Origin of the sequence: Devosia neptuniae (genome assembly GCF_025452235.1) — a bacterium.
GTDB lineage: Bacteria > Pseudomonadota > Alphaproteobacteria > Rhizobiales > Devosiaceae > Devosia.
In genome coordinates, this window is record NZ_CP104965.1 from 2,187,196 (window position 1) to 2,302,538 (window position 115,343).

Annotated in this window: 100 protein-coding genes (2 of these 100 only partly in view); 52 read left to right on the forward strand and 48 right to left on the reverse strand. The window is 62.5% G+C overall.

Annotated features, from left to right (window positions below):
- From N8A98_RS13540 to N8A98_RS13600, 13 genes are all read left to right on the forward strand, one after another.
- Window positions 1-109 carry the 3' portion of a flavin reductase family protein gene (locus tag N8A98_RS13540; RefSeq protein WP_262166064.1) on the forward strand. It extends 392 nt beyond the left edge of the window, so the window shows 109 of its 501 coding nt (coding positions 393-501); the start codon falls outside the window, past its left edge; its stop codon occupies window positions 107-109.
- Between the two features lie 148 nt (window positions 110-257).
- The gene (locus tag N8A98_RS13545; protein WP_162740067.1) at window positions 258-1,205 is read left to right on the forward strand and encodes a LacI family DNA-binding transcriptional regulator; all 948 of its coding nucleotides are present in this window, start codon (window positions 258-260) and stop codon (window positions 1,203-1,205) included.
- A gap of 241 nt (window positions 1,206-1,446) precedes the next feature.
- On the forward strand, window positions 1,447-3,036 hold the full coding sequence (locus tag N8A98_RS13550) for a heparinase II/III domain-containing protein (RefSeq protein ID WP_262166067.1): 1,590 nt from the start codon (window positions 1,447-1,449) through the stop codon (window positions 3,034-3,036).
- Window positions 3,027-3,257, forward strand: a complete 231-nt coding sequence (locus N8A98_RS13555; protein WP_262166068.1) for a hypothetical protein — start codon at window positions 3,027-3,029, stop codon at window positions 3,255-3,257. The genes N8A98_RS13550 and N8A98_RS13555 overlap by 10 nt, the downstream gene beginning before the upstream one ends.
- A 122-nt stretch (window positions 3,258-3,379) precedes the next feature.
- Window positions 3,380-5,320 carry an ABC transporter substrate-binding protein gene (locus N8A98_RS13560; protein WP_262166071.1) on the forward strand — a complete coding sequence of 647 codons (1,941 nt, stop codon included), beginning with the start codon at window positions 3,380-3,382 and terminating at the stop codon, window positions 5,318-5,320.
- Between the two features lie 144 nt (window positions 5,321-5,464).
- The gene (locus N8A98_RS13565) at window positions 5,465-6,457 is read left to right on the forward strand and encodes an ABC transporter permease (RefSeq protein WP_262166072.1); all 993 of its coding nucleotides are present in this window, start codon (window positions 5,465-5,467) and stop codon (window positions 6,455-6,457) included.
- The gene (locus tag N8A98_RS13570; protein ID WP_390888763.1) at window positions 6,458-7,597 is read left to right on the forward strand and encodes an ABC transporter permease; all 1,140 of its coding nucleotides are present in this window, start codon (window positions 6,458-6,460) and stop codon (window positions 7,595-7,597) included.
- Complete coding sequence (locus N8A98_RS13575) at window positions 7,587-8,609, forward strand: ABC transporter ATP-binding protein (protein WP_262166074.1); 1,023 nt, start codon at window positions 7,587-7,589, stop codon at window positions 8,607-8,609. The genes N8A98_RS13570 and N8A98_RS13575 overlap by 11 nt, the downstream gene beginning before the upstream one ends.
- Window positions 8,606-9,643 (forward strand): ABC transporter ATP-binding protein, encoded by a 1,038-nt coding sequence (locus N8A98_RS13580; RefSeq protein WP_262166075.1) that lies wholly within the window; start codon window positions 8,606-8,608, stop codon window positions 9,641-9,643. The genes N8A98_RS13575 and N8A98_RS13580 overlap by 4 nt, the downstream gene beginning before the upstream one ends.
- Window positions 9,644-11,497, forward strand: a complete 1,854-nt coding sequence (locus tag N8A98_RS13585; RefSeq protein ID WP_262166077.1) for a DUF2264 domain-containing protein — start codon at window positions 9,644-9,646, stop codon at window positions 11,495-11,497.
- On the forward strand, window positions 11,494-12,504 hold the full coding sequence (locus tag N8A98_RS13590) for a hydroxyacid dehydrogenase (RefSeq protein ID WP_390888840.1): 1,011 nt from the start codon (window positions 11,494-11,496) through the stop codon (window positions 12,502-12,504). Before N8A98_RS13585 ends, N8A98_RS13590 begins: the two co-directional genes overlap by 4 nt.
- A gap of 19 nt (window positions 12,505-12,523) precedes the next feature.
- Window positions 12,524-14,176, forward strand: a complete 1,653-nt coding sequence (locus tag N8A98_RS13595) for an acyltransferase (protein WP_262166080.1) — start codon at window positions 12,524-12,526, stop codon at window positions 14,174-14,176.
- Between the two features lie 32 nt (window positions 14,177-14,208).
- The gene (locus tag N8A98_RS13600; RefSeq protein WP_262171985.1) at window positions 14,209-14,820 is read left to right on the forward strand and encodes a ThuA domain-containing protein; all 612 of its coding nucleotides are present in this window, start codon (window positions 14,209-14,211) and stop codon (window positions 14,818-14,820) included.
- Here N8A98_RS13600 and N8A98_RS13605 read toward each other — a convergent pair whose 3' ends face one another.
- Window positions 14,821-15,540: a class I SAM-dependent methyltransferase gene (locus N8A98_RS13605; RefSeq protein WP_262166081.1), complete on the reverse strand. Its 720-nt coding sequence runs from the start codon at window positions 15,538-15,540 to the stop codon at window positions 14,821-14,823.
- 160 nt (window positions 15,541-15,700) lie between these two features.
- On the opposite strand from N8A98_RS13605, the gene N8A98_RS13610 reads away from it, so the two are divergent.
- Window positions 15,701-15,922: a DUF2934 domain-containing protein gene (locus N8A98_RS13610; RefSeq protein WP_262166084.1), complete on the forward strand. Its 222-nt coding sequence runs from the start codon at window positions 15,701-15,703 to the stop codon at window positions 15,920-15,922.
- A 44-nt stretch (window positions 15,923-15,966) separates the two neighbouring features.
- Here the strand turns inward: N8A98_RS13610 and efp are convergent, their stop codons facing one another.
- Window positions 15,967-16,536, reverse strand: coding sequence for an elongation factor P (gene efp / locus N8A98_RS13615; RefSeq protein ID WP_262171986.1), 570 nt, complete (start codon window positions 16,534-16,536; stop codon window positions 15,967-15,969).
- A gap of 145 nt (window positions 16,537-16,681) precedes the next feature.
- On the opposite strand from efp, the gene epmA reads away from it, so the two are divergent.
- The 3 genes from epmA to N8A98_RS13630 all read left to right on the forward strand — a co-directional run bounded on the left by epmA (window position 16,682) and on the right by N8A98_RS13630 (window position 20,222).
- Window positions 16,682-17,743: an EF-P lysine aminoacylase EpmA gene (epmA, locus tag N8A98_RS13620; protein ID WP_262166085.1), complete on the forward strand. Its 1,062-nt coding sequence runs from the start codon at window positions 16,682-16,684 to the stop codon at window positions 17,741-17,743.
- A 28-nt stretch (window positions 17,744-17,771) separates the two neighbouring features.
- Window positions 17,772-18,821 carry a lysine-2,3-aminomutase-like protein gene (locus tag N8A98_RS13625; RefSeq protein ID WP_262166087.1) on the forward strand — a complete coding sequence of 350 codons (1,050 nt, stop codon included), beginning with the start codon at window positions 17,772-17,774 and terminating at the stop codon, window positions 18,819-18,821.
- A 90-nt stretch (window positions 18,822-18,911) separates the two neighbouring features.
- A complete protein-coding gene (locus N8A98_RS13630; protein WP_262166089.1) occupies window positions 18,912-20,222 on the forward strand; it encodes a hemolysin family protein in 1,311 nt (436 codons plus the stop codon).
- Between the two features lie 64 nt (window positions 20,223-20,286).
- Here the strand turns inward: N8A98_RS13630 and N8A98_RS13635 are convergent, their stop codons facing one another.
- The 5 genes from N8A98_RS13635 to N8A98_RS13655 all read right to left on the reverse strand — a co-directional run bounded on the left by N8A98_RS13635 (window position 20,287) and on the right by N8A98_RS13655 (window position 25,677).
- A complete protein-coding gene (locus N8A98_RS13635) occupies window positions 20,287-21,273 on the reverse strand; it encodes a magnesium transporter CorA family protein (protein ID WP_113120204.1) in 987 nt (328 codons plus the stop codon).
- A gap of 223 nt (window positions 21,274-21,496) precedes the next feature.
- Complete coding sequence (locus tag N8A98_RS13640) at window positions 21,497-22,147, reverse strand: glutathione S-transferase family protein (RefSeq protein WP_262166093.1); 651 nt, start codon at window positions 22,145-22,147, stop codon at window positions 21,497-21,499.
- A 3-nt stretch (window positions 22,148-22,150) separates the two neighbouring features.
- A complete protein-coding gene (locus tag N8A98_RS13645; RefSeq protein WP_262166094.1) occupies window positions 22,151-23,836 on the reverse strand; it encodes a Rieske 2Fe-2S domain-containing protein in 1,686 nt (561 codons plus the stop codon).
- 89 nt (window positions 23,837-23,925) lie between these two features.
- Window positions 23,926-24,819 carry an aromatic ring-hydroxylating dioxygenase subunit alpha gene (locus tag N8A98_RS13650; protein WP_262166096.1) on the reverse strand — a complete coding sequence of 298 codons (894 nt, stop codon included), beginning with the start codon at window positions 24,817-24,819 and terminating at the stop codon, window positions 23,926-23,928.
- Window positions 24,820-24,903: 84 nt separating this feature from the next.
- Window positions 24,904-25,677, reverse strand: coding sequence for an SDR family NAD(P)-dependent oxidoreductase (locus N8A98_RS13655; RefSeq protein WP_262166098.1), 774 nt, complete (start codon window positions 25,675-25,677; stop codon window positions 24,904-24,906).
- A gap of 168 nt (window positions 25,678-25,845) precedes the next feature.
- Between N8A98_RS13655 and N8A98_RS13660 the strand changes: the two genes are divergently transcribed.
- Complete coding sequence (locus N8A98_RS13660; protein ID WP_262166099.1) at window positions 25,846-27,051, forward strand: efflux RND transporter periplasmic adaptor subunit; 1,206 nt, start codon at window positions 25,846-25,848, stop codon at window positions 27,049-27,051.
- Window positions 27,048-29,006 (forward strand): MacB family efflux pump subunit, encoded by a 1,959-nt coding sequence (locus N8A98_RS13665; protein ID WP_262166101.1) that lies wholly within the window; start codon window positions 27,048-27,050, stop codon window positions 29,004-29,006. The genes N8A98_RS13660 and N8A98_RS13665 overlap by 4 nt, the downstream gene beginning before the upstream one ends.
- Before the next feature lie 13 nt (window positions 29,007-29,019).
- Here the strand turns inward: N8A98_RS13665 and N8A98_RS13670 are convergent, their stop codons facing one another.
- The 6 genes from N8A98_RS13670 to N8A98_RS13695 form a co-directional block, all read right to left on the reverse strand.
- On the reverse strand, window positions 29,020-33,351 hold the full coding sequence (locus N8A98_RS13670; protein ID WP_262166102.1) for a translocation/assembly module TamB domain-containing protein: 4,332 nt from the start codon (window positions 33,349-33,351) through the stop codon (window positions 29,020-29,022).
- Complete coding sequence (locus tag N8A98_RS13675) at window positions 33,351-35,225, reverse strand: autotransporter assembly complex protein TamA (protein ID WP_449240165.1); 1,875 nt, start codon at window positions 35,223-35,225, stop codon at window positions 33,351-33,353. The genes N8A98_RS13670 and N8A98_RS13675 overlap by 1 nt, the downstream gene beginning before the upstream one ends.
- A 445-nt stretch (window positions 35,226-35,670) precedes the next feature.
- A complete protein-coding gene (locus N8A98_RS13680) occupies window positions 35,671-37,515 on the reverse strand; it encodes an extracellular solute-binding protein (protein ID WP_262166104.1) in 1,845 nt (614 codons plus the stop codon).
- A 76-nt stretch (window positions 37,516-37,591) separates the two neighbouring features.
- Window positions 37,592-39,202, reverse strand: a complete 1,611-nt coding sequence (locus N8A98_RS13685; RefSeq protein WP_262166105.1) for an ABC transporter ATP-binding protein — start codon at window positions 39,200-39,202, stop codon at window positions 37,592-37,594.
- Window positions 39,199-40,323, reverse strand: a complete 1,125-nt coding sequence (locus N8A98_RS13690) for an ABC transporter permease (RefSeq protein ID WP_262166107.1) — start codon at window positions 40,321-40,323, stop codon at window positions 39,199-39,201. Before N8A98_RS13690 ends, N8A98_RS13685 begins: the two co-directional genes overlap by 4 nt.
- Window positions 40,320-41,411: a microcin C ABC transporter permease YejB gene (locus N8A98_RS13695; RefSeq protein ID WP_262166108.1), complete on the reverse strand. Its 1,092-nt coding sequence runs from the start codon at window positions 41,409-41,411 to the stop codon at window positions 40,320-40,322. Before N8A98_RS13695 ends, N8A98_RS13690 begins: the two co-directional genes overlap by 4 nt.
- A 205-nt stretch (window positions 41,412-41,616) precedes the next feature.
- On the opposite strand from N8A98_RS13695, the gene N8A98_RS13700 reads away from it, so the two are divergent.
- The 15 genes from N8A98_RS13700 (at window position 41,617) to N8A98_RS13770 (ending at window position 57,287) form a co-directional block, all read left to right on the forward strand.
- On the forward strand, window positions 41,617-41,850 hold the full coding sequence (locus N8A98_RS13700; protein WP_113120215.1) for a hypothetical protein: 234 nt from the start codon (window positions 41,617-41,619) through the stop codon (window positions 41,848-41,850).
- Between the two features lie 188 nt (window positions 41,851-42,038).
- Window positions 42,039-42,689, forward strand: coding sequence for an AprI/Inh family metalloprotease inhibitor (locus N8A98_RS13705; protein WP_262166111.1), 651 nt, complete (start codon window positions 42,039-42,041; stop codon window positions 42,687-42,689).
- 244 nt (window positions 42,690-42,933) lie between these two features.
- Window positions 42,934-44,100 (forward strand): cell division protein ZapE, encoded by a 1,167-nt coding sequence (gene zapE / locus N8A98_RS13710; protein ID WP_262166113.1) that lies wholly within the window; start codon window positions 42,934-42,936, stop codon window positions 44,098-44,100.
- A 404-nt stretch (window positions 44,101-44,504) separates the two neighbouring features.
- Window positions 44,505-45,467 carry a malate dehydrogenase gene (gene mdh / locus N8A98_RS13715; protein ID WP_113124141.1) on the forward strand — a complete coding sequence of 321 codons (963 nt, stop codon included), beginning with the start codon at window positions 44,505-44,507 and terminating at the stop codon, window positions 45,465-45,467.
- Window positions 45,468-45,604: 137 nt separating this feature from the next.
- Complete coding sequence (gene sucC / locus N8A98_RS13720) at window positions 45,605-46,798, forward strand: ADP-forming succinate--CoA ligase subunit beta (RefSeq protein WP_262166115.1); 1,194 nt, start codon at window positions 45,605-45,607, stop codon at window positions 46,796-46,798.
- A 4-nt stretch (window positions 46,799-46,802) separates the two neighbouring features.
- Complete coding sequence (locus N8A98_RS13725; RefSeq protein ID WP_262166117.1) at window positions 46,803-47,321, forward strand: hypothetical protein; 519 nt, start codon at window positions 46,803-46,805, stop codon at window positions 47,319-47,321.
- Complete coding sequence (locus tag N8A98_RS13730) at window positions 47,318-47,695, forward strand: cupin domain-containing protein (RefSeq protein ID WP_262166118.1); 378 nt, start codon at window positions 47,318-47,320, stop codon at window positions 47,693-47,695. The genes N8A98_RS13725 and N8A98_RS13730 overlap by 4 nt, the downstream gene beginning before the upstream one ends.
- 8 nt (window positions 47,696-47,703) lie before the next feature.
- Entirely contained in the window at window positions 47,704-48,612 is a 909-nt protein-coding gene (sucD, locus tag N8A98_RS13735; protein ID WP_262166120.1) for a succinate--CoA ligase subunit alpha, read from the forward strand.
- Between the two features lie 356 nt (window positions 48,613-48,968).
- Window positions 48,969-51,971, forward strand: a complete 3,003-nt coding sequence (locus N8A98_RS13740) for a 2-oxoglutarate dehydrogenase E1 component (protein WP_113121423.1) — start codon at window positions 48,969-48,971, stop codon at window positions 51,969-51,971.
- A gap of 12 nt (window positions 51,972-51,983) precedes the next feature.
- Window positions 51,984-53,246 carry a 2-oxoglutarate dehydrogenase complex dihydrolipoyllysine-residue succinyltransferase gene (gene odhB, locus N8A98_RS13745; RefSeq protein WP_262166123.1) on the forward strand — a complete coding sequence of 421 codons (1,263 nt, stop codon included), beginning with the start codon at window positions 51,984-51,986 and terminating at the stop codon, window positions 53,244-53,246.
- A gap of 158 nt (window positions 53,247-53,404) precedes the next feature.
- Window positions 53,405-53,854, forward strand: a complete 450-nt coding sequence (locus N8A98_RS13750; RefSeq protein WP_262166125.1) for a hypothetical protein — start codon at window positions 53,405-53,407, stop codon at window positions 53,852-53,854.
- A gap of 94 nt (window positions 53,855-53,948) precedes the next feature.
- Entirely contained in the window at window positions 53,949-54,581 is a 633-nt protein-coding gene (locus tag N8A98_RS13755; RefSeq protein WP_262166127.1) for a LysE family transporter, read from the forward strand.
- Window positions 54,582-54,608: 27 nt separating this feature from the next.
- The gene (gene lpdA, locus N8A98_RS13760) at window positions 54,609-56,018 is read left to right on the forward strand and encodes a dihydrolipoyl dehydrogenase (RefSeq protein ID WP_262166129.1); all 1,410 of its coding nucleotides are present in this window, start codon (window positions 54,609-54,611) and stop codon (window positions 56,016-56,018) included.
- 170 nt (window positions 56,019-56,188) lie between these two features.
- Window positions 56,189-56,941 (forward strand): 2-dehydro-3-deoxy-D-gluconate 5-dehydrogenase KduD, encoded by a 753-nt coding sequence (gene kduD, locus N8A98_RS13765; RefSeq protein ID WP_262166131.1) that lies wholly within the window; start codon window positions 56,189-56,191, stop codon window positions 56,939-56,941.
- Window positions 56,942-56,951: 10 nt separating this feature from the next.
- Entirely contained in the window at window positions 56,952-57,287 is a 336-nt protein-coding gene (locus N8A98_RS13770; RefSeq protein WP_262166132.1) for a cupin domain-containing protein, read from the forward strand.
- Window positions 57,288-57,371: 84 nt separating this feature from the next.
- On the opposite strand, the gene N8A98_RS13775 is transcribed toward N8A98_RS13770, so the two are convergent.
- Complete coding sequence (locus N8A98_RS13775) at window positions 57,372-58,091, reverse strand: hypothetical protein (RefSeq protein WP_262166133.1); 720 nt, start codon at window positions 58,089-58,091, stop codon at window positions 57,372-57,374.
- 86 nt (window positions 58,092-58,177) lie between these two features.
- On the opposite strand from N8A98_RS13775, the gene N8A98_RS13780 reads away from it, so the two are divergent.
- The 4 genes from N8A98_RS13780 to N8A98_RS13795 all read left to right on the forward strand — a co-directional run bounded on the left by N8A98_RS13780 (window position 58,178) and on the right by N8A98_RS13795 (window position 61,544).
- Entirely contained in the window at window positions 58,178-58,792 is a 615-nt protein-coding gene (locus N8A98_RS13780; RefSeq protein ID WP_262166135.1) for a trimeric intracellular cation channel family protein, read from the forward strand.
- Window positions 58,789-59,136 (forward strand): DUF4326 domain-containing protein, encoded by a 348-nt coding sequence (locus tag N8A98_RS13785; RefSeq protein WP_262166137.1) that lies wholly within the window; start codon window positions 58,789-58,791, stop codon window positions 59,134-59,136. The genes N8A98_RS13780 and N8A98_RS13785 overlap by 4 nt, the downstream gene beginning before the upstream one ends.
- 129 nt (window positions 59,137-59,265) lie before the next feature.
- Complete coding sequence (locus tag N8A98_RS13790) at window positions 59,266-61,134, forward strand: ATP-binding protein (protein ID WP_262166138.1); 1,869 nt, start codon at window positions 59,266-59,268, stop codon at window positions 61,132-61,134.
- A gap of 14 nt (window positions 61,135-61,148) precedes the next feature.
- A complete protein-coding gene (locus tag N8A98_RS13795; protein ID WP_262166140.1) occupies window positions 61,149-61,544 on the forward strand; it encodes a response regulator in 396 nt (131 codons plus the stop codon).
- A gap of 109 nt (window positions 61,545-61,653) precedes the next feature.
- Here N8A98_RS13795 and N8A98_RS13800 read toward each other — a convergent pair whose 3' ends face one another.
- The 9 genes from N8A98_RS13800 to N8A98_RS13840 form a co-directional block, all read right to left on the reverse strand.
- Entirely contained in the window at window positions 61,654-63,018 is a 1,365-nt protein-coding gene (locus tag N8A98_RS13800) for an aminotransferase class I/II-fold pyridoxal phosphate-dependent enzyme (protein ID WP_262166142.1), read from the reverse strand.
- A gap of 282 nt (window positions 63,019-63,300) precedes the next feature.
- Window positions 63,301-64,440 (reverse strand): succinylglutamate desuccinylase/aspartoacylase family protein, encoded by a 1,140-nt coding sequence (locus tag N8A98_RS13805; protein WP_262166144.1) that lies wholly within the window; start codon window positions 64,438-64,440, stop codon window positions 63,301-63,303.
- Window positions 64,441-64,444: 4 nt separating this feature from the next.
- Window positions 64,445-65,182, reverse strand: coding sequence for an ABC transporter permease (locus N8A98_RS13810; RefSeq protein ID WP_262166146.1), 738 nt, complete (start codon window positions 65,180-65,182; stop codon window positions 64,445-64,447).
- Entirely contained in the window at window positions 65,179-65,988 is an 810-nt protein-coding gene (locus N8A98_RS13815) for an ABC transporter permease subunit (protein WP_262166147.1), read from the reverse strand. The genes N8A98_RS13810 and N8A98_RS13815 overlap by 4 nt, the downstream gene beginning before the upstream one ends.
- A 115-nt stretch (window positions 65,989-66,103) precedes the next feature.
- Window positions 66,104-66,856, reverse strand: coding sequence for a transporter substrate-binding domain-containing protein (locus N8A98_RS13820; protein ID WP_262166149.1), 753 nt, complete (start codon window positions 66,854-66,856; stop codon window positions 66,104-66,106).
- Window positions 66,857-66,899: 43 nt separating this feature from the next.
- Window positions 66,900-67,697, reverse strand: a complete 798-nt coding sequence (locus N8A98_RS13825; protein WP_262166150.1) for an ABC transporter ATP-binding protein — start codon at window positions 67,695-67,697, stop codon at window positions 66,900-66,902.
- A gap of 141 nt (window positions 67,698-67,838) precedes the next feature.
- On the reverse strand, window positions 67,839-68,807 hold the full coding sequence (locus tag N8A98_RS13830) for a sensor histidine kinase (RefSeq protein WP_162740184.1): 969 nt from the start codon (window positions 68,805-68,807) through the stop codon (window positions 67,839-67,841).
- A gap of 89 nt (window positions 68,808-68,896) precedes the next feature.
- Window positions 68,897-69,061 (reverse strand): DUF1328 domain-containing protein, encoded by a 165-nt coding sequence (locus N8A98_RS13835; protein WP_035102914.1) that lies wholly within the window; start codon window positions 69,059-69,061, stop codon window positions 68,897-68,899.
- A 126-nt stretch (window positions 69,062-69,187) separates the two neighbouring features.
- Window positions 69,188-69,982: a response regulator gene (locus N8A98_RS13840; protein WP_113121442.1), complete on the reverse strand. Its 795-nt coding sequence runs from the start codon at window positions 69,980-69,982 to the stop codon at window positions 69,188-69,190.
- A gap of 146 nt (window positions 69,983-70,128) precedes the next feature.
- On the opposite strand from N8A98_RS13840, the gene N8A98_RS13845 reads away from it, so the two are divergent.
- Together N8A98_RS13845 and N8A98_RS13850 are read left to right on the forward strand one after the other, a co-directional pair.
- Window positions 70,129-70,350 (forward strand): NepR family anti-sigma factor, encoded by a 222-nt coding sequence (locus N8A98_RS13845; protein ID WP_262166156.1) that lies wholly within the window; start codon window positions 70,129-70,131, stop codon window positions 70,348-70,350.
- A 4-nt stretch (window positions 70,351-70,354) separates the two neighbouring features.
- Entirely contained in the window at window positions 70,355-70,909 is a 555-nt protein-coding gene (locus tag N8A98_RS13850; protein WP_113121443.1) for an RNA polymerase sigma factor, read from the forward strand.
- Here N8A98_RS13850 and N8A98_RS13855 read toward each other — a convergent pair.
- The gene (locus tag N8A98_RS13855) at window positions 70,906-71,274 is read right to left on the reverse strand and encodes a hypothetical protein (protein ID WP_262166159.1); all 369 of its coding nucleotides are present in this window, start codon (window positions 71,272-71,274) and stop codon (window positions 70,906-70,908) included. The two genes, N8A98_RS13850 and N8A98_RS13855, sit on opposite strands and share 4 nt — an antisense overlap.
- Window positions 71,275-71,475: 201 nt before the next feature.
- Here N8A98_RS13855 and N8A98_RS13860 point away from each other — a divergent pair, with 201 nt between their 5' ends.
- The 4 genes from N8A98_RS13860 (at window position 71,476) to N8A98_RS13875 (ending at window position 76,309) form a co-directional block, all read left to right on the forward strand.
- On the forward strand, window positions 71,476-72,168 hold the full coding sequence (locus N8A98_RS13860; RefSeq protein WP_262166162.1) for a Crp/Fnr family transcriptional regulator: 693 nt from the start codon (window positions 71,476-71,478) through the stop codon (window positions 72,166-72,168).
- A gap of 100 nt (window positions 72,169-72,268) precedes the next feature.
- Window positions 72,269-73,672, forward strand: coding sequence for a sensor histidine kinase (locus tag N8A98_RS13865; RefSeq protein WP_262166164.1), 1,404 nt, complete (start codon window positions 72,269-72,271; stop codon window positions 73,670-73,672).
- A gap of 25 nt (window positions 73,673-73,697) precedes the next feature.
- On the forward strand, window positions 73,698-74,600 hold the full coding sequence (locus tag N8A98_RS13870) for a diacylglycerol/lipid kinase family protein (protein WP_262166166.1): 903 nt from the start codon (window positions 73,698-73,700) through the stop codon (window positions 74,598-74,600).
- A 206-nt stretch (window positions 74,601-74,806) separates the two neighbouring features.
- Window positions 74,807-76,309 (forward strand): sensor histidine kinase, encoded by a 1,503-nt coding sequence (locus N8A98_RS13875; protein WP_262166167.1) that lies wholly within the window; start codon window positions 74,807-74,809, stop codon window positions 76,307-76,309.
- Window positions 76,310-76,315: 6 nt separating this feature from the next.
- On the opposite strand, the gene N8A98_RS13880 is transcribed toward N8A98_RS13875, so the two are convergent.
- The 17 genes from N8A98_RS13880 to N8A98_RS13960 all read right to left on the reverse strand — a co-directional run bounded on the left by N8A98_RS13880 (window position 76,316) and on the right by N8A98_RS13960 (window position 94,880).
- On the reverse strand, window positions 76,316-76,750 hold the full coding sequence (locus tag N8A98_RS13880; protein WP_262166169.1) for a phage holin family protein: 435 nt from the start codon (window positions 76,748-76,750) through the stop codon (window positions 76,316-76,318).
- Window positions 76,751-76,755: 5 nt separating this feature from the next.
- Window positions 76,756-77,121, reverse strand: coding sequence for an ElaB/YgaM/YqjD family protein (locus N8A98_RS13885; protein WP_162740187.1), 366 nt, complete (start codon window positions 77,119-77,121; stop codon window positions 76,756-76,758).
- A gap of 203 nt (window positions 77,122-77,324) precedes the next feature.
- Window positions 77,325-77,483: a DUF3309 family protein gene (locus tag N8A98_RS13890; RefSeq protein ID WP_113121451.1), complete on the reverse strand. Its 159-nt coding sequence runs from the start codon at window positions 77,481-77,483 to the stop codon at window positions 77,325-77,327.
- Window positions 77,484-77,527: 44 nt separating this feature from the next.
- Complete coding sequence (locus tag N8A98_RS13895; protein ID WP_262166175.1) at window positions 77,528-77,692, reverse strand: hypothetical protein; 165 nt, start codon at window positions 77,690-77,692, stop codon at window positions 77,528-77,530.
- Between the two features lie 104 nt (window positions 77,693-77,796).
- The gene (locus N8A98_RS13900) at window positions 77,797-78,675 is read right to left on the reverse strand and encodes a transglutaminase family protein (RefSeq protein WP_262166177.1); all 879 of its coding nucleotides are present in this window, start codon (window positions 78,673-78,675) and stop codon (window positions 77,797-77,799) included.
- Window positions 78,676-78,679: 4 nt separating this feature from the next.
- Window positions 78,680-81,091: a circularly permuted type 2 ATP-grasp protein gene (locus N8A98_RS13905; RefSeq protein ID WP_262166180.1), complete on the reverse strand. Its 2,412-nt coding sequence runs from the start codon at window positions 81,089-81,091 to the stop codon at window positions 78,680-78,682.
- Window positions 81,092-81,096: 5 nt separating this feature from the next.
- Window positions 81,097-84,447 (reverse strand): transglutaminase family protein, encoded by a 3,351-nt coding sequence (locus N8A98_RS13910; RefSeq protein ID WP_262166182.1) that lies wholly within the window; start codon window positions 84,445-84,447, stop codon window positions 81,097-81,099.
- 82 nt (window positions 84,448-84,529) lie between these two features.
- Complete coding sequence (locus N8A98_RS13915; RefSeq protein ID WP_390888841.1) at window positions 84,530-84,886, reverse strand: FGGY-family carbohydrate kinase; 357 nt, start codon at window positions 84,884-84,886, stop codon at window positions 84,530-84,532.
- A complete protein-coding gene (locus N8A98_RS13920; RefSeq protein ID WP_390888764.1) occupies window positions 84,784-86,115 on the reverse strand; it encodes an FGGY family carbohydrate kinase in 1,332 nt (443 codons plus the stop codon). Before N8A98_RS13920 ends, N8A98_RS13915 begins: the two co-directional genes overlap by 103 nt.
- A 1-nt stretch (window position 86,116) precedes the next feature.
- Window positions 86,117-86,737: an HAD-IA family hydrolase gene (locus N8A98_RS13925; RefSeq protein ID WP_262171990.1), complete on the reverse strand. Its 621-nt coding sequence runs from the start codon at window positions 86,735-86,737 to the stop codon at window positions 86,117-86,119.
- Window positions 86,738-86,800: 63 nt separating this feature from the next.
- Window positions 86,801-88,273 carry a mannitol dehydrogenase family protein gene (locus N8A98_RS13930; protein ID WP_262166184.1) on the reverse strand — a complete coding sequence of 491 codons (1,473 nt, stop codon included), beginning with the start codon at window positions 88,271-88,273 and terminating at the stop codon, window positions 86,801-86,803.
- A gap of 182 nt (window positions 88,274-88,455) precedes the next feature.
- Window positions 88,456-89,460 (reverse strand): ABC transporter ATP-binding protein, encoded by a 1,005-nt coding sequence (locus N8A98_RS13935; RefSeq protein ID WP_262166186.1) that lies wholly within the window; start codon window positions 89,458-89,460, stop codon window positions 88,456-88,458.
- A 13-nt stretch (window positions 89,461-89,473) separates the two neighbouring features.
- Complete coding sequence (locus tag N8A98_RS13940) at window positions 89,474-90,304, reverse strand: carbohydrate ABC transporter permease (protein WP_262166187.1); 831 nt, start codon at window positions 90,302-90,304, stop codon at window positions 89,474-89,476.
- Between the two features lie 238 nt (window positions 90,305-90,542).
- Window positions 90,543-91,415, reverse strand: a complete 873-nt coding sequence (locus tag N8A98_RS13945; RefSeq protein ID WP_262166189.1) for a carbohydrate ABC transporter permease — start codon at window positions 91,413-91,415, stop codon at window positions 90,543-90,545.
- 236 nt (window positions 91,416-91,651) lie between these two features.
- Window positions 91,652-92,962 (reverse strand): ABC transporter substrate-binding protein, encoded by a 1,311-nt coding sequence (locus tag N8A98_RS13950; RefSeq protein ID WP_262166191.1) that lies wholly within the window; start codon window positions 92,960-92,962, stop codon window positions 91,652-91,654.
- Window positions 92,963-93,123: 161 nt separating this feature from the next.
- Window positions 93,124-94,077 carry a sugar-binding transcriptional regulator gene (locus tag N8A98_RS13955; RefSeq protein ID WP_262166194.1) on the reverse strand — a complete coding sequence of 318 codons (954 nt, stop codon included), beginning with the start codon at window positions 94,075-94,077 and terminating at the stop codon, window positions 93,124-93,126.
- A 41-nt stretch (window positions 94,078-94,118) separates the two neighbouring features.
- Window positions 94,119-94,880, reverse strand: coding sequence for a FadR/GntR family transcriptional regulator (locus N8A98_RS13960; RefSeq protein WP_262166196.1), 762 nt, complete (start codon window positions 94,878-94,880; stop codon window positions 94,119-94,121).
- Window positions 94,881-95,345: 465 nt separating this feature from the next.
- Here N8A98_RS13960 and chvE (N8A98_RS13965) point away from each other — a divergent pair, with 465 nt between their 5' ends.
- From chvE (N8A98_RS13965) to N8A98_RS13985, 5 genes are all read left to right on the forward strand, one after another.
- On the forward strand, window positions 95,346-96,374 hold the full coding sequence (chvE, locus tag N8A98_RS13965) for a multiple monosaccharide ABC transporter substrate-binding protein (RefSeq protein ID WP_262171991.1): 1,029 nt from the start codon (window positions 95,346-95,348) through the stop codon (window positions 96,372-96,374).
- 321 nt (window positions 96,375-96,695) lie between these two features.
- A complete protein-coding gene (chvE, locus tag N8A98_RS13970; RefSeq protein ID WP_262171993.1) occupies window positions 96,696-97,760 on the forward strand; it encodes a multiple monosaccharide ABC transporter substrate-binding protein in 1,065 nt (354 codons plus the stop codon).
- 75 nt (window positions 97,761-97,835) lie between these two features.
- A complete protein-coding gene (mmsA, locus tag N8A98_RS13975) occupies window positions 97,836-99,368 on the forward strand; it encodes a multiple monosaccharide ABC transporter ATP-binding protein (protein WP_113121465.1) in 1,533 nt (510 codons plus the stop codon).
- The gene (mmsB, locus tag N8A98_RS13980; protein ID WP_390888765.1) at window positions 99,365-100,645 is read left to right on the forward strand and encodes a multiple monosaccharide ABC transporter permease; all 1,281 of its coding nucleotides are present in this window, start codon (window positions 99,365-99,367) and stop codon (window positions 100,643-100,645) included. Before mmsA ends, mmsB begins: the two co-directional genes overlap by 4 nt.
- Window positions 100,646-100,784: 139 nt before the next feature.
- On the forward strand, window positions 100,785-101,834 hold the full coding sequence (locus N8A98_RS13985) for an MraY family glycosyltransferase (RefSeq protein WP_262166200.1): 1,050 nt from the start codon (window positions 100,785-100,787) through the stop codon (window positions 101,832-101,834).
- A gap of 3 nt (window positions 101,835-101,837) precedes the next feature.
- Here the strand turns inward: N8A98_RS13985 and N8A98_RS13990 are convergent, their stop codons facing one another.
- From N8A98_RS13990 to N8A98_RS14020, 7 genes are all read right to left on the reverse strand, one after another.
- A complete protein-coding gene (locus tag N8A98_RS13990) occupies window positions 101,838-104,951 on the reverse strand; it encodes an efflux RND transporter permease subunit (RefSeq protein WP_262166202.1) in 3,114 nt (1,037 codons plus the stop codon).
- Window positions 104,952-104,967: 16 nt separating this feature from the next.
- Window positions 104,968-106,134: an efflux RND transporter periplasmic adaptor subunit gene (locus N8A98_RS13995; protein ID WP_262166204.1), complete on the reverse strand. Its 1,167-nt coding sequence runs from the start codon at window positions 106,132-106,134 to the stop codon at window positions 104,968-104,970.
- 123 nt (window positions 106,135-106,257) lie between these two features.
- Complete coding sequence (gene sseA, locus N8A98_RS14000; RefSeq protein ID WP_262166206.1) at window positions 106,258-107,088, reverse strand: 3-mercaptopyruvate sulfurtransferase; 831 nt, start codon at window positions 107,086-107,088, stop codon at window positions 106,258-106,260.
- Between the two features lie 93 nt (window positions 107,089-107,181).
- Window positions 107,182-108,249 carry an ABC transporter ATP-binding protein gene (locus N8A98_RS14005; protein ID WP_262166207.1) on the reverse strand — a complete coding sequence of 356 codons (1,068 nt, stop codon included), beginning with the start codon at window positions 108,247-108,249 and terminating at the stop codon, window positions 107,182-107,184.
- Between the two features lies 1 nt (window position 108,250).
- Window positions 108,251-109,042, reverse strand: a complete 792-nt coding sequence (locus tag N8A98_RS14010; RefSeq protein ID WP_262166208.1) for an ABC transporter permease — start codon at window positions 109,040-109,042, stop codon at window positions 108,251-108,253.
- Window positions 109,039-109,917, reverse strand: a complete 879-nt coding sequence (locus N8A98_RS14015) for an ABC transporter permease (RefSeq protein WP_262171996.1) — start codon at window positions 109,915-109,917, stop codon at window positions 109,039-109,041. Before N8A98_RS14015 ends, N8A98_RS14010 begins: the two co-directional genes overlap by 4 nt.
- A gap of 146 nt (window positions 109,918-110,063) precedes the next feature.
- Window positions 110,064-111,170 (reverse strand): ABC transporter substrate-binding protein, encoded by a 1,107-nt coding sequence (locus N8A98_RS14020; RefSeq protein WP_113121474.1) that lies wholly within the window; start codon window positions 111,168-111,170, stop codon window positions 110,064-110,066.
- A gap of 721 nt (window positions 111,171-111,891) precedes the next feature.
- Between N8A98_RS14020 and N8A98_RS14025 the strand changes: the two genes are divergently transcribed.
- The 3 genes from N8A98_RS14025 to N8A98_RS14035 form a co-directional block, all read left to right on the forward strand.
- Window positions 111,892-113,148 (forward strand): imelysin family protein, encoded by a 1,257-nt coding sequence (locus N8A98_RS14025; RefSeq protein WP_390888842.1) that lies wholly within the window; start codon window positions 111,892-111,894, stop codon window positions 113,146-113,148.
- A 188-nt stretch (window positions 113,149-113,336) separates the two neighbouring features.
- Window positions 113,337-114,851 carry a di-heme oxidoreductase family protein gene (locus N8A98_RS14030; protein WP_262166209.1) on the forward strand — a complete coding sequence of 505 codons (1,515 nt, stop codon included), beginning with the start codon at window positions 113,337-113,339 and terminating at the stop codon, window positions 114,849-114,851.
- A protein-coding gene (locus N8A98_RS14035) for an imelysin family protein (RefSeq protein ID WP_262166211.1) crosses the window boundary here: on the forward strand, window positions 114,851-115,343 show its beginning. 575 nt of this gene lie beyond the right edge of the window; the window shows 493 of its 1,068 coding nt (coding positions 1-493); its start codon is at window positions 114,851-114,853; the stop codon falls past the right edge of the window. Before N8A98_RS14030 ends, N8A98_RS14035 begins: the two co-directional genes overlap by 1 nt.

A 115,343-nucleotide genomic window follows, 5' to 3' on the forward strand; every position in this document is an offset into this window, starting at 1 on the left:
GGAAGTGATCGAGCGGTTCGGCACGGCGATCATTCTGGGCCGGGTGGTGGACTTCAGTGCGACGCCGGATGTGACGCCGCTAGTGTCCTACAAAGGCGGAACTCTGTGACTCTACCGGCCTAAATTGCCGTCAGGGCTTGCATTGCTCAAAAAACGCAAATATTGCGTAGATAGGCAATCCTGCTCATCGGAATCGCGAAGTGGCCCCGCAGCGGCGCGCAAACCAGTCAGACATAGCCGAGCGCCTTGGTGTTTCGGTGAGCACGGTGTCGCGCGCGCTGGCCAATGAAATCGGCATTAGCGACGCGGTGCGGCGCGATGTGCAGCGCATGGCGCGGGCGCTGGGCTATAAGAGCAAGCATACCAATGGCCAAGCCGCCGGCGATAAGCGCGCGGTGGCACTGGTGCCGCTGGGGAGCGCGACGAGCGGGTTATCGGGGTTCTATTTCGGGATTCTGGAAGGCATGCGGGCGCAGGCCGCCGAAATGGGCATGGTGCTCGATGTGCGGCTGGTCAATGAAGCGGTGGTGACGCTGGATCTGATCAAGAAGCAGATGGCCCAGACCGATGCGGAAGGCGTGTTGCTGGCGGGGATCGACGCCTGGGATGGGCTGGTGCAATGGGCCGATGAGACCGATAGTTCGGTGGTGCTGGTCAATGGTGCGGACCCCAAAATGCAGGTCAGTGGCGCGGCTCCGGCCAATTTCTACGGCGCCTTCATGGCGACGCAGCGGCTAATCGATGCCGGGCATAGGCGCATCTTGCATTATGGGCAAAAGAGCCGGCCGACATTGCTACAGCGGCAGCGCGGCTTTCAGGCAGCGATTGCGGCAAATCCGGGTGTGACCGGGACAGTCGTTTATGGCGCGGAGTGCCGGACCGAGCAGCTTTTGGCCGATGTGCTGGCCGGTGTGCATGACGTGACGGCTGTTTTCAGCTGGAATGATATCGCGGCGGTGGAGATGCTTGAGGGGCTCTATGCGGCCGATAGCCCGCTGGTCGAGGGCTTTTCGATCATCGGGTTTGACGACCTGCCGATTGCCGGCATGGCGACGCCGCGGCTGAGCACGATACGGGTGGATCGCGAGGCGATTGGGCGCTCGGCCGTGCGGCTGCTGGTGCAGCATATGGATGGCGAGCGGGCCGTGCTGCAGGTGGAAACCGGCGTCAGCATGGTGGCCGGCGAGACTGTGTTCTCGATCTAAATCAGCGTTCTGATTTCAAAATTCATCATCACCTTTTGGGTGCACGGGACGGGTTTTCCACACTCGTACCGGGCCATCCCTTTGGCTTTTCGACGAAAAATGAACAAATTTGCGTAATTTGCGCTATTTGCGCAAAGTGCTTGATTTTGCAAATCTTGTGAAATAGCGTGGCCCTCGTTGAACTCGGCAAAAAGATCGCGTTGAGCGACGGATGTCCGGGTTGAGTATGCAGGAGGGCGGCTTGGATTTGCGGCGCTGGAACGTCAAACATGTTCGCATGACGCTCGACGGCGCGGCTGCCTTTGTCCCGTTTGCGCGTGATGTTGCTGAAATTCGGGCGCAGGTGGGATCGCAGGCTATCGAGGCTTTGCTCGAAAGCGCCCGTGCCGATATCGGCGCTGACATTCCGGCACTGCCGGCCGAACTTTACCTTGAATATCAGCGCACCGGGCGGCGCGAGGGCTATGAAGATGCCCAGCGAGCGCGGCGCAATATGCTCTATCGGCTGACGCTGACTGAATGGCTGGAGCAGAGCGGGGAATTTGTAGCGGCGGCCGAGAACCTGCTGTGGGCGCGGCTGGAAGAGACCAATTGGGCTTGGCCGGCGCATGCGCGAACACTGGATTTTCCGGATCGACCGACGGTTGATCTGGCGGCGGCGATGAGCGGGCTTGATCTGGCCGAGGCCGATTACCTGCTGGGCGACAAGCTCTCTCCCCAATTGCGCGCCCGCATTCGCAGCGAGACCAATCGGCGGACCATTGCTCCGTTCCTTGAGCGCAATGATCATTGGTGGCTGCATACGACGCCGGCCAAGCAGGTCAACAACTGGACCGCCGTGTGCGTGGCCGGTGTGGTTGGCGCGGCGTGTTATTTCGAGACGGATCTCGATCGGCTCGCCGAAATCATCACGCGCGGGCTGCATAGCCTGGCGGACTATCTGGACACGTTCGACAGCCAGGGCGGCTCGTCCGAGGGGCCGGATTACTGGTCCTATGGCTTTGGCAATTATGTGGTGTTGGCGCATTTGCTGGCAGAGCGGACGGGCGGGCAGATCGATCTGCTGGACTTGCCCATTGTGCGCGAGATTGCGCAATTCCCGGTGCGGACGGTGTTGACGCAGGGTGTGTGGGCGAGCTTTTCGGATTCCGACAGCAATCCCAGTTTTCATCCCGGGCTACTGTCCTATCTGGCCAAGAATCTCGATCTGCCGGCGCTGACCGAATTGGGCACGCGCAATGATTTTGGCGTGCAGATGTTCAACCAGTTCGTCTGGCCGCTGCGCCAATATGCCTGGCCGTTGCCGGACAAAAGCGTGGCTTTTGGGGGAACGCCTCATGACTGGTTCGCCGATATGGGCTGGATGATCTCCCGGCTTGATCCGGCTGATCCCAAATCGCTGCGGCTCGCCATCAAGGGCGGGCATAATGACGAGATGCACAACCAGAACGATGTCGGCTCGTTGATCGTCGTGCAGGGCGGCAAGGTGGTGCTCACCGATCCGGGGCGGGGGCGCTATTCCAAGGCCTATTTCGGGCCTGAACGCTACGCCAATATCATGACCTCCTCGCGCGGCCATTCGGTGCCGGTGGTCAATGGCTTCGAGCAGGCCGAAGGCGCCGAGCGCGCTGCCAAAGTGCTGGTGCACAGCAATGGGGCCGACCGGGACGAGCTGGCGCTGGATATGGCTGCGGCCTATCCGGCCAAGGCGGGCTTGCGCCAATTGCAGCGCAGCGTGTCGTTTGACCGGCATGCGCCGGGCGGACGGATCGCGCTCAGCGATAGTTTCAGTTTCGCCAATGGCGGGGGGATTTTCAATCGGTGCTGGTGACCCCGCTCGCGGTGGATATCGGGACCGAGGAAGTGCGGATCGGCGGGGCCGATGGCGGGGTGAAAGTCCGGTTTGACGCCAGCCAGGTCGAGGTCAGCACGGAGCATCATGCCGGTGTCGAAAAACAATATGCGCCATCGGTCGATCTGACCCGGGTGCTGTTTGCTGTCCGCGGAAGCGCAGCACAAGGAGAAATTGCGCTCGATATCACGCCCATCTGAGGCGCACGTCGAGGCATTGAGGTGCAGGAGGCACGTTTTGCATCCTGTGGGGCGGCAACTCATCGCCGCCCATTCGTGGAGGAATGACCCGGCGCACAAGCTCCGGGCAAGGGAGGACCACAATGAAACAAGACGTCCTGGTTCATCGAACCTTTAAGCGGCCCGGCCGTGGCCTCGCGGGGGCTGTCGCCCTGGCAGCCTTGCTGGCCGCAGCGGCCCCGGCGCTGGCCCAACAGCAATCGCCAATTCTGGATGCGTTGGTGGAAAGCGGTGAATTGCCGCCGGTCGCCGAGCGCCTGCCGACCAATCCGCTGGTGGTGGAGCCGGTAGACAGTGTCGGCACCTATGGCGGCACCTGGCGCTCAGCGCTTCGCGGCGGGCTGGATAATGCCTGGATCGCCCGTACCGTCGCCTACGACGGGCTGGTGCGCTACGACCGCGAATGGAAAGAGATCATTCCCAATCTGGCCGAGAGTTGGGAAGTCAGCGAAGACGCGAAAACCTATACGTTCAAGCTGCGCGAAGGGCTAAAGTGGAATAACGGCAAGCCGTTTACGACCGCCGATATCGAATTTGCCGTGCAGTTGCACAAGGAGCCGACCTATGTCGGACCGGGCGGCTTCCTGCGCAATCCCAATAATCCCGTCGAGCTGGAAGTGGTCGACGAGACGACGTTCAAATTCATCTTTGAAAAGCCCAATGGCGTGCTGATGGATGAATTGGCCAGCGTCAACGGGCTCACCATCGTGTCGCTGAGCAAGGATTATTGCGGGCAGTTCTACCCGCCGATCAATCCGAAAGCCGCTGAAGAAGCCAAGGCCGCCGGGTTCGATACCTGGGAAGCCATGATGCTCAACCGCTGTGCCTGGGCCACGGAAACCATCCGCTGGGCCAACCCGGACCTGCCGTTCATGAACGCGTGGATGGTGAAGGAGCCGCTGACCGGCAGCGCCACCCGCGTCACCTTCGAACGCAATCCCTATTATTGGAAGGTCGATACCGAGGGGAACCAGTTGCCCTATATCGACAACCTCGAAATGCGGGTGTCAGATTCAGTGGAAGAGCTGACGCTGCTTGCCCTCAACGGTCAGATCGATTTCCAGGACCGCCATATCTCGACCGTGGCTAATCAGCCGCTATTCTTTGACGGGCAGGAAGCGGGCGACTACCGCATGGGTGAGGAAATCCAGTCCTCCTCCAACACGATGGTTATCCAGTTCAACCTCAACCACATCGACGCCAAACGCCGCGAGCTGTTCCAGAACAAGGATTTCCGCATCGGCATTTCGCATGCCATCGATCGCGCGGAAATCATCGATGTGGTGTTCACTGGTCAAGGCGAGCCTTTCCAGGTGGCGCCGCGTCCGGAGTCCCCGTTCTACAATGAGACTTATGCCAAGCAGTATACCGAATTCGATCCGGCCTTAGCGGCGCAACATCTCGAAGCGGCCGGCTTGGTCAAGGGCGCTGACGGCATGTACACCTTCGCCGACGGCTCGCCATTGGTGGTCACGATCGACACCATTGCCTCGCTTCGTCCCGAATGGCCCGACATGCTGGAGCTAATTCAGCTGCAGCTTGAAGCCGCAGGGATCAAGCTCGAAATCAATAATATCGACCGCACACTCTATTATGACAAGCGGCCGATCGGCGACTATGACGCCCAGGTCTGGGGCGGCGACGGCGGCCTCGATGTGGTGCAGGAGCCCCGCTACTACATGGCCAACAGCCCGGAATCCGTATGGGCGTTCCGTTGGCAGGCCTGGTTTAACGGCACGACTCCAGACATTGCCGAGGAACCGGCTCCCTGGGCCAAGCAGCAGATGGACCTCTACAACCAACTGCGCGGTGAAGGCGATCCGGCAAAGCGCACCGATCTGATGAAGCAGATCCTGACCATCGGGCAGGAGAACTTCCCGGTGATCGGCGTCAGCCTGCCCGGCAACACCTACTACATTGCCAAGAACAATATGCGGAACATCCCGCAGACCATGTTCCAGGCTTACCTGTTCCCCACCCCTGCACCCTACGATCCATTCCAGTGGTACTTCGCCGCTGAATAGCGCTCCCTCCCCCACCCTCGCGACCGGCGACAGCGGCGGGGGCTGGAATTCAGGTGCGGTGGCACGCGGCCACCGCACCCACCGGGCGGCATCTCCGTGCAAGGACGCTGTCGACTGTGACTTCAGTTTTTAGGAGACGCTAAAATGCTGCGTTTCGTGACGGGCCGGCTGATTGCGATGGTCTTGACCATGTGGGCGGTGAGCTTTGTGGCCTTTGCCATCATTCAGCTACCGCCGGGCGATTATCTGACCACCTATGTGGCCACGCTGAGCGCCAATGGAGACCGGGTCGATCCGGCCGCGATCGATGCGCTGCGCCAGCAATATGGCTTTGGGGAACCCTACCTCGTGCAATATTGGAAATGGGTCAGCGGCATCGTGCTGCGTGGCGATTTCGGGCAGAGTTTTGAATGGAAGGCGCCGGTCACCTCCCTGATCTGGGGACGGCTGGGCAATTCAATCCTGCTCGAAGGGCTGGCCGTTGTCGTGATGTGGCTGGTCGCTTTGCCCATCGGCATCTATGCGGCCGTGCGCAAATATTCGCTGGGCGATTATCTGGCCACCATTGGCGGGTTCATTGGCCTGGCCATTCCCAATTTCTTCTTCGCGCTGATCCTGATGTATCTCAGCTTCGTCTGGTTCGGGGAAACCATTGGCGGGCTGTTTTCGCCCGGTATGGAGAATGCCCGCTGGAGCGTTGAACGCATCTGGGACTTTTTAAGCCATGCCTGGGCGCCGATCCTGGTGCTGTCGACGGCGGGTACGGCGGAACTGATCCGCATCCTGCGCGCCAATCTGCTCGATGAACTCAAGAAGCCCTATGTGACCACTGCCCGGGCCAAGGGGCTCTCGGAAATGCGGGCAATTCTGAAATATCCCGTGCGAGTGGCGCTCAATCCGCTGGTCTCGACCATTGGCTGGCTGCTGCCGGCTTTGGTGTCGAGCTCGGTGATCGTGTCCGTGGTGCTGAACCTGCCGACGGCCGGGCCGCTGCTGCTGCGCTCGCTGACTTCCCAGGACATGTATCTGGCCGGGGCGATCATCATGCTGCTGGGCATATTGACGGTGATCGGCACCCTGATTTCCGACCTGATCCTGGCCTGGATCGACCCGCGCATTCGCTATGGGAGCAAATAGATGGCGGTGGATACCATGACCGATATTGCCGAAACCATCGGGATCAAGAAAGCCAAGCGCGAGAGCCAGTTTGCCCTGATGTGGCGCCGGTTCCGGCAGCACAAGCTGGCGCTAGTGAGCCTGTGGATCATCCTGGCCTTTTACCTGGTGGCGCTGCTGGCCGAGTTCCTCGCGCCGTTCGATCCGGCCCAGTACAATCCCCGCTACACCTATGCGCCGCCGCAGGGCATTCAGTTCTTCTCGACCAACGAGGATGGCTCCTGGTCGCTCGGGCCCTACGTCAACGGCTATAAGAGCGAAATCGACCCCAAGGCGATGCGCCGCACCTTCGTTATCGACAACGAAACCAAAATTCCGGTCGAATTCTTCGTGCCGTCCAAGTCCTACACGCTGGCCGGTATCATCCCGATGTCGGTCAAACTGTTCGGAGTGACCGAGCCGCGGGCGCCGCTCTATGTGCTAGGGGCGGATCGGCTGGGGCGGGACCTGTTGAGCCGGTTGATCCACGGCACGCGGATTTCGCTGTCGATCGGCCTGGCTGGCGTGACGCTGAGCCTGTTCTTCGGCATCATTATCGGCGGGTTCTCAGGCTATTATGGCGGCTGGTTCGACAGTGCGGTGATGCGGGTGATCGAGTTCATCCGCTCCATGCCCACTATTCCGCTCTGGCTGGGGCTGGCGGCGGCGCTGCCGAAAGACTGGTCGGCCTTGCAGACCTATTTCGCCATTACCCTGATCCTGTCACTGATCGGCTGGACGGAGCTGGCGCGTGTCGTACGGGGACGGTTCCTCAGTTTGCGAACCGAGGATTTCGTGACGGCGGCGCAGCTTGATGGGGCCAGCGACTGGCGCATCATCACCCGGCATATGGTGCCCAGTTTCATGAGCCATATCATTGCGGCGGCGACTTTGGCGGTGCCGGGGATGATCCTGGCGGAGACGGCTTTGTCCTTCCTCGGACTTGGCCTGCAGGCGCCGATCGTCAGCTGGGGCACGCTGCTGCAGGACGCCCAGAATATCCGCACCCTTGCCAGTGCGCCTTGGCTGCTGGTGCCGGGGCTGTGCGTGGTGATTGTCATTCTTTCCCTCAATTTCTTCGGAGATGGATTGCGCGATGCTGCAGACCCCCATGGCCGATAAGCCACTGCTGAAAATCGAGAATATGTCGATCAGCTTCTCCTCGCCCGACGAGCCCGATATCGAGGCCGTGCGGCAGGTGGACCTGACGCTGACGCCGGGCAAGACCTTGTGCCTGGTGGGTGAAAGCGGGTGCGGCAAGTCGGTGACGGCGCGGGCGATTTTGCGATTGCTCGACAAGAACGCCAAGATCGGCAGTGGCCGGATTCTGTTTGACGAGCCGGGTGGCGCGCGGGTCGATCTGGCCGCGCTCAAGCCGGACAGCACCGCCATGCGGGCGGTGCGCGGCAATCATATCTCGATGATCTTTCAGGAGCCGATGAGCTCGCTATCGCCGGTGCATACGATTGGCGACCAGATCGACGAGATGATGGTGATCCATGAGGGGCTCAAGCCCAAGCAGGCGCGCGAGCGCACTGTGGCTCTGCTCGATCAGGTGGGGATTCTCGGGGCGCGGGAGCGGGCCGATGCTTATCCATTCCAGCTGTCGGGCGGGTTGCGGCAGCGGGCGATGATCGCCATGGCTTTGGCCTGCACGCCGAATCTCTTGATCGCCGACGAGCCGACCACGGCGCTGGATGTGACGACGCAGGCGCAGATCCTCGACCTGTTGCGGCAATTGCAGGCCGATTACGGCATGGCGATGCTGTTCATCACCCATGATCTGGGGGTGGTAGCCGAGATCGCTGACGAAGTGGCGGTGATGTATCTGGGCGACGTGGTGGAGCAGGGCAGCGTCTATGACGTGTTTGCTGCGCCCCAGCACCCCTATACGCAGGCGCTGATGAGCTCCATTCCCAAAATGGCGCGCAAGGCCGACCGGATGCGGCTCGCGCCGATCAAGGGCACGGTGCCTTCGCCCAAGGATCGGCCGCAAGGCTGCGCTTTTACCAGCCGCTGCCCCTATGCCTTTGAGCCTTGCTCCACGGTGACGCCGGAGCGGACGGCGGTGGGCGCCAACCATCATGCACGGTGTCACCTGCTGACCCGGGCCAAGGCGGAGGTGCCGGCATGAGCACGCTTTTGACCGTCGAAAACCTGTCAAAGCACTACACGGTGAAATCTGGGCTGTTTGCGCCGATGCGGCAACTCGATGCGCTCACCGATATCAACCTCACCGTCGAGGCGGGGGAGACCCTGGCCATTGTGGGCGAGAGCGGGTGCGGCAAGACTACGCTGGGGCGCTGCATCATCAATGCGCAGCCCTCGAGCGCCGGGCGGGTGGTCTATCATCCCAAAACCGGCGGGGATGTGGAGCTGACGGCGCTAAACAAGCGGCAGATCAAGCCGTGGCGGCAGGACATCCGCATGATCTTTCAGGACCCGATGAGCTCGCTCAACCCCAATATGCGGGTGTTCGACATCGTGGCCGAGCCGCTGCGCATCCATAAGGTGTGCAAGGGGCGCGAGCTTGAGGATCGGGTGGTGTCGACGCTCGCCAAGGTCGGTATTCCGGCCGACGCGGTAGGGCGCTATCCGCATGCGTTCTCGGGTGGGCAGCGGCAGCGCATCGGCATTGCCCGGGCGCTGGTGCTGGACCCCAAGCTGGTGATTGCCGATGAGGCGGTGTCGGCGCTGGACGTATCGATCCAGGCGCAGGTGCTGAATCTATTGGAAGACCTCAAGGCCGAGTTCGGGCTGACCTATATTTTCATCAGCCACGATCTGGGGGTGGTCAACTATATCGCTGACCGGGTGGTGGTGATGTATCTGGGCCATGTGGTGGAAAATGCGCCCACCGAAATGCTGTTTGAGCGGCCGCGCCATCCCTATACCGAAGTGCTGCTGGAAGCGCTGCCGATTGCCGATCCGACGCGGCGCAAGGGGCGCAAGACCGAAGTGCGCGGGGAAATTCCCTATCTCGGCAACCGGCCCGTCGGCTGCCCGTTCCACACCCGCTGCAAATATGCCCAGGACCGCTGCCGCGCCGAAAAGCCGGCGCTGCGCAAGATCAATGGCACGGCCCAGGAAGCGGCCTGCCACTTTGCCGAAACATTGGATTTGAAGGGCGCTTATGAAGACGCGCCCGTGACCAGGACTTATGCATAAATGACTTATGATCCAGCCACAGCCAATCCGCTTTATGGCAATCCGCTCAACACGCGGGACGATGTCGAAAAGGGGTTGCGCGATCTGTTCAATCCGCTGCTGCCGTATTTTTCCGAGGGCGGGGCGCGGGTCCGGCTCGATGGCGGGGCTGCCCATTTCGACCGGGCGGCCGCGGACCTTGAGGGCTTTGCGCGGCCGCTCTGGGGGCTGACGCCGCTGGCGGCGGGCGGAGCCGAGTTCGATCATTGGGAACTCTATCGGCGCGGGCTGGCCAATGGCACCGACCCCGAGCATCCCGAATACTGGGGGCAGGTCAATTCCACCGACCAGCGCATGGTGGAGCTGGCGGCGATTGGTTTCACGCTGCGGCTGCTGCCGCATCTGGTGTGGGAGCCGCTGCCGCAAAAGGCCAAGGATAATCTGGCGGCCTATCTCAAGCATGCGCGCACGTTTGATTACGCTGACAATAACTGGAAGTTCTTCCGCATCCTGGTCGATCTGGGGCTGGAGGAATGCGGGGTCGAGTTCGATCGCTCGCTGACCGAAAAATATCTCGAAGAACTGGATGGTTTCTATCTCGGCGATGGCTGGTATCGCGACGGCAATATCCGGCGCGTGGACCATTACATCCCCTTCGCCATGCATTTTTACGGGCTGATCTATGCCAAGCTGGCGCGGAATGACGACAAGCGGGCGGCGGCCTATCGGGAGCGGGCCGGGCTGTTCGCTAAGGATATCCGCCACTGGTTCGATGAGGATGGCGGCACGCTGGCCTTTGGGCGGAGCCTCACCTATCGCTTTGCCTGTGGCGGCATCTGGGGCGCCTTGGCCTTTGCCGATCTTGAGGCTTTGCCCTGGGGCGAGATCAAGGGGCAGTTCATGCGCCATCTACGCTGGTGGAGCACGCAGCCGATTGCCAATCGCGACGGTGTGCTCTCGGTGGGCTATGGCTATCCCAACCTGATCATGAGCGAGAATTACAATTCGGCGGGCTCGCCCTATTGGGCGCTCAAGGCGTTTCTGCCGCTTGCTTTGCCGGCTGACCATCCCTTCTGGACGGCAGAGGAAACGCCGGCGGTGACGCCGAGCGAGCCGGTGCCGCTCAAGCATCCGGGCATGGTGATGCAGCACACTGCAGGCAACGTGGTGGCCCTGTCGAGCGGGCAGCAGAACTGGCAGATGCGCTGGGGCGCCGAGAAATATGCCAAATTCGTCTATTCCTCGCGCTATGGTTTTTCGGTCGAGAGCGATGAGCGGGCCTATAATGCTGCCGCCTTCGACGGCATGCTGGGGCTGAGCGACGATGGCCGGCATTACCGGGTGCGCGAGAGCAATGAAGTTGCCCAGATTGCCGGGGACACCCTGTTTGCCGTGTGGAAGCCGTGGAGCGACGTGAGCGTCGAAACCTGGTTGATCCCGCAGGGGGATTGGCATGTGCGGGTGCATCGGATCACGACGCCACGGGCGCTGCATGGCACGGAAGGCGGCTTTGCCATTGGGCGGGCTGATCTCAACGCGGATAAACTGAGCGAGGGGAATGGGCGAGCGGTGGCGCGCAGCCAGAGCGATATCAGCGCGATTGTTGATCTCGGCGGGCAACGCGAGGCGCGGGTGCTCAAGGCCCTGCCCAATACCAATCTGATTGTCGCCAAGACCCTGGTGCCGCAATTGCGCGGCGAGATTCCGGCAGGCACCACGGTTCTGATCACGGCGGCTCTGGCCCTACCAGCGGGGGCGGCGGCGGAAGCCTCGCTCGACAAGGTGCCGGAAGCGCCCGATCTGGGCGTGCTTGAGGCACTGATCCGCGAGGAGGGCGTCGAGGTCAGTGCCATCCAGGTGGCGGAGCGGTTCTGATGCGGCCAAAACTCGCCTTCGCCCTGGCGGCGGACAAGACAAGATATGTGTTCGACGAGCAGGCGCTGGCCCGATTGGCCCAGACTTGCGACATCGTGCAAGCCGAGCCGCTGGAGGAATTCTCCACCCCCGCAGCGCGGGCCATACTGGGCCAGATCGATATCCTGGTAACGGGCTGGGGCTGCCCCGTGGTGAGCGCGGCTGTGGTCGCGGCAGCGCCCAATCTCAAGCTGATCGCCCACGCCGCCGGAACAGTAAAATTCACCCTGGACCCGGCGGTCTATGAAGCTGGGATCGTTGTGACGCATGCGGCCGATGCCAATGCGGTGCCGGTGGCCGAATTCACCCTGGCCTCGATCATCTATGCCAATAAGCGCGTCTTCGAGCTGCGCGATCTCTACCGCGCCGACCATAGCCGGCGCTCGACCTATGCGGTGATGGACCAGCCGATCGGCAATTATCACCGCACCATCGGGCTGGTGGGGGCGTCGCGCATCGGGCGGCGGGTGGCCAAGTTCCTCGAAGGCTTCGATTTCACTGTGCTGCTGAGCGATCCCTTTGTCAGTGCCAGTGATCCGATTGCCAAAAGCGTGGAATTGGTCGACCTCGACACCCTGATGGCGCGTTCGGACGTGGTGAGCATCCATGCTCCATCCTTGCCCTCGACGCGGGCGATGATCGGGGCCCGCCAGCTCAAGCTGATGAAGGACGGCGCAGCCTTCATCAACACGGCGCGCGGCGCGCTGATCGACGAGGCAGCACTAATTGCCGAATTGCGCACCGGGCGCATTCATGCGGTGATCGATGTGACCGATCCCGAGATTCCCAGCGACGGCTCCCCGTTCTATGATCTGCCCAATGTGTTCCTGACCCCGCATGTGGCGGGTGCCGTGGGCACCGAGCGGCTGCGGCTGGGGCAGATGGCGATCGAGGAAATCGAGCGCTTTGTTGCCGGTGTGCCGCTGGAATTTGCGGTGGCGCCGGAGGCGTTGGAGCGGTTGGCCTAGATAGGCCGGTAGGACATAAATGACTTTGCAATCCGTCAAACCATCTGATGATTACGACCCAGACCGCGAGGCAAGGTTGCAATTCCTGACCTGGGATCGCACCCCAGCGGAAATCGATGCCCCCGAGCATCGCGCGCGGCAGGCGCATCTGGCTGAGGTGGCCGGCGCGAGCTTTGCACCCACCGCCTATGTGGCGACGGACGCAGCGATTTTCACCACACATCTGGTCCTGGGCGAACACAGCTGGATCGCCGGCCACGCCCTGGTGCGGGGCGATGTGGAATTCGGCGCGCATAGCACGGTCAATCCCTATGCGATGATTTCGGGCAAGGTACGGTGTGGCGACGGCGTACGCATTGCCAGCCATGTCTCGATCGTCGGGTTCAACCACGGGTTCGACGATCCCAGCGTGCCGATCTATACGCAAAAGCACGAGACGCTTGGCATCACAATCGAGGACGATGTGTGGATCGGCGCCAATGCGGTGGTGCTTGATGGCGTCACCGTCGGCAAGGGCGCGGTGATTGCGGCCGGGGCCGTGGTCAGCAAGGACGTGCCACCCATGGCCATTGTTGGCGGCGTGCCGGCCAAGATCGTTCGCTATCGGGGGCAGGGGAAAGCTAGTCGCAGCGATGCGGTGGCCGCGCTCGGGCGACTGGGTGTAGCCGCCAAGGCGCAGTGGCCACAGATTCTGGCGCGACACCGTGAGAACGGCGAATATGTATCGCGCGAGGCTGATGGGCAGGCGCGGCGCAGCGCCCGGCACCGCAATGACGCTATCGAGATCGCCGCCGGGTTTGGCGAATTGCCCGAGGGCCTTGATCCAGCGGCGACGCTGGCCGAGTTGCAGGCCTTGCAGGACCCGGTGACTGGCCTCTTCCCCGATCCCCATCGACCTCCCGCACCAGGGCAGGCCATGCGCGACGACGGACTGGCGCTCTATAATGTGCTCTCGGTGGGCTATGCCATCGAGGTGTTGGGCGGCCAGCCGCTGCATCGCATCGCAGCAGTCGAGGATTTGAGCGCCAATGAGCTGTGCGACTGGCTCGACGGCCTGACCTGGCGGGACCGAGCCTGGAGCGCTGGTGCGGCGGTGGATGCCATCGGCACGGCGCTCTATTTCAACGCCCGCTATTTCAGCACGGGACGGACGCGGGAAACGCTGTTCGGCTGGCTCACGCTGCACCAGGATCGCGGCACGGGACTATGGGGCTCGCCAACCGCAGCCGAAGGCCTGCTGCAGCCGGTCAATGGATTCTACCGGCTGACACGCGGCACTTATGCGCAGTTTGGATTGCCGGTGCCGCAGGCCGAGCGAGCCATCGATTCCGTACTGCTGAACTATCGCAATTATGGTGGCTTTTCCGGCCCCACCTACACCGCCTGCAATCTGCTCGACACCATTCACCCGCTGCTGCTCTGCCTCCGGCAGACCGATTATCGCCGGCCCGACGCTGAGGCCATCGCTCGCGCGGTGATCGAGCGAGCCGAACAGCGCTGGGTGGCGGGCGAGGGCTTTGCCTTTGCCGATGGGCAGCAGCCGGGCCTGCAGGGCACCGAGATGTGGCTATCGGTGGTACATCTGGCCGCGGACCTGCTGGGCATTGCCGATAGTTTTGCCTTCGTGCCCAAGGGCGTGCATCGCACGCGAGCAGTGGGGTTGGGATTGTGACCGACAAAAAAGCACTCGTCGTCTGGGGCGGCATGGAATTGCACACGCCCGAACGCGGCGCCCATGTGGTGCGCGAGCTGCTGGAGGCCGAAGGCTTTTCGGTCACCGTGACGCACGATTACGACGCGCTGGGCGCTGCCGAAGTCGGCGAGAACGATGTGGTCGTGCCGGTCATCACCGATGGACAATTGCCGCGCGAGAAGATGGCCAATCTTGTCACCGCGATCCGGGCGGGAACGGGGCTGGCCGGCTATCACATGGGGCTGGCCACGAGCTTTCGCGACAGCGTGCCATTCCGCTATGCGGCGAGCTGCTATTGGGTGTCCCATCCGGGCAATATCATCACCTATCGGGTGGATGTGAGCCGCAGCGATCACCCCATCATGGCGGGGATCGACAGCTTCGAGCACACCTCCGAGCAATATTACCTCAACTACGATCCGGCCGTCGAAGTGCTGGCCACCACCACCTTTTCCGGCGAGTTCGACCCCTGGCGCAAGGATGTGGTGATGCCGGTTGTGTTCACCACCAATCACGGCGCGGGCCGGGTGTTCTATTCCTCGCTGGGGCATACCGCCGACGAGCTGGACATCCCGCAGGTTCGGACCATCCTCAAGCGCGGCCTGCTCTGGGCAGCGCGCTAGCTATTGCTGGGTCTGCTGCGCCTGCCGCCGCAGCACCTCGGATTCCGGCAGCGCATTGGCATATTTGAGTTCGCGATTGGCGCGGTTCCAGAAGGCGGGGTGCACCTTGTCAAGTGCGTCCGCATCGTCCGGGGTGAGGCCGAGCTGTGCAGCGGTCGCTGCGTCCAGATAAAGCACGGCGTTCTGCCGATACCAGGCGGGAATGGCGTCGTCGGTCCAGATCTGCGGGCGGAGCACATCGAATGGTCGATAACCATGAGCCGCGAAGAGGCCAGCCCAATAGCTCGGCCATTGCTCATTGCTGTGCCCGACGCCGCCTTGGCCGGGGATCGCGGCGCTGAACAGGATTGCCGGGGCGAGCGCAACGAGATCGGCGACAAAGCCGGCGGCACGCGCGGGACTCAGATGCTCCGCCACTTCGAGCGACATGGCCAGATCAACGCGCGGACCGGTGAAGCGCTGTTCCAGGTTCTGCGCGGCAAAGACGATGCGGGAATCGTCCAGCATCTCCCGGGTGACCCAATCGCCTTCCATGCCGAATGCCTCCGTCGCGCCATCGGCCAAAGCGGCGGCGAGAAAGGTGCCGGTGCCGCAGCCGATATCGGCGACTGAGCGGCGCGCCAGGTCCTTGGGCAACGCGGCGAGCAGCCTGGCGGCGGCATGAGCGGTGTGGGCGCGGCGATTGTCGTAGAAATCGGCCGGGTAGATCGAGGCAGTCATCGCAGCGGCTCGGCGGTTGAAATGGCCGGCCGATGATAGGTGGCCGAGAGGCGGCAGGTCAGCGATCAAATGTTTTTGCGTCGCGCGAAAGGGGGAACCTCAGCTCCGCCCGCCCGTTGCCGAGCAGCGTCCGAATGATCAGGGGCGCATGGCGGGCATCATGCATAAGAATACGGCTCTGGCCGAGACGGTCAGACGGACCGCATATTTCCTGTGGGAGAATGACGGGCGACCGGCTGGGCGAAGCTTTGACTATTGGCTGCGCGCCAAGGAAATGCATCTGCGCCAGATCGCCTATGACGAATGGCTGGCCGAAGGCACGCCGCCCAATCGGGCCGAGACCCATTGGTATCAGGCCGCCCACGAGCTGGGCGAGAAATGAAAACGGGCCCGCAGGGCCCGCTCATATTCGTCTGTTCGCCAGGATCAATCCTTGGCGCGCTCGACATAGGAATTGTCGTCGGTGAGGATGACGATGCGGGTGCCGACGCCGATATGGGGCGGCACCATGACCTTGAGGCCATTGTTGAGCACGGCGGGCTTATAGGACGAGGAGGCCGTCTGGCCCTTGACCACGGGCTCGGTCTCGACGATCTCGAATGTCAGACGCTGCGGTAATTCCATCGACAGGGCCACGCCCTCGAAGGTCTTGAGGTGAACCTTCATGCCATCGGTGAGATAGGCGCGCTGATCCCCGATCACATCGTCGGCGACGGTGATCTGCTCATAGGTGGCGGGCTCCATGAAGTGGTGGCCTTCACCGTCCGAATAGAGATAATCATATTCGCGATCATCGACATCGGCCTTTTCGACCATTTCAACGGTGCGCCAGCGGCCGACGACCTTCACGCCATCGGAAATGCGGCGCATGTTGACGTTGGTGATCGAGTTGCCCTTGCCGGGGTGGACGTTTTCCGCCGTCAGGATGACATGCAGATTGCCGTCCTGTTCGACGACATTGCCCTTGCGGAGCGATGAGGCGATGACCTTGACCATCAATTCTTCCTTGTTCAAGCGGTGGCGGCGGCCTAGAGGAGCGGCAATGGAGCCGGGCCGGGCGCGCTGATATTTTTCTTTGGTGCTGCCCGATACAATAATTCCGGCCAAACCGCCAGACCTGAGCCGAGAAAGAGCCGATCGATTGTCTTCCGCCCCGTTTTCTCCCCCGGCTTCGCCCTGGTGGACGCCCCAGGTTCATGCCGACCGGCGGCCGCTGCTGCTGGGCCGCAACAAGATCGACGCGGCGCTGCGGTCGTATCTGGCTGCCAACGACTTCATCATGGTGGACCCGCCGGGGCTGCAGCGCTCGCCGGGCAACGAAACGCATCTGCATGCCTTTGCCACCACCGCCATCGGCAATGATGGATTGGGAGAGACGCTCTATCTCCACACCTCGCCCGAATTCACCATGAAAAAGCTGCTGGCGGCGGGCGAGCGGCGAATTGCTAGTCTGGGCCATGTCTGGCGCAACCGGGAGCGCAGTGCGCTGCACCATCCCGAGTTCACCATGCTCGAATGGTATCGGGCGGGAGAAGACTATGGGGTGATCATCGATGATTGCCTCAATATGCTCAAGCTGGCCGCTGAGGCTGTAGGCAGCAAGATGCTGCGCTACAAAGGCCGGGAATGTGATCCGTTTGCCGAGGCGGAACGGCTGAGTGTCGTGCAGGCCTTTGAACGCTATGCGGGAATTGACCTGTTCGCGACGATGGACGCGGCGGGCAATACCGATGGCGAGGCGCTGGCATCAGCGATGCTGGCCGCGGGCCTCGATGTGCCCGAGGATCGCAGCTGGAGCTATCTGTTCAGCCGCGTGCTGGTGGAGAAGGTCGAACCCAATCTGGGGCTGGGCCGAGTGACCGTCCTCGATCGCTACCCGTCGGCCGAAGCGGCGCTGGCGCGGCGGGCAGCGGATGACATGAGGGTCAGCGAGCGGTTCGAGCTTTATGCCTGCGGGGTGGAATTGGCCAATGGCTTCGGTGAATTGACCGATCCCCAGGAGCAACGCCGCAGATTTGCCGCCGAGATGGATGAAAAGCAGCGGATCTATGGGGAGCGCTATCCACTCGACGAGGATTTCCTCAAGGCGCTGGACCTGATGCCCGAGGCCAGCGGCGTGGCGCTGGGATTTGACCGTGTCGTGATGCTGGCGACGGGCGCGCCACGCATCGATATGGTGCTGTGGGCACCGGTGGTTGGCTGACAGACGCTGCTGAATTGAGAGATTTATAATGGGTGCCGGCAAGGCCAGTTTAAAAAGTGCGGAAGATCTGGTGGCGGCTGGGTTGGTTCCGCTTGAGCAGCGTGACGCACTGGCCGCGGTTGCCAAGCGCTACGCCATTGCGCTGACGCCGGCCGTGGTCGGCCTGATCGACCGGAACGACCCTGCCGATCCGATGGCGCGCCAATTCGTGCCACAGCTGGCCGAACTGGTCACTACCCCGGACGAGCGAGCCGATCCAATCGGGGATTTGGCCCGTTCGCCGGTCGAGGGAATCGTGCACCGCTATCCCGACCGCGTGCTGCTCAAGGCCGTGCATGTGTGCCCGGTCTATTGCCGGTTCTGCTTCCGGCGCGAAATGGTGGGGCCGCAAGGGCTGGGCACGCTAACGCCCGAAGCCATGGACGCGGCCATCACCTACATCGCCGATCATCCCGAAATCTGGGAAGTGATCCTGACCGGCGGCGATCCGCTCGTGCTCTCGGCGCGGCGGTTGCGGGAGATGATGGTTCGGCTCAAGGGTATCGACCACGTCAAGATCGTGCGCTTTCATACCCGCGTGCCGGTGGTGGAGCCCGAGCGGGTGGATGCGGCGCTGATCGATGCGCTCAAGGCCAGCGGCAAGACGACCTATCTGGCGGTGCATGCCAATCACCCGCGCGAATTTTCCGAGACCGCACGGGCGGCGATTGCGCGCCTGGCTGATAGCGGCGTGGTGCTGATCAGCCAATCGGTGCTGCTCAAGGGCGTCAATGACGACGTGCCGACACTGGCGGCGCTGATGCGCGGGTTCGTCGAAAACCGCATCAAGCCCTATTATCTGCATCACCCCGATCTGGCACCCGGCACCAGTCATTTCCGCGTCTCGATCGAAGACGGCCAAAAGCTCGTCGCCGCCCTGCGTGGCACGATTTCCGGACTCTGCCAGCCCACCTATATCCTCGACATCCCCGGCGGCCACGGCAAAGCCGATATCGGGGCGAGCAGTATCTCCCGTGGAGACGGCTGCTTCACCGTGCGCGATTTCCGGGGCGGGGAGCACCAATATCCGCCGCGGTGACATCGCGGACGGGCAAATAGACCCCGATTTCGCTTGTCCCCGGAGCCGTGCTAGAACGGCGTCCCGGTCATAGAGCGTTCAGTTATCGCGATGAATCCCATTCTTGGCGTTGTGTTGATCCTGGTGCTGATCGGGATCAGCGTGGTTATTTCGTTGTCCGAGATCGCTTTTGCGGCGGCGCGGGAAGTGCGCATCCGGGCGCTGGCCGAGGCGGGCAACAGCAAGGCGCTGCGGTTCGTGGCGCTACGGGCCAAATCGGGCCAGGTGATCACGGCGCTGCAGATTGCGACCAATGCGGTGTCGATCCTGGCGGGAACGCTGGGCGAAGACACGCTGGGGCCGGTATTTGGTGCGGGGCTCCTGGCGCTAGGCGTGCCGGTGGGCGCAGCTGGCATTGCCGGATCGGTGCTGGCATTTTGTCTCGTCACCGGCATGTTCGTGCTGTTTGCCGATCTGACGCCCAAGCGCATTGCCATGCTGGTGCCCGAGGATGTGGCGCTCTCGGTAGTGTGGTTTCCGGAGCTGGCGGTGCGGCTGCTCAAGCCTTTGGTGTGGCTCTTCGGCAAGATGTCGGATTGGCTGATCGGGCGGCTCAATCTCGAACCCAAAGTGCCGGCCGATGCAGTGACCGCCGAGGATTTCCGCATGATCCTGGCCGGTGGAGCGGCGTCTGGCGTGCTGATGAAGAATGAGCATCGGCTGATCGAGAATGTGCTGGCGCTCGAATTGCGCAGCGTCACCTCGGTCATGACCATTCGCGATGACATCGTTTATCTCGATCTCAGCGATCCGCTCGAAGTGCAGCAGGAAAAGGTCCGGCGGCGGCCGTTTTCCCATTACCCGATCTGCGATGGCGGCATCGACGCGGTGATCGGCTGCGTGCGGGCCGAGGATGTGCTGGCGACGGTCATGGACCGCTCCGAGCAGGTGGATTTCGCCAAGGCGCGGCGCGATGTGCTCTCGGTGCCCGATACGCTCAACGTGTGGGAAGTGCTGGCCGAATTCCAGGCGCAGAGCACCGGCTTTGCGCTGGTGGTCAGCGAATATGCTCTTGTGGTTGGCGTGGTGACGTTCAAGGATCTGATGGGCGCACTGATGCAGGGCCTGGCCAATCCGTTCGAAGAACAGGCGATCCTCAAGCGCGATGACCTCAGCTGGCTGGTGGATGGCGTGGCGCCCTTCGTGGACGTAACGCGCACCCTTGGCATCAAGCATCTGGAGGCCGAAGCGAGCTACGAGACTATTGGCGGCTTCATCGTCCACCGGCTGCGCCGCGCGGCGCGCAAGGGCGACAAGGTCGAGGCGGCGGGCTACGTGTTCGAGGTGGTGGATGCCGACAAGATGCGGCTCAACCAGTTATTGGTCACCAAGGTGGCGGGGAAGAAGCCTTCGATACAGTAGCAGCGCCACTCCATCACAGGGTCATTTCCACTTTCGACCCTGTGATGGAGTTAGCACCGGCCCCTTACAGCCAGCCGCGCTTCTTGAAGTACAGATAGGGCAGCACCGCCGACATGATCATCAGGCCAATCGCAAAGGGATAGCCGAATTCCCATTTCAGCTCGGGCATGATGTCGTAGTTCATCCCATAGATGGACGCGACCAGGGTCGGCGGCAGGAAGACCACGGCGGCCACCGAGAAGATCTTGATGATCTGGTTTTGCTCGAGGTTGATCAGGCCCAGCGTCGCGTCGAGCAGGAAATTGATTTTGCTGGAGAGCGTACGCGCATGTTCGCCCAGCGAAACGGCATCGCGCTGGATCAGCTTGACCAATTGGCGGGCGTCGCGTCCGGCTCGCGTCGTGTCGCCATTGGGGGCAATGTGGAAGGCCATGAGGCGCGAAATGCTGACCAGGCTTTCCTGCACCATGGTGAGCAATTCGGCCTTGGCGCCGATCCGCTCGATGATGGAGCGCAGATCCTGCTGCAGCTGCTTGGCGGTGCTGCTTTTCTTGCCGAACACGTCGCGCGAGATCTGGTCGATCTCGTTGCCGACGCGTTCCAGCGCATCGGCAGTGCGATCGATCATGGCCTCGAGCAGGCCCAGAAACACCTGTTCGCCCGAGCCGCAGGCAAGGCTCTTGGATTTCTGCGCGCGCAGCGTGAAGGCCAGGAACGGCTTGGGCTCGGCATAGCGCACGGTGACCAGCGTCTCGCCCTTGAGGATGAAGGTGATCGGGGTCTTTTGCGGCTCGTCGCTATCGAGCTTGTGCAGCCCGGTCATGGTCATGAATTCGGCGCCATCCTCGCTATAGAGGCGGGCGGAAAGCTCGATTTCCTCCATCTCGGCCTGGCTGGGGATGTCGATGCCCAGCAATTGCTCAACGAGGCGATCTTCCTCGGCGGTGGGTTGCAAAAGATCGAGCCAGACCAGGCCAGCAATACCGGCGGGATCGAGCGGAAGGGTGCTTTGCACGAGCCGTGCGGCTTCGTTGTGGTATGCGCGCAGCATTTGGGTAGGCTCCTAGGTAAGACCGCGCGCGGTCTACCGAGCCGACAATGCTGTCAGATCGAGGAGGCCGAGGGCGGGGTCGAAGATCGACTTCGACTGTCGGGGTTCATCTTTTTTCTCGCGTGTAAAATGGCAGGGCCATAGACGGACCGTGCATGCGCCCGGATTTGGGTTCTGTCAACGAGGGCATGCGGACAATTGCCGGTGATCGGGGCTCTCGTTGCTAAGCCCGCTCCAGCGCCCGTCCGGCAGGGAATATCCCGGACATGACCACGAAGCCCGGAATGCGGCGGACGCGGTCGGTCCAGCGACGCAGGGCCGGGTAGTCCTGGCGGGAAATGCCGCCTTCTTCGCTCAGCATCACATAGGGGAAGCAGGCGATATCGGCCGTGGTGGGGTGGTCGGGCGCGCAGAGCCAGTCGCGGTCTTGGCGTTCGCCGAACCAGAGATGTTCGTCCATGATGCGGAAGATGCGGTGGGCGGATTTCTGGGCTTTCTCGATGTCGAAATCGTAGTCGAAACCCAGGGCGAGGCGGGCGGCCGAGGCCGTGGCCGTGATGTCGTCGCCAACGGCGTGCCAGCGCAGCACTTCGGTAGTGATGGCCGGATCGTCGGGGAACCAGCGGCCGGTCTCGTCATATTTTTTGGCGAGATAGGCGAGGATCGCGCCGGAATCCGACAGGGTCAGCTCGCCATCCCTAAGCACGGGGAGCTGGCCGAAGGGATTGAGCTTCAGGAACCAGTCGGCCTTGTGCTGGCGGCCGGGGAAGAAATCGACCGGCACGATGTCATAGCGCAGCTTGAGCACGCTCATCAGCAGGCGCAGCTTGTAGCAATTGCCCGAGAGTTCGAAGTCGTAAAGGGTGATGGTCATGGGTCAGATATCCAGAACGAGGCGCGCGGACTTGGCCCGGCTGACGCAGGTCATCATGCAGGTATTGGAAGCCTTCTCGCTGTCGTTGAGATAGACGTCCTGATGATCCACCTCACCCTCCATCACCGCGGTGAGGCAGGTGCCGCAGGCGCCCTGTTCGCACGAAGAGGGGACGGTAAGGCCGGCCTCGCGCATGGTTTCAAGAATGGTGCGCCCCGAAGGAACATGCAGCGTCACGGCCGAGCGGGCCAGCTCGATTTCAAAGCTCGAGCTGTCGTCGATGATCTTGTCATTCTTGAAATATTCGAAATGGATGGCCTCATCGGGCCAGCCCTGTTCCGCCGCCGTGGCGCGGACGGATTCGAGCATCGCGGAGGGGCCGCAGACATAGACATGCTGGGCGCGGGACCAGGGGCCGAGCGTGATGGCAATGGTGGTAGCGATCTCGGCGCGGGGCAGGCCCTGGTGGATGATCACCTTGCCGCTGAGCGCTTCGAGCTGGTCGCGGAAGGCGGCTTGCTCGCCGGTGCGGACGAAATAATGCAGCTCATAGGGCAGGCTCGACTTATCGAGGAAACGGGCCATGGAGAGCAGCGGCGTGATGCCGATGCCGCCGGCGATCAGCACGGTGCGGGTGGCATCGCGGCGCAGCGGGAAATTGTTGCGCGGCTCGGAAATGGCCAGGACGTCGCCTTCGCGCACGCTGTCGATAAGCACTTGCGAGCCGCCCTTGCTGGCACTCTCGGCCTTGACGCCGATGATGTAGCTCATCAGTTCGCCGGGGCCATTGGTGATGGAATATTGGCGAATCAGGCCATTGGGCAGATGCAGATCGATATGGGCGCCCGGCTGGAAGGTGGGCAAGTGGCCGTCGCGCGCGGCCAGCTCGAAGCCGGTGACGCCATCGGCGGATTGCCATTTGCGCTTGACCACAACCGGCATGGTATTGCCGCGCGGAATGGCGATTTCGGGCATGGTGGCCAGATCGGCCGAGACCTTTTCAAACACCGGCTGCAACGGTTCGGGAGCCGGCTTGCGGGCGGCGGCACGTTCGAGGCGATCGCGCAGGCGGGTCAGGACCTCATTGTGCTGGCGCAGGATGGCCAGATCGGGCTGGCCGGCGACGAGGCCGCGGATGACGGAGCGATTGGCCTCGACCGGCTGGACGAACCAGATCGTATCGCCGGAACGGACGGAGAGGCCGGGCAGGCGTTCGGCATCTGGGGTGGCAAGGGCGTCGAGCACGTCTTCGGGCGCGGCATTGACAGGCATGGGGCGCAGGGCAAACCAGTCGCCGGTCTCGGCGCCGGGAAAGGGCGCGAAGGGCAGCTCGTCATTGGCGGCGGACCAGACCAGGCCATAGGCTTCGCGCACTGGATAGGTGCGGTTCTGAATGCGGCGGGCCGGGGCGTCGGCGGGGTGGGCTGGAATATAGGTGCAGCCGGCGGAGCGGTTAGCATAGCGCCAGCCGTGATACTGGCATTTGAGCTCGCCGCCCTCGTTGATGCCGATGGAAAGGCGCACGCCGCGATGCAGGCACCGGTTTTCCCAGACATTCACATTGCCATCGTCTGCTCGCCATACGGCTAGCTCGCGGCCAAGCAACTGGCCTTGATAGACGTGGCGGAACGGCAAATCTTCGCTCGAGGCGATGGGGTACCAGGTGGGGTCGGACAGGGAGAGCGTCATGGCGTCATCCGAAGAGAATTTTGGATCGCGCCACGATCGGATGAGGTCGATGTCGGCGGGCCTTGGCGTACGAGGTCCGCTCCATGCCGTCAGCTCGCGGCGGGGATCACGCCGTAGGTGATGCCCTTCTGGCTGAGCCAGCGGCGGTAGGCGATGGCGGATTTGTCGGCGCGGATCGGGGTTTCCGAGCGCGGATCGAGGGGGAGCCGCTTGGGGAACTGGTTTTCGAGGATGGGCTTGTCCTGGCCGAAAATGGTCTGTTGGAAGCGTCTGAGATCAGTGATGGTCGAGGTGGAGTCGATCATCGATTGCAGCAGATGCGCGCGGCAGCGCTCTTCGGTCATCGGTTGCAGGAAAATGGCGATGACGTCGCGGCGGTTCTCGTCCTCGGGGCAGGATTTGTAGAGCACCGAGCAGAAAGGGTGCGGCACGCGATAGACATATTCGACTTCCTGGCCTTCGGTGGCCGATAAAGCCGCGCGGGGCTGGAAGAAGCGGCAGCGGGTGGCCAGCACCTCGTCGCGTTCCTCGGAGACTTCGACGTCGTATTCCTTGACCTCGGTATGCGGCTCGGCGCCCAGAATGTCGGTGTGGACATAGGGGAAATGGCCCATATCGAGGAAGTTTTCGACGGCGCGGGGGGCCGAAACGTGAATGCCGATAGAGCCGCAGCTCATATTGACGCGGTCGGGCTCGGCATATTCGGGAATGGGGAAGAGTTCGGCTGGCGGATTGCCGAAACTGGTCCAGATATAGCCATAGCCGGTGATGACGGGCAGGCGGTCGGTGATGGTCGCTGGATCGATCTCGTCGCCCTGTTCCTCATCACCGCGGCGCCAGACGATTGGGGCGCCGTCGCGGTCGCGGGTGATGGCGATGCGGGTATCGAGCAGCAGCGTGGTTTCGACCAGGCCGGGAGTGATCTCGTTGGTCGCGGCCACGACCTGCCAGAGGTCGCGGGTCAGGGAGTCGATATTGGGCATGAGGCATCCGTGGCTTGCTGGAACCAGCATAGGGCGGCGGGGGCTTGTGGAGCAAGGGGTGACCGCCACCCCAGGCGGTATCCGCTACCCCCGATAAATATCAAAATTCCCAAATGCCTGCGTCGTTGCCATCACCTGCAGGCGGTTGACGTTGACATGCTGCGGCAGCAGCGTCGACCAGACGATGGTCTCGGCAATGTCCTCGGCATTCATGGCCTTGGTGTTTTCGTAGGGCTTGGAGGCCTTGCCCTCGTCGCCCTTGAAGCGGACCAGGGAGAATTCGGTTTCGGTCAGGCCCGGCTCGATATTGGTGACGCGGATATTCTTGCCCTGCACATCCGAGCGGATATTGAGGGCGAATTGCTTCACGAAGGCCTTGGTGGCGCCATAGACCGAACCGCCCGGATAGGGGTAATCGCCGGCCACCGAACCGAGCGTAACCACATGGCCGCCGCCGCGGGCGATCATGCCGGGCAGCAGGGCGCGCACGGTATAGACTAGGCCCGTGATATTGGTCGCGATCATGGTTTCCCAATCGGCGACATCGGCCTCGGCGGCGGGTTGCAGGCCCAGCGCCAGCCCCGCATTGGCGAGCACGATATTGATCTTGTCGAAGGGCGCGGGCAGGGCCGCGATCGCAGCATCGATGGCTTTACGATCCTGCACATCGAGTTCGATGATGTGGCAGTTTTCGGCGCCCAGTTCGGCCCGCAATTCCTTGAGGCGGTCGCCGCGGCGGCCGGTCGCAATCACCTTGCCGCCGGCCTCGACATAGCGGCGCGCGGCTGCGGCGCCAAAGCCGGAGGTGGCGCCGGTGATGAAGACGACGAAGCTCTTGGGGTCAAGCAGCTGATACATGGCGATGTCCTGAAGATTAGTCGGGGAGGTCGGGTCAGGGTGGACCGGGGAGGGGTCGGGCGTCAACCGGGCCACCTTTCCAAATCTTAACCCGGCTTACCGAGAGCTAACGTGATGGGCGAGCCGAGCCGAGCTATGGTTGCCGCTACAATTTGGGGATGCATGGGTTTGAAGACCGTCACGAAAATAGTTCTGGCTCTGGTGGTGATAGCGGGCGCAGGCGCCGCCGGGTGGTGGTTCTTTGCCGCGCCGAAGGCCGCGACTGTGCCCAATACGGTGACGGTAGGTCGCGCCGATATCGAGCAGACCGTGCTGGCCTCGGGCGTGTTGCAGGCCAATTCGCTGGTCAGCGTGGGCGCAGAGGTTTCGGGGCGGATCGATGCGGTCAATGTCAAGCTCGGGCAGGACGTCAAGAAGGGCGATGTGATCGCCGAAATCGACTCGCTCAATCAGGAAAATGCGGTCAAGGCCGCGCAGGCTGCGCTCACGGCCATCGAAGCGCAGAAACGGGCGCAGGAGGCGACGCTGGTGCAGGCCGAGGCCGCGCTGGCGCGCAATACTTCGCTGAGCGCTGGCAATCTGGTGTCCAAGACCGATCTCGATAGCGCGCAGGCGGCGGTGGATTCGTCCCTGGCGCAGATCGATCAGCTCGATGCGCAGATCGCCCAGGCGCAATTGAGCGTGGAATCGGCGCAGCTCAATCTGTCACGCACCAAGATCGTGGCACCCAATGACGGCACGGTGGTCGCGGTGCTGGTCGAAGCCGGGCAGACCGTCAATGCCAACCAGACGACGCCGACCATCGTCAAGATCGCCGATCTCGACACCATGGTAATCAAGGCCGAAATCTCGGAGGCCGATGTGGTGCGTGTGGCCGCCGGGCAGCGGGTCTATTTCACCATTCTGGGTGAGCCCGACAAGCAGATCGACGCCACCCTGCGCGAGATTGAGCCGGCGCCGACCTCGATCAGTTCGGACAGCACCTCGACCGATACGGCCATCTATTACAACGGCCTGTTCGACGTGCCCAATCCCGACCACAAGCTGCGCATTTCGATGACCGCGCAGGTCACCATCGTGCTCGACGAGGTCGAAAATGCACTGGTGTTGTCCTCGGGCCTCGTGACCCGGCGCGGGCCGGATGGCAATGCCATGGTGCTTGTCTACAATCCCGACACCGAGCAGACCGAGCCGCGGCGGGTCGAAGTGGGCCTCAACAACAATGTCATGGCCGAAATCAAGAGCGGGCTGAACGAGGGCGACGAAGTGGTAGCCTCAGGCGCCAGCGGCGTGCGCGTGCCGACGGGTGGGCAAGGCGGGCGCGGCCCCGGAGCGGGCGGGTTGATCGGCTTTGGTGGTGGGCCGCGGCCATGACGGATAGCAATACCCCGATCATCTCGTTGCGCGGGCTCAACCGGGTCTTCGCAACCGGGGGCGAGGCCGTGACCGTGCTGCGGGATATCGATCTCGATATCCATCAGGGCGAGCTGGTGGCCATCATCGGGCAATCCGGCTCGGGCAAGTCGACGCTGATGAACATTCTGGGGTGCCTCGATAAGGCGACCACGGGCAAATACACCTTTGGCGGCAAGGATGTCGGCCGGCTGGGACCCGATGCCCTGGCCGAACTGCGGCGCGAGCATTTCGGTTTCATCTTCCAGCGCTATCAATTGCTGCCCGATCTGGACGCGGTGGAGAATGTCGAAATTCCCGCCATCTATGCCGGGGTGGATGCGACGGCGCGGCGGCAGCGGGCCATCGACTTGTTGACCCGCCTTGGACTCGGCGAGCGGCTGAGCCATCGGCCCAATGCATTATCGGGCGGCCAGCAGCAGCGCGTCAGCGTGGCGCGGGCGCTGATGAATGGGGGCGAGGTAATCCTGGCCGACGAGCCCACCGGAGCGCTCGACAGCCATAGCGGCAAGGAATTGCTGGCTTTGCTGCACGAGCTGCATGGCGAGGGCCACACCATCATCATCGTGACCCATGATGCCTCCATTGCCGCGCAGGCCGAGCGGGTGATCGAGATTTCCGATGGCGTGATCATCGCCGACCGCCGCAATGGCGAAGAGACCCGCAATGACCGCACCAAGCAAGCCATCCGCCACATTGCGCGCTGGCGCGAAGGGCTGGACCGGGCCGGCGAAGCATTTCGCATGGCGCTGCGGGCCATGGTGGCGCATAAGCTGCGCACGTTCCTGACCATGCTGGGCATCATCATCGGCATTGCGTCGGTGGTGAGCGTGGTGGCCCTGGGGCAGGGCAGTCAGCAGACCGTGCTCAACAATATCGCCTCGATCGGCACCAATACGATCAATATCTATCCCGGCAGCGGCTTTGGCGACCGGCGCTCGGCGCGCATCCAAACCCTGGTGCCCTCCGACGCGGCGGCCATCGGCGAGCAGCCCTTTGCCGATAGCGTCTCCCCACAGGTCAGCTCCAACGCCACCGTGTTGTTCCGCGCCACCTCCTCCAATGCGACGGTGACGGGCGTCGGCGCGGGCTATTTCCAGGTCAACGGGCGCACCTTCACCGATGGGGTGGGCTTTACGCCCGCCAGCGTTAGCCAGATGACGCAGGAAGCCGTCATCGACAAAAATGCCAGCGACGCTTTCTTCGTCAACGGCGAGGAACCGGTGGGGCAGGTGATCATGCTCGACAATGTGCCGGTGCGGGTCATCGGGGTGGTGGCCAATGTCACCGGCTTCGGCCCGGGCGGCAATTCAGCCAATGTCTATGTGCCCTATACCACCGCGATGCGCCGCATCCTGGGGCAGAGCTACCTCAGCTCGGTCGCGGTGCGCGTCGCCGACAGCTATGACATGAGCGAGGCCGAGGCCGATATTACCGAGCTGCTGACGCGGCTGCATGGCGGCAAGACCGATTTTTTCCTGCAGAACACGGCGACCATTCGCGAAACGATTGAATCCACCTCGCAAACCCTGACCCTGCTGATCTCCACCATTGCAGTGATTTCATTGGTGGTGGGCGGCATCGGGGTGATGAATATCATGCTGGTCAGCGTCTCCGAGCGGACCAAGGAGATCGGCATTCGCATGGCGGTGGGGGCGCGGCGCGGCGATATCCTGCGCCAATTCCTGATCGAGGCGGTGCTGGTCTGCTTCGTCGGCGGCGCCGCCGGGGTGGCGCTGAGTTTCGGGCTGGGCAGCGCGCTGACGGCGCTCGTGCAAGGCGCGACGGTGCGCTACTCGGCGGAGTCGATTGTCTTGGCGATCCTGTCGTCGAGCCTGATCGGGGTGGTGTTCGGCTTCATGCCGGCGCGGTCGGCGGCAAGGCTGGACCCGGTGGAGGCACTGGCGCGGGAGTAGAAGGGGTATCCCCTCAATAGTCCTTCTCGTAGAACACGCCCATGCTGGTATTGCCGTCCTGCCCGGCAGCACCGGTGACCTTGAGGTCATTGGTGACATCGAGATTAATCGTCACCTTGCTCTGCCCATTCGCCCCGGCCTGCACGCCGAGATAGACATTATCCTGGATATAGGTGCCGGCCTGCACCGCGACATTGCCCGCGTCGTCGGTGACGATGTCGAGATCGTCCAGCCCGGCCGCACTGCGCAGGCTATCGACCAGACCATTGCCGCCACCGCCCATCAGCGAGGCAGCAGCACCGGCCAGCTTGGCCAGTTGCAATGGCGACAGCTCGCTCATGGAGCGTTTGAAGATCAGTTGGCTCAGCACTTCGTCCTGCGGCAGCATGGGTGTCGAGGTGAAGCTGACGGCAATGTCGGAGGCGCGGCCAGAGACGGTGACATAGACGGTGATGCCCTCGCCCTCGGTTTCGGCGACGAAATTGAGGAAGGGGTCGAGATCGCCCACCAGGGTCACTTCCCCGCTCTGGAAGGTGACGCGCTGGCCGAGAATCGCGAGGCGCCCGCGATTGAGCGAGAAAGCGCCGACCGGTTGGATATCGCTGACCGGGCCGGTGAGACGCACCGAGCCACCCACTTCGGCATCGAGCCCGCGGCCACGAATGAAAATCTGGTTGGGCGCGTTGACATTGACATCGAGTACCACGCCGCTGGGACGGGTCTGGGGAATGGGCGCGCCGCGCTCGTCCACCTTGGCGCGGGCCAGGGTCTGTTCCACTGCCGGCGGAGTGCGCACATGCTGCACGTCGATCAGTTCGGCGCCGCCGCCAAAGCTGTCCGGCACGGTGATATTGGCTTCCTCGACCAGCACATCGCCGGACAGCAGCGGCGAGCCGGTGAGATTGCCCGTCAGCGCAAGCTGGCCCGAGGCGGTGGCTACGAACAGATTGCCGTCGGCATAGCGGGCCGAGTTGAGCGCGATGCGTAAGTCGGCCGGGAAGTTTGCGCTGAGGCCAATCGAGCCCGAGGCCGAGACGGAGCCCCCGGTCGACAGATTAGCCGAGAAATTGTTGATGACGGCGCGTTCGCCCGACAGCGCTGCAGACCCCGTAATGCCTTCGAGCCGGGCATTGAGTTCGGGATCGACATAGCCGCCATTACTGATCGAGGCCGTGCCGCCGAACTGGGGCGCCGAAATGGACCCGCTGACCCGGGCGTCGAGATTGGCCGTGCCGCTGAGCTGGCCGCCGCGATCGGCCACGAATTGATTGGCCAGCGCGAGGGGCGCCGAGCCATTGATGGTGAGATTGAGCCCATTGCCCGCCAGCGGGATCGTGCCCGAGCCGGTCAGGGTCAGGCCGCCCGAGCCATTGGCACTGAGCGCCGCCAGGGTGACGGTGTTATTGGCAAAGCTGCCATTGGTGGTGACGCTGAGCGGGGCAATGCCGAATTCGCTGATCGCGGCGGCATTGATGCCCTGCCCCTGCGCCTGGAAGCTGACGCGCGGCGCGCTGCCCGTGCCGCCAATATTGGCGCGGCCATTGAGCGTGCCGGCCAGGCCCAGCTCGGGCATGATGGCATTGGCGATCGAGAGCGGCAGCGCGTTGATATCAACGACGAGGTCGAGCGCTTCGCCGGCCGTACCATTGGCGGTGATGCTGCCCGAGCCGACATTGAAGCGCACCGCATTGAGCGCGACATTGGAGCCGGACACGGAAAGAATTGTGGGCTGCGCCAGCGCCGCGGCGAGCTGGCCCTGCCGAAGTTGCGCGCGGTCCAGCGCCAGCCGGTAGCCTTGATCGATGGGGGTGAGCGAACCCGCCACATCCACATTGGTGCCGGTGGCGAGCGCCGCCTGGGCGTCGAATGCCGTGGTATTGCCGGTCTGGTTGGCCGAGGCGGTCAGCGTATTGATGGTCACCCCGGCCGCAGCAACATTGCTGGCATTGGCCGCGCCATCGATCACCGGCACGCCGAACAGATCAGCGATGGTGGCATTGATATCGGCAGCGCCGACCCGGATGTCATTGACGGCCAGATCGCGCACGTCGCCGCGAATATTGGCGCCTTGCTTGCCATCGGTGGGGGTGAGCTGGATATCCGCATTCACCGCGCCCTTGGCCTCGAGCAGGGCCAGGGCGGCGGCCACCGAAACATCGGGCGCCACCACGCTCAGCCCGCCATCCAGCAAGCTGGTTTTGGCATTGCGGACAATCCCACCAGTGATGCGCGTGCCCGCGGCCTGGAAATCGAGATTGGCGAGGGATTGTTCGGTCTCGGTAACCGCGACGTCACCGGCAAGACTGGTGCGGAAGCCGTCCAGTTCGGCGGCGCCGCTGAGCTGCCCATCGAGCCGATCGACATTGTAGCGGCCGGCAAAACCGATTTTCGCATCACGCAGGTTGCGATCGACCAGGCTGCCGCTGGCGACAGTGGCATCGAGATTGAGATCGATGACGTTGTCCTGCCCCTTGGCGGTCCCCACCACCTTGAGCGGGCCGCTGGCGGCGTCGGACAGTAGGCCCAGATCGCTCAGGTCGAGATTAAAGGTGAAATCGGCCAGGGCATTGGAATAGGTGCCATCGGCCAGCATCTGCACCTGATTGTTGGCGATGCGGAAATTCTCGGCAACCAGGCCCGCCTCAGTGCGCGCGACCCGGCCGGACAGCGCCACCGTGCCGGCCAGCAGGCGGTCGGCCGTTTCGTCGTCGATGGCCAGATTGGTGCCCGAACCATCCAGCGTCAGATCGAATCCGCCGGTCAGCGGCGTCAGCGAGCCGGTCGCCTTCAAATCCAGCGCGCCGTCGAGCTCGCGCCCGGCCAGACCCGAAAAGGGCGAGATGCTGGACGTCTGCAGACCAATATCGCCATTGAATTCGAGGCCATCGAGCTGGCCCTGCAGCGCCGCCGTCAGCGCCTTGCCGACGACGCGGAACTGGGCCAGTTGCACCGGCTGGCCGGCATTCCATAGGCCTGCAATGCCCAGGCCAATGCTGTCGCCCAAAGCCGCCTCGACTTCGTCGCTGGCGGCGATGCCAGCCAGGGTGCCATCGCCATTAAAGGTGAGGCGCCGCGTGGCGGGATCGGACAGGTTGGCAGCGACACCGCCCAGGGTGAGGGCGAGCGTGTCTGCAGCGAAGCCGGGGCTCTGGAAGCCGCCGATGGAGAGATTGGAGCTCCAGTCTTCCGAATTGCCGGCGCCGAAATCAATGTTGAACTGGGCCGATTGCACGTGGGTGGCGCTGCCGGGCACCGGCAGGGTCACCGCCCCGCCAGCGGGATCGGCGACCGTCGCATTGAGCACGAGTTGGCGCAGGAAATTGTCCGGTGTGGTTTCGGCCGAGGCTTCGAGCGCCAATTGGCCGCCCGTGAGCTTGAGCCCGGAAATCGAGAGCCCGCCCGCCGAGCGCACCAGCGCATTGGCGGTCAGCGCGGTTTCGGCCCCGAAGAAGGGCCGGTAAGGCTCGGCCATCAGTGTTGACAGCGGGCCGCGCAAATCGGCCGCAATGGCAAAGCCCTCGGGCTGCTGGGTGACCGTCGCGACACCCGACAGTGCGGTTTGTTGATTGGCCTGCAGCACCAGTTCGGTGCGCAAATCGGCCACCGGGCCGGCGCCCTTGAGCGACAGGTTCATCGCCGGGCGGTTTTCGATATTGAGCAGGTTGGCGATCACGCCATCGGCGGGCTCGACCAATGCCAGGCCCAGATCGACGGAATTGTCGGCCTTTTTGTAGTCGACGTCGAGATCGAGCGTGCCGCCGGGGCCGTCGAGGCGCACAATATCGAGATTGGTGGTGAGATTGCCGCCCTCAAGCGTAAAGGCGCCGTTGAGCGAGATTTCCGAACCCAGCCCGAACACGCCTTCGCCAAAGGTGACCTTGGGAATAGCCAATTCCTGCAGCACCACCGCAACGGGAAATTCGGGGATTTGCAGCGAACCGGCCTCGGCCGGGGGCAGGTCGGCGCCTTCGGTGGGCACGGCATTGCGCAGATATTCGATGGAATCGGCCTTGAGCGACTGCACATCGAGCTTGCCCAGGAACAGGGCCGCCTGGTTCCAGGTCAGCGTGGCATTGTTGACGCGCAGCCACACGCCCTCTGCGTCCGAAATGGTGATTTCGCGCACCGAGACATTGGAGCCCAGCACGCCATCGATATTGGAGAGGCTGATCTGCCGCTCGGGCGTCGAGAGGCGGTCCTGCACGAAGCTGGTGAGCCAATCCTTCTGCTGCTGATCGCTCATCGTCAGCACATCCTGCGCGACGATAGCGGCGGGCACGCCCAGCCCGCACAGCACAAGGCCAGTGGCCAGCAGGCGGCGGTGATGCATGGTGAGCCGGGCCATCAGAACGACTGCCCTATGCCGACATAGATGGCGTAATCGGGATCGCCCGAGCGCTTGTTGAGCGGCACGGCGACGTCGAGCCGCAGGGGCCCCAGGCCCGTGTAATAGCGCACGCCGACGCCGGCGCCGAGGCGCAGGTCGTCGAGCTCGGGGAAGGTGTCGGCCGCGACATAGCCGCCATCGAGGAACCCGACCACGCCGATGTCGCTCGTAACCTTGGCGCGGGCTTCGAGCGAGCCTTCGAGCAGATAGCGCCCGCCGGTGACATTGCCCAGCCCATCATCGACGCCGATGGATTTGAAGGCATAGCCGCGCACCGAGCCGCCGCCGCCGGCAAAGAACAGCTTGTCGGGCGGGATTTCGCTCAGGTCCGGCCCGACCAGCGCCCCGGCCTTGAAGCGGCCGGCCAGCACGAAGGGGTCTTCCTCGCCAAAGCCGAAATAGGTGCGGCCCTCCACGGTGATCTGGGCGGCGGGGTTTTCGTAGTTGAATTCGTAGAAGGGCTCAAGATTGGCCTTGAGATACCAGCCGCTGGTGGGATCGACCTTGTCGTCGCGGAAATCCAGCGTCGCGCCGGCATAGATGCCCGCCGTGGTGAAGTCGCGGGTGCCGAACACATCGTCTTCGAATTGGCTGCGTTCCAGCGTGGCGCCGCCTTCGAAGGTGATCTGGTCGGAGAAGAAATGGGTCAGCCCCAGCCGGCCATTGGCCGAGGTTTCCATATAGGTGGGGTAAATGGTGCGTTCGGCCGAAATGGCAGCGACGAGGTCGGTATCGGGCGTGAGGAAGCCCGGCTTGGTGAAAGTGCCGCCAAACATATAGTCGAATTCTTCGGTATCGAGCGGCCAGGCAATGCTGGCGACGCGGGCATCGAGCCGCAGCCGCTCGGCCTGGCCGAACAGATTGCGCCACAGATGAAAACCTTCGACGCCCAGCCCATCGACGGTGGAATAGGTGGCGCCGACACCAAAGCGGCGTCCGGCGGATTCCTGCACGAACAGATTGTAAGGTAATAGGCCATCGGCACCGATGGCTTGCGCCGCTTCCAGCCGCGCGGCCTGGAATACGTCGAGCCGGTCGAGGCGCTTTTGCGCCAGCGCCAATTCGTCCGGATCATATTCCTCGCCCACCGTCAGCCCGGTCTGGCGGCGGACGAATTCGGGGTCCATTCGTTCGGTGCCCGAAACACTGACCTCGCCAAAGGCGGCTTTCATGCCCGGATTGACGGTAATGGTGACGTCCACACTGCTGCTGGCGTGATCGGCCACCACATCGCGGGTGACCACGGCGGCCTTGGCATAGCCCTGCTGCCGCCAGGCTTCGAGCGCCAGCTGTTCGGCCTTGAGGACCACGCTGGATTTGGCGATCTCGCCGCTGCCGAAACCGCGTGAGGACGGCATGTCGACATGGTCGAACGGGTCGCTGGTGGGCGGGGCCTGATTGACGATATTGACACTGTTGAAGCGGAATAGCGGCCCGGGCGTCACGAGGATCGCGACATCGACCGGCTTGGGCAGTTTGGTGTCCGGCGCCAGGTTTGCGGCCTCGGCGCCGCCAACGCGAATGCTGACGGTGCCGCCATAATAGCCCTCGTTGTAGAGGGCGGCGATGATGCGCTTGTAATCGCCGCGCGCCTTGGCGAGCAGCCCCGCCGCGCCTGAAGCCGGCTCGTTCTGGTCGGCGACGAGTGCCGAGGCATTGCGCACGGCATTTTCCGGCACGCCGGTTTCCGTAACGGAAAGATTGACCTTATAGGGCTGCGGGTCGGCGATCACCGCGTCGGCGTCGCTCTGGTTCTCGAACAGCTTGATCCCGAAAATCTCGAATGCAGCAGCCGGCGCCACCGCAAGGCCCAGGCCGGTCGCAGCAAGCAAGATGGCGCTAAAACTCGTTACCAAACGCGCGATATGCAGTGGACCAATTCCCGTCCGTTACGCTTCTACCAAGAAGGACAGAAGCCGATATTGCCCTCAGGGACCAAAAGATTCGGTTAAACCCGATCCCGGCCCCACCCTCCGACGCTGCAGGCGGTCATTTCGTGGCCAGTTTAGGGCGCCATGAAGGCATAGGGCAAGGTTTGGGGAAAATTGTTCTCAATTCCGTGAACAAGCGTGGCCAATGGGCAACGGGTGGGAAGGGGCACGACCGAGTGGTTCGATAATCTCTCCATGAGGTCACTGCGATCGTGTTCCCCCACGGTGTCATTCCCGCGAAAGCGGGAACCTCTGTTTTTCTTCCTGCATCGTCAACGGAGATTCCCGCTTTCGCGGGAATGACACGGTAGGGGGTGGGACCATCGCGGTCACCAAACGCCAAGAACTACTGCCCCACCTTCGCCGCCTTGGCTTCGTCATACCACCAGATCGAGGGAAATCCCGACGAAAATTCGGGCAGATTTTCGGGGCGGCTGAAGCGATCCCAGCGGGCCGAGCGGGTGTTGCGCAGGCCATAGCTGGGGACGATATTGTGCTGCGCCAGCAGCACCCGGTCGAGCGCCTTGGTCGCGGCTTCCAGCGTTTCCCGATCATCGGCATAGATGATCTTGTCGATCAGCGCGTCGACGCCGGGATCGGCAATGCCGGCATAATTCTGCGAACCCGGTTCGTCCTTGCTGGTCGAGCCGAAAAAGAAGCGCTGCTCATTGCCGGGGGAGAAGGTTTGGCCCCACCCAGAATAGATCACGTCGTAATCGAAGCTGCGCAGGCGATTGATATATTGTGGGCTATCGACGGTGCGCAGGGTCGCGGCGATGCCGATCTGGTTGAGATTGGTGACGAGGTTGGTGGCGACCGGCTCGTTGGTCGGGCCGTTGAGTAGAATCTCGAAGCTGAGTTGGGTGCCGTTGGCATCGACCAGGCGATTGCCCTCCAGCGTATAGCCGGCCTCCTGCAGCAAGCCCAATGCGGTACGCAGATTGGCGCGCAGCTTGCTCGCGTCGCCGCTGACCGGGTTGGTATAGGGCTCGGTGAAAACGCGCTGTGGAATCTTGTCGCCCAGCGATTGCAGGATTTCCAGCTCCTCGCCTTCCGGCAGGCCCGACGAGGCGAAAGGCAGGCCGTAGAAGTAACTGTTGAGGCGCTGGTATTGCCCGTAGAACAGCGTCTTGCTCAGTTCCTCGAAGTCGAAGGCATAATTGAGCGCTTCGCGCACCCGTTCATCCTGGAAAATGGCGCGGCGCTGGTTGGGAATGTAGCCGACGATATAGCCGTTGCTATTGTAGTCCTGCGGGAACAATTCCTGCACGACGCGACCATCCTTGACGGCGGGGAAATCATAGGCCGTGGCCCAGCGGCGCGCGGTGTTTTCCATCCACCAATCGAACTGATCGCCCTTGAAGGCCTCGAAAGCCACATTGAGATCGAGGAAATATTCGACGCGGTATTCATCGAAATTATTGGTGCCGATCTGGGTCGGGTGGTCCTTGCCCCAATAGTTCTCGACCCGCTTATAGGTGACGGTGCGGCCGGCGTCGAAACTGGCCAGTTCATAGGGCCCCGAGCCCAGCGGCGGCTCCAGCGTCGACGCGCCGATGTCGCGTTTCTTGCCCTTGGCGTCGGTGCCCTCCCACCAATGCTGGGGCAGCACCATGAGCTGGCCTAAAATCTTGGGCAGTTCGCGATTGCCCGGCTGGTCGAAGGTGAAGGTGACCTCCCCGGGCGCGGTTTCGGCAACGCCGGTGACATTGTGATAATATTGGGCGCGGTCGGGATTGAGTTCCACCAGCTTGTTGAACGACCAGATGACGTCGCTGACCTTGACCGGTTCGCCATCATGCCATTTCGCATCGGGATTCATGCGGAAGGTGACCGAGGAATAATCGGCGGGAAATTTCATCGCCTCGGCCAAAAGGCCATAATCGGTCAACACCTCGTCCAGGGATGGGGTCATCAGCGTTTCGTAGAGCAGGCCGACGCCACCCGCGACCTCGCCCTTGGGCAGGATGGGGTTGAACGTATCAAAGCTGCCCATCGCGCTCATCCGCACCGTGCCACCCTTGGGGGCATCGACATTGACATAGTCGAAATGGGTGAAGCCCTCGGGATATTTCGGCTCGCCAATGGCAGAACTCCCATGCAGCCAGGTGTCGGGCTTGTCGGCCTGGGCGAAGGCCGACAGGGTGGAGACCAGGACGAGGCCGGTGGCAAGGATTGAGGTGAGCTTCATCGGGCGGCTCCAGGCTATTTTGCAGATTTGCGACAAGACTAGGCGGATTGGGGCGGAGGCGACAGGGGGCGTGGCATCAAGATTTTGCGGGCGCCACGGCAGGCACGTCCCCCTCGAACGCCGCGGCCAGCAGGGCCTTGGTATAGCCGTCTTGTGGATTGGCAAAGATTTCGGCCGCTGGACCCCGTTCGACCACGCGGCCATTGCGCAGCACGATGATGGTATTGGCGAGCGCGCGGACCACTTTGAGATCGTGGCTGATAAACAGATAAGTCAGCCCGTGCCGGATCTGCAGATCGCGCAGCAGATCGACTACCTGAGCTTGAATCGAGACATCAAGGGCTGAAGTGGGCTCGTCCAGCACGACGAATTTTGGATTGAGCACCATGGCGCGGGCAATGGCGATGCGCTGGCGCTGCCCGCCGGAAAATTCGTGCGGATAGCGCAGGCCCGCTTCGCTGGGCAGGCCCACCTCGTCCAGCGCTTTGGCGACGCGGGCATCGCGCTCGGCGGCGGAAAGGCGCGGCGCATGGACCTTGAGACCCTCCCCGATAATATCGGCGACCGACATGCGGGGGCTGAGCGAGCCGAAGGGGTCCTGAAAGACGATCTGCATATCGGCGCGCAGCGGCCGCATGGCCTTCCACGAGCGCGAGGAGACATCATTGCCGAGCACGACAATGCGCCCCTGCGAGGAAATGAGCCGCAGGATGGCATTGCCCAGCGTCGACTTACCCGAGCCGCTTTCCCCGACAATGCCGAGCGTTTCGCCCTGGCGGATGGCCAGATCGACGCCGTCCACGGCTTTGACATGGCCGATTGTACGGCGCAGCAGGCCGCGCTTGATCGGGAACCAGACCCTAAGATCGGTTGCCTCCACAATATTAGGGGCATTCGCATCGGTCAGCGGCGGCGCGCCGCGCGGCTGGGCGGCGAGCAGATGCCTGGTATAGGCGTGCTGGGGATTGTCGAACACCGAGGCGACCGGCCCGGTTTCCACAATCTCGCCCTTGGTCATGACACAGACGCGGTCGGCAATGCGGCGGACAATGCCCAGATCGTGGGTGATGAACAGCATGGCCATGCCCAGCCGCTGTTGCAACTCCTTGAGCAAAGTAAGAATCTGCGCCTGCACGGTCACGTCGAGCGCGGTGGTGGGTTCGTCCGCCACCAGCAGGTCCGGCTCATTGGCCAGTGCCATGGCGATCATTACCCGCTGCCGCTGCCCACCCGAAAGCTGGTGCGGGAACGCCGCAAGCCGGCTTTTCGGATCCGGAATGCCGACAGCGTCGAGCAGTTCCAGCGTGCGGGCGCGCGCAGCATTGGCGCGCAGGCCCTGATGAATGGCCAAAACCTCCCCAATCTGACGCTCGATAGTGTGCACCGGATTAAGGCTCGTCATCGGCTCCTGAAAGATCATCGAAATGTCATTGCCGCGCACGGCCCGCAGCTCATTTGGCTTGGCGGTGACAAGGTTCTGGCCCTTGAACAGGATCTCGCCGGTCAGGGTCGCACTGGGCGGCAGGAGTTTGAGGACCGAAAGGGCGGTGACCGACTTGCCGGAGCCGCTCTCGCCCACCAGCGCCACGGTCTCGCCCGGCGCGATATCAAGGCTGACATTGCGTGCGGCCGCATTGGCGCCGAAGGCCACGTTGAGGTTGCGGATGGAGAGTAGCGGGGCTGTCATGCCAGCGTCTTCCGCGGATCGAAGGCGTCGCGCACGGCCTCGCCGATGAAGACCAGCAGGGTCATCATGATGGCGATGGTGAAAAAGCCGGTGAGGCCGAGCCAGGGCGCCTGCAAATTATCCTTGCCCTGGGCCAGCAGCTCGCCCAGCGAGGGGGAGCCGGGGGGCAGGCCGAAGCCGAGGAAATCGAGCGAGGTGAGGGTGGCGACCGAGCCCGAGAGAATGAAGGGCATGAAGGTGAGCGTGGCCACCATGGCGTTGGGCAGCAAATGCCGCCAGATGATGGTGAGGTTGGACACGCCCAGCGCGCGGGCAGCGGCGATATATTCGAAATTGCGGGCGCGCAGGAATTCGGCGCGGACAATGCCGACCAAAGCGACCCAGGAAAACAGCAGCAATATCCCCAGCAGCACCCAGAAGCTGGGAGTGATGACGCTCGAAATGATCAGCAGCAGATAGAGCGCGGGGATAGCCGTCCAGATTTCGATGAAGCGTTGGAACAACAAATCGGTCCAGCCGCCGAAATAGCCTTGCACCGCACCGGCAGCGACGCCGATGACCGACGAAGCGATGGTCAGCGCCAGGCCGAACAGGATGGAAATGCGGAAGCCATAGATGAGGCGGGCCAGCACGTCGCGGCCGCGATCATCGGTGCCCAGCCAATGCAGATTGCCCCAGTGGCAATTGGGGTCCGCGGCCTGGGCGGGATAGCCGGCACAGTTTTCCGCCTGGCTCATGGTCCAGGCCGGCGCGACAGCGCCCGAATGGGGCAGGAAGCCATCGACGGTCTGGTAATTGAAGCGGATGGGCGGCCAGATGGCCCAGCCATTGGCGGCGATGTCTTCGGCGATGAAATCGTCGCGATAATTGGTGATGGCGAGGAAGCCGCCGAATTTGGATTCGGGATAATCGACCAGCGCCGGCACCAGCAATTCGCCCTTGTAGGAGACCAGGATCGGCCGGTCGTTAGCGATGAATTCGGCGCCGAGCGTCACGATGAACAGCACGAGGAAAATCCACAGCGACCAGAAGCCCCGGCGATTGGCGCGGAAATTGGCGAGGCGCCGGCGGTTGATCGGCGAGAGCCGTGTGCGCACGGGAAGAGCCGCGATCTCGCTCATAGTTCGCGGCTTTCGAAATCGATGCGCGGATCGACCCACATATAGGCGAGGTCCGAAATCAGCGCGATGACGAGGCCCAGCAGGGAGAAGATGTAGAGCGTGGCAAAGACCACCGGATAATCGCGATTGGCGACGGAGGTAAAGCCGAGCAGGCCCAGCCCGTCGAGTGAGAAAATGGTTTCGATCAGCAGCGAGCCGCCAAAGAAGGCCCCGACAAAAGCGCCGGGAAAGCTGGCAATAATCAGCATCATGGCGTTGCGGAAAACGTGGCGATAGAGCACCTGGCCTTCGGTGAGGCCCTTGGCGCGGGCGGTGGTGACATATTGCTTGCCGATCTCGTCGAGGAACGAGTTCTTGGTCAAAAGCGTCGTGGTGGCAAAGGCACCCAATGCCATGGCGATGATGGGCAGCACCAGATGCCAGAGATAGTCGAGCACCTGCCGCCACAGCGGAAAGCTGTCAAAGCCGGGCGAGGTGAGCCCCCGCAGCGGGAATAATGACCAGAAGCTCCCCCCAGCAAACAGCACGACCAGCGCGATAGCGACGAGAAAACCAGGCACCGCATAGCCCACGATGATCACCGTGGAGGTCCACACGTCAAAACGCGAGCCATCGGAGACGGCTTTGCGGATGCCCAGCGGAATGGAAATGCCGTAGGAAATCAGCGTCATCCAGAGGCCGAGCGAGATGGAAACCGGCATCTTTTCCTTGATCAGGTCGATGACCGAGATATCGCGGTAATAGCTCTCGCCGAAATCGAAGCGGAGATAATTCCACAGCATCATGCCGAAGCGCTCGAGCGGGGGCTTGTCGAAGCCGAACTGCTTTTCGATGCGCTCGACCAATTCGGGCGACAGGCCCCGCGAGCCGCGATAGGCCGTTCCCTGGCCCTGCTGGGGCGGCGCGGCCATGTCGCCACCGCCGCCGGTGACGCGTTCGGTAAGCGAGGCGTTTTGGCCCGATATATTGGCCAGCGCCTGTTCGACCGGGCCGCCGGGGGCGAACTGGGTGATGAGAAAGGAAACCGCCATGATGCCGAACACGGTCGGGATCATCAGCAACAGGCGGCGGAGTATATAGGCGCCCATTCGGTCTCCGGGATATCCGGGCAGGTCTGCCCGGAGCCTTGCTCATGCAAAACTAGATGCTGGTAGGCCCCTTCGGGCAAATCACCAACCGGTGAAGCGGTTTGCGCCAGTGCAACATTTTGACGACGGCTTGGCAAGCGCGGCCGGGCTTGCCAAGCGGCTGCTTTGCCCGTCAGGATCAGCGCCAACCAGATCGGGGAGCCTCATGGCGTTTCAGACTATCGTTGAGATCGAAGATCCCTCGCAGGCGCGGGTGCTGGTGGTGGCGCTCAAGGCGCATGGCTTTCATCCGCTCGAAGGCGGGGAGGGCGGATTGCCGGGCGTACGTGGGCTGTTCGGCCCCAAGGGCGTGCCGGTGCAGGTACCCGATGAAGAGGCCGAGGATGCAACTGTTTTGGCGCTCGATCTGTTGAAGCAAATGCAATCGGATGCGGGCTAAAGCCAAGTCCTTGCGAGGACGGTGGATTTGTCGGAAAACAGGTGGCGCGTTTTATCGCGGCGCTCTAAATCGGCCACATTGATGCGGACTGGTCCGAATGCGGGCGGGCTGTTGAACACAATTGCCGGGTTGGTTATAAGCCAGCCAAGCTGTTAACCTTTATTAAGCCCTTGGGCAGGAGCGAACCTATGATGGTTTGGAAGCGTGGATCGTTCACCGCCGCTGGAGTTGCGGCAATGGCGCTACTGGTCGCCGGCTGCACGACAAGTGGCTCCAACACAGCCAATCTCAATACGATCGGCGCGCCCCAGCAATTGCAGCCGGTGCAGAATTCGACGGTGTCCCAGGGCACCCTGCCGGCGATCGGCGCGACCGGCACCCCGGCGCCGGGCCTCTCCGGCCAGCCCGTGCTGGGTGGCGTTCCCGCCCAGACCGCTGCGGTAAACCCCGGCATGATCAATCCCAGCTATGGCACCGCGCCCAGCACACTGAACCCATCGGCCAATCCGGGTGGCTCGATCGTTTCGCTCGATCCGCTGGCCCAGCCCGGCGCCAGCGGCATGAGCGCTGGCCCCGAAGGCGCCTGGACCGTGGTGGCCGGCTCGACCCAGTGCCAGCTCAATCTGCCGCTCACCACCAAGACCGGCACCAATTATTACCGCGCCTCCGCGCCCGGTTGCAGCCTGCCCGCTCTGGCTTCGGTCGGCGGCTGGCAGCAGGTGGGCAGCCAGCTCCAGCTCTATGATGAGAACGGCAATATCACCGCCTTCCTCGCCCCCAATGGCGGCCGCTATATTGGGACCATGGGCGGCGGTCAGCCCATCGCCCTCCAGCGCTAATTATTTGGGTGATGCCGGTCTGCAAGCTGCCACGGGCTGAGCCAGTTTAGGGTCGAGAATTTCGAGAGTCCCGATCTGGTCCCCTCCCCCTTGAGGGGAGGGCTAGGGTGGGGGTGTCGAGGCTCCCGCGAACGCCATGCTGGTTTATAGTCCGACACCCCACCCTCAATCCCTCCCCTCAAGGGGGAGGGAGGCGGACCGGGGCTCTCCGCCTACCAGAAAAGCTGATTGTCGATTGACCCCAGTGTCGTCCAAATCCCGCAAAACCCCCACCCTCCAAGGCCCCGTCAGTGCTGCCTATGCAGACCTGGCGGCGCGGGGGGCGTTGTCAGCCGATCCGGCGCAGCTGGAGGCGGCGGAACTGCTCGATGGGGTGGCGGCGGGGCTCCTGGCGGAAAAGCCCAAGGGCTTGCTGGGGCGGCTGTTTGACAAGCCTGAGCCGGTCAAGGGGCTCTATCTCTATGGCGAGGTGGGCCGGGGCAAGACCATGTTGATGGATTTGTTCTTTGCCGCCGTGCCGCTCAAGCAGAAGCGGCGGGTGCATTTCCATGAATTCATGGATGAAATCCATGCTGGCATCGCCGCCTTCCGCAAGTCGCCCAAAAGCAAAAGCGATGATGCCGATCCGGTTGAGGCGGTGGTGAAGCCGATCGTCAAATCCGGCCTGCGTCTGCTGTGCCTCGACGAATTCCACGTGCATGACATTACCAATGCCATGCTGCTCTATCGCCTGTTCGATAAGCTGTTTGCCAATGGCGTGACGCTGGTGGCGACGTCGAATGTCATGCCGGATGACCTCTACAAGGACGGCCTCAACCGGCAGTTGTTTTTGCCCTTTATCGACCTGCTCAAGCGGCAGGTGACGGTCGCGGCTTTGCCGGCGGCGCGCGATTACCGGCGGCTCAAATTCGCCGGCCAGCATGTCTATGCCTTTGGCACTGGGCCGGAGGCAAAGGCGGCGATGGACCAGCTCTGGCTGCGCATCACCGGCGGCGTTGCCGGCGAACCCGGCATCGTGGAAAGCATCGGGCGGGAAATCCCCGTGCCGCTCACGGCCATGGGTGCGGCGCGGTTCGGCTTTGCCGACCTGTGCGAAAAGCCGCTGGGCTCGCGCGATTTCGTGCGCATCGCCCATCATTTCGATTCCATCATCATCGATGGCGTGCCGCAGATGGACCGCACCAAATCCAGTGCAGCCAAGCGCTTTATCCTGCTGATCGACAATCTCTACGATCGCGGCGTCAAACTGGGCGCCAGCTTCGCCGTGCCGCTCGAGCAATTGGGCAAGGACGACAAGACGGCCTTCGAGTTCCAACGCACCGTGTCGCGGCTCGATGAGATGCAGTCGGAGGAATATCTGGGCAAGGCGCTAAGGGACGCATCAAGCACCGAACCTTCCCTCGCCCCTTGAGGGAGAGGGACGACAATTCTGCGTTCAGCAGAATTGGCAGGGTGAGGGGTGCTGCGTTCTCCCATGCTTGGATCGAGGCTGTTCTCACCGTGTCATCCCCGCCGTGGGGGTGAGGTCGCGGATGAAAGTCACGATACTCCCGCCCCCACCGGTTTTCCCTCGGGCTTGACCCGAGGGCCTCCCTCAGCCCTGCACAAACGACGAGTGGCCCTCGGGTCAAGCCCGAGGGAGAACGGTGGTTGCGGATGCCCCGCGCGACCCAAAAACCTTCCTTGCCCATCCGGCACGACCCCATCGCCCATGAGCAAGGCTCAAATCTGCGTTTAGACGAAGGGTTCACTTGCCCCTCAAAGCCCAGGGGGTTAAGAGGTGCGCCAATTCAACGCAGTCTGGGATGAGGACTAATGGCGCGCAAGAAAATCGCTCTTATCGGCTCGGGTCAGATCGGTGGTACGCTGGCTCTGCTGGCGGCGCAGAAGGAGCTGGGGGACGTTGTGCTGTTCGACGTGGTCGACGGCGTCGGCCCCGGCAAGGCGCTCGATATCGCCCAGTCTGCGCCCGCACAGGGCTTTGACGTCAAGCTGGCCGGTACCAGCGAATACAAGGACATCGCTGGCGCTGATGTGGTGATCGTCACCGCCGGCGTGCCGCGCAAGCCCGGCATGAGCCGCGACGACCTGCTCGAAATCAACCTGAAGGTGATGGAGCAGGTGGGCGCGGGCATTGCAAAATATGCCAAGGACGCCTTCGTCATCTGCATCACCAACCCGCTCGATGCGATGGTTTGGGCGCTGCAGAAGTTCTCCGGCCTGCCCACCAATAAGGTGATCGGCATGGCTGGCGTGCTGGACAGCTCGCGCTTCGTGCACTTCATCGCCGAAGAGCTCAATGTGTCGGTCGAGGACGTCAATGCCTTCGTGCTGGGCGGCCATGGCGACACGATGGTGCCGCTGGCCCGCTATTCGACCGTTGCCGGCATTCCGCTGACCGACATCGTCAAGATGGGCTGGATGAGCAAGGAAAAGCTCGACTCCATCACCCAGCGCACCCGCGATGGTGGCGCCGAGATCGTCGGCCTGCTCAAGACCGGTTCGGCCTTCTATGCCCCGGCAGCTTCGGCCATTGCGATGGCTGAGAGCTATCTCAAGGACAAGAAGCGCGTGCTGCCCTCCGCCGCCTATCTCAATGGCGAATATGGCATCAAGGGCACTTATGTCGGCGTGCCGGTGGTGATCGGTGCCGGTGGCGCTGAAAAGGTCATCGAAATTTCACTGAACTCTGCTGAACAGAAGGCCTTCACCAAATCGGTTGGTGCGGTGGAAGGTCTGATCGAAGCGTGCAAGAAGATCGCTCCGAAGCTCGCCTAATCAACAACGTCATCCCCGCGCAAGCGGGGACCTCCGTTTCTGGTGTCTAAAACATAGGTTCCCGCTTTGTCGGGAATGGCCCGGTGGTGTAACCGGGGTGGCGCCAGACCAGATTTGCCCATCCAAGGGGAACACGAATGAACATCCATGAACACCAGGCCAAAGAGCTGCTGAAGTCCTACGGCGCGCCGGTCGCTGCAGGCGTGGCGATCTTTTCGGCTGACGAAGCCGAGGCTGCTGCCAAGTCGCTGCCGGGTCCGCTCTATGTGGTCAAGAGCCAGATCCATGCCGGCGGGCGCGGCAAGGGCAAGTTCAAGGAACTGGGCCCCGATGCCAAGGGCGGCGTGCGCCTCGCCAAGACCATCGACGATGTCGTGGCCTTCTCCAAGGAAATGCTGGGCAATACGCTGGTGACCAAGCAGACCGGTGACGCCGGCAAGCAGGTCAATCGTCTCTATATCGAAGACGGCGCGGACATTGCCCGCGAACTCTACACCTCGCTGCTGGTCGATCGCACCACCGGTCGCGTCTCCTTCGTGATCTCCACCGAAGGCGGCATGGATATCGAAGCGGTGGCGCATGATACGCCCGAAAAGATCGTCGCCGTCGATATCGACCCGACGACCGGCGTGACCGAAGCCAACATCGCCGAGATCGTTGCGACGCTCAAGCTCGATGGCGACGCCAAGGCGGATGCCGCTAAGCTGTTCCCGATCCTCTACAAGGCCTTTGTCGACACCGACATGAGCCTGCTCGAAGTCAACCCGCTGATCGTGATGACCGATGGCCATCTGCGCGTGCTCGACGCCAAGGTGAGCTTCGACAACAATGCGGCGTTCCGTCACGAAGAGCTCAAGGCCCTGCGCGACCTCTCCGAGGAAGACGCCAAGGAAATCGAAGCCAGCAAGTTCGACCTCGCCTATGTGGCTCTCGACGGCAATATCGGCTGCATGGTCAATGGCGCGGGCCTTGCCATGTCCACCATGGACATCATCAAGCTCTATGGCGCGGAGCCAGCAAACTTCCTCGACGTTGGTGGCGGTGCTTCCAAGGAGAAGGTGACGGCAGCGTTCAAGATCATCACGGCCGATCCGGCGGTGAAGGGCATTCTGGTCAACATTTTCGGCGGCATCATGCGCTGCGACGTGATCGCCGAAGGCGTGATCGCTGCGGTCAAGGAAGTGGGCCTGCAGGTTCCGCTGGTGGTTCGCCTCGAAGGCACCAATGTGAAGGAAGGCAAGGCCATCCTCAACGAGTCGGGTCTGAACGTGATTTCGGCCGACGATCTTGACGATGCCGCCCAGAAGATCGTCAAGGCGGTGCAGGGCTAGCGCCATGCGCTGGTGTCCCGCCCTTTTGCTCCTCTTGGCCTGTGCGACGCCCGCCGTCGCCCAGGGCAAGACCAAGGTGCCCCAATCGGTGCAGGTCCTCGAAGTCTGCGAGGCCTTCGCGACCGATAACGTGCTGGCGCGCGAAAACGCCGAAGAGCAGGGCTGGACCATTTATGAAGAGGACGGCGAAAGTCCCTATGTCCGGTTCTATTCGGGCGAAAAGGATGTGCCCGGCATTGGCTATGCCGAAATGACCGTGCTGGTCGAGGGCTATCCCGGCAAGATTTTTGGCTATTGCCGGGTCGACGTCTCCGAGCCGACCGGGGATGCCGTTGCCGAGATCGAGCCCATCGACGCACTCGAGCGTTATGACGGCATGACGACCAAGAATGACGACGGCATGTTCGGCAGCTTTACCGGCGCGGACGACCCCGACACCCTGCTGCTGGCCCATCACAGCGAGACCAGCTTCGTCATCCAGCTGACGGTCATCAAGCCCCAGACAGACGCAGTTGTGCCATGAGCGTACCCCGCAAGATCAATCTGGTGCAGGCCGCCACCCACACGATCAAGCATGTCTGGCAGCCCCATATTGCCGGCGATATCAACGACAGCCAGGTCAAGATCGCCAAGTTTGGCGAGGTGTTTGACTGGCATGCCCATGCCAATGAGGACGAGGGTTTTCTCGTGCTCCAAGGCCGTATCGCCATCGACTTCCGCGACGGGGTAGTGGAATTGGGCGAGGGGGAATTCCTCGTCGTGCCCAAAGCCGTCGAACATCGTCCGCGGGCGCTGACCCATGAGCCGATCGTGCTCATGGTCGAGCCATCCACCACCATCAACACCGGCACTGCGACATCGAGTACGCGCACTGTCACCGAACTCAACCGACTATAGGAAAATCCATGTCCATCCTGGTCAATAAAGATACCAAGGTTCTCGTACAGGGCCTGACCGGCAAGACCGGCACGTTCCACACCGAGCAGGCTTTGGCCTATTACGGCACCAAGATGGTGGGTGGGGTTAATCCCAAAAAGGCCGGCGAAATCTGGACCTCGGGCATTGATGGCTCGGCCAGCCTGCCGGTGTTCGCCACCGTTGCCGAAGGCAAGGAACGCACCGGCGCCAATGCCTCGGTGATCTATGTGCCGCCGGCCGGCGCCGCTGCTGCCATCGAGGAAGCCATCGACGCGGAAATCCCGCTGATCGTGTGCATCACCGAAGGCGTGCCGGTGCTCGACATGGTGCGGGTCAAGGCCAAGCTCGACAAGTCCAAGTCACGCCTGATCGGGCCGAACTGCCCGGGCGTGCTGACGCCCGAAGAATGCAAGATCGGCATCATGCCCGGTTCGATCTTCTCCAAGGGCAGCGTGGGCATTGTTTCGCGCTCAGGCACGCTTACTTATGAAGCAGTGTTCCAGACCACCAATGAAGGCCTTGGCCAGACCACCGCCGTCGGCATCGGCGGCGACCCGGTCAAGGGCACCGAGTTCATCGACATGCTCGAAATGTTCCTGGCTGACGAAGCGACCAAGTCGATCATCATGATCGGCGAAATCGGCGGTTCGGCCGAGGAAGACGCCGCCCAATTCCTGATCGACGAGGCCAAGCGCGGCCGCAAGAAGCCGATGGCCGGCTTCATCGCGGGCCTGACGGCACCGGCCGGTCGCACCATGGGCCATGCTGGCGCCGTAATTTCAGGCGGTAAGGGCGGCGCCGAAGACAAGATCGCGGCGATGGAAGCCGCCGGCATCCGCGTCAGCAAGTCGCCGGCCCGGATTGGCCGGACCTTGGCTGAAGTGCTGAAGGGCTAGCATCGGAGCACCCCCTCCTAGCCTCCCCCTGATAGGGGGAGGGACAGGCCGGTGGGTGGCTGCGATGGGGGGAAGCCCCGATGCAATCCCTCCCCCTATCAGGGGGAGGCTAGGAGGGGGTATCCCCTCCACGAATGCGACCAATGTCGGTCGCGCTTCGGACACAGAATGGTGCTAGCCGTTGCTGGGTTCGGATGACGAAATATTGAGCCGCGGCCCTGCTCAGGGGTCGTTACACTTAACAGGATACTAAGGATAAGCGGTCAGTATCCGACACGAAATTGAGGACCGCGTTGAGACCGGCTTGCCGGTTCGTTGAGAAGGATGGCGGGGCGTGGGCCTCGCGACAAAAAGCGATGACACGACAGGAAAAGAACGACACGTTCTTGCTGACCTCGTTCCTCTATGGTGGGAACGCCGACTACATCGAACAACTCTATTCCCGCTTCAAGAGCGACCCCGACAGCGTCGATGAGACCTGGAAGAGCTTTTTCGGGCGGCTCGATGATAATGACAGCGACGCGCATAAGAGCGCCGACGGCCCGAGCTGGGGTCGCAAGGACTGGCCGCAGAGCGCCAATGGCGAACTGGTCAGCGCGCTGGACGGCAATTGGGGCGAAGTCGCCATCAAGACCGAAAAGGCCATCGCCAAAAAGGCTGAGGCCATGGGCGTGGCCAAGGCAAGCGTCGCCGATGTGCTGCAGGCCACCCGCGATTCCATCCGCGCTATCATGATGATCCGCGCCTATCGCATGCGCGGGCATCTGCATGCCGATCTCGACCCGCTCAAGATGAAGGAAGACGAGCCGGCGCCCGAGCTCGATCCCAAGAGCTACGGCTTCACCGAAGCCGATTACGGCCGCAAGATCTTCATCGACAATTATCTGGGTCTGGAATACGCCACCATTCCCGAAATGCTGACGATCCTGGAGCGCACCTATTGCGGCACGCTCGGCATCGAATTCATGCATATCTCCGATCCCGAAGCCAAGCAGTGGATTCAGGAACGCATCGAGGGTCCGGACAAGGAAATCACCTTCACGCCCGAGGGCAAGAAGGCCATCCTTAACAAGCTGGTCGAGGCCGAGGGCTTCGAGAAGTTCATCGACGTCAAGTATACCGGCACCAAGCGCTTCGGCCTTGATGGTTCGGAAGCCACGATCCCGGCGCTCGAGCAGATCATCAAGCGCGGCGGCGCGCTGGGCATCAAGGACATCGTGTTGGGCATGGCCCACCGCGGTCGCCTCAACGTGCTGACGCAGGTGCTGCAGAAGCCCCATCGCGCGCTGTTCCACGAATTCAAGGGTGGTGCATTCTACCCTGACGACGTCGAGGGTTCGGGCGACGTGAAGTACCATCTGGGTGCCTCGTCCGACCGCGACTTCGACGGCAACAAGGTGCACCTGTCGCTGACGGCCAACCCGTCTCACCTCGAGATCGTCGATCCGGTGGTGCTGGGCAAGGCCCGCGCCAAGCAGGACCAGCATATCGCGCCCGATGGCAAGCTGATCAATATCGCGACGGACGGCAAGCCCGACCGCTCGATGGTGCTGCCGCTGCTGATCCATGGCGATGCGGCTTTTGCCGGCCAAGGCGTGGTTGCTGAATGCCTGGGGCTGAGCGGCCTCAAGGGCCATCGCACGGGCGGCTCGATCCACTTCGTCATCAACAACCAGATCGGGTTCACGACGGCGCCGATGTATTCGCGCTCCTCGCCCTATCCGACCGATGTCGCCAAGATGATCGAGGCGCCGGTGCTGCATGTGAACGGGGATGACCCGGAAGCTGTGGTCTTTGCCGCCAAGATCGCTGTCGAATACCGGCAGAAGTTTGCCAAGCCTGTCGTCATCGACATGTTCTGCTATCGCCGCTTCGGCCATAACGAAGGCGACGAGCCCAGCTTCACCCAGCCGCTGATGTATTCCAAGATCCGCGCGCATAAGTCGACGCTGGATATCTATGCGGCCAAGCTGGTGGGCGAAGGCCTGCTGACCCAGGCTGATGTGGACAAGCTCAAGGCCGATTGGCGCGCCAAGCTGGACGCCGAATACGAGGCCGGCCAGGATTATCGCCCCAACAAGGCCGACTGGCTCGATGGCGTGTGGAAGGATTTCCGCCCCGCCGACCAGGAAGGTCCGCGCCGTGGCGATACCGGCGTCGAGATCGACCGGCTGGTCAAGATCGGCACCGCGCTGACCCGCGTGCCCGAGGGCTTCAACGTGCACCGCACGGTCAAGAAGTTCATGGACAACCGGCTCGCCGCCATTGAATCGGGCGAAGGCATCGATTGGGCAACGGCCGAAGCGCTGGCGCTCGGCACGCTGGTCACCGAAGGGCATCCGGTGCGTCTGTCGGGGCAGGATGTCGAGCGCGGCACGTTCAGCCAACGGCATTCGGTGCTGAACGACCAGCAGGTCGACAACAAGACCTATACTCCGCTCAATAACCTGGCCGAAGACCAGAGCCGTTACGAGGTCATCAATTCGATGCTCTCGGAAGAAGCGGTGCTGGGCTTTGAATACGGTTACTCGCTGGCCGAGCCTAAGGCGCTGACCATCTGGGAAGCCCAGTTTGGTGACTTCGTCAACGGCGCGCAGGTGGTGATCGACCAGTTCATCTCCTCGGGTGAGCGCAAGTGGTTCCGCATGTCGGGCCTCGTGATGCTGTTGCCGCATGGCTATGAAGGGCAGGGGCCGGAGCATTCCTCCGCGCGTCCCGAGCGCTTCCTGCAGCTCTGCGCGGAAGACAATATGCAGGTTGCCAACTGCACGACGCCGGCGAACTATTTCCACGCCCTGCGCCGCCAGGTGACCCGCGACTTCCGCAAGCCGCTGATCCTGATGACGCCCAAGAGCTTGCTGCGCCACAAGCGTGCTACCTCGGGCCTGGTCGAAATGGGTCCGGATTCCTGCTTCCATCGCCTGCTCTGGGACGATGCGGAAGCCCCCGGCGCGCCCAAGACCTCGATCAAGCTCAAGAGCGACGAGCAGATCCGCCGCGTCGTGCTATGCACCGGCAAGGTCTATTATGACCTCTTGGAAGATCGCGAGAAGAAGGGCATCGACGATGTCTATCTGCTGCGCATCGAACAGCTCTATCCGTTCCCGGCCAAGGCGCTGCTGGACGAATTGAGCCGCTTCCAGAATGCCGAGATCATCTGGTGCCAGGAAGAGCCCAAGAATATGGGTGCCTGGGCCTTCATCCAGCCCTATGTGGAATGGGTGTTCGACCAGATGGGCCGTACCGGCCAGCGCGTGCGCTACACCGGTCGCCCGGCTTCCGCCTCCACTGCTACGGGTCTGATGCGGACCCATCTTGCCCAATTGCAGGCCTTCCTCGACGAAGCCCTTGGCAGCTAAAAGGACACAATAATGTCGACAGAAATCCGCGTACCGACCCTGGGCGAAAGCGTGACCGAGGCCACGATCGGCCAGTGGTTCAAGCAGGTTGGCGACAGCGTTGCCGCCGACGAACCATTGGTCGAGCTGGAAACCGACAAGGTCACCATCGAAGTGCCGGCGCCCGCTGCCGGCGTGCTCGAAGCCATTTCCGCCCAGCCGGGCGAGACGGTGGATGTGGGCGCGCTGCTGGGCGCCATCGGTGGGGCCGGGGCGGTTGTTACGCCCAAGCCGGCCGAGGCTGCCAAGCCCGCTGAAGCCAAGGCCGAAGTGCCAGCCGCCAATGCGGCCGGTCCCGAGCCGGTCAAGCCGGAACCTGCGGTCGCGACCAGCATGCCGCCCGCCCCCTCCGCGCAGAAGCTGATCAACGAGAAGGGCCTCAACGGCTCCGAGATCGATGGTTCGGGCAAGCGCGGCCAGGTGCTCAAGGAAGACGTGCTGGCTGCCATCGCCAAGCCTGCTGCTGCGCCTGCGGCCAAGGCTGTCGAAGCCAAGGCTCCGGCTGCGCCCCGCGCCCCGGTTGCAGCTGACGATGCGGCCAAGGAAGAGCGGATCAAGATGACCCGCCTGCGCCAGACCATTGCGCGCCGTCTCAAGGATGCACAGAACACTGCCGCCATGCTCACCACCTTCAACGAGGTGGACATGAAGCCGGTGATGGACCTGCGCAATTCCTACAAGGAGCTGTTCGAGAAGAAGCATGGCGTCAAGCTGGGCTTCATGGGCTTCTTCACCAAGGCCGTCGTGCATGCGCTCAAGGAAATCCCGGCGGTCAATGCCGAGATCGATGGCGATGACCTGATCTACAAGAACTACGCCCATATCGGCGTCGCCGTCGGCACCGACAAGGGTCTGGTCGTGCCGGTGGTGCGCAATGCCGACCAGATGAGCATCGCCGAGATCGAGAAGGAAATCGGCAATCTGGGCAAGAAGGCTCGCGATGGTCAGCTCTCGATGGCAGACATGCAGGGCGGCACCTTCACCATCTCCAATGGTGGCGTCTACGGCTCGCTGATGTCGACACCTATCCTCAATGCCCCCCAGTCGGGTATTCTGGGGATGCACAAGATCCAGGAGCGTCCGGTTGTCGTTGGCGGCCAGGTCGTCATCCGCCCGATGATGTATCTGGCGCTGTCCTATGATCACCGCGTGGTCGATGGCAAGGAAGCCGTGACCTTCCTCGTGCGCGTCAAGGAAAGCCTTGAGGCACCCGAGCGTCTGGTGCTCGACCTCTAATCGCCTTATTGAAATGCAGATAGTAAGGGTCCGCTTCGGCGGGCCCTTTTTGTTGGCATTATCGTGATCGAGGTTGTTCTCGGTGCTAACAGTCTGTTAACGCCAAGGCCTCAGATGACACGGTGTGCTGTTCAGATTTTTTCGGAGTAGACCGCCTGGTGCGTCCCCTGTTTTTCCCGGCCATTTTTTGTCTTGCCGCACTTATCCCCGCTGTCCGGGCGCAGGAGAATGCCGACGCGGCACTGGTCGGCGAGCTGATGGCCTTCCAGGGCTCCAAGGCCATTGTTTCGGCCATGACCACCCATTGCTACGAAACCACCGGGCTCAACAGCGCCTATAAAACTGCCAATGATAACTGGTACTTACGCAATATCGGCTTCCTCGATCTGGCCGATCGGGTGATCAACAAGCTGGGCGGCGCCAGCCCCGGCCAGATCGAAGCCGCCGAAACCTATGGCGGCACCCAGATCATGAGCGCCTTCAACCAGGCCGAAGACAAGGACGCCTTCTGCCGCTCCTTCCTCGAGCGGGTGGATAGCGGGGCGCTCGATATCGACAAGCAATTGTCCGGAATTCTCAAGCGCGCTCAAGACATTGCGGCCCAATAGCCCATTCCGGCAAGGGGCAATGCCGAGCACACGCGTTGCCCGGCGGAGCAGGCTGGTGTAACTGCTGTGGCACAATGACTCGGCGGTGCCCGTGATGGACTTTCCCTGGCTTGAATTTGCCGGCCTGATGCTGGCCTTCGGCATCAATGCGGTCATCCCCGGCGCCGATTTCGCCATGGTGCTGCGCCAATCCATCGCCCATGACCGCCGCGCAGCGCTCTTCACTTCAGCTGGCATTGCCACCTCGATCCTGGTTCATGGCAGCTATACGCTGCTCGGGGTTGGTGTGATCGTCGGGCAATCGCTGCTATTGTTCAATATTCTCAAATGGTTGGGCGCGGCATACCTGGTTTACCTGGCGATATCAGCGCTACGTAGCCCGCCACCAAAAGCGCCCGAGCCCGGTGATCTGACCGGCGCCAGGCGCGGCGATCTGGCGGCTTTCGCCCTGGGCTTTCTGACCAACCTGCTCAATCCCAAGGCCGTGCTGTTCTTCCTGGCGCTGTTCACCAGCCTGGTTTCCGCCCATACCCATATGGACGTCAAAGTTATCTACGTGCTGGCGATGAGCCTTATGCTTTTTGCCTGGTTCGCATTGGTCTCGGTTTTCTTTACGACACCTTCTGTACGGCAAGGCTTTTTCCGGTTCGGCCGGTGGTTTAATCGGGTAACCGGCATTACATTCATCCTGCTGGCGGTTCGCGTGGCGATCGCACAGCAACACTAGGCACCTCTTTGTAATCGGGGCATCAGAATGGCAGACATCTTCGACCTCACCATCATCGGCTCGGGCCCGGGCGGCTATGTCGCCGCTATCCGCGCAGCGCAGCTGGGGATGAAGGTTGCCGTGGTGGAAAAATGGCCGACCCTGGGCGGCACCTGTCTCAATATCGGGTGTATCCCGTCCAAGGCGCTGCTGCATGCCTCCGAATTGTTCGAGGAAGCCGGCCACAGTTTCAAGGCGCTGGGCATAGATATCCCCGCCCCGGTGCTGAACCTGCCGCAGATGATGAATCATCGCATCGAAACCGTCGCCGCCAATGTGGGCGGGGTGGATTATCTCTTTAAAAAGAACAAGATAACCGTGTTCCGCGGCACCGGCACCATTGCCGCGCCGGGCAAGGTTCTGGTCACGCCGCAGTCGGGTTCTGCCCAGACTGTCGAGACCAAGAATATAGTTATCGCCACCGGTTCGGTATCGGCTAACCTGCCGGGTATCGAGATCGACGAGAAGCAGATCGTCAGCTCCACCGGCGCACTGACCCTGGACAAGGTGCCGAACAGGCTGCTGGTGATCGGCGCGGGCGTGATCGGGCTCGAGCTGGGCTCGGTCTGGGCGCGGCTGGGTGCCAAGGTGACCGTCGTCGAATATCTCGACCGTATTCTGCCCGGCATGGATAGCGAAGTGGCCCGCCAGTTCCAGCGCATGCTGCAAAAGCAGGGCATGGATTTCAAGCTCTCGAGCAAGGTTGCCGGCATCGACAAGCAGGATGACGGCTCGCTCAAGGTGCGGGTCGAGCCGGCCAAGGGCGGCGATATGGAAATCCTCGACGCCGATGTGGCGTTGGTCGCCATCGGCCGCAAGCCCTATACCGAAGGGCTGGGGCTGGACATTGTGGGCGTGGCGCTGGACGAGCGCGGCCGTGTCCGCGTTGACGGGCATTACAAGAGCTCGGTCGATGGCATCTACGCCATTGGCGACGTCATCGCCGGCCCGATGCTGGCGCACAAGGCCGAGGATGAGGGCATTGCGGTGGCCGAAATCCTCAGCGGTCAGGCCGGTCATGTGAACTATGCGGCGATCCCCGCCGTGGTTTATACCAATCCCGAGATCGCCTCGGTCGGCAAAACCGAAGACGAGCTCAAGGCGGATGGCGTCGAATACAAGATCGGTAAATTCCCCTTCACCGCCAATGGCCGCGCCAAGGCGATGCTGGCGACGCAGGGCTTTGTGAAGATCCTATCCGACGTCAATACCGATCGGGTGCTGGGCGCCCATATCGTGGGCAAGAATGCCGGCGAGATGATCCACGAACTGGTCGTGCTGATGGAATTCTCCGGTTCCTCCGAAGACCTGGCCCGGAGCACGCATGCCCATCCGACCCTGTCGGAAGCCGTGCGCGAAGCGGCCCTGTCGCTGGGCGATGGCGCCATTCATATCTGATTGGCAAAAAGCTGGTCGTTTCAGAACCCCGGCACCTGTCGGGGTTCTTTTTTGCCCGCTGCGTTCTTCCATACCAGATTGATGCAAGGTAGAAGGGCGGAGGTTCCGTTGCGTTTGGAGGATCGCGTGAGCACCGATTACGATATTTCGCTGACGGTCGAGGCGCGGCGATGAGCGATCTGTCGGCGTTCAGCCTTGCAGGCAAGACGATCATGGTGACCGGCGCGAATACCGGCATCGGGCAAGGCATTGCGGTGTCGATCGGACGGGCCGGTGGCCAAGTAATCGGCGTAGGGCGCTCGTCCATGGCCGAAACGGCGCAACTAGTGGGTGACGGCTTTGTCGGCGTCGCGGCCGATCTGGGCTCGGCTAAGGCGGCGCAGGCCATGTTTGAGACCACCTGGGCCGAGCACGGGCCGATCGACGGGCTGGTCAACAATGCGGGCATCATCAAACGGGTCGATGCGGTGGACTTCACCGAGGCGGATTGGGACAGCGTGATGGACATCAATCTCAAGACGATGTTCTTCCTCAGCCAATCCTTCGGGCGCAAGGCGCTGGAGCGGGGCCATGGCAGCGTGGTCAATATCGCCTCGATGCTGAGCTTTCAGGGCGGCATACGGGTGGCGAGTTACACCGCTTCCAAGAGCGGTGTGCTGGGCATTACCAGGCTCCTCGCCAATGAATGGGCGGCCAAGGGCATCAACGTCAACGCCATCGCGCCGGGCTATATCGAAACCAACAATACCGAGGCACTGCGGGCCGATCCCGATCGTTCGGCCTCGATCCTGGGCCGTATTCCGGCGGGGCGCTGGGGCGAGCCATCCGACATTGGCGATGCGGCAGTGTTCCTGCTGTCGCGGGCGTCCAAATATATGCATGGCGCCGTCATCCCGGTGGATGGCGGGTGGCTCGCACGATGAGGAGAGAACGATGAGCAGACAGGCAGTTTTTGCGCAGCCGGGGGCGACGGACTGGACCGAACTGGCGCCGGGCAATCGGCGCCGCGTGTTGATCCACACGCCCGAGCTGATGCAGGTGGAGTTCGGCTTTGAGCAGGGTGCAGTGGGCGCGCTGCATTCGCACCCGCACATCCAGGTAAGCTATGTCGCCGAGGGGCGGTTCGAGGTGACCATTGGCGGCAAGACCGAAGTGGTCGAGCAGGGCGGCAGCTTCATCGTCCCTAGCGGCGTCGAGCACGGTGTGGTAGCACTGACCGAGGGGCGCCTGATCGACGTCTTTACCCCGATGCGGCAGGATTTTCTGTAGCGTTGCTAACTGGTTGGGGGCACAGGGCCGTATTCCAAACTCAGTGTCACCCCGGCGCAGGCCGGGGCCCATCCTGAGATTTATTCATGCGCCGTCAGATGGATGCGCAACCCGCGACCTTGCGGCAAACGGCGCCATCTCGAGATGGGCCCCGGCCTGCGCCGGGGTGACACCGAGTGCGGGAAAGCGCTGGTGCTCTACCCAATCTCCACCAGCATCGCTGCATAAGCCTGCTCGTGCTTCCCAGCCCGGTTCGGTCAGCCGGCCGCGCCGTGGTGGGATGAAGCTATAGATCCCCCGGATCGGTTCCTCGCGCCATTGCAGGTTGAAGGCGGCGTATTTGGGGAAGAATTCCATGTCGGAATAGGGCAGGTGGTCATGCACCCACCAGGCCATGGCCTCCCAATCGCCGGTGCGCTGGTAATAGGGGATGAAGCGGTTGACCACGACGCAAGCCGTGGCGCCCATGCGGCCCTGGGCGTCGCGGCGGTCCCAGATATGGCCGGCATAGTTGCTGTCATTGCTACCGCAATTGAGCTTGTTGGCATTGCCGAAGCCATTGACCTCGGGCGAGCGATAGGACGAACGCACCGAAATGCGGCCGAAGCGGGCTTGCAGCGGTTCGAGCAGGGTTTCGCACAACACCTTGCCGGCGGCGATGGCGAGGTCGGGGTCTGATGGAATGTTCTGAAAACCATTGATGGCGGCGATTTCCGAATAGAGGAAATCGCGCATGAAAAAACTCTCCGACAGGCGGATGCGGCCGAAGTCTTCGAGACCTCTGACGGATTTGGGCTGGCGCATGGCTCTGCCTCCGGTTGATGCATGCGGCATTGTCTTGAGGTAACGTCGGGGCGACAACCCGGTTTCGACGCCACTAGGACGATCCAATGCTTGAAGCGATGTTCTTTATCGCCATTACCGCCGAGGCGATGACCGCGGCGCTCGCCGCTGGGCGGCGCAAGATGGATTGGTTCGGCGTTTGCCTATTGGCCTGCGTCACCGCATTGGGCGGCGGCACGGCGCGCGATATCCTGCTGGGGCATTACCCGCTCTATTGGGTGCACAATCCCTATGTGCTGCTGCTGGTCTGCGGGGCGGCTTTGCTGACCATTGCCATGGCGCGGGTGGTGGACCGCTTGCGTTGGCCCTTCCTGCTGCTCGATGCACTGGGGCTGGTGGTGTTCACTATCGTCGGGTGCAATGTGGCCATCGAGATGGGCCAGCACCCGCTGATCGTCATCGTCGCGGGCATGGTCACCGGGATTGTCGGCGGCATATTGCGCGATGTGCTGTGCAATGACGTGCCGCTGGTGTTTTCGAGCGAACTCTATGCGACCGTGTCCATCGTCACCGGCGTGATCTATTATTTTGGGCTTCAGGCCAACTTGCAGCAGGATCTGGTGATGCTGGTGGCGATTGCTGTTGGGTTTGCCTTACGCGTCGTGGCGCTGATCTGGAAATGGGAAATGCCCAAATTCGTCTATGACAAGGATTTGCGATGAAGCCGCAACGCATCGTCCTGTCGCGGCGGGCGGGGTTCGACCTGCAGGCTGTCTCGCATGCATTGAATGGACTGCCGGCCCAGTCCGTGGCGCGGCCGGGCCGGTGGGGCAATCCGTTCACTATTGACGATGTTGCCACGGAGCTGGGCGTTGATCGGGTCAAGGCACAGGCCGAAGCGATAGCACGCTATGGACGCTGGATACGCGGAGAACTGGTGACAGAGCAGACGCCGCCAGCTCTTGCCGAGATCCGCGGCGCACTGGCGGGGCGGAACCTGGCCTGCTGGTGCAAGGCGGGAACGCCCTGCCACGCTGATACGCTAATCGCGCTGGCGAACGGCTGACCGGACTATTTTCGACGATTATTGCCGATTTTGTCCTAAATACTGCATCTGACCGCGGCATGATTTACCACTTGTCAAAGTGTTAAGATCACTGTCGGCCTTCGGCATCGGCCGGCTCGAGGCACTACCATGGATCCATTGGCTCTGTTCCAGCGAACGATGGCATGGTTCACGCCGCAGGAATTGCAGCGCGACCTGCATACGCGCAAACGCGTGCAGATGTTCGTCATGAGCCACATGTTCGGGCCGATTATCGCCACGCCGATCCCGCTATTCCTGTGGTTCGCCGACCCGACGCCCATGCCGCATGTGCTGGTCTTGGCGGCGTCGATCTATGCTTTCTGGCCATTCCTGGCGCTGCTGAAGCTCTTTCCACGCGCCTATACGCAATTGGCCATGCTCTCGGTGCTGAACCTGACCTTCTGTATCCTGTGGGGCACCTATAATTACGGCGGCACCAGTTCGCCCTTCCTAGTCTGGCTGGTGCTGACGCCGCTGCTCGCTTTCATGTATCTGGGCGCGAGCTGGACGGCGCGCATCTTCGTGTTTGCGCAGTTCACGCTGGGCCTTGGGGCGCTTTATATTTTCTATCTTCTAGGGGATTTTCCCAGCCATATCCCCGTCGAGAACATGGTGGTGGCCGGCGTGCTGTCGGCGCTGGGCTGCAATATCTACGTGTTCATGATGGCGGCCTATTATTCGAGCGTGGTGGATAGCCAGTCCGAATTGATCCGCGAAGTCGAGCGCCACCAGGAAACGCTCAAGGCCCTGACCCTGGCCAAGGACGAGGCCGAGCGGGCCAATGGCGCCAAATCGGAATTCCTCGCCAAGATGAGCCACGAGCTGCGCACCCCGCTCAATGCGGTGCTCGGCTATTCGGAAATCCTGCTCGAGGATGCCGAGCTTGACGGACGGGGCGAGCAGATTGCCGACCTGCAGAAGATCAGCGCGGCGGGCAAGCACCTGCTGGCCATGGTCAATGACATCCTCGATATTTCCAAGATCGAGGCCGGCAAGATGTCCCTGCATGTCGAGACGGTCGATCTGGATCTGCTGATCAACGAGGTGGAATCCACCGCAAGGCCGCTGGCGATCAAGAATGCCAATAGTTTTGTGGTTGAGCGCCATGGCGAGTTGGGCACGATACGGTGCGACGCGACCAAGCTGCGGCAGGCGATTTTCAACCTGCTCTCCAATGCCGCCAAGTTCACCCATAATGGCAGCATCACGCTCTCCATCCTGCGCCGCCCCGAGGCTGGGCAGGAATGGATCGAGATCGCAGTGGCCGACACGGGGATCGGTATCTCGGCACAGCAGCAGAAGGCGCTGTTCAACAATTTTGCCCAGGCCAATCCCAAGATTGCCGCGGTCTATGGCGGTACGGGGCTGGGGCTGTCGCTGAGCCAGAATTTGTGCCGGCTGATGGGCGGGCAGATCGATGTCGAGAGCGAGTTGGGCAAGGGCTCGTGCTTTACCATTCGCCTGCCGGCGCAAAGCGAGGAAGCGGCGCATGATCCGCTGGCCAATGTCCGCGGCGCCATTGTGCCGCTGCATGGCGAGCATGTGCAGGATTTCAACGATCGTATTTCGGGCACCGGCAGCAGCGAGCGGCAGCGCCTGCTGATCATCGACGATGATCGCAATTTCCTCGAAGTCGCCGAGCGCCTGTTCGCCAAGGAAGGGGTGACGCCCATCTGCACCGATGCGCCGCAATCGGCGCTGCAGATTGCCCGCACGGTCAAGCCCTCGGCGATCTTCCTCGACATCCTGATGCCGGGCTTTGATGGCTGGGACGTGCTGGCGGCGCTCAAGGCCGATCCCATCACGCGCGATATTCCGGTGCTGATGATTTCGATCCTGTCCGAGCGCAGCAAGGCGCTGGCGGCGGGGGCCGATGGCATTCTGCTCAAGCCGCTGGATGGCGACAAGGTCCGGACGGCCATTGCCAGCCTCAAGGCGGCGCGTGGGGCGCGGCCGCCGCGGGCGGTCAACGAATAAGCGGGAGAGCGCTGATGGCACTGGTGCTGATCGTTGAGGATAATCCCATCAATCGCGACGTGCTGGGTCGGCGGCTGGAGCGGCGGGGTTACGCCATCCGCTTTGCCGAGGACGGCCCCAGCGGCATCGCCGCCGCGCTCGAATTGCTGCCCGATGTAATCCTGATGGATATGGGCCTGGGCGAGATGGATGGCTGCGAAGCCACCCGCCGCATCCGCGCCAATCCCGAAACAGCGGCGGTGCCGATCATTGCGCTGACGGCGAGCGCGTTCGAAACCGATCGCGTCAAGGCACTGGCCGCCGGCTGCATCGATTTCGACACCAAGCCGGTGGACCTGCCGCGTCTATTGAGCAAGATGCAGGCCGTGCTGGGACCGAAAACCCCGGCAGCGGCGTTTGTCGAGGGATAGGCTGACCTGCCTCCCGGTAGCCTCTATTACGGGGCCTCGGGTGGCTCTCATCCCCTAAATCCCTCCCCACAAGGGGAGGGACATCGATCGGGGCTCGCGTTGGAACCGGTTATTCTGCGGGAATGCTGCTGGCTTCTTCCATCCGCTCGCTGACACGGTGCGGAGCTTCGTGGCCGAGCCGGTATTCCATGTCCGCGTCATGCATGGCCTGGGCGAGGATTTCCACCACCTGGTCGATGTCCTCGTGGGTATGGGCAGCCATGACCTGGAAGCGGAAGCGGGCGCCGCCCTGGGGCACGGCGGGGTATTCGACGAGGTTGGCAATGCCGCCCATGGCCATCAGGTGGCGCGAGGCAAAGCGGCCCACGCTCTCCAGACCCAGGCTGACCGGCACGATAGGCGAAGGATTGCCCAGCACTTCGAGGCCGGCAGCGGTCATTTCCTGACGCAGATAGAGGATATTATCCATCAGCTTGCGGCGCAGAGCGCGGCCTTCGCCGGAGGTCACGATATTGAGCGCGGCCAGGATGGTGGCCGCCTGCACCGGCGAGAGAGCGTTGGAGAAGGTGTGGGTGGCGCTGTAATATTTGAGGTATTCGGCGGTCGCCTTGTCGCGGACGGCAATGAAGCCGCCATTGGAGCCGAAGGTCTTGGAGAAGCTGCCGATGATAATGTCGGCGGCGTCGAGCATGTTCTGCAGGCCCAGATGGCCCAGCCCGTCTTCGCCCATCGAGCCCATGTCATGTGCGCAATCGACCAGCAGGGTGGCGTCGTATTTGTCGCAGAGCGCGCGCATGGCGCCCAGATCCGGCGTGTCGGAGTGCATGGAGAACAGGCTCTCCGTCACCACCATGATGCCGTTTTTGGTGTCGGTGGCGCGGATGCGGGACAGCTTGCGCTCCAGCGCCTGCAGATTGAGGTGGCCGTGATGGTGCACGTTCTGCGTCGCGGCCTTGGCGCCTTCCTGCAGGCACGAATGGGCCAGGATATCCATGACCACATGGTCATTGGCGCGCACAAAGCCCTGCACCGAGCCATAGCCGGCGGCCCAACCGGTGGGATAGAGCACGATTTCGCGACCGCCGATGAAATCGGACAGAGCGCGCTCCAGGCGGAGCGAATTGGTGGTGTTCCCCAAAAGAGCCGCCGAGCCGGCGCTATGGACGCCATATTCGCCGATGGCCTCGATGGCCGCCTGCTTTACGGCCGGGTGGGAGGAGAGGCTGAGATAATCCTGGCTGGCGAAGTTGATGCCCGAGAATTTCTGCCCGATATCGCTGCGGGCTTCGCAGCGGGCCTTGGGGGCAGTGGAGGTCGAGCGGGCATAGGGCCATAATTCATGCTGGCGGCGCAGGTTCTGCCACTCGTAAAAACCGGCTACGCGGCTGATGAGGCCGGGTCCGGCGGGGGCACGAAAATCTCGCAGGCTGCCCTTCAAAGCTGCCTCTGGCGCGGATTTATACTTACTCTCCATGACGCTCTCCTAATCTGACTTACAGGCCTTACTCTGGCGAAACTACGGAGGGCGCTTGAAAAACCTCCGCCACCACCTCTGGTCGAGTGCAGGGCAGCTTTTTAACAATTCTTTAACCTTTGTTTAAAATGCAATGTTTTGTTAACTTTGCATAGAGCCTGTCAGAGAGATTTTTAGTAAGGTTAACGCGCGCCAAAGCGCCCGCTCACTTGCGCTCTGCAAATGGCGGGGTCGGTTCTTCGCTATTTCGTGAACGGACGGAAACCGTCTGTTTGGCGGGTGCTAGTCTTCGAGGAGATAGCCGCCGGCCCGGGTGGGCAGTATTTCGCTGCCGACGATCTTGGCGATTGCAGCGCCACGGGCGACATATTTGGCGCTGGCGCGCGACAGCACGAAACCATCGGTGCCGGCCAGGATGGGGCGGCGGGCGAGGAAGGCCTGCGGTCCGTCCATGGCGATCAGATCGGCGACAGGCTGGCCGTTCGTGACGCGGTCGCCCAGTGCGACGTGATAGGCGAGCAGGCCCGGCGCGTCGGTGCGCAGCACTTCGGTGGCTTCGAACGGCGTGGGCCGAGGCGCTGAGGGCGGGGCTTCGACATCGGCGGCGATGAGGCCACGGCTGGCGAAGAAGCCGAACAGGCCCTCGGCATCGACCTTGCCCAGCGCGTCGAAACTGTCGGCGCGGCCGCGGTATTCGAGCGTTGCGGTTTCGGCGCCATTGGGAATGGGAAAACCGGGATTGGCGAGGCGCGCCTTGCGATAGAGCGAGGGCAGCACTTCGTCGAACGAGCCGCCGCCGCTGTCTTCGGCGGTGAGAGTGGCGGCGACGCCCATCCAATCGGCCAGATCCTGCAGGCCCGGCATCAGCTCGGGCGAGGTGAAGATGTGCATCAGGCTATCGTCGTCGCAATGCAAATCGAGCACGATATCGGCGTCATGGGCGGATTTGAGCACGAAGAGGCGCAATTGCTGGGCGGCCGAGCCCGGTGTCTGCGCTGCGATCCAAGAGCCGACGGCGGCGCGGATGGTGGCGATATTGGCCTTGGGGTCAGTGCCGAGCTTGCCCGCGATGGCATTGGCAATCAGCGGATAGAGGTCGGGCCAGCGGCGGTTGTAATTGACGCCGGTTTCGATGTCGTAGCGGCCGATATGGTGGCGCAGCGAGCGATTGGCGAGGCCCAGCGGATTGACCGAGGGGAAGATGAGGAAGCGCGCCTTGAGCTGGTTCGCCGCATCGGCTTCGGCCAGCATGGGCAGCAGATGATGCAGCGCCATGGTGCCGGGCTGCTCGTCGGCATGGAGGGCGGCCTGCAGATGCACCTTGGTTTGGGCGGTTTCGGGCCCGGCCGTGTACCAATAGAGATTGGTGGAGGTGCCCGGCGTGTCGCCGGAAAAGGCCGTCTCGTGCAGTTGCAAAGTCATGGGCTCAGCGGATCCATTTTGGCTGGAAGCGCATGCGCGGCGGTGCCGGCATGTGTCGCATCAACCTTTGGTAGACCAGCCCGAACAGGAAGAAAACCACCAGCGAGACGGCGAGGAAATAGAGGGCGGCGACCGAAAAATGCAGGAACGCATTATAGTCGCGCTCGAACAATTCCTTGGCGGTGATCATCAGGTCCTTTTGCAGGCCGATGACCGGCAGGGCAAAATAGACGATGGCCGTGGCGTGGAACAGGAAAACCACTTCATTGGTATAGGCGGGCCAGGCCAGCCGGATGAGATTGGGCCAGATCACCTGGCGGAATTGCTGGGCCCCGGACATGCCATAGGCGCGGGCGGCCTCGACCTCGCCGCGGGGCACGGCACGCAAGGCGCCATGGAAGATTTCGGCGGTATAAGCGGCGGTGTTCAGCGTCAACACCAGCGGGCCGATGAACAGCGGATGCAGCACGAACCAGGACACGCCCCAGGGCTTCCACAGGCTGACATTGAACGAGAGCGCCAGCGAATAGAACATGAAGAACTGGATGAAGAGCGGGGAGCCGCGAAAGGCATAGACAAAGGCGCGGCTGGGGCGCGACAGCCATGGGTTGGACGATGCCTTGCCCAGCGCCAGCCCGATGGCCAACACGAAGCCGATGGGGATCGAGGCGGCGGCAAAGTAGATGTTGAACAACACCGCGGGGGCGAAGAGGGCCAGTTCCTGGATAAAGCGCTCCATCATTGGGCCTCGCTCAAGATGCCGCGCCCGGCGCGACGCATGATGGCGTTGAAGGCTTTTTCGGAGATCAGGGTCACCAGGATATAGAAGACGAAGAGCACGAGATAATAGCGCCAGCGCCAATCCTCATGCACCAGGCCCACTGTGGGCAGGAAATTGGGCGCGCCGAGCCGGTCGGCCCAGAGCACGATATCGGCGATCTGCAGCAGCGAAAGCAGGGACGTTGCCTTGACGATCAGCATCCACACATTGGAGAGCCCGGGCAGGGCGTAGACCCACATCTGTCTGATATGGACCCGCCACAAAACCTGAGCCGCCGACATGCCATAGGCGCGGGCGGCTTCGAGCTGGCCATTCGGCACCGAGCGCAGTGCGCCGTGAATGACATTGGTAGCGAAGGCGCCGTAGACCAAGCCCAGCGAGACGGAGGCCAGGATAAGATATTCGGGCGTGCCGAGAAACCAATTGGCTTCCTTGCAAGGTGGCCAGGCGGCAGTCTGGGCGGCAATTGCCTCCGGCGAGCAGACCTGGGTGGCGGCGACCCATTCGACGGCCTGCTCGAAGGCGAGTGGGAAGAACAGGAAGAACAGCACATCGGGCACGCCGCGCACGATGGAAGAATAGATGGTGCCGATCAGCCGCAGCGGAAAGAAGCGCGAATTCTTGAGCGTGGCGCCGATCAGCCCGAACACCACGGCGAGCGTGCCGCCGGCGAGCGCAGCGAAAATGGTGAATTGGAAGCTCGCATACCAGGTGAGATGCTTGCCATTGGTCAGGTAGGAGAACCAGTAGGCGATGTCGTCGGTCATGGAGTGGCCGCTTGGATCGGATCAGGAATTGAATTTGGCATGCGGTTGATCACGATCTCGAAATTGGTTTTCCCTCCCCGTGACGGGGAGGGAAAGATGGAAAGGTTAGCTCGGCTTACTCGGAGAAATAAGGCCCGCGGCCTTCGAACCACTTGGCGATCAGGGTGTCGAGGGTACCGTCAGCCTTGAGGGCGGTGATGGCGGTATCGAACTTGCCCTTGAGCTCGGCTTCGTCCTTGCGCACACCGGCGCCCACGCCGTCGCCAATCAGGATGTCCTCGCCAACGAATTCGAGCGTGCCGCCCGAGGCGGTGACGACGGGTTCGAGATAGGCGGCGTCAGCCAGGATGGTGTCGAGATTGCCGGCGGCAAGGTCGGCCATGGCCTGGTCGGCTGTACCGAAGGACACGACGGTATTGTTGCCGGCCAGGTTTTCCTGGGCATAGGCGGCCTGGATGGTGCCGCCCTGCACGCCGACGCGCTTGCCCTCAAGGGCGGACGGATCGATGGCTTCGCCAGCGGTGGCGACGAATTTGGACGGATCGGGCGGGAAATAGTTCTGGGTGAAATCGATGGTTTCCAGCCGCTCGTCGGTGATCGACATGCCGGCCATGATCACATCGTAGTTGCCTGCGAGCAGGTTGGGGATGATGGAATCCCAGTCATTGATGATGAATTCGCAGGTAAGGGCGGCCTTTTCACAGATGGCATTGCCCAGCTCGATTTCAAAGCCGGCGGGCTTTCCGGCATCATCGAGGAAATTCCACGGGGCATAGGCGCCCTCGGTGGCGATGCGGACGGTTTCCTGGGCCTGGCTTGCCGAGGCCAGCGACAGGATTGCCGCAGCGGCAAGGATAATCTTCTTCATCTTCACGTCTCTCCGTTGAATATTGTTATGGCGTCGCAATGGCTCAGGCGTGGCTGGCGGCATTGAGGAATTGTCTGAGGCGGGCCGATTTGGTGGCGCCGAATACCTGGTCGGGCGTGCCCTCCTCTTCGATCAGCCCCTGATGCAGAAAGATCACCCGGTCGGAAACCGAGCGGGCAAATTCCATGTCATGGGTCACCAGCACCATGGTGCGGCCCTCATCAGCCAGAAGCTTGATGACGCGCAACACTTCCACCTCCAGCTCGGGATCGAGCGCGGAAGTGGGTTCGTCAAACAGCATGACGCGGGGATTGATGCATAGCGCCCGGGCGATGGCGGCGCGCTGCTGCTGGCCGCCCGAAAGCTGGCTCGGATAGTTCGATGCCTTGGCGCCGATCCCGACCTTGTCCAGCATGGCCAGCGCCTCGGCTTCGACTTCGGCGCGGGCGCGGCGCTGCACGATCAGGGGCGCCTCCATGACGTTCTCGAGGATCGTCATATGGGCCCAGAGATTGAACGACTGGAACACCATGCCAAGCTCGGAGCGGATGCGGCGGATCTGGTCTTCATTGCCGATATGGCGGCGCTTGCCACTGCCGCGCAGCTCGATTTCCTCGCCATCGATGGCGACACTGCCTTGGTCGGGCACTTCGAGCATGTTGATGCAGCGCAGGAGCGTGGATTTACCGGAGCCGGACGAGCCGATCAGCGAGACGACTTCGCCTTCGCGGGCGGTGAAGGATATGCCCTTGAGAACTTCAAGGTCGCCGAAAGACTTGTGCAGATCGTGAATGGCCACGACCGGCCACTTCTCAGCCCCTGCGGGCTTCGATTGTGCCATGCTCACCTGTTGCCCGCTTGGGCGGGTTTCCTGACTGGTGACTGCCTTATTATGAGGCGGGCAGTCTTGACCGCCTGCAACAAAAGCAGAAGTGCGGCAGATGGCAAGCGAAATGCGCAAGGACGCACAATTGTGCGCGGATCAGACGGCGAATTGATCGGTGGGAACGCTGAGACGGTAGGAGACGTGGTCGGCATCGACGGTGAAGAGCGCTTCCCCGCCCACCGATAGCGGCACGACATGTTCGAGCACCATGGTGCCGAAGCGAGCCGGCTCGCGGCCCTTGGCATGCTCGATGCCGGTTTCCTGCCATTCGATGACCAATTGGCGGTCGTCGGGCGACAGCTTGGCATCGATCCAGATATGGCCGGCGCCGATATGGGCGAGGGCGCCGTGCAGCGCGGCATTGGCGGCAAGTTCGTGAATAGCCAGGCCAATGTGCAGCGCGGCGTTGGGGCCGAGCACGGGGTTTTCACCGGTCATGCGGGTCTTGCCCAAGGCCAGGGGGCCGATACGGGCGAGTTGGGACGTGACCAGCGATTGCAGATGTGTGCCGCGCCAATTGCTTTCGGTGACCAGATCCTGCGTGCTGGACAGGGCATGCAGGCGCCCGCGGAAACGGTCGAGAAATTGCTGGATGCTGGTGCTGTGCCGGGCGGTCTGCATGGCGACCGACTGCACGATGGCCAGGAGGTTCTTGGAGCGGTGGCTGACTTCGCGCAGCAATTCGTTGACCGCAGCTTCCCGGCCGCGTTCTTCGGTGACGTCGGTCACGATGGTGGTGACGCCATCGGCGTCGGGCAATAACTGCGCTTGAAACTGCTTGCGGCGGATCGGATCGGACAGTTCGAACCCGACACGCTGGGATTGGCCGGAGCTGAGGCAGGCATCAAAGGCGGTGATGATCTGGCGGGCAAGCGGGAGGGCCAGAAAATCGGCCTCCCGGTATCCGACTACATCGCGGCCGGTCCACTCTTCGGGCAGGTTCTCGGCGAGGTCATAGGTATGATCGCGGCGCTGGTGCAGCACGCTGATGCCGCGACCGTTCAACCCGGCCGAAAGCGCGCGCACCCACATTTGCAGCTGACGCTCGGTTGATGCCGAAGACATAGGGATGGTCCTTGCATGGTCGGCGGGATGCAAAAGGCGGCTGCGCCGGAGCGGAGCCGCCTTTGGGTTCAGCGTATCGGTCGTCATGGCTAGACCCGGCGGATCAAGCCGATAACGAGCGAGATAACGAGGAAGGCCAGGAACAGGAAGAACAGAATCTGGGCGATACCGGCCGAGGCGCCAGCAATGCCGCCAAAGCCGAGAACGCCGGCAATCAAGGCGATGACGAAGAAGACAAGGGCATAGTAGAGCATGAGAACTCTCCTCTGATTAGCTTGTCAAAACAACGTGCAGGCCGGTGAAGCGGTTCCGATGGCGCAAATAAAAAGGCCGGGAAAACCCGGCCTTTAGCAGATATCGCCATGACGAAACGCCGTGTCTCACGCCGCGGCGCGGGAGCCTTCGTCAAAGAACAGTGCCTGGCTGATCAGGGCCTTGACCATGTCCGGATTGAAGGGCTTGGTGACGAGGAATGTCGGCTCCGGGCGTTCCCCGGTCAGCAGCCGTTCGGGGAAGGCGGTGATGAAAATCACCGGCACCGAATGGGTGTTGAGAATGTCGTTGACCGCATCGATCCCCGAGCTGCCATCGGCCAATTGGATATCGGCCAGGATCATGCGCGGATGGGTCTGGTTGAACAGGTTGACCGCTTCCTTATGGGTGCGGGCGACGCTGACCACCTTGTGGCCCAGGCTCTCCACCAACTGCTCGATATCCATGGCGATCAGCGGCTCGTCCTCGATGATCATGATTTCGGTCGCGACCTGGCGGGAAATGTCGACCGAGGCCTCATCGAGCAGATCGGCGAACTTGCTGTCGCTGACACCCAGAATTTCGGCGGCCTGGGCATGGGTAAAGCCTTCGACGGCCACCAGCAGGAAGGCTTGGCGCGGCTTGGGACCCAGATTGGCGAGGTTGCGCGCCGCGCGTTTTTCCCAGGCAAAGCTGGACGCCGGCTCGGGCACGGGAATAGCTGAGGACGAGAAGAGGGCAGAGAACAACTTATAGAGCGCGATACGATCGCTGGACGCTTCGGGAAACAGAGAAATGTCGGCGATGAGAGCTTCGAGAGTTGCCGCTACATAGGCGTCTCCGGACGTCTGCGATCCGGTTACGGCGCGGGAAAACCGCCGTAGATACGGCAAATGCGGAGCAATCCGCGTGGACAAAGTCATATAAGAACTCCCAATGACGCTTAGATCGTGGACCCACGAAACCCTTAAACGGGTGGAGAATGCAAAAGTTCCGCCAGTGTGGAACTTTTTGAGCGGTTGCACATTTAGCTCGCCAAAGGGCCAACTTGGACGGCAAAGACATAGGCATGATAAAGGACAAACTGGTGACCCAGCAACGTATGCGAACGCAGACGGGGCGGGCAGATGATGGGCTGGGTCCAAATTCGGACATCGGCGCGCGTTTGCGTGCACTCTATGGGGCCGTGCAGGACGAAGGCGTTCCCGACCAACTTCTCGATTTGTTGGAAAAGCTCGATAGCGCCGAACAAGCGCAAAAGGCCAAGACCGCTTCTCGTGACGGGGAGTAACGGCATGACCGCCGAACCGACCTCGTTCAAGCGCGAGATGCTTGCCACATTGCCCAGCCTGCGCGCCTTTGCGGTCTCCCTGACCGGCAAGCACGACAAGGCGGACGATCTGGTGCAGGACACCGTCATGAAGGCTTGGGCCAAGCAGTCCAGCTTCGAGATGGGCACCAATATCAAGGCCTGGCTTTTCACCATCCTGCGCAACGAATTCTATAGCCAGATGCGCAAGCGTGGCCGCGAAGTGCAGGATAGCGATGGCGCCTTCACCGAACGGCTTTCCGTGCATCCCTCGCAATATGGCTCGATGGACATGCAGGACTTCAAAAAGGCCCTGGCCCAATTGCCCGACGATCAGCGCGAAGCGGTGATCCTGATCGGGGCCTCCGGATTTTCCTATGAGGAAGCCGCCGAGATCTGCGATTGCGCCATCGGCACGATGAAGAGCCGCGTCAGCCGTGCCCGCACGCGTCTGCAGGATATCCTCAAGATATCCGGCGAAGCCGATTACGGTCCCGATGCCGTCTCTGCACAGGTGACCACGCACAACCACTCGTTCTAAGCCGATTGGGTGAGCGCCAGCGTGATGGCGCTCACCAGGTCAGCCTCCGGAAATGGCTTGACCAGGATGGGCGCTCCGGGCGCATCCGTCAGGCCGGCATGCAGTGCGTGATCTGCAGTGGTGATGATCAGGCGGATGCCGGCTGCGGTGAGACCACGCAGCAATTCGATACTGTCGGGTTGATCGGCACGGAATTCGACAATAGCCAGTTGATAGTCCGGCCAGCGCTCGCGCAGCGACAAGGCCTCAGCCACGCTACGGGCGCAGACGCATTGGCCGACATTGCGGTCTTCCAGCACGCGCTGAATATCGAGTGCGATGAGAAATTCTTCCTCGACGATGAGGACCGTCTGTCCGGTGAGCATTGGCCTGTCCGTAACGCTAAAGCCACCACATGCGGCCAGGCGTTTTCACTGTCATTTAAATTTGACATGTCGCGGAACGGCCACTTGCTGGTATCGTTGTTTGTGGCAGCGTCGCTACCTTCCCCTTAATGGTGCCAATTGAGTCTTGTTCTTACCGGGTCCGCCCGCAGCGTGTCGTGTGAGCACTGCCCGCTGCATGCGATGCCGCAGTTCCGCGCGTTCACGCCTGAGGAACTCAAATTCATCGCGTCGTTCAAAATCGGCGAACTGAATGCGGAAACCGGCACGGTCGTGCTGCAGGAGGGTGCCCACAATGCCCATCTTTATACGCTGCTGTCGGGTTGGGCCTTTCGCTACAAGACCCTGGAAGATGGCCGGCGCCAGATCCTGAATTATATGCTGCCGGGAGATTTGCTGGGCCTGCAGGGCTCGGTGATCGGGGACATGGAGCATTCGGTCGAGGCGCTATCGCCAGTGGTGCTCTGCGTGTTCCGGCGCGACAAGCTGGACGAGTTGTTCCGCAATCATCCGGGATTGGGCTTCGATATCGCCTGGCTCGCCTCGCGCGAGGAGCGCATGCTGGACGAGCATTTGCTGAGCATTGGCCGGCGCAGCGCATTGGAGCGCGCAGCCTATCTCCTGGCATTTCTGCATAAGCGAGCCGAAGCGGTGCAAGCCAGCAAGGGTGAGCTCATCGTGCTGCCGATCTCGCAATTGCATGTGGCCGACACGCTGGGCCTGTCGATCGTGCACACCAACAAGACCTTGCGCAAACTGGCCGATCGCGGGCTGATCCGCTGGCTGGACCGGACTTGTCGAGTGCTCGATGTGGCAGGGCTGATGGAGCTTGCCGGGTGGGAGGGACCCTCAGAACGCCGCCGGCCATTGATCTGATGGCTATGGCCGCAAAACCGCCATCGCCATGGTGCATGGCTCAGCTCACGATTCTTCCAGAGGGGCGCGGCCGTCCTGAGCTTTCCGCTGGACTGCCGGGATGATGATGGCCGAAGCACGCAATCAGGAACGCGACACCAAGCCGCCGCGCCGGGCGAGGCCCAGGCTTGCCGTGCTGGCATCACTGGCGCTGGTCGTGCTCGCTGCGGCGGCAGCGCTTATCATGACGGCGGGCATTGATCGGCAATTGGTCGATGTCACCCAGACCTATGAGGTGCGCAACCAGGCGCGCGAGCTGACGATTGCGCTGACCGAGGCGGAAAGCGGTCAGCGCGGTTTTATGCTGACGCAGGACCAGAAATATCTCGAGCCGTATCGGCGGGCGGTTGCCGGCATCGACACGCGGGTCAAGACGCTGGTTGCGATTACGGCCGCGGACCCAAGGCAGGCCGACCGCGTGGCAGCGATCTCGGATTCGATCTCCATCAAACTGGCCGAGATGGCGCGGACGGTTGATCTGATCCAATCGGGCCGTCCGGGTGAGGCGCAGACGCTGATCGAAAGCGGAATGGGCGCGCGGCTGATGGACGAATTGCGCAGCGGACTCGAACAGTTCATCGGCGAGGAAAATGCCAAGCTGCTGGAGCGCAACAAGGGCATCGATCTGTCGCGCCGTGCTTTGGTCGTGGCCATCATCGTGGCGCTGGCGGGGGCCGCGATCCTTTCCTATTCGCTGTTGTCGCGCACCCAGCGCCAAGTCAGCGCGCTGGCCGAAAGCCGGACGCAATTGCTGACGCAGAACGAGGCGCTGGAAGCCCAGGTGCGGGAGCGCACCCAGGCCATTGAGGAAGCGCGCGAGCATGCCGAACATGAGCGCCAGCGCGTCGAGGCCCTGTTGCGCGACACCAACCACCGGGTCGGCAATTCGCTGGCGACCGTTTCGTCCTTGCTCGGACTGCAGCTCATGCGCACCGACTCGGATGAGGTGCGCGAGGCGCTGGAAGCCGCGCGGGCGCGGGTGCATGCGGTGGCCTCGGCTCATCGGCGGCTGCGGCTGGGGGACGATCTGGAAACCGTCAGCGCGGCGGAATTCCTGAGCGCCGTGCTGGACGATCTGCACGATACCGCCACCACGGCCAAGGCGGTGACGCTCAAGGGCGACTTTGCCGCGGTGGAGATTGGCGCACGTGACGCCACAACGATCGGCATCCTGGTGGGCGAACTGGTGACCAATGCGCTCAAGCACGCATTTCCCGATGGCAGGCAGGGCCACATCGCGGTGAGCTTCAAGCGCGACGCGGCCAATGTGCCGACGCTGCGGGTGGCCGATGACGGGGTGGGCATGGCGGCCGAGCGAACGCCTGGAGAGGGCGGCCTCGGCTCGGTGATCGTCAAGCAATTGGCCAATCAGTTCGACGGCAAACCGCACTATGAACGGGGCCCCAATGGCGGCATTGTGGTGACGGTGCCGCTTCCCGGCGTCGAGAGGGCGGCCGCCAGCTAATGCCAGTCCCGCCCCGGAGATCGCCATGCGCATCGTAGCAATCCTCAACCGCGATGGCGGTACGCTGCGGACGATGGATCTGGAGGCTTTTGGCAAACAGGCGGTGGAGATTTTCAGCCGGAACGGTCATGCGCTCGAATGCCGGATTGTGGCTGGGCGCAATGTCGAAACCGAGCTGCGCCGTGTCGCGGACACCAGGGGCATCGATGTCATGCTCGCAGCCGGCGGCGACGGCACGATTTCGACGGCGGCAGGGATCGCCTTTGAAAGCGGCATGCCACTGGCGGTATTGCCGGCTGGTACGATGAACCTTTTCGCCCGGGCACTGCAATTGCCGCTGGATTTGACCGCGGCTATGGAAGCCGTTGCTGCCGGCGAGATTGGCGCGGTGGATATCGCCACGGCCAATGGGCGGGCTTTCGTGCATCAGTTCGGCGTCGGCGTGCATGCCAGGCTGGTGCGCATTCGCGAGCGGATGACCTATCGCAGCCGCATCGGCAAGATGCTGGCGAGCCTGCGCGCGATTGCCGAGGCTGCGGTGCGACCGCCCGAATTCGAGGCGGAAATCCACACGAGGAATGGACGCGAGCGCCTGCGAGTCTCGGGCATCGCGGTCTCCAACAATCCGTTGGGCGATGGGCATATTCCCCATGCCGACCGGTTGGATGCGGGCTTGCTGGGCGTCTATATGGCCGCGCCGATCTCCACCTGGGCGCTGATCCGGCTGGCTGTGGATGTGCTGTTGGGCAAGTGGCGGACCAGCGACGCGGTCACCGAGCAGGAGGTCGAACAGGTGACGCTGAGTTTTCCCCGGCGCAAGCACAATGCCCATGCGGTGATCGATGGCGAATTGATCAAGCTAGCGCCTTCGGTCACGCTCAAGGTGCATCCGGGCGCGCTCAAGGTATTGCTGCCCGGGCCCACGTAAGCGCGCGCCGCCTGATTTTTTTCCGGCTTGGGAACCATATTGCTTGACCCGAGTTTAAGGGCATCGGGCCTAGCTTTGCCCCTGGTTTGACAGAAGTCAGGTCGCAGTCAGGCTCGAGTCCGCAAGGCTTCCGGTTCTCCGTTTGCGTCTTGCTCTGGTTTGAATGCGCATTTGTCGCGGAAGCGTCAGGACGAAAAGTGACAGAAGTGAATTCCTCCCTTCCGGACGATGTCCGCAAGGTTCTGGATGATCCAGCCCGCCTGCAGGCGCTGGCGGCGCTGGAGGTTCTCGGTACAGATCCCGATGCCGATTTCGACCGCCTCACCCGGGTTGCGGCCCATATCTTTGGCGCCGAAATCGCGCTGGTGACGCTGATCGACAAGGAGCGGCAATGGTTCCGCGCCTGCCATGGCACTGACCTTACGGGCACATCGGCCAGCGATTCGTTTTGTGCGCATACGTTGGCCGGACCTGAGGCCATGGTGGTGCTCGACGCCACGACCGATCCGCGTTTCATGCACAATCCATTGGTGACGGGTGAAACCGGAATACGGTTTTACGCCGGGGCGCCGATCGTCGTGGCCGGGCAGCGCCTGGGCTCGCTTTGCGTACTTGGCAAGACGGCACGAAACGCGGTCGAGCCGGCATTGCTCGATCAGCTTGTCGATCTGGCGGGTCTGGCCTCGACGCTTTTTGCCCTCAAGGACGAGGCTCGAGTGCGGGCGCGCACGGCGGCCGCACTGCTCCGCGAAGAATGGCGCCATGCGCTTACGCTGGAAGCGGGCAATGTGGGCAGCTGGATTTGGGATATCCGGACCGGGGAAGTGGTCTGCAACGACATGTTCCGGCGGATGTATCACCTGCCCGAAAGCGGCACGATCCAGTTCGAGCAGGTGCTCGATACGGTTCATGCCGGCGACCGCGCCGCCATTGAAGACAGCATCCAGGCCAGCCTCAATGATGGCGTCGATTTTGCCGCCGAAGTGCGGGTGGAGCCCACGATCCGGTGGCTGACCATGCGCGGGCGGGTCTATCAACGCGATGCCGAGGGCCGGGCGCTGGTCATGATGGGGGCCTCCACCGATATTACCGAGGCCAAGCAGAGCGCCGAGCATACGCGGCTCCTGCTGCGTGAGCTCAATCACCGGGTCAAGAACACGCTGGCCATGATCCAATCGGTGGCCCGCCAGACAATCCGGCAGAATCCCGATCCCAAGGCGTTCATCGAAGCGTTTTCCGGCCGTCTGCGCACGATTTCGGATGCGCATGTGCTGCTGGCCGACCGCGACTGGAGCGGGGTGCATCTTTATGAGGTGATTGCCTCCCAGTTGGGCCCAGATTTCCTGGAACATCCTGACCGCGCCACAGTCAATGGACCGGACATGATGCTGCCGGCCGACCATGCGGTTGGATTGGGATTGATCCTGCATGAATTGACCACCAATGCGCATCGCCATGGCGCCTGGTCCACCAATCGGGGCGTGGTCAATATCTATTGGGAAAAGCGGGAAGCGCCGGTACCGGGGCTGATGCTGCGCTGGCGTGAAAGCGAGGGCCCGGCCGTGGCGCCGCCGCGCGATTATGGCCTGGGCACCAAGTTGATCGAGCGCAGCCTGGCCAAGGTACTCGATAGCGATGTCAAGTTGCGCTTCGATCCCGGCGGGGTCGCCGCCGAGATCTGGATGCCGCTGCCGGTCGAGCAGGTCTGAGGCGGATCAGTCGTCGTTGTCGTCGGCGTTGCGGACCAGCAGGAATGCTGCCAGCGCCGCAGCAGGAAGGCCCAGCTTGCGAATGACAGGCGAGCGCAACAGCACCGGCAATGCGGTCAATGCAGCGGTCGTGACGAAGGCGCCGGTTTCGCTGGAACGGCGGCGTTCGACGGTGCGACGTTTTCGATTGCTCTCCCCGATCTGTGCGCCGGCAAAGACTGCCAGGGCCAGTACGAGAAAAACGCCGCCCAGGACCAGCGCCGCATAGATCGGTCCGATCTGGGTGGCGAGAGCAAAAAAGCCCGCCGCCACGAGGAAGAAGCAGCCCAGCAGCAGGAAGAGGCTGATCACCGCATAGACAATCGCGAGCTTCTTGGCCCGATCGGTAATCGCCTCGACCTCGATGCCGAGCAGGGCCGCGAGGGGGACCAGTAAATTCATGATGCCTAGCGCCGCGAGAGCAGAGCGAGAATGAAGCCGATGCCCACCGCGCTCGCCACCGCGGTCAGCGGCTTTTCGCGAATGGTGTCCTTCAGCTGCCGCTCAAGTTCCCCGGCCTGGTCCTGCACGTCCTCGATGACGTTCTGGCCCTGACGTTGCAGATGGCGGGCTTCGCTTTTGGCGACGTCCTTGACTTCATTGACCTTGTCGCTGCTGAGGCGGGCCAGGGTTGCGGCGATCCCCTTGAGGTCGTCCTGCAACTGGGCGATCTGGTCTTCCAGGTGCTTTTCCTTGGCTCGGCTGGACGCGGCACGCGGGGCCCCGTTGGATGTCTTGCCGCGGGTGGGTGCCATTTCAGGGGTATCAGCCATTAAACGCTCCATAAGTTGATGTCACTCAACGCCATAACGGGCGGTAGGTTCCGGGCCTGGAGCCAGGACAGAAAGACACCCCGGTACGCGTTGAGCGTATCGGGGTGACCAGGGGCGGGTGAAAGGGGGGCGACCTTCAACCCGCGGGGCGCATTCCACTAACGTGGACTCCAATACTGGTCGCGCCCTTTATCGGCTGTGCGTCAAATTCGTCCCATCAATACCAAAATGAGGATAACGACGAGGACGACGCCCAGAATACCGGATGGCCCATAGCCGAAGCCGCGCGAATAGCCCCAATTGGGCAATGCGCCGATCAACAGCAGAATAAGAATGATGATGAGAATTGTGCCTAAGGTCATAGGACGTATCCTTCTTTTGTTATTGTGACGCTAAGGTCGCCGGGTCAAAGCAATGCGAGAAGCAAGCCGGTGGCGACGAGCAGAATAAGAAATGCCGGCGTCAGTGCCTTGAGCACGTCGGCATAGTGGGTCCGGCCATCGTAGCTTTCGGTCGACCAGGGCATATTGGCGCGGGCGTCTTCAAGTGCCCTGATTTCAGCATGTGTCATGTCGACCAATACCTTCAAAAAGCCGCGCTTTATTACGCTTGCTCTAAGAACGGCGAGGAAGGGATTTTAGTTCCGCATGCCTGTCGAAACAGGTTTGGCCGGCTCTATTCGACGCGGATCACATCCACCGATTGGGTGGTTTCGTGCGAACCATGGGTCTTGAGCACACCCACAATCGGGGAGATGTCGGCATAGTCGCGGCCATGGCCGATCGAGATGTGATCGCCGCCCGCGATCATGGCATTGGTGGGGTCGAATTCGACCCAGCCCATGTGCTGGCCGCACCAGACGCGCACCCAGGCATGCATGGCGTCGCTGCCTTCGAGCCGCGCCTTGCCGGGCGGGGGATTGGTGCGCAGGAAGCCCGAGACATAGCCGGCAGGAATGCCGGCGCCACGCAGGCCGGCAATCATGACATGGGCGAAATCCTGGCAGACGCCTTTGCGTAGCGCGAAGGCCTCAGCGGGTGTGGTCTGCACGTCCGTCGCCTTGGGGTCGTAGATGAAGTCGCGATGGATCGCCATGCAGAACTCATTGGCGGCGGCCAGCACGGAAGGGGCGTCGGCCATGACATTTCTGGCATAGGCGGTGATGGCCGGCACGAGCTGCACGCTGCCGGATTCGGCGAGGAAATGGTGCGGACTGTCCGGTTCGACCGACCAGAACCGGGTCACTTCCTGCCGCAAGCGCTCGACAGTGGGCGATAGTTCTGCGGGGGGATGGATATCCTCGACCTGCACGCGGGCGGTCAGGCGGATGTCGAGATGATCATGCGGGGTCAAATAGGTGATGGTCGTCACTGCATTGCCGAAGAAATCGGTGAAGGCGCTTTCGCGCTGCGGGCGCGGCTCGAAGGACAGGCTTGCCGCGATAACGCGCTGGGTACCCGGCACGCTGATCGGGGCGACCCGGATGAGGTGGCGGCCGCCATGCACCGGGGCGTCGTAATCGTAATGCAGGTCGAGGCGGACATCATAAAGCATGGTGCTACACGAAATAGGCTGCGGCCACGAGGCTGGAGAGCACGCCGATATCGGCGGCCAGCTTGTCGAGGCGGTCTGGGGTCATGTCGGCGGGGTCGGCAATGCGCAATTCGGTGTGCAATTGCAAAGCGGCCCTGGCGGCGGGCGAGAGTTGGCCGTCATTGATGCCGCCGGGCAGCATTTCGATCTGCTTTTGTAGCTCGGCCAATTGGAACAGCACGGAGCGCGGATTGAGTGGGTCCAAGGTGAGCAGATCAACCGCGCTCTGCGTGCCGGCGCTCACCGAATAGCGGCGGCGATGCGACATGACGCTGTCGCCGATTTCGAGCAGCATTTCGAGCGAGCCGTCGGGGGCGTCCTTGTCGGTAAACCAGGCGGTGGCGCGGGCGATCTGCATGGCACGCTCAAGGCGGCGGCCCAGTTCGAGGAAGCGCCAGCCGGCAAAGCGGTACATGTTTTCATGCACGAGGCCGGAAAAGCCCGCCAGCTTGCGCAGCAATACGGTCATGGCGCGCGTGGCGTCGTCGCCGAGCTCTACGCGCGTAGCAAAGCGCTGGGCGGTTTTTTGCAGATCGACCAAAGCAAGCCAGCCATCGGGCGAGAAGCGATCGCGGATCTGGCCGGCGCTGTGCACGGCACTATCGATGGAGGTCAGCAGGCCCAGCGGCATAGCATCGGCGGCGTCGACATCGATGGTTTCAAGGAACGCCGCGCAATGGGTGAGGATCGGCAGGTCGGTCTTGGACAGCTCGGCCTGGCGGGCATTATAGGCGCGCAGAATGCGGACAGTGGCTTCGCAGCGCTCGGTATAGCGGCCCAGCCAGATCAGGTTATCGGCGGCGCGGCTGGGCAGGCTGCCGGGCGAGTTGCGGACCAGCTTCTGACCGTCGCGCGGCAGCAGCGAGACCTGCTCCACCGGCTTGGATGAGACGACCCAGACGTCGGCCGCCTGGCCGCCATGTTGCATGGCGATAGCCGAGGCGTCGCTGGTGGAGCCGACCCGGGCAAAGCCGCCGGGCATGATGGTCCAGCCATTTTCGGTGCGGGCCGCATAGACGCGCAGGGTGATGGGGCGGGGCTCCAGCTTGCCATCGACATAGACCGGGGCGGTGGACAACTGCACCTGTTCTTGGCCGACATAATCGGCGCCATTGCCGCGGATGCGTTCGAGCAGGGCTTCACGCTGGTCGGCGGGCACGGCGGCGCCAAGCATGGTGCCGCGCTGGTCATCGAAGGGGAGCGTGGTGGCGAAGGCGGGGCCGATCAGCAGCTTGTCGAAATTGTCGAGCACATGCTTTTGCTCGCCCGGCTGGCCGCACCACCAAGTGGCGATTTCGGGCAGCAACAGATTGGTGCCGAGCAGCTTTTGCGCGAGGCGCGGCATGAAGGCGGCCAGGGCGCGGGTTTCGAGCAGGCCGGTGCCCAGCGCATTGATCATGGAGATCGAACCATGGCGCAGCGCCTCGACCATGCCGGGCGTGCCGATGCGGCTATCGTAGCGCAGCTCCAGCGGGTCGACGAAGGAGGCATCCATGCGCCGCCACAGCACGGTGACCGGCTTGAGGCCGGCCACAGTGCGCACCATGACGCGCTCGTCCTCGACCACCAGGTCCTCGCCTTCGAGCAGCATGAGGCCGAGATAGCGGGCGATATAGGCGTGTTCGAAATAGGTTTCGTTGAGCTGGCCCGGCGTCAATATACCGACGCGGCCGCCATCACGCTTGGCCTGCACGAACAGCGTATCGCGGAAGGCGCGGAAGAAGCCGGCCAGCCGCTGGATGTTCATATCGGCATAGATATCGGACAAAGCACGGGTGGTGGCGACGCGGTTTTCCAGCGCAAAGCCGGCGCCAGAGGGGGCCTGCGTGCGATCGCCCAGCACCCACCAGGCGCCGTTGGGGCCGCGGCCCAATTCGAAGGCGCAGAAATGCAGATAATGCCCGCTTGCGGGTTTGACGCCGACGAGGGGACGCAGGAATTCGCCATTGCGCGCCACGAGTTCTGGCGGCAGCAGACCCTGTTGCACCAGAGTATTGTCGCCACAGACATCGGCGATGACGGTTTCGAGCAATTCGGCGCGCTGGACCAGGCCGGCGCTGATCGTGGCCCATTCGGCCTCGTCGATCAGCAGCGGAATCTTGGCGAGGGGCCAATCGCGCTGCTTGCCTTCGGCGCCGTCATATTTGCGATAGAACACGCCGGCATCGCGCAGATATTGATCGGCGCGCTCGAAACGGGCGGCAAGCTCGGTGGGGCCGAGCTTGTCGAATGCGGCCATCAATTCAGCCCAGCCCGGCCGAATGTTTCCGGCCGGGTCCACCATTTCGTCGGGCACGCCCGGTTGCAGCCGGTAATCAGCAACAATGCTGGGACCGGCAGGGGGCTTGCCACGGGGCTTTTGATTCCGCGTATTCATGGGTTTTACCAGAAGCGCGGTGGCCGGCGCAGGTCAAGCGTTAGCGGGAATTCGTCCGCAGGCTTTTCTGCGCGCAGATCATAGCCGCCCGGGGTGTAATTATGCGGCACGAAGCGGGCGAGGCGCCGGGCCTCGGCCTCGTTGCCATTGACCGGGAAGGTTTCGTAATTGCGCCCGCCCGGATGGGCGACGTGATAGGTGCAGCCGCCGACCGGGCGGCCGGTCCAGGTATCGTAGATGTCGAAGACCAGTGGGGTATTGACCGGCATGGCCGGATGCATGCCCGAGGCGGGCTGCCAGGCCTTGTAGCGCACGCCGGCAATGGCCGAGCCAGCCGTATCGGTCTTGCGCAGGGGAATGGGCCGCTGGTTGCAGGTGACTGCATAGCGCTCGGGATTGAGCCCATCGAGCTTGACCTGTAGCCGCTCGACCGAGCTATCGACAAACCGCACCGTGCCGCCAATGGCACCCTGTTCGCCCATGACATGCCAGGGTTCGAGCGCCTGACGTAGTTCCAAGCGGACGCCGTCATATTCGACCTCGCCGCAGAAGGGGAAGCGGAATTCGAGCTGGGCGGCGAACCAGGCCGGATCGAGCTTGAAGCCGTGGGTGTCGAGATCCGCCAGGATATCGAGGAAGTCCTGCCAGACATAATGGGGCAACATGAAGCGATCATGCAGGGTGGTGCCCCAACGGGTGAAACTGCCCTCCAGCGGGTCGGTCCAGAAGCGGGCGATGAGCGCGCGGATCAGCACTTGCTGGGCGAGGCTCATGCGTGCATTGGGCGGCATTTCGAAGCCACGGAATTCAACCAGACCCAGCCGACCGGTGGGACCATCGGGCGAATAGAGCTTGTCGATGCAGATTTCCGAGCGATGGGTATTGCCGGTGACATCAACCAGAAGATTGCGGAACAGCCGATCGACCAGCCAGGGCAAAGGCGGCAAGGCGCCCGAAGCCGGATGGGGCACCTGCGCCATGGCGATTTCGAGTTCGTAGAGGCTGTCGTGGCGGGCTTCGTCGAAGCGCGGGGCCTGGCTTGTGGGTCCGATGAACAGGCCCGAGAACAGATAGCTCATCGCCGGGTGGCGCTGCCAATGCAGCACCAGCGACTTGAGCAGGTCGGGCCGTCGCAGGAAGGGGCTGTCATCGGGCGTGGCGCCGCCGACCACGACGTGATTGCCGCCGCCGGTGCCGGTGTGGCGGCCATCGATCATGAATTTATCGGCGCCCAGCCGCGACAGGCGGGCTTCTTCATAGATGGCAGTAGTGGTGGCGACGCAATCGTCCCAATTGGAGGCGGGGTGGATATTGACCTCGATGACGCCCGGATCGGGCGCCACGCGGATGACATTGAGCCGCGGATCGTGTGGCGGGGAATAGCCCTCGACATGCACGGGAAAGCCGATGGCTTTGGCTGATGCTTCGACCGCAGCGATCAGTTCGAGGTAGTCCTCGAGCTTTTCGACCGGCGGCAGGAAGACGCACAGGCGATGATCGCGGATTTCGGCGGTGACGGCGGTGCGCACCTCGCCCTCGATCTCGCTGATTTCCTGCTCGACCCGGTCCTGCTGCTCAGTCGCGGCCGTGAAGGACGAGGTGGTCTGGGCGCGTGGATCGGCTTCGATGCCGGAGGTTTTGCGCGACAGGATTTCCTGCGGATCGGGCAAGGGACCGCGCGGCGCGCCGGGGTCCTGCGCGACGACATGGGGATATTCGGTGGGCTTGATGTGCTTGAGGGAACTCAGCGGCAGCCGGTACCCGGCCGGGCTGTCGCCGGGGGCGAGAAAGAGTTTGCCGCGCCGTGTCTTCCATTTTTCGGTGAGCCAGGGGCTCGATGCGGCCGCGTTCCAGCGCTGCACGGGCAGCACATAGCCGGTGGGATTGGTCAGGCCCCGTTCGAACACTTTGGCAATGCGCGAGCGCGCTTCAGGATCGGCCAGTTCGGAATTGGCCGGATCGACATTGGCGGGCAGATTGGCTTCCTTGAGCAGCCATTCGCCGGGGTCCTCATAGGCCTCGTCGATGGTTTCCCCGGTCAGCCCAAGATTGTTCGCAAAGGCAGCGAGGAATTTGCGGGCATCTTCATGGGTCGCGGCGGTCTTGACGCCTTCGCGCGCCACCAGCGCTTCATCCTGCCAGACGGGTTTGCCATCGACGCGCCAATAGAGCGAAAAGGTCCAACGCGGCAGGGTTTCGCCGGGATACCACTTGCCCTGACCATAATGCAGCAGGCCCGTGGGGGCGAAACGCTTGCGCAGCCGGCGGATCAGATCATCGGCGAGGGCGCGCTTGGTGGGGCCGACGGCGCCGGTATTCCACTCATCGGCTTCGAAGTCATCGATGGAAACGAAGGTGGGCTCGCCACCCATGGTGAGGCGCACGTCGTTTTCGGCAAGGACTTTATCGACCTCCTTGCCCAGGGCATTGAGCTGGTCCCAGGAGGCGTCGGAAAAGGGCTTGGTGATGCGCGGATGCTCGGCGACGCGGGTGACACGCATGTCGAAGGCGAAATCGACTTCGGCGTAGCTGGCAAAGCCCGAGATCGGCGCGGCATTGCGATAATGCGGGGTGGCGGCCAGCGGGACGTGGCTTTCGCCGGTCAGCAGACCCGAAGTGGGATCGAGGCCGACCCAGCCGGCGCCAGGCAGATAGACTTCGCACCAGGCATGCAGATCCGTGAAATCATGGTCGGTGCCGGCGGGGCCATCGAGCGAGACCAGATCGGGCTTAAGCTGGATCAGATAGCCCGACACGAAGCGGGCGGCAAAGCCAAGATTGCGCAGGGTCTGGACCAGGAGCCAGCTGGAATCCCGGCAAGAGCCTTTGGCATTGCCCAGGGTTTCCTCGGGCGTCCACACGCCGGTCTCCATGCGCACGATATAGGCGATGTGCTGCTGGATGGAGGCATTGATGCCAGTGACGAAATTGACCGTATTCATCGGCGTCTTGTCGATGCCGTCGATGAAGCGCTGCAGCAGTGGGCCGACCGGCTCGGGCCGCATATAGATGGAGAGGTCCTCGCGGATATCCTCGGGATATTGGAAGGGGAAGGTTTCCGCTGTTTCTTCGACGAAGAAATCGAAGGGATTATAGACCGTCATATCGGCAACGAGATCGACTTCGATCTTGAGCTCGGTGACCGGCTCGGGAAAGACGAAGCGGGTCAGGAAATTGCCATAGGCATCCTGCTGCATATTGACGAAATGCAGCGACGGAGACACCCGCAGGGAGTGGCTCAACACCTTGGTTCTGGAATGCGGCGCCGGTTGCAGCCTGATGATCTGGGGCTGGAGGAAGACCGGACGGTCATATTTGTAGTGAGTCAGATGGTAGACGGCGGCTTTGATCGACATGCGTTCCAGTCGCTCACTTCAGGCCACGAATTTTGACTTCCCAATAAGGAGCTTAGCGGGGTTTGGTGTGAAGGGGTATCCCTTAACCCATCGCATCGATCAATTGCCGCTGCCGCAGCATTTCGAGGAAAATCCGGTAATCCTTGTCAAACTGGATGCGGGCAGCCGGGTCGGGCGCGCGCGCTGAACCCGGCTGGTGCATGGCCACACACGCCGCATCAAGGCCGGGATAGAGCCCCGCCGCAGTGGCCGCGACCATGGCCATACCCAGCAATGTCGCGTCCTGCGCGGAGGATTGCACGACGGTGCAGCCGGTGGCATCGGCATAGAGTTCCATCAGCAGCGGGTTCTTGGTGTGGCCGCCGGTGATGTGCAGCGTGTCGATGGCATAGCCGCGGGTGTTGAGGGTTTCCAGGATATGGCGGACGCCCAGGGCGATGGCGACGCAGCTGCGCCAATAGAGGCGGCAGAGGCTATCGAAATCGCTGTCGAGTGTGAGGCCCGAGATGACGCCGAGAGCAAAGGGATCGCCCAGGGGGAGCGGTTGCCGTGGAAATCGGGCAGGACATGCAGGCGCTTGGCGAGGCCAAGGCCCTCGCCGGCCCGGAGCGTCATGATGCGGTCGGCGATGGCGCGGTGGCGTTCGGGCGTTGGTTCGCCCCCGGCACCGTGCCAGCGGATGAGGTGGTCGAGCAAGGCACCGGTGGCCGATTGGCCGCCTTCATTGAGCCAGACGCCGGGAAGCACGGCACCATAATAGGGTCCCCAGACGCCCGAGGTCGGGCGGTCTTCGGCCGATAGGGCCATGACGCAGCTGGAGGTGCCGGCGATCAGGGCCAGGTGGCGGTCGATGGTGCCGATATCGCTGGTGAAAGCGCCAAGCAGGCCCAGCGCGCCGGCATGGGCGTCGATCAGGCCGGCGCCGACATGGCAATTGGTGCTGAGACCGAGATCAGCCGCGGCTGCTGGGGTCAGCTTGCCCAGATCAGTGCCGATGGGGCTGGCGGCTTTGGGTAAAGCAGCGCGGTCGATCATGTCGCCGAGGCCTACCAAGTCCAAAAAGTCCCGCCGCCAGGCGGGGGCGGTATGGCCCAGATAGGTCCATTTGCAGGTGAGGGTGGATTGGCTGCGGGCGAGCGAGCCGGTGGCTTTCCAGGAGAGGAAATCGGCCAGGTCGAACATCATGCCGGCGCGGGCCCAGGTGGCGGGCATGTGCCGCTTGAGCCACATCAGCTTGGGCACTTCCATTTCCGGGGACATGACGCCGCCGGCAAAATTGAGCACGAGATGGCCAGTTTCGGTGCATTCCTCGGCTTCGGCCAGCGCGCGGTGATCGAGCCAGACAATGGTGTCCCAGCGCGTTTCGCCATTGGTGGAGACGGTGAGCGGGGCGCCATCGGCCGTACGGACGACGAGGGAACAGGTGGCGTCGAAGGCGAGGCCCATAACCGCGTCGGGGCTGGCTCCGGCGGTGGCCATGGCGCTGCGTACCGCTCTGCAGACGGCGCGCCAGATGTCCTCGCTGTCGTGCTCGGCATGGTTGGCATCGGTGCGGTTCATGGCAATGGGATGCTCGGCGCGGCCCAGCAGCAGACCTTCGCGCGTCAGCACGCCCGCCCGGGCGCTCCCCGTGCCCACATCCACTGCAACCAGGAGGCTTTGCGACAAACTAGAGCGCCCTCTTTTCGGTTTGGAGTGACCGTACAAGATCGGGCAGGGCGTGCATATCGTCGAAAATGCGGTCGGGGTGGAGGGCGGCGATGGTTTCGGCCAGCCCGGCGGGGGCGATATGGCTACCGCCGAGATAGCCGAACACCGCCATGCCGGCGGCGCGGGCGGCGGTGATGCCGGCGGGGCTATCTTCGATGACGAGGCATTTGGCGGGCGGGATGCCCATGGCGCGGGCGGCGTGGAGGAAGAGGTCGGGGGCGGGCTTGCCGTTTTTGACCATGGTGGCGGAGAAGATATTGGGCTCGAACGCGGCGAGCATGCCGGTCAATTCGAGGCTGATGCGGATGCGTTCGGGTTGGCTGGAGGAGGCGACGCAGAACGGAATGTCGAGTTTTTCCAATATGTTGGGCAGGCCTGGGCTGGCCCGCAACTCGCGGCGATAGAGGGCATAGAGATCGCTGCGCATAGATGCGAGTGCTGCCGGACCGAGTGGCATGCCGTGGCTATCGAGCAGGCTGGCGGAGATTGAGGATAGCGACCGGCCGAGGTAATCGCGATAGGCCATGGCGGGGGTGATCGCGGGGCCCTGGGCGCCGATGGCGGCGATCAGGACCTGCATGGCGAGGGGTTCGCTATCGACGAGGACGCCGTCGCAGTCGAAGATGATGAGCTCGATGGTCAACTAAAATTCATCCGCCAGATAGCGTTCCAGGGTGGCCTTGGTGCCGATATTCCACAGCGTTTCCAATGCCTTGGTGAAGGCGGCGATGAAATTTTGGTGGGTGGCGAGCTCGCCGTAAATATCGGTCATTTCGAGCCAGGCCTGGGGATTGGCTCTGGCTTTTTTGGCTTGGGCGGTGAGGCGATCCCAGTTGGGATCGTTGGGTTCGATGACCGCGCCGCCATCGGAAATGCCGTAGCAATAGCGACACCAAAGGGCACTCACGAGTGCCAATCCGTTAACGGACTGTTGACGTTGAGAACGCTCCAGAGCCGATGGAACGATGAATTTGGGCTGACGGTTGGAACCATCGAGCGCGAGGCGCCGAATTGTGTCGCCGATCTTGGGATTGGCGAAGCGGCGTTGGCAGAGGGCGAAGTAGTCGTCGAGATTGGTATCGGGAACCGGGGGAACGATGGGGATGATTTCGTCGCGCTCGACCTTGGCGAGGAAGGCGGCGACGAGGGGGTGCTCCATAGCTTCATGGACGAAGTGGATATCGAGCAGCCCGGCGGGATAGGCGATGGTGGCGTGGCCGCCATTGAGGATGCGGATTTTCATGTGCTCGTAGGGCGCTACGTCGGTGACGAATTGCACGCCGACTTTTTCCAGCGCCGGGCGGCCGGCGGGAAAATTGTCTTCGAGCACCCATTGCTTGAAGCTCTCGCAGAAGACCGGCCAATTGTCGTCGATGTCGAAATTGTCGGCCAGCAGGGTCTTTTCGCGGTCGGAGGTGGCGGGGGTGATGCGGTCGACCATGCCGTTGGGGAAGGCGACGTTGGCTTTGACCCATTGGGCGAGGGCCGGGTCGATCAGCGCGGCGAGACCGGCGACGGCGTTTTCGGTGACGTGGCCATTGCCGGGAATGTTGTCGCAGCTCATGACGGTGAAGGGGGCGAGGCCTAGCTCGCGGCGGCGGAGGAGGCCGGCGAGGATCAGGCCGAAGGCGGTTTTTGGGGCCTCTATATTGGCGGCGTCATAGGCGATGTCGGGGTGGGTCGGATCGAATTTCTGGCTGGCGGGGTCGATGTAATAGCCGCCTTCGGTGATGGTCAGCGAGACGATGCGGATGGATGGATCGGAGAGGCGGGCGACGACGGCGGCACTGTCGCCGGGGCGGAGGTAATCGATCATGGCGCCAGTGACGCGGGCGGAGCTGGTATCGGCTTCCTGCTCGACGACGGTGGTGAGCCAATCCTGGGACTTGAGTTTTTGGCGCATGGCCTCATCGGCTTCGCGGACGCCGGCGCCGATCAGGGCCCAATCGTGATCACTGCCGGTGGCGAACAGATCGTCGAGATAGACGGCCTGGTGGGCGCGATGGAAATTGCCGACGCCGAAATGCACGATGCCGGGGGTGAGGTTCTCGCGGTTATAGGCGGGGACTGATGCCGTGGTGATGTCGGCGAGGGTGTTGGCGGAGAGTTTGGTCATGGCTTAGGCCCCGAAGTCATTCCCGCGAAAGCGGGAACCTCCGTTGAAAGGAAACAGGGGTTCCCGCTTTCGCGGGAATGACCCGGTGGATTGGAAGCTATCCGGTTTGCGGCGCGATGGATCACCGGGACAAGCCCGGTGATGACGATGGGGCGGATGGTTGCCGGGCACATTTGGATTGCCTAGATCGCGTTGCCAGCCGCATCGAAGCGATAGATGCGGGTTTGATCGGGCGTCAGATAGACGTCGTCGCCGTGGCTAAAAGTCTGGTCGCCATCGGTGCGGATGGTCATGAGGCCAAGGCCTTCGACGTGGACGTGGAGGAACGTGTCTGACCCCAGTTGTTCGGCGACGCCGACTTTGCCCTTCCAGGTGCCGGCTACATTTTCGCGGCTGAGCTTGAAGTGTTCGGGGCGGACGCCGATGGCGTGGGCATTGTGCTTGGCGGCTTCGGGGCCATCGACGAAGTTCATTTTGGGCGAGCCGATGAAGCCGGCGACGAAGCGGTTGGCGGGTTTTTTGTAGAGATCGAGCGGGGAGCCGAATTGCTCCACATTGCCGGCGTTGAGCACGACGATGCGGTCGGCCATGGTCATGGCCTCCACCTGATCATGGGTGACGTAGATCATGGTGGTCTTGAGTTGCTGGTGCAGCTCGGTGATTTCGAGCCGCATGTTGACGCGCAGGGCGGCGTCGAGATTGGACAAGGGTTCGTCGAACAGGAAGGCCTTGGGTTCGCGCACGATGGCGCGGCCGATGGCGACGCGCTGGCGCTGGCCGCCGGACAGGGCGCGGGGGCGGCGATCGAGATAGGAGGAAAGGTTGAGCGTGCGCGCGGCGTATTCGACCTTCTGGTCGATGACTTCCTTGGGCGCCTTGGCCATTTTGAGCGGGAAGGCGATGTTGTCGCGCACAGTCATATGCGGATAGAGCGCATAGGATTGGAACACCATGGCCAGACCCCGTCGGGCGGGCGGCGCCTTGGTCATATCCTGCCCGTCGAGCAGGATGGTGCCGGATGTAGTGTCTTCGAGCCCGGCGATCAGCCGGAGCAGGGTGGACTTGCCGCAGCCGGAGGGGCCGACGAAGACGACGAATTCACCATCGTTGATGTCAAGGGAGATGTCCGGGATGACCTGGACGTCGCCGAAGGACTTGTTGACGTGGGAGAGGGAGATGGAACCCATTTTTCAATAGTCCTTATTTCACTGCGCCGAAGGTGAGGCCGCGGACGAGTTGTTTTTGGCTGAACCAGCCCATGAGCAGGATGGGGGCGATGGCGAGGAGCGAGGCGGCGGAGAGCTTGGCGAGGAACAGGCCTTGCGGAGACGAGAAGGAGGAGATGAAGGCGGTGAGCGTGCCGGCGCGGCCCGAAGTCAGCGTGATGGTCCAGAAGGCTTCGTTCCAGGCGAGGATGACGTTGAGGAGGAGCGTCGAGGCGATGCCGGGCACGGCCATGGGGACGAGGACGTGGACGATTTCGTTCCAGAGCTCGGCGCCATCCATGCGGGCGGCTTCCAGGATATCGACCGGGATTTCCTTGAAGTAGGTGTAGAGCATCCAGATGATGATCGGCAGGTTGATCAGCGTCATGATCAGCGTCAGGCCATGCACGGTATCGAGCAGGCGCAGGTCGCGGAAGATCAGGTAGATCGGGATCAAGACGCCCACGGCGGGCATCATCTTGGTGGAGAGCATCCACATCAAGACGTCCTTGGTGCGCTTGGTGGGCGCAAAGGCCATGGCCCAGGCGGCGGGGATGCCAATGGCGAGGCCCAATAGGGTGGAGCCGACCGAGACCAGGATCGAATTGATGGCGTGCTTGACGTAGTCAGAGCGATCCTGCACCGCCGAGAAGTTTTCCAGCGTGAAGGTCTCGGGGAAGAAGGTGGGCCGGGACGCGATGGCTTCGGCCTCGGTTTTGAAGGCGGTGAGGATCGTCCACAGGATGGGCGAGAACAGCAGGAGCGCGACAATCCAGGCGAGGGCGGTGAAGCCGATACGGGTCTGGGTGGAGACGTTGCGGGCCATGATTTAGTTCCTCCCAAGGGGGATGGACGTCATCGATATCAAAACAAACCACCGGGTCATTCCGGCGAAGGCCGGAATCCATGCTGAAGGCCATCCCGGCGCTGGATGTCTGCGGATCACCACGGACATGGATCCCGGCCTGCGCCGGGATGACATCGTGGTTGTGGCTATTGAGGTGCCACGACCTCGTGGTTCGATAGGCTCACCATGAGGTCTACTGAAAGTGAGGGTCATGGCGCTACGCATCCAAGTTCTTCCCTACTGCCCGCATCAGAAAGAATGCGACCACGTTGGCGATGATGACGGCGACGACACCTCCGGCTGAACCGGCTCCGATGTCGTTGCTGAGGATGCCGGTGCGGAAGACCAGGAAGGTGATGTTGGTGGAGGCGTAGCCAGGGCCGCCGCCAGTGGTGACGCGGATTTCAGCGAAAATGCCGAGCAGGAAGATGGTCTGGATCAGGATGACGATGGTGATGGCGCGCGCTATGTGCGGCAGGATGATGAAGTAGAAGCGGTTGAGCGCGTTGGCGCCGTCCATTTCGGCAGCTTCGCGCTGTTCCTCGGAGAGGGATTGCAGGGCAGTGAGCAGAATGAGGGTCGCGAAGGGCAGCCACTGCCAGGCCACGATGACGATCACCGAAAACAGCGGATATTGATTGAACCAATCGACCGGTTGCAGGCCGAAGGCCTTCCACAAATGGCCGAGCATGCCATAGCCGGGATGCATGAAGCCGTTCTTCCAGATCAGCGCGGCGACCGGCGGCATGACGAAGAAGGGCGAGATGACCAGAATACGCAAAATGCCCTGGCCCCAGATCGGCTGATCGAGCAGGAGGGCCAGCAGGGTGCCGCCAATGACGGTGATGGCGAGGACGCCGCCGACCAAGATCAGGGTATTGACCAGCGATTGGGTGAAGCTGGGGTCGCCGATGACATAGATATAATTCGCCCAGCCGGCAAAGCCGGTCATCATCGGGTTGATCAGGCTATAATTCTGGAAGGAGAACCACAGGGTCATCACCAGCGGAACGATCATCCAGATCAGCAGCACGATGACGGCGGGCGCCATCATGATGCGGGAGAGCGTACGGGTTTGGGCGGTGGCCATGGGTTGTGTCCTATTACCGGCGAAGGTCGTTCGGCTCTATCGCTCCCTCCCCCTTGAGGGGAGGGCCGGGGTGGGGGTGGTTTGGTGATCCACCGATGGACCCCCACCCTCGTTCCCTCCCCTCAGAGGGAGGGAGGCGAAGGGCCCGTTTATTGCGTTCTCTGCGAGTACAGAGTTGAGCCGCCCGACCCTTGCAGGGGAGTGTGGGCCGGGCGGCTCGTGCTTGGGAGGAGAGCCTACTTGATATAGCCGGCGCGGGTCATGTCGCGGGTGGCGGCGTCCTGGGCTTGGGCGAGGGCGTCATCGGCGGACATCTGGCCGGCGAGGGCGGCCGAGAAGAGCTGGCCGACATTGGTGGCGATACCGGCGAATTCCGGAATGGCTACGAATTGCACGCCGGTATAGGGCACGGGCTTGACGGTCGGCTCGCTCGGATTGGCCGAATTGATGGAATCCAGCGTCATCTTGGCGAAGGGTGCCGCGGCCTGGTAATCGGCATTGGCATAGAGCGAGGCGCGGGTGCCCGGAGGCACGTTGGCCCAGCCGTCCTGTGCGGCCACCGTATCGAGATAGGCCTTGTTGGTCGCCCAATCGATGAATTTTTCGGCGGCCTCGGCATTCTGGCTGCTCTTGGGGATGGCCAGCGACCAGGCCCAGAGCCAATTGCCGCGCTTGCCCAGGCCATTATCGGGCGCCAGGGCAAAGCCGACCTGGTCGGCAACGGTGGAATCCTCGGGATTGATCACGAAGGAGGCGGCGACGGTGGCGTCGATCCACATGCCGCATTTGCCCTGCTGGAACAGGGTGAGGTTTTCGTTGAAGCCGTTGGAGGAGGCGCCGGCGGGGCCGGCATCGGCCATCAGGGAGAGATAGGTATCGAGGGTGGACTTCCACTCGGGCGTATTGAACTGGGGGACCCAGTTTTCATCGAACCAGCGGGCGCCGAAGGAATTGGACATGGCGGTGAGGAAAGCCATGTTCTCGCCCCAGCCGGCCTTGCCGCGCAGGCAGATGCCGTTGATGTCATTGGCGCGGTCGGTCATGGCGCGAGCGGCCTGGCCGATGAATTCCCAGGTGGGGGCGTCGGGCATGGTGAGGCCCGCCTTTTCCATCAGGTCCTTGCGATACATGACCATGGAGCTTTCGCCATAGAAGGGGGCTGCATAGAGCTTGCCTTCATAGGAAAGGCCATCGCGGATGGGCGGCAGCAGATCATCGACGTCATAGGCGGCGTCGGCGCTGAGGCCATCGAGCGGCACGAGCCAGCCCTGCTTGGCCCAGATCGGGGCTTCATAGGTGCCGATGGTCATCACGTCATATTGGCCGCCATTGGTGGCGATGTCGGTGGTGACGTTCTGGCGCAGGGTGTTCTCTTCCAGCACGACCCAATTGAGTTCGATGCCGGTATCGGTGGTGAAGGCGGACGACAGGCCCTGCATGCGCACCATGTCGCCATTGTTCACAGTGGCAATGGTGAGGGTTTGCGCGGATGCGGATGTGGCCAGCGCGAGCGTCAGGGCGCCCACGAAAAGGGGTGTAAGTTTCATCAAATTCCTCCCGTACCGGAACGGGCATTTGTTCCAGTTATGGGCAAATACTCGCATATCATGCAGCAGAGTCAAGCGTGTCATGCGCTGGGCGCGTGACGTACGTACGGCAGGAATTGGCTTGTTTAGCCGGATTGATGTTTTGGATCAGTGGCTTGGCGCTAAGCCAGCAGGCCTTCGGCGGTGGCTTCGTCGGTGATGATGCCATTGACCAGGCGCCGGCTCAGCGTGGCGCGGATGCCGGGCAATTTCTTGCGGCCCATGGCAATTGCTATGACCAGGGAGTTTTCGCGCGAGGGAATCGAGGCGGAGGCGACGCGCTCATTGGTCAGGCCTTCGATGAGCTTGCCATCGGCGTCGAAGCTCCAGCCGCAGATTTCGCCAACGGCGCCGGCCTTTTGCAGGGCCTTGAGTTCGTCGTCGGAGATGAAGCCATCGAGATAGAGCGGGGCGTCGGGGCCAATTTCGCCGACGCCGACAAAGGTCACGTCGGCCTGGGCGGCGAGGGCCAGGGTTTCGCGGATCATGGGCTGGGAATGCAGCATTTCGCGTTCGCGGGCCGAGGAGGCGATGACGGGCAGGGGCATGGGAAAGCTGCGCGCCTTGACCGTGTCGGCGACGTTGAAAATGACGTTGTAGAAGGCGGCGGAGCCGTCGGGGGCGATACTGCCGGTCAGCGCCACAACCTTGTGGTGCGGGCATTCCATGGGCATGAGTTGCTCGATGGCGGCCTTGAGCGTGCGGCCGGTGCCGATGGCCATGATGATCGGGTCGGGGCGCTTGAGCCAGCGTTCGATCTCGGCGGCGGCGGCTTCGGCAAGGCCGATCGTGGTGGAGGTGCTGGCGGGGTCGGAGGGGACGACTTCCACCAGATCGAGCGCGAAGCGGGATTTGAGGCGCGCGGCGAGGTCCATGCAGCGGCCGATCGGGTGATCGAGGCGGACCTTGATCAGGCCTTCGCTGACCGAGAGGGAGACGAGGCGCTGGGCGGATTGGCGGGAAATGCCGAGCTTGCTGGCGATTTCTTCCTGGGTATTGCCCGCGACATAATAGAGCCAGCCGGCCCGCGCGGCATCATCGAGCCGCGTGCTGGGGCTATCGGTTTTGTTGGCCATGCCGATTCCTCGAAGTCATGGGGCGGAGTATTCGGCCACAGCTACGTCTTGGGCAAGCCCTGGCGCAATTGGCTGAGGGCGGTGCGGATGTCGCGCTCGGTGTCCTTGAGGTGCAGGCGCATGGCTTCGGCGGCGGCGCGGCTATTGCCTTGTCTGATATTGTCGAGAATGCGCTGGTGGGCTTCCACGGTGTGGGCAAGGGTATGGCCGCGCTGTTCGTGGCCGCGGCGGCTGATGAAAAAACCTTCGCGCAGTGGCTGGGCCATGGCTTCAAAGAGATAGCCGAGCACGCGATTGCCGCTGGCCAGGGCCACCGCTTCGTGGAAGCCGACATCGAAAGTGTGGAAGGCCAATTCCTGCTCGGGGGTGTCGAGGCCGGTGGCGAGGGTTTCGCGCATGCCTTCGAGGGCGCTTTCAATGGCGGTCTGGCCGGCGCGGGTGGAGCGCTTGGCGGCCAGGGTCGCCGATTGGACTTCGAGGGAAAGCCGCACTTCGATCAGGTCGTAGAGCCCTTTGGGATCGTAGCGGATGATCGAGGTGAGGAAATCGGCAAAGGCGGCGCCATCGGGTTCGCGCACCACGGCACGGCGACCACGGGCCAGTTCGAGCAGGCCGCGGCCCTCGAGTAGTTTCACCGCCTCGCGAATCGTCAGGCGGCTGACCTCGTAGCGGCTGGCCAATTCGGCTTCGCTGGGCAGGCTGGTGCCCGGCACCAATTCACCCAGAATCATCTGAGCCAGGTCGTCCGCAACCACGCTTGCCGCCGATTGATCGGGGCGAGCATCCCCCTCGTGATGGACCACTTTTCCTCCTGATATCTGATACCTTTGCATTCGCCGGCGCCGTTTGAACGGCGCCTCATGCGGATGTCCTCCGAAGGCAGACAGACGATATAGGGCGCAGCGATGCACCGCAACTGCGACTATTGTCGGGCAAGACACGGGCTTGTTAGCCACTTCCGACGGAAGCCGCTTTACAAAAGGTATCTGACTATTCTAGCTTCCGGGCGTGGGCTTGGGAGGGCCCAAACGGCAATCGCCGTTCCTTGTGGAGGATTTTCATGCAGCAACGAATGACGGCGTGCCTGCGGGTATTCGCCCGCTGTTACCCGTCGCGGGATCGGTCTCGATTTCCTGCGGTTGCGCCCTGCATGTCGAGCCGGCTCTCCCCTGACGACCATTCCAAAGCTTTATGAACTCGAAATACAAAAAGGGAGTCGAGACGTGAAGGTTTTCAAAACGCTTGCCACCGTGCTGGCTGTCGGCGCAATGGCGCTGACTGCTTCGACGGCGGTCTTCGCCCAGGACAAGGGCCAGATCGGCATCGCCATGCCGACCCAGTCGTCGCTGCGCTGGATCTCGGACGGCAACGAACTCAAGGCCGCGCTGGAAGGCAAGGGCTACACCGTCGACCTGCAATATGCGGAAGACGATATCCCCAACCAGCTCGCCCAGATCGAAAACATGGTCACCAAGGGCGTCAAGGCCCTGGTGGTTGCCTCGATCGACGGCACTACGCTGAGCGCCGTGCTGCAGCAGGCCGCTGACGCCGGCATCAAGGTCATCGCTTATGACCGCCTGATCCGCGACACCGCCAATGTCGACTATTACACCACGTTCGACAATTTCCAGGTCGGCGTGCTGCAGGCCAACTCGATCCTCAAGGGTCTGGGTTATCCGGAAAAGCAGGGCCCGTTCAATATCGAGCTGTTCGGCGGTTCGCCCGACGATAACAACGCCTTCTTCTTCTATGACGGCGCGATGAGCGTGTTCCAGCCGCTGATCGATTCCGGTGTGCTGGTGGTCAAGTCCGGCCAGCAGGGCATGGACACTGTCGGTACCCTGCGTTGGGACGGTGCTGTCGCCCAGGCCCGCATGGACAATATCCTGTCCGCCAACTACTCGGACGGCTCGCGCGTTGACGCGGTTCTGTCCCCCTATGACGGTCTGAGCCGCGGTATCATCTCCTCGCTGCGCGGCATTGGCTACGGCTCTGCCGACCAGCCTTGGCCTGTTATTTCGGGCCAGGATGCCGAAGCTCCGTCCGTCAAGGCAATCATTGCCGGCGAGCAGTACTCGACCGTCTACAAGGACACGCGCGAACTGGCCCGTGTCACTGGCGATCTGGTCGACACCGTGCTGAGCGGTGGCACGCCTGAGGGCCTGGACACCACGACCTACAACAATGGCGTCAAGGTCGTTCCTTCGATCCTGCTGACTCCCTATGAGGTCGACAAGTCGAACTACCAGGAACTGGTGATCGACTCGGGTTACCTGAAGCCGGAAGACGTGCAGTAAGCAGCTTGCTGCCTGAACAAAGGGCCCCGCGGCAACGCGGGGCCTCGTTTTATCTAACAAATTGAGGCACATCGAAATAATGAGCAAATCGATGCACGTACCTCAAAATTCTTGCGAAGGTTCATTGTGTGCCATATTCTCGAGTTGTTGGCTTGGGAGGGGCAAGGCGCAAAGCCGCCAACTGGATAGGTCAAGCAGACCCGGATCTGGTGTCGTGTAATCGGTTCGATCATTGCGCTGTCACAATGCAATGACGAGCCTATTTTTGCGCGTTCCTGAACAAGACTGCACAACATCGTTAGGGAGAAAAGAATGAACATTTTGAAATCGTTCGCCGCCGTCGCTTTGACGGGCGCGTTTGTACTGGGCTCGGCGGGCCTGGTCGCCGCCCAGGACAAGGGCACGATCGGCATTTCCATGCCGGAGCAGACCACGCTGCGCTGGAATTCGGATGGTGCCGAGCTCAAGTCGGCACTGGAAGCCAAGGGCTATACCGTCGACCTGCAATATGCGGGCGACGATATCCCGAACCAGCTCGCCCAGATCGAAAACATGGTCACCAAGGGCTCCAAGGCGCTGGTGATTGCGGCGCTGGACGGCACCACGCTGAGCGCCGTGCTCGAGCAGGCTGCGGCTGCCGGCGTCAAGGTTATCGCTTATGACCGCCTGATCCGCGACACCGCCAATGTCGATTATTACACCACGTTCGACAACTTCAAGGTTGGCGTGCTGCAGGCCAATTCGATCCTCAAGGGCCTGGGTTATCCGGAGAAGCAGGGCCCGTTCAATATCGAGCTGTTCGGCGGTTCGCCTGACGATAACAACGCCTTCTTCTTCTATGACGGCGCCATGAGCGTGCTGCAGCCGCTGATCGATTCCGGTGTGCTGGTGGTCAAGTCCGGCCAGCAGGGCATGGACAAGGTTGGCACGCTGCGTTGGGACGGGGCGACTGCCCAGGCCCGCATGGATAACCTGCTCTCGGCCTATTATTCGGACGGCAGCCATGTCGATGCCGTGCTGTCGCCTAATGATGGCGTGGCACGTGGCATCATCTCCTCGCTCAAGGGCATTGGTTACGGCTCGGCCGATCTGGCCTATCCGATCATCTCGGGCCAGGACGCTGAAATCCCCTCGATCAAGGCGATCATTGCCGGCGAGCAGTATTCCACCGTTTATAAGGATACGCGCGAACTGGCCCGCGTCACCGGCGATCTGGTCGATACCGTGCTGAGCGGCGCTACGCCCGAAGGGCTCGACACGACCACGTATAACAATGGTGTCAAGGTCGTACCCTCGATCCTTCTCACGCCCTATGAAGTGGACGCGGTCAACTACAAGGAACTCGTGGTTGACTCGGGCTACATCAAGGAAGAAGACCTGAAATAAAGACGATTGACCAAACCGGGGGCCCGCAGATAAAGCGGGCCTCTTTCGAGCGACCCTACCGCCGGTGAATGCAGTATGACCGATACTATTCTAGAGATGCGCGGCATCACCAAGACGTTCCCGGGCGTCAAGGCGCTGCAGGACGTCAATCTCGATGTCCGCGAAGCCGAGATCCACGCCATCGTGGGCGAGAACGGCGCGGGCAAGTCGACCCTGATGAAGGTGCTCAGCGGGGTCTATCCGGCCGGCAGCTATGACGGGCAGATCATCTACAAGGGCCAGGAACAGAACTTCAAATCCATCCGCGACAGCGAGCATGTCGGTATCGTCATCATCCACCAGGAGCTGGCGCTGGTGCCGCTGCTGTCGATTGCGGAAAACATTTTCCTCGGCAATGAACAGGCCAAGGGTGGCGTGATCGACTGGGACGAGACCCGCGATGGCGCGCGCAAGCTGCTGTCCATGGTCGGGCTCAAGGAAGATCCCGATACGCTGGTGACCAATATCGGCGTGGGCAAGCAGCAATTGGTGGAGATCGCCAAGGCGCTGTCCAAAGAGGTCAAGCTGCTGATCCTGGACGAACCCACGGCGAGCCTCTCCGAAAAGGACAGCGCGGCTTTGCTCGACCTGCTGGTCGAATTCCGCCGCCAGGGCATTACCTCGATCCTGATCTCGCACAAGCTCAACGAAATCAGCAAGGTCGCCGACCGGATCACCGTGATCCGCGATGGGCGCACCATCGAGACCATGAACAAGGAGCAGATCTCGGAAGACCGGATCATCACCTCGATGGTGGGCCGTTCGCTCGATGATCGCTATCCCAGCCGCACGCCGCAGATTGGCGAAGTGGTGTTCGAGGTTAAGAACTGGAGCGTCTATCACCCCCAGCATCGCGACCGGCAGGTGATCAAGAATATCGACCTGAACGTGCGCAAGGGCGAAGTGGTGGGTATTGCCGGGCTGATGGGCTCGGGCCGCACCGAATTCGCCATGAGCCTGTTTGGCAAATCCTATGGCCAGAAGATCTCCGGCGAAGTCTTCCTGCATGGCAAGAAGATCGACACGTCCAGCGTCGGCAAGGCGGTCTCTCACGGCATCGCTTACGCGACCGAGGACCGCAAGACCTATGGCCTCAACCTGATCGACCACATCAAGAACAATACGACCCTGGCTAATCTCGGGGGCGTGTCGCGCTTTGGGGTGATCGACGACCTGGCCGAACTCGACGCGGCCAATGACTACCGCAAGAAGACCAATATCCGCTCCTCGAGCGTCTATCAGGTGACGGGTAACCTGTCGGGTGGCAATCAGCAGAAGGTGGTGCTCAGCAAGTGGCTGTTCGCCAATCCCGAAGTGCTGATCCTGGACGAGCCGACGCGCGGCATCGATGTCGGCGCGAAATACGAAATCTACACCATCATCAACCAGCTGGCGGCGCAGGGTAAGGCAATCCTGGTCATCTCCTCGGAAATGCCCGAACTGCTCGGCATTACCGACCGGCTTTATGTAATGAACGAAGGCCGCATGGTGGGCGAAATGCCCACTGCCGAGGCGAGCCAGGAAAAGATCATGCGCGCGATCGTTCGCGCGGAAGGGAAGGCATCATGACCACAGAAACTGCCCCGTCGGGCGTCACCGCAACCGGCGAAAAGGTCACGGTTCAGGAGCTCAGCGTCTGGGGCGCCCTGCAGGCCAATATGCGCGATTACGGCCTTATGCTGGCGCTGATCCTGATCATGCTGTTCTTCCAGTATTTCACTGGCGGCGTGCTGTTCAAGCCGGTCAACCTCACAAATATCATCCTGCAGAACAGCTATATCATCGTGATGGCGCTGGGCATGTTGCTGGTCATCGTGGCCGGCCATATCGATCTGTCGGTGGGCTCGGTTTCGGGCTTTGTCGGCGCGCTAGCCGCCATGCTGATGGTGGGCTGGCGCTTCCCGCCTGAATTGGCATTTCTCGCCAATCCCTTCGTTGCCGGCGCGATCTGTATCGTCGTGGGCGCCGTGATCGGGGCGGCGCAGGGCTATTTGATCGCCTACCACAAGATCCCCAGCTTCATCGTGACGCTGGCCGGCATGCTGATCTTCAAGGGCCTGTCGCTGGCCATCCTGGCCGGCAAGTCGGTGGGTCCGTTCCCGGCCGAATTCCAGCTGCTGTCGGCTGGGTTCATCCCTGATCTGATCGGGCCGACCACGCTGGTTGCCGCCAGCGAGGGCGTGCAGCCGGTCGTGCTGCACACCACGAGCCTGGTCATCGCCATTGTCGGCGTGGTCGCCATGGTGGCGTTCGCCATTCACGGCCGCTCCCGCCGCAAGGCGCGCGGCTATGAAAGCGAGCCCTTCGGCCTGTTCGTCGCCAAGAACCTGGTCGTCGCCGCCATAGTGCTGTTCTTCGGCTATATGCTGGCCTCCTATCGCGGCCTGCCGAACGTGCTGGTGGTGATGGCGCTGCTGATTGCGCTGTTCGTGTTCATCACCAAGCGCATGACCTTTGGTCGCCGCATCTATGCACTGGGCGGTAACCTCAAGGCGGCGGCCCTGTCGGGCATCAAGACCGAACGGCTGACCTTCTATGTGTTCGCCATCATGGGCGCGCTGGCCGCCTTGGCCGGCATGATCTATGCGGCCCGCCTCAACTCCGCCACGCCCAAAGCCGGGCAGGGGCTGGAGCTGGACGTGATCGCCTCGGTCTTCATCGGCGGCGCCTCGGCGCTGGGCGGTGTGGGTGCCGTGGCGGGCGCGGTGATCGGCGCCTTCATCATGGGCGTGATGAACAACGGCATGTCGATCATGGGCGTCAACATCGATTGGCAGCAGATGATCAAGGGCATCGTGCTGCTCGCGGCGGTGTTCTTCGATCTCTACAACAAGAACAAGGCCTGATTTTTCAGGCTGAATGACGAGGCCGTCGGGGTGACCCGGCGGCCTTTTCGTTGCCGGCGTTGATCTGGCGGGACGCAGCGGCGATCATGGCGCGCGGTCCCGACTCAAGGCGGGCCGGCGCAACACTGATCGGCTCACCATGCTCACTTACCTCTCCGAGTTCATCGCCCCGTTCTGGGGCCCGGCGCGATTGCTGGCCTCCTATCCGGTGCTGGCGGCATTGGGCGCGCTGCTATCGGCGACGCTGTCGCTGCTGATGCTGCCGCGGGTCTGGCATGTGCTGACCAAGGACAAGGGGCGGGCGCATGCGGTCAATGCCGAGGAGAGCGTCGGCAAGCCGGTGGGGGTGGGCATTTTTATCGTGCTGATCACGGTGGGCGTGCTGCTGATCTGCCTGCCGTTTGATCCCAAGCTGTATTTTTGCCTCGGGGCGCTGTTGATCGCTTCGGGCGTCGGGTATCTGGATGACAGCAAGCCGGGCGGGTTGAGCGAATTGACGCTGGGGCTGACGGATCTGGCGATCGCGCTGTTCGTCTGCGTGGTGCTGATGAACGGCGCCAATACGGAGATCTGGCTGCCGTTTACCTCGGCGCATTTCACGCTGCCCTGGTGGAGCGGGGTGCTGCTCTATACCCCGGTGGTGTGGCTGTGCATCAATGCGGTGAACTGCAATGACGGAGTGGATGGGGTGTCCGGCACGCTGTCGTCATTCACCATCTGCGTGCTGGGTTTCCTGCTCTATTTCGTGGTTGGCGATGTCACCAATGCGAAATACCTGCTGATCCCGTACAATCCCGATGCGGTCAGTTGGGCGCTGGCGGCGGCGGTGTTTTGCGGGGCCATATTGGGCTATCTCTGGCACAATGCGCCGCCCAGCGCGGCTTTGATGGGCGATGCGGGATCGCGGCCGATCGGGCTATTTGTCGGCATGTGCGTGGTGGTTACCGGCAATCCGGCGACGGTGTTTTTCGTGGGCGCGCTGCTGTTGTTCAATGGTGCTACGGGGCTGGCCAAGGTGGCGCTGATGCGGCTGTTCGGCTGGCGGATTCTGGGGTCGATCCGGTTTCCGTTTCATGACCATGTGCGCAAGAACCTGCACTGGTCCAATGCGCAGGTACTGTTGCGGTTTTTGCTTATTCACGTGGCGAGTATCTGGCTGCTGGTGATCCTCCTGATCAAGGTGCGATAGGCGTTATTCCGCCGGCTCCCCTATCCCATTGGCCGCGTCCAACTCCCGTTCAAGGCGGGCTTCTTCTTCGACCTTGGGTTTGCTGAAGCGGGCCATCAGGAGGTAGGCGACCGGGGTCAGGTAGAGGGTGGAGACGGCGGCGAAGCTCAGGCCGCCGACCATAACCCAGCCCAGGGCCGCGCGGGCTTCGGCGCCGGCGCCGCTGGCGAGGACCAGGGGCAAGCCGCCCAGGATGGTGGCGATCATGGTCATCATCACAGGGCGGAGGCGGATATTGGAGGCCTCCTCGATGGCCTCGCGCACCGACATGCCGCGGTCGCGCAGCTGGTTGGCGAATTCGACGATCAGGATGCCGTTCTTGGCCATGATGCCGACCACGAGCACCAGCCCAATCTGGCTGAAGATGTTGAGACTCCCGCCTGTCACCAATAGCGCATAGAGCGCTGCTGCCACGCCGAAGGGCACGGTGGTCATGACGATGACGGCGCTCCACACGCTCTCGAACTGGGCGGCGAGGACGAGCAGGATGATGACCAGCGCAAAGCCGAAGGTGACGAAGAGGCCATTGGTGGATTCGCCCAGGGTCTTGGCTTCGGCCAGCGGCAGAATGGTGGTGCCTTCGGGCAGGATCGGGCGGGCCAGTTCGAGCATCTGGTTATAGGCGTCGCCCAGTGCCATGCCGTCTTCGAGGCTTGCCGTGACATTGACCGCGCGGCGCTGCGCCTCGCGCCGCAGGGTGGGGGGCACGGCGGATTCGGTGATGGTGGCGATGGTGGACATGGGCACATAGCGCCCGTCGCCGGTGCGTACGAACAGGCTTTCGAGATCGCGGGGGTCGTTGATGGGGTTGCTGGTCGAGACCATGCGCACGGTGTAGCTGGTGTCATCGATGAAGACATTGCCGATATCGCTGCCATCGATCATGGCCTGCATGGTGGAGGCCAAGCCATTGATATCGATGCCCAGTGCGTCGGCGCGTTCGCGATTGACCACCAGGGTCAGCTGCGGTTGGGTGGTGTCGAAATTGACGGTGACGCGGCCAAAGCGACCATCTTCTTCCATCAGATCGGCGATGGATTCGGCTGTGTCGGCGAGCACCGTGTAGTTGGAGCCAACCACGGCGAATTGCAAGCCGGAGCCGCCGCCGCGAATGCCCAGACTATTGCCCTGGCCCACTGAGGCGCGCACGCCCGGCACCTGCGCCATCAGCGCGGTGATGTCGGCGGCGATCTGCTGCTGGCTGCGGGTGCGTTCGGACCAGGGGGCCAGCGTGAGGGTCAGCGAACCGCCGCTGCCCCAGCCGGACAGCACGAAAATGGAGCGCACTTCGCCGCTGGCAACGAAGGGCTGCAGCATGGTTTCGACAGTGGTGAGCTGGGTGCGGATATAATCGAGGCTGGCCGTGGTGGGGGCCTGAATGCGCAGCTGGATTTGTGAGCGATCCTCGGGTGGGGTGATTTCCTGGCGCAGATTGCCATAGACGAAATAGGACGAGGCGGCGAACAGCAGGGCGATCAGCACCACGACGAAGGGATTGGCCAGCGCGACGCGGAGCGAGCCGCGATAGAAGCGGGCGCAAGCGCGGCCGAAGGCGCCCAGAATGCCGCCATGGCTTTTGTGCTCGCCCTGTTTGAGGAAGCGCGAGGCGATCATCGGGCCCATGGAGAGGGCGACGATGGAGGAAAGTAGCACGGCGATGGCGAGGGTGAAGCCGAATTCGCGGAACAGGCGGCCGGTTTGTCCCGAGAGGAAGGACAGCGGAATGAACACGGCGGCGAGGGTGAGCGTGGTGGCGATGACGGCGAAGAACACTTCCTGGGTGCCCAGCACGGCGGCGGCGCGCGGCCCGGCGCCCATGCCTTTGCGGCGCACGATATTTTCGAGCACGACAATGGCGTCATCGACTACGAGGCCCGTCGCCAGCACCAGCGCGAGCAAGGTGATGATGTTGAGCGAAAAGCCCATGACATAAATGCCGGCCACGGCGCCGAGCAGGGCGATGGGCATGGAGATGGCGGGAACGATGGTGGCGCGCCAATCGAGCAGGAAGAGGAAAATGATGGCGACGACGACGACGAGCGCCACGATCAGCGCAATCTCCACCTCGTGCAGTGCGCCTTCGATGAAGACGGCATCGTCGCTCGAAATGGTCACCTGGACGCCGGCGGGCAGCGTCTGGTTCAATACTTCGACGGCATTGTGAATGCCCTTGGAAATCTCGATCGTGTTGGACTGCGCCTGCCGCACGATGCCCAGGCCAATGCCCGGCTTGCCGTTGGAGCGGAGCGAAGAGGTGCTGGCCGAGGCGTCGAACACGACGCTGGCCACATCGCCCAATAGGGTACGGCCCTTGATGACGATGTCCTCGAAATCCTGCGGGGTGGTGACTTCGGAAATGGCGCGGACGGTGATGTTCTGGTTGGGGCCGTTGATCGAGCCGGTGGGAGTGTCGAGCGCGATAGTGGCGAGGGCGGTGCGGACGTCGGCGACGGTCAGGCCGTGGCTGGCCAGCTTGATGGGATCGACATCGACATCGAAGGCGGTGTCGCGCGTGCCATAGACCTGTACTTCGGCGACGCCGGCGACGGCGCCGAGCCGCTCGGAGATCGTGTCTTCCACCAATTTGCTGAGATCGCCCATGCTCATGGCGTCGGAGGTGACGGCCAGTTGCATCACCGGCTGGGCATCGGAATCAGCCTTGAAGATCACCGGGTCATCGACATTGTCGGGCAGGGAGCGGCCGATGCGGCTGAGCGCGTCGCGCACGTCGGAGGTCGCGACATCGAGGTTAGTGCTATCGGAGAATTCGAGGGTGACGCGGCTTTGGCCGGTCGAGGAGCTGGAGGAAATGCCGGTGACGCCCTGCACGCGGGCGACGGCGCCTTCCACGACGGCGGTGATTTCGCGGTCCACGGTTTCGGCAGCAGCGCCGGTGAAGGTGGTGGAAATGGAGAGGACGGGTTGCTCGACGCTGGGCAGTTCGCGCACTTCGGCGCCGAGCAGGGCGGCGAGGCCGGCCACCACGATCATGGCGTTAACGACGACTGCCAAGACCGGCCGGCGCACGAACAATGCGGCCAGGGTTCCGCCGCGTTCGTTTTTTTCGGCAATCGACATGCGGTCCTCCTCGCGATCAGTTTGGGGTGGCGGCGGCGGCCTCTTGCGGCGGCAAGGTGCCATCGGGGCCGCTGAGCAGAGTCACGTCGGCGCCTTCGCTGAGCTGCAGAATGCCTTCGGTGATGATGGCGTCGCCGGGCGCCAGATCGGCGCGAACCAGCACGCCATCGCTATTGCGCTGGATGATTTCGGCCATGACCTTGGTGGCTTTGCCATCCACATATTTCCAGACATAGGAGCCCTGGGCCGACCACAATATGGCCAGCGGATTGACCGCCGGGAATTGCTCGCCGGGGAAACGCAAAGCCACGGTGAAGGACATGCCAGCGCGCAGCGCTTTGTCGTCATTGGGGATTTCGGCCTGGACCTGCAATGTGCGGCTGGCCGGATCGATGCGATTGTCGACAGCATTGATCTCGCCATCAAAGACCCGGCCGGGCAGGGCCACGGCGGTTACGGTGACCGGCATTTGCGGGGCGATGGAGACGGCATAGCGCTCGGGCACCCAGAAATCGACCAGGATTGCCGAGGTATCGTCGATGGTGGTGACGGTGGTTTGAGCGGGGACGTAATTGCCCGGGGTGACCTGGATCAGGCCCACCGTGCCGGCAATGGGGCTGGCAATGGTGCGGCGGCTGAGCGCCACCTGGGCATTGCGCAATTCGAGCTCGGCATTGGCGGCGGCGAGCTGGGCGGCAGTGACGACGGAGGGGGCGACGACATTGGAACTGGCCAGCCCCTGCGTGCGCGCCAGCGTGGCCTGGGCATCATCGAGCGCGAGCTTGGCGCGGTCGAAGGCGATCTGTTCGGCATCGGAATCGAGCCGCGCGATGATGTCGCCGGCCGCTACGATCTGGCCCGGGCGCACCAGCACATCGGCCAGGGTGCCGCCAACGGGGGAGGCGACGGTGACTGAATGGGTGGCCGTGCCCTCGCCGATGGCGGAGAGGGTGGAATTGATGGTGGCAAGGGTGACGCCCGTGGTCACCACATTGGTCTGGCGGGCGCCGCCCGGCCGGCCGCCGCCGGGCCGCTGGCCAGGGGAGGCGCTGTCGCCGGGAGCGGCGAAGGGCAGGACGATGCCGTAATTGGCCAGGGTCTGGCTGGCGCCGGGGACGAAAAAGACCCAGGCCGCCAGGGCGGCGGCCAGAACGATGAGTGAAGCCAGAAGCTGCCGTATCAAGCCTTGGACCCTGAAAAAGTGCTGAAAATATCGGTATCCGGCCGCCAGGGGCCGGAAATCAGCGGGACTGTAGCAGCGGCTTTCCCGCTACGACATTACAAAGCCGTAAGGATCGCGGGCTTGTTATTCGATCTCGGCGTCGGGGCGACCTCCCCATTCGGTCCAGGAGCCATCGTAGACGGCGACATTGCTGGCGCCGGTGAGTTCGAGGGCGAGGGCCAGCGTTGCGGCGGTGATGCCGGAGCCGCAGGAGGTGATGATTGGTTTGGTGGGGTCAATGCCGCGATCGGCGAAGATCTGCTGGAGTTCGGCGACGGGCCGCATCTGGCCGTTTTCGGTGAGCAGGCCCACCGGCACATTGGCGCTGCCGGGGATGTGGCCGCCACGCAGGCCGGCGCGGGGTTCGGGCACTTCGGCATGGAAGCGTGGGGCGGGCCGGGCGTCGGCGATCTGGGCGGCGTGGTCGTGGCTGCGGTTGCGCACGGTGTCGAAATCGGCAACGCGGTTGCGGTTGAAATGGGCCTGGAAGATCGCCGGTTGGCGGGTCACGGTGCCGGTTTGCACGGCACGTTTTTCGGCGCGCCATTTGGGGCCGCCGCCGGCCAGGATGTGAACTTTGGCGGCGCCCATGGTGCGGAAGGTCCACCAGACGCGGGGGGCGGAGAAGAGGCCGAGTTCGTCATAGATGACGATATTGGATTGGTCGGAAATGCCTAAGGCGCCGACCATATGGGCGAAATCGGCCGGGGAGGGCAGCATATGCGGCAGGTTGGAGCTGGTGTCGGCGATGCCGTCGATGTCGAAGAAGACGGCGCCGGGGATGTGGCCGGCGAGGTATTCGGCCTGGGCGTTGCGGGATGAATTGGGCATGTGCCAGCTGGCGTCGATCACCACGAGATCGGGATCGCTCAGATGGGCGGCGAGCCATTCGGTGGTGACGAAGGGGGTATCCATGCTGGGTGTCCTATGCGGGTTGTGAGCCTAGGATGGGCCTTCCGGCGCGTTCCGTCAAACGCATAGGTGGCTGATATAACAGGGTTTTTACTGTCATATTTGTAGCGCCAGCAGGTCCTTGCTGGCCAGGCTGATGGTGACCGGCTCGCCCCGGCTGGGTGGTGCGGTGCGCTGGTCGTTGAAGGTGTCGAGGCTCAGGATGTTCTTGCCGAGCGCCACGCGCAGGCGGATCACCGAGCCCAGAAAGGTCACGTCGGCAATGGTGCCGGTGAGGGTAATGTCATTGCCATCGCGGGCGCCGATGGACAGCACTTCGGGCCGTAGTGTTAGCAGACTGTTAGCGCCGACGCTCGCATCGGCGGGCAATTGGCTAACGCGGACGGTCTGGCCGTCAATGGCGACGGTTTTGGCGGCGACATCGATGATTGTCGCTTCGATCGTGTTGAGCTGGCCGACGAAAGTGGCGACGAAACGGGTGGCCGGTTTGTTGTAAATTTCGTGCGGCGCGCCGAGCTGTTCGATATGGCCGGCATTCATCACCACGATGCGGTCGGAGATGGACAGTGCCTCTTCCTGATCGTGGGTGACGAAGACAGTGGTGATGCCGAGGTCGAGCTGGATGGCGCGGATTTCTTCACGCAGGGAGACGCGGATTTTGGCGTCGAGGGCGGAGAGGGGTTCGTCGAGCAGCAGCATGCGGGGGCGGGGGGCGATGGCGCGGGCAAGGGCGACGCGCTGCTGCTGGCCGCCACTCATTTCGTAGGGATAGCGTTTTTCAAAGCCGGGCAGGCCGATGAGCTTGAGCATTTCATCGACGCGGGCGCGGCGTTCTTCCTTGCCCATGCCGGCGATCTTGAGGCCGAAGCCGATATTGTCGCCGACGTTGAGGTTGGGGAAGAGGGCATAGGCTTGAAACACCATGCCGAGCTGGCGCTGATTGGGCTTGAGGCTGGTGATGTCCTCGCCATCGATGCGGATGGTGCCGGTGGTGGGGTTTTCAAAGCCCGCAATCATGCGCAGGATGGTGGTCTTGCCGCAGCCGGAGGGGCCGAGCAGCGAGATGAACTCCCCCTTGCCGAAGGCGAAGCTGACGCCTTTGACCACGGTATTGTTGCCGAAGGACTTGGTGAGGTTTTCGACGGACAGGAAATCTTGGCTCATATCAATCGGTCCGTGCAGAGGTGCGGGGGGCAAAGCGGCCGAGCACATTGATCATGCCCATGGCGCCCCAGGTGATGATGAAGGAAATGATGGCGAGGGCGGCCGGCTCATAGGCGCGGTTGGCGCCGATATTTTGCAGATATGGCCCGAAGGCGGGGCGGTTGAGCAGGCTCGCTATGGTGAATTCGCCGATGACGATGGCGAAGGTGAGGAAGGCGCCGGACAGCACCGCGACCAGAATATTGGGCAGGATGATGCGGCCGATTATCTGGGGCGTGGAGGCCCCGGCGATCTGGGCCGCCTCGGTCAGGGTCTGCACATCGATGGTGCGCATGCCGGTATCGACGGCGCGATACATATAGGGCAGGGCCAGGGTCACATAGGCGCAGGTGAGCAGGATATCGGTGCCAAGGGCCGAACCGGTGAAGGGAATGACCGAGCTGGAATTGTAGAGCCGGATATAGCCATAGACCAGAATGATGGCCGGGATGATCAGCGGCATCAGGGTGAGGAATTCGACGAAGGGGCGCAGCCAGGGCAGGCGCAGGCGGACGAAATAGACCGCCGGGACGACGACGAGAATGCCCACGATGATGGCGAGGAGGCCAATGACCACCGAATAGGTGAAGGTGGCCCGGAAGTTCGGATCGGAAAAGACCGAGGCATAGGCGTCGAGGCTACGATAGTCGCGCCGCATTCGGGTCGAAAACTCGAAGGTGGCGACCAGGGGGATGATGAAGTAGGCGGCGCCGAGTGCAAAAACCAGCCAGGCCCAGAAGCGGTTAGTCTTCATTTCATCCACCTCTCGGCGCGGGCGGAAATGACGAGATAAATGATGTTGGCGATGGCGGTGATGAGGATCATGCCCAGGGCCAAAGCGGCGCCGAGGCCGGGATTTTGCAGGGCATCACCACGGATCTGCGCATAGAGCAGGATGGGCACGATATTGAGCGAGGAGCCGGTCAACGCATAGGCGGTGGCTATGGCACCGAAGGCATTGGCAAAGAGCAGCGACAGCGTGCCGAGGAAACTGGGCCACAGGATGGGCAGGCCGACATAGCGCCAGAATTGCCATTGGCTGGCGCCCAGGATTTGCGCTGCCTCGTTCCATTCCTTCTTCAGCCCATCGATGGCGGGGGCGATGATGAGGATCATCAGCGGAATCTGGAAGTAGAGATAGGTGAGGGTGAGGCCCCAGAAGCTGAGCAGATTGAAGCCGGCCTTGTAGATGTCGACGCCCAGGAATTTGAGAATGATGGTGACGAGGCCGAGGCGCCCCACGGTGGAGATGAAGGCGAAGGCCAGCGGCACGCCGGCGAAGTTGGAGGCGACGCCGGAAAAGGTCATGACGGCCGAGCGCAGGCCCGAGGGCAGGCGGCCACGGATCAGTGCCAGGGCGACGGCGAGGCCGATCAGGGCGCCCAGGATGGCGGAGGCGCCGGAGATGCGGATCGAAATCCAGTAGGCGGCGATGATCTGGTCGGTGAACAGGCCCGCGATATTGTCGAAGGTGAGTTGCCCGTCGCGGCCGACAAAGGCGGCGCCGATAAGATAGAGCGTGGGCAGGATGAGGAACATCACCGCAAAGATGATGAAGGGCGCAACGCCCAGCCACTCGAAGGAGAGGCGGCGTTTGGGTCGGGGTGATGTGGCGGCGTCGGTCATCAAGGAGCCCCAGTAGACCTCATGGTGAGCCTGTCGAACCACGAGGTCGTGGCACATAGGCCCGAAGATCCAGCCACGACCTCGTCCTTCGACAGGCTCAGGATGAGGTCTGTTGAAGCGGTCGTGGCTGGCTTAGTCGCGTCTAGACGTTACTGAACGTTCGCGCCGACTACGGCGTCCCACTGGCTGGTGATGACGGCCTTGGCGGCGTTCTGTTCGTCGATGGTCGGGAAGACGGCCTTTTCATACGCGGCGGCCGGGGGCAGGGCGTCGAGCAGGTCCTGTGGGATCAGGCCCTTGGCAGCCAGGTCGTTGAAGCGGATCGGGTGGCAATAGCCAGCGAGCCAGCCGAGCTGACCTTCGTCGGAATAGAGATATTCCATCCACAGCTTTGCCGCGTTCGGATGGGGCGCAAAGGCCGAGATAGCCTGGATGTAAACGCCGGCGACGACGCCAGTGGTGGGCACGACGATCTCGGCGGCCGGGTTGCCTTCAAAGCCGGCCTTCCAGGCGAGCAGATTGTAATCCCAGGCGATGACGATCGGGGTAGTGCCCTGCGCCAGCGAGGCCGACTTGCCGATGACCGGGACGAAATTGCCGGCGGCGTTGACTTCGCCGAAGAATTTGAGGCCCGCATCGGCGGCGCCAGCAGCATCGGCACCGGTGGCAAGGCCAGCGGCATAGACGGACTGGATGGCCTGGGCGGAGGCGCGCGGATCACCAGCCAGGGCGACGGCATTGGCATATTCCGGCTTGGTCAGGTCGGCCCAATCGGTGGGAACGGCGGAGACCAGATCGGTGTTCACCAGCATGGCCATGACGCCATAATAATCGCCATACCAATAGCCATCGGCATCCTTGGCGTCGGCGGGGATGGAGTCCCAGGTGGAGACCTTATAGGGCTGGATCAGGCCATCGGCCTTGGCCTGCGGGCCGAACGCCAGGCCAACGTCGATCACGTCGGGGGCCTGCGGGCCGGTATTGCCCTTATTGGCCTTGATGGCTTCGATTTCGTCGGCCGAGCCGGCATCGGGATTGAGTTCGTTGACGGTGATGCCCGGATATTTGGCCTTGAAGCCGTCGATCACGGCGCCATAGCCGCACCAATCATGGGGCAGGGCGATGGTGGTGAGCTGGCCTTCGGCCTTGGCGGCGGTGTAGAGGGCGTCGAGATCGGTCTGGGCAAAGGCCTGGGCCGAAACGGAAAGCACGGCCAGCATCGAGACGGAGCCGGCGAGCACATTCTTGAAGGTCATGTTCAGTCTCCCTGAATTGGTCGTTCGTCGGCACCCATTGATGAGCGTCGCGGCGGACTGGCGAGGGAGTAGTGAGGCGGTGTGACAGTGCAATGACAGTGTCGGGAAGCCCATGTGACGATCGGCATCGCCGCCGAAAAAGCCCGTCGATACGCTCCCTTAGCCGTTTCTGCCCTTGTCCCCCGCTGCCCTCCCAGCCGCAATTGTGACAGTGCCCCTTTGTGACAGTTTAGTCCAGATGGTCAAAAATTTTGGGTGGGGGTGGATTGGGGGTGGCGGAGGGATCGGAGTACCCCCTCCTAGCCTCCCCCTGATAGGGGGAGGGACCGGCCGGTGGTTGGGACTGGATCGAGTTTTAGCCACAAGGCGGTCCCGCCCTGAAAGCGCCCCACCCATAGTGTCACCCCGGCGCAGGCCGGGGCCCATCTCGAGATCGTGCCGCTTGCCGCAAGGTCGAGGATCGGAACAACCACCTCGCGGCTGGGGCGGCATCTCAGGATGGGCCCCGGCCTGCGCCGGGGTGACATCGTGGGTTGGGGAAGTTGTGTGTCCAACGCGGAATAGAGCAAGGTCCAGAAAGCATTGAGAAAAATCGGAATTGGCGGTGTTTCCCGCCACCCTTGATACTTTAGACTTCTTCTAAACTATTGAATTTGAATTGCTTTCATAAGGTGAGAGGGATACTCCGCTTTCCAGATTTCAGCCTGGAGGACGATCCATGATTTCCAAGAGGACGCTGCGCGGCCTGGCCTTGGCGCTTACGCTTTCCGTTGCCCCGATGTCGGCCTATGCGCAGGCGCCGAGCGAAGAGGCCGTGTTGGCCAATTATGCCGATCTGGCGCAGGCCGGGTATGAAGACGCGCTGAGCACGGCCAAGGCGCTGGACGCGGCGGTGGATGCGCTGATCGCCGAGCCGAGCGAGGCGACGCTGCTGGCGGCGCGGGAGGCCTGGAAGGCGTCGCGCATTCCCTATCAGCAGACCGAGGCGTTCCGCTTTGGCAATCCGATTGTGGACGAATGGGAAGGCAAGGTGAATGCCTGGCCGCTCGATGAAGGGCTGATCGACTATGTCGATGCCAGCTATGGCACCGAGAGCGACAGCAATTCGCTCTATGTGGCCAATGTCATCGCCAATCCCAAGCTGGTCATTGATGGCGTTGAGCTGGATGCCACCGAGATTACGCCGGCGCTGTTGCAGGACAATCTGCAGGAAGCGGCTGGGATCGAATCCAATGTGGCGACGGGCTATCACGCTATTGAATTCCTGCTCTGGGGGCAGGATTTGCATGGCACGGGGCCTGGGGCGGGCGAGCGGCCGTTCACTGATTATTCGACGGCCGATCATGCCGATCGGCGGGCGGCGTATCTGAAGGCGGCGACGAGCCTGTTGGTCAGCGATCTCGAAGAGATGGTGGGCAATTGGACGGCCGATGGCGCGGCACGGGCGGCGCTGCCGGAGCTGGGCATTTCGGCGATTTTGACCGGCATGGGGTCGCTGTCATTTGGCGAATTGGCGGGCGAGCGCATGAAGCTGGGCCTGCTGCTGCATGACCCGGAGGAAGAGCATGATTGCTTCTCGGACAATACGCATGTGTCGCACCTCAATGACGCGATCGGCATCCGCAATGTCTATGCGGGCAGCTATACCCGGGTGGATGGTTCTGTGGTGGAGGGGCCGGCGATTTCGGACCTGATCGCGGCCAAGGATGCGGCGCTCGATAGCGAGATTGCCGGGCTGCTCGACGATACCGTGGCCAAGATGAATGTGATGGCGGACCGCGCCGTGGCGGGCGAGGCTTATGACCAGCAGATTGCCGAGGGGAACACCGAGGGCAATGCGGTGGTGCAGGCGGCGATTGATGGGCTGATCGCGCAGACGCGCGGCATCGAGCGGGCGGTGGCGCTGCTGAACCTGCAGGATGCGGTGACGATTGAGGATAGCGATAGCCTGTCCAACCCGGATGCGGTGTTCCAGTAAGAACACCGGTGGGTGGGAGAACCCCCCACCCTAACCCTCCCCACAAGGGGGAGGGAACGCATTTGTGTTCCTGACGCCATCGCGTCATGGCCCCGATCTGGCTCCCTCCCCCTTGTGGGGAGGGCTCAGCTTTTCGCTAGCGAAAAGCGGGGGGTGGGGGTAAGCCCGAGCAAACTCGGAATGTCTCCATGAAAACCCGCCTGACTATTGCCCTCGTCGCCCTGCTTGCCGGGGGACTTGCTTTTGCGCAGGATCGGGCGGTGCGGTCCGATCTGACGCCGGAAGACCTGGCGCGGGTGGCGCGGGTTACGGCGCCGGCTACGGATTTCTCCGCGCCGGAAAATTTCGAGACCATGCAGGCGGGCAAGGGGACGACCAAGAAGATCGTCAACCAGGACGCGTTTTCGCATTTTCTCGCCAGCCTCAGTTTCGAGCAGGAAGAGACGTTCAAGCTGGGCAATGCGCTGTTCCGCAAGGTGTGGGTCAGCTCGCCCAGTTCGACCCAGGCGTCGGATGGGTTGGGGCCGCTGTTCAATGCGCGGGCCTGCCAGGCCTGTCATATCAAGGATGGGCGGGGGCATCCGCCGTTCGACGCGAGCCGCGATAGCGGGGTGTCGATGTTCCTGCGGCTATCGGTGCCGCCGGGCGAGACGGATACGCGCATGGCGCTGGATGGGGTGTTTGCCGGGGAGGTGGGCGACCCGACCTATGGCACCCAATTGCAGGATTTTGCCGTGCCGGGGCTGAAGGCCGAGGGGCGGATGGTGATCGACTATACCGATCTCCCTGTGACGCTGGGCGATGGGAGTGTGGTCACGCTGCGCCAGCCGGCTTATTCGGTGGCGGACCTGGCCTATGGGCCGCTGGCCGAGGATGTGATGCTGTCGCCGCGGGTGGCGCCGCCGATGATTGGGCTGGGGCTGATCGAGCAGGTGCCGGCCGAGGACATTCTGGCGCTGGCCGATGCGGATGACCTTGATGGTGACGGCATTTCGGGGCGGCCGAACTGGGTGATCGACCCGGAAAGCCAGGGCGTGATGCTGGGGCGGTTTGGCTGGAAGGCGGGGATGCCCACCATTCGCAGCCAGTCGGCGGCGGCGTTTGCCGGAGATATCGGGATTTCAACGCCTTTGGTGAACAAGCCGCATGGCGATTGCACCGAGCGGCAGGCGGAGTGCCTGGCCATGCCCACGGGCGAGCAGGCGAGGCTGGGTGTGTCGGAAGCGCCTGATCCGGTAATGGATCTGGTGACGTTTTATTCGCAGACGCTGGGCGTGCCCTTGCGGCGCGATGTGGGCGACCCGGCCGTGTTGCGCGGCAAGGCGGCGTTTTATGGGGCGGGCTGCGCCAGCTGCCACAATCCAAAATTTGTCACCAGCCGGGATGCGGAAAATCCGGCGCTGCGGTTCCAGCTGATCTGGCCCTATGCCGATTTCCTGCTGCACGATATGGGCGCGGGGCTGGCCGATCATCGGCCCGAGGGGCAGGCGGATGGCTATGAATGGCGCACGCCTCCGCTGTGGGGCATTGGGCTGACCCAGACCGTTTCGGGGCACACGTTTTTCCTCCATGATGGGCGGGCGCGGAGTCTCACCGAAGCCATTTTGTGGCATGGCGGGGAAGCGCAGGCGGCGCGTGATGCCTTTGCCAATATGGACGCGGCCACGCGCAAGGACATGATCGCTTTCCTGGAGTCGCTGTGATGCGTCTGCTGCTTGTTCTGCTGCTGTTTCTGGGTGCCGGGCCGGCCATGGCGCAGAAGCTGACCACGACGGCGGCGCTGGCCGATGCGGTCAATGAAGTGATCCGGCCGGGTTTTGATGATCTGAGCGACGAGGCGCATGGGCTGGTCGATGCTATGGCGGCACTGTGCGAAAACCCGTCGGCGGATGGGCAGGCGCTGGCGCAGGCGCAGTTCGGCAAGGCGGCGACTGCCTATGGGCGGGTCGAATTCGTGCGGATCGGGCCGCTGATGGAGGGCAATCGCAGCGACAAGCTGCTGTTCTGGCCCGACCGCAAGGGCATTGCGCTGCGGCAGGTGCAGGCGATCCTGGCCGATGAGGATGCGAGCGCCACGGCGCTCGAGACGCTCAAGGGCAAGAGCGTTGCCGTGCAGGGGTTTACGGCGCTGGAGTTTGTGCTGTTTGGCACTGGGGCGGAGGCTTTGGCGGGAGCTGAGGGGCAGTTCCGCTGCC

Excerpts from the sequence above, each read along its gene's own strand:
- N8A98_RS13560 (WP_262166071.1), top strand. The coding sequence starts at position 3,380 with ATGAAACAAGACGTCCTGGTTCATCGAACCTTTAAGCGGCCCGGCCGT.
- N8A98_RS13565 (WP_262166072.1), top strand. The coding sequence starts at position 5,465 with ATGCTGCGTTTCGTGACGGGCCGGCTGATTGCGATGGTCTTGACCATG.
- N8A98_RS13570 (WP_390888763.1), top strand. The coding sequence starts at position 6,458 with ATGGCGGTGGATACCATGACCGATATTGCCGAAACCATCGGGATCAAG.
- N8A98_RS13575 (WP_262166074.1), top strand. The coding sequence starts at position 7,587 with ATGGCCGATAAGCCACTGCTGAAAATCGAGAATATGTCGATCAGCTTC.
- N8A98_RS13580 (WP_262166075.1), top strand. The coding sequence starts at position 8,606 with ATGAGCACGCTTTTGACCGTCGAAAACCTGTCAAAGCACTACACGGTG.
- N8A98_RS13585 (WP_262166077.1), top strand. The coding sequence starts at position 9,644 with ATGACTTATGATCCAGCCACAGCCAATCCGCTTTATGGCAATCCGCTC.
- N8A98_RS13595 (WP_262166080.1), top strand. The coding sequence starts at position 12,524 with ATGACTTTGCAATCCGTCAAACCATCTGATGATTACGACCCAGACCGC.
- N8A98_RS13600 (WP_262171985.1), top strand. The coding sequence starts at position 14,209 with ATGGAATTGCACACGCCCGAACGCGGCGCCCATGTGGTGCGCGAGCTG.
- N8A98_RS13605 (WP_262166081.1), bottom strand. The coding sequence starts at position 15,540 with ATGACTGCCTCGATCTACCCGGCCGATTTCTACGACAATCGCCGCGCC.
- N8A98_RS13610 (WP_262166084.1), top strand. The coding sequence starts at position 15,701 with ATGCATAAGAATACGGCTCTGGCCGAGACGGTCAGACGGACCGCATAT.
- efp (WP_262171986.1), bottom strand. The coding sequence starts at position 16,536 with ATGGTCAAGGTCATCGCCTCATCGCTCCGCAAGGGCAATGTCGTCGAA.
- N8A98_RS13625 (WP_262166087.1), top strand. The coding sequence starts at position 17,772 with ATGGGTGCCGGCAAGGCCAGTTTAAAAAGTGCGGAAGATCTGGTGGCG.
- N8A98_RS13630 (WP_262166089.1), top strand. The coding sequence starts at position 18,912 with ATGAATCCCATTCTTGGCGTTGTGTTGATCCTGGTGCTGATCGGGATC.
- N8A98_RS13635 (WP_113120204.1), bottom strand. The coding sequence starts at position 21,273 with ATGCTGCGCGCATACCACAACGAAGCCGCACGGCTCGTGCAAAGCACC.
- N8A98_RS13640 (WP_262166093.1), bottom strand. The coding sequence starts at position 22,147 with ATGACCATCACCCTTTACGACTTCGAACTCTCGGGCAATTGCTACAAG.
- N8A98_RS13645 (WP_262166094.1), bottom strand. The coding sequence starts at position 23,836 with ATGACGCTCTCCCTGTCCGACCCCACCTGGTACCCCATCGCCTCGAGC.
- N8A98_RS13650 (WP_262166096.1), bottom strand. The coding sequence starts at position 24,819 with ATGCCCAATATCGACTCCCTGACCCGCGACCTCTGGCAGGTCGTGGCC.
- N8A98_RS13655 (WP_262166098.1), bottom strand. The coding sequence starts at position 25,677 with ATGTATCAGCTGCTTGACCCCAAGAGCTTCGTCGTCTTCATCACCGGC.
- N8A98_RS13665 (WP_262166101.1), top strand. The coding sequence starts at position 27,048 with ATGACGGATAGCAATACCCCGATCATCTCGTTGCGCGGGCTCAACCGG.
- N8A98_RS13670 (WP_262166102.1), bottom strand. The coding sequence starts at position 33,351 with ATGGCCCGGCTCACCATGCATCACCGCCGCCTGCTGGCCACTGGCCTT.
- N8A98_RS13680 (WP_262166104.1), bottom strand. The coding sequence starts at position 37,515 with ATGAAGCTCACCTCAATCCTTGCCACCGGCCTCGTCCTGGTCTCCACC.
- N8A98_RS13685 (WP_262166105.1), bottom strand. The coding sequence starts at position 39,202 with ATGACAGCCCCGCTACTCTCCATCCGCAACCTCAACGTGGCCTTCGGC.
- N8A98_RS13690 (WP_262166107.1), bottom strand. The coding sequence starts at position 40,323 with ATGAGCGAGATCGCGGCTCTTCCCGTGCGCACACGGCTCTCGCCGATC.
- N8A98_RS13695 (WP_262166108.1), bottom strand. The coding sequence starts at position 41,411 with ATGGGCGCCTATATACTCCGCCGCCTGTTGCTGATGATCCCGACCGTG.
- N8A98_RS13700 (WP_113120215.1), top strand. The coding sequence starts at position 41,617 with ATGGCGTTTCAGACTATCGTTGAGATCGAAGATCCCTCGCAGGCGCGG.
- N8A98_RS13705 (WP_262166111.1), top strand. The coding sequence starts at position 42,039 with ATGATGGTTTGGAAGCGTGGATCGTTCACCGCCGCTGGAGTTGCGGCA.
- mdh (WP_113124141.1), top strand. The coding sequence starts at position 44,505 with ATGGCGCGCAAGAAAATCGCTCTTATCGGCTCGGGTCAGATCGGTGGT.
- sucC (WP_262166115.1), top strand. The coding sequence starts at position 45,605 with ATGAACATCCATGAACACCAGGCCAAAGAGCTGCTGAAGTCCTACGGC.
- N8A98_RS13725 (WP_262166117.1), top strand. The coding sequence starts at position 46,803 with ATGCGCTGGTGTCCCGCCCTTTTGCTCCTCTTGGCCTGTGCGACGCCC.
- N8A98_RS13730 (WP_262166118.1), top strand. The coding sequence starts at position 47,318 with ATGAGCGTACCCCGCAAGATCAATCTGGTGCAGGCCGCCACCCACACG.
- sucD (WP_262166120.1), top strand. The coding sequence starts at position 47,704 with ATGTCCATCCTGGTCAATAAAGATACCAAGGTTCTCGTACAGGGCCTG.
- N8A98_RS13740 (WP_113121423.1), top strand. The coding sequence starts at position 48,969 with ATGACACGACAGGAAAAGAACGACACGTTCTTGCTGACCTCGTTCCTC.
- odhB (WP_262166123.1), top strand. The coding sequence starts at position 51,984 with ATGTCGACAGAAATCCGCGTACCGACCCTGGGCGAAAGCGTGACCGAG.
- N8A98_RS13755 (WP_262166127.1), top strand. The coding sequence starts at position 53,949 with ATGGACTTTCCCTGGCTTGAATTTGCCGGCCTGATGCTGGCCTTCGGC.
- lpdA (WP_262166129.1), top strand. The coding sequence starts at position 54,609 with ATGGCAGACATCTTCGACCTCACCATCATCGGCTCGGGCCCGGGCGGC.
- kduD (WP_262166131.1), top strand. The coding sequence starts at position 56,189 with ATGAGCGATCTGTCGGCGTTCAGCCTTGCAGGCAAGACGATCATGGTG.
- N8A98_RS13770 (WP_262166132.1), top strand. The coding sequence starts at position 56,952 with ATGAGCAGACAGGCAGTTTTTGCGCAGCCGGGGGCGACGGACTGGACC.
- N8A98_RS13775 (WP_262166133.1), bottom strand. The coding sequence starts at position 58,091 with ATGCGCCAGCCCAAATCCGTCAGAGGTCTCGAAGACTTCGGCCGCATC.
- N8A98_RS13780 (WP_262166135.1), top strand. The coding sequence starts at position 58,178 with ATGCTTGAAGCGATGTTCTTTATCGCCATTACCGCCGAGGCGATGACC.
- N8A98_RS13785 (WP_262166137.1), top strand. The coding sequence starts at position 58,789 with ATGAAGCCGCAACGCATCGTCCTGTCGCGGCGGGCGGGGTTCGACCTG.
- N8A98_RS13790 (WP_262166138.1), top strand. The coding sequence starts at position 59,266 with ATGGATCCATTGGCTCTGTTCCAGCGAACGATGGCATGGTTCACGCCG.
- N8A98_RS13795 (WP_262166140.1), top strand. The coding sequence starts at position 61,149 with ATGGCACTGGTGCTGATCGTTGAGGATAATCCCATCAATCGCGACGTG.
- N8A98_RS13800 (WP_262166142.1), bottom strand. The coding sequence starts at position 63,018 with ATGGAGAGTAAGTATAAATCCGCGCCAGAGGCAGCTTTGAAGGGCAGC.
- N8A98_RS13805 (WP_262166144.1), bottom strand. The coding sequence starts at position 64,440 with ATGACTTTGCAACTGCACGAGACGGCCTTTTCCGGCGACACGCCGGGC.
- N8A98_RS13810 (WP_262166146.1), bottom strand. The coding sequence starts at position 65,182 with ATGATGGAGCGCTTTATCCAGGAACTGGCCCTCTTCGCCCCCGCGGTG.
- N8A98_RS13815 (WP_262166147.1), bottom strand. The coding sequence starts at position 65,988 with ATGACCGACGACATCGCCTACTGGTTCTCCTACCTGACCAATGGCAAG.
- N8A98_RS13820 (WP_262166149.1), bottom strand. The coding sequence starts at position 66,856 with ATGAAGAAGATTATCCTTGCCGCTGCGGCAATCCTGTCGCTGGCCTCG.
- N8A98_RS13825 (WP_262166150.1), bottom strand. The coding sequence starts at position 67,697 with ATGGCACAATCGAAGCCCGCAGGGGCTGAGAAGTGGCCGGTCGTGGCC.
- N8A98_RS13830 (WP_162740184.1), bottom strand. The coding sequence starts at position 68,807 with ATGTCTTCGGCATCAACCGAGCGTCAGCTGCAAATGTGGGTGCGCGCG.
- N8A98_RS13835 (WP_035102914.1), bottom strand. The coding sequence starts at position 69,061 with ATGCTCTACTATGCCCTTGTCTTCTTCGTCATCGCCTTGATTGCCGGC.
- N8A98_RS13840 (WP_113121442.1), bottom strand. The coding sequence starts at position 69,982 with ATGACTTTGTCCACGCGGATTGCTCCGCATTTGCCGTATCTACGGCGG.
- N8A98_RS13845 (WP_262166156.1), top strand. The coding sequence starts at position 70,129 with ATGATAAAGGACAAACTGGTGACCCAGCAACGTATGCGAACGCAGACG.
- N8A98_RS13850 (WP_113121443.1), top strand. The coding sequence starts at position 70,355 with ATGACCGCCGAACCGACCTCGTTCAAGCGCGAGATGCTTGCCACATTG.
- N8A98_RS13855 (WP_262166159.1), bottom strand. The coding sequence starts at position 71,274 with ATGCTCACCGGACAGACGGTCCTCATCGTCGAGGAAGAATTTCTCATC.
- N8A98_RS13860 (WP_262166162.1), top strand. The coding sequence starts at position 71,476 with ATGCCGCAGTTCCGCGCGTTCACGCCTGAGGAACTCAAATTCATCGCG.
- N8A98_RS13865 (WP_262166164.1), top strand. The coding sequence starts at position 72,269 with ATGATGATGGCCGAAGCACGCAATCAGGAACGCGACACCAAGCCGCCG.
- N8A98_RS13870 (WP_262166166.1), top strand. The coding sequence starts at position 73,698 with ATGCGCATCGTAGCAATCCTCAACCGCGATGGCGGTACGCTGCGGACG.
- N8A98_RS13880 (WP_262166169.1), bottom strand. The coding sequence starts at position 76,750 with ATGAATTTACTGGTCCCCCTCGCGGCCCTGCTCGGCATCGAGGTCGAG.
- N8A98_RS13885 (WP_162740187.1), bottom strand. The coding sequence starts at position 77,121 with ATGGCTGATACCCCTGAAATGGCACCCACCCGCGGCAAGACATCCAAC.
- N8A98_RS13890 (WP_113121451.1), bottom strand. The coding sequence starts at position 77,483 with ATGACCTTAGGCACAATTCTCATCATCATTCTTATTCTGCTGTTGATC.
- N8A98_RS13895 (WP_262166175.1), bottom strand. The coding sequence starts at position 77,692 with ATGACACATGCTGAAATCAGGGCACTTGAAGACGCCCGCGCCAATATG.
- N8A98_RS13900 (WP_262166177.1), bottom strand. The coding sequence starts at position 78,675 with ATGCTTTATGATGTCCGCCTCGACCTGCATTACGATTACGACGCCCCG.
- N8A98_RS13905 (WP_262166180.1), bottom strand. The coding sequence starts at position 81,091 with ATGAATACGCGGAATCAAAAGCCCCGTGGCAAGCCCCCTGCCGGTCCC.
- N8A98_RS13910 (WP_262166182.1), bottom strand. The coding sequence starts at position 84,447 with ATGTCGATCAAAGCCGCCGTCTACCATCTGACTCACTACAAATATGAC.
- N8A98_RS13925 (WP_262171990.1), bottom strand. The coding sequence starts at position 86,737 with ATGCAGGTCCTGATCGCCGCCATCGGCGCCCAGGGCCCCGCGATCACC.
- N8A98_RS13930 (WP_262166184.1), bottom strand. The coding sequence starts at position 88,273 with ATGACCAAACTCTCCGCCAACACCCTCGCCGACATCACCACGGCATCA.
- N8A98_RS13935 (WP_262166186.1), bottom strand. The coding sequence starts at position 89,460 with ATGGGTTCCATCTCCCTCTCCCACGTCAACAAGTCCTTCGGCGACGTC.
- N8A98_RS13940 (WP_262166187.1), bottom strand. The coding sequence starts at position 90,304 with ATGGCCCGCAACGTCTCCACCCAGACCCGTATCGGCTTCACCGCCCTC.
- N8A98_RS13945 (WP_262166189.1), bottom strand. The coding sequence starts at position 91,415 with ATGGCCACCGCCCAAACCCGTACGCTCTCCCGCATCATGATGGCGCCC.
- N8A98_RS13950 (WP_262166191.1), bottom strand. The coding sequence starts at position 92,962 with ATGAAACTTACACCCCTTTTCGTGGGCGCCCTGACGCTCGCGCTGGCC.
- N8A98_RS13955 (WP_262166194.1), bottom strand. The coding sequence starts at position 94,077 with ATGGCCAACAAAACCGATAGCCCCAGCACGCGGCTCGATGATGCCGCG.
- chvE (WP_262171991.1), top strand. The coding sequence starts at position 95,346 with ATGGCGCTGACTGCTTCGACGGCGGTCTTCGCCCAGGACAAGGGCCAG.
- mmsA (WP_113121465.1), top strand. The coding sequence starts at position 97,836 with ATGACCGATACTATTCTAGAGATGCGCGGCATCACCAAGACGTTCCCG.
- mmsB (WP_390888765.1), top strand. The coding sequence starts at position 99,365 with ATGACCACAGAAACTGCCCCGTCGGGCGTCACCGCAACCGGCGAAAAG.
- N8A98_RS13985 (WP_262166200.1), top strand. The coding sequence starts at position 100,785 with ATGCTCACTTACCTCTCCGAGTTCATCGCCCCGTTCTGGGGCCCGGCG.
- N8A98_RS13990 (WP_262166202.1), bottom strand. The coding sequence starts at position 104,951 with ATGTCGATTGCCGAAAAAAACGAACGCGGCGGAACCCTGGCCGCATTG.
- sseA (WP_262166206.1), bottom strand. The coding sequence starts at position 107,088 with ATGGATACCCCCTTCGTCACCACCGAATGGCTCGCCGCCCATCTGAGC.
- N8A98_RS14005 (WP_262166207.1), bottom strand. The coding sequence starts at position 108,249 with ATGAGCCAAGATTTCCTGTCCGTCGAAAACCTCACCAAGTCCTTCGGC.
- N8A98_RS14010 (WP_262166208.1), bottom strand. The coding sequence starts at position 109,042 with ATGAAGACTAACCGCTTCTGGGCCTGGCTGGTTTTTGCACTCGGCGCC.
- N8A98_RS14020 (WP_113121474.1), bottom strand. The coding sequence starts at position 111,170 with ATGACCTTCAAGAATGTGCTCGCCGGCTCCGTCTCGATGCTGGCCGTG.
- N8A98_RS14030 (WP_262166209.1), top strand. The coding sequence starts at position 113,337 with ATGAAAACCCGCCTGACTATTGCCCTCGTCGCCCTGCTTGCCGGGGGA.